This is a genomic window from Bradyrhizobium sp. BR14999, from assembly GCF_056106085.1.
On record NZ_CM148536.1, the window covers coordinates 6,598,240 to 6,713,582 of the forward strand.

Here is a 115,343-nt window from a genome sequence, read left to right on the forward strand (position 1 = left end):
GCCGAAGGGCGAAGCCCTGTTCCGGAAGGCCGCCGACATGCACAAGAGGCATCTCAGCCAAAGGCTCGAGACCATTTCGGCCGGCGAACTGGATAATGCGCTGTCGGTGCTGCGGTCTCTTTCGGCAAAAATTCGTACCCAGAGCAAGAAGCAAAGTCGCAAGAAATAATGGCGAAAGACTCCAAGAGCAGGTGGAAATCCGGACCGCCGCGGTCAAGAGAACAGCTGCAAGCCTACATCCCCTATCTGTTCAATCGGCTGGCAAATCGCTGGAACCTCGACCAGAACCGCGATCTCAGCGAGCACGGCATCAACAACGTCGTGTTCCGGACACTGTCGATCCTGTTCATCTACAAGACTCTCACCGTCAACGAGGTCGCGGTTCTCGCCGTGACTGAGCAGTCGACCGCCAGCAGGATGGTGGAGTTGATGGTGTCCTCGGGTTTCGTCAAGCGCGAGATCGCCGAGGACGACCAGCGCCGCCGGGTGGTGGCGTTGACGCCGGACGGCGAGGCGCTGTTGCGCAAGATCTGGCCCATCATGGAAAAGAACTATGAGCGGCTGACCGCCGGCATCGATCCCGACGAGATCGAGATCTGCGCACGGGTGCTCGCCAGGATGGTCGAAAACATCAAGCAGAACCAGATCTGATCCATCAGGGGCCGAGGCCGACCAGGCTGGTGCCGCCGCAGACATACAGCACCTGCCCCGTCACGAAATCCGAGCGCTCGTCGAGGAAGAATTCGACCGCGTGCGCCACGTCCTCGCGCGCACCGAGCCGGCCGACCGGGACGTTGCGCGCCATTCGCTCCTGCCGCTCGGAATCCTTGGGGATGATGCCCCAGAAATTGTCGGTCAGGATCGGGCCCGGCGCGACGACGTTCACCGTGATGCCGCTGGACGCCAGCTCCAGCGCCCATGTCCGCGCCATGCCGTGCACGCCGGCCTTGGTGGCGGAATAGGCCGAGCGGGTCACGGCGCCCATCGCCGCGCGCGAGCTGACGAACACGATGCGGCCGAAACGGCGCGAGATCATGCCATCCAGAGCGGCCTGGGTCAGAAGCATCGGTGCGCCGAGATGCAGCTGCGCAAGCGCCAGGATGTCCTCGGGCTTTGCATCCGGCAACAGGTTCGGCAGGATGATGCCGGCATTGTGCACGAGGCAATCAATCGCGTGGTTGGCGCCAATCTCCTGCGCGATGGCCCGCGCCTCCTCAAGGCTGGTCAGGTCCGCGCAATAGGCCGCGAGCAGATCGTGCGTCCAGCCCGGCTTCTCCAGCCCCACCGAGACCACGCGCTGTCCCTTGTCGACCAGCCTCCTCGCCAGCGCTTCGCCGATCCCGGAATTTCCCCCGGTAATGAGTGTGGTGCGTATCTGGCTCATGATCGGTGTCCTGCGGGCTTTCCGGGTCAGACCTGCCGCCGCTTCATCTCGCGGAGATCGAAGAACGCGCCGTCCTGCATCAGCCTGGCGACGAGATCCTTCAAGCCGCCGCGCTGGATCTTCTCGGTTGCGGTGAGCGGCAGCCGCTCGACGAAGCAGATCCAGCCGGGCGCCTTGTAATAGGCCATCTGCTCCAGGCTCCAGCGCACGATGGTCTCGGCAAGCGCGCGGTCGGCGCCGGCCTTCTCGGCGATGATGACGGCCGCGACCTCGTCGCCGCGCAGCTGATCCGGGGTCGCCGCAATTGCGGCCTGCCGGATCGCGGGATGACGATTGAGGACGGATTCGACCTCGACCGCGGCGATGTTCTCGCCGGAGCGGCGGATGACGTTTTTCTTGCGGTCGACGAAATGCAGGTCGCCATCCGCATCGCGCGCGACGATATCGCCGGTGTGCAGCCAGCCTCCGGCCCAGGCCTCCGCCGTGGCCTCGGGGTTCTTGAGGTATTCCCGGAAGAAGCCATAGCGCGGGTCCGCGCCGGCCCGCCGCACCAGCAGCTCGCCCGGCGTTTGCCCTAGCGTATCGACGCCTCGATCATCGACGATGCGAGTCTCGATCTCCTGTGCCGGACGCCCGAAGCAGCTGGTGCCGACTTTGCGCGGCTCGGCATTGGCGGCGATCACGCCGCCACTGCCGGTCTCGGTCATCGCCCAGGCCTCGATCAGCGGGAAGCCGAAGCGCGCCTCGAAGGGGGCATGAAGCAGCTTGTCGACGCCGGCGCCGAACCCGAAGCGCACATTGTGCTGCCGGTCCTGTTCCGACGGCACGGCGCTCATCAGCATGGACGGCATGACGCCGAGATAGTGCAGGCACGTGGCGCGGCTCTCCCTCACCGAGGCCCACCAGCTGCGCGGGTGAAATCGATCGAGCATGGTCAGGCTGCCACCGACCGAGACCATCGCCATCAGCGAGACCGCCATGGCGTTCATGTGGAACAGCGGCAGCGGCGTGATCATGCGCTCGCCATCTGGCTTCAGGTCGATCAGCCCGCCGGCGTCGCGATACCAGTTTCCGCTGTGCAGGAAATATTCATTGGTGAGGACGCAGCCTTTCGGCTGCCCGGTTGTGCCGGAGGTGTAAAGCAGCGCGCATTCCGTTGCGCCGCCCGCCGGCCGCAACGGCCGCGCACCGTCGTATGGCGCGGGAACGTCGCCGTCGTCGGTGACGACTGGGATCGGCCGGCAGGCCTGGCGCGCCGCCGTCGCCACCTCGGCGCAGCGCTCGGCGAGAACGAAGGCGGCATTCATCTCGGAATGGGAGATGATGTATTCGAGCTCGCTCATGCGCAGATCGGGGTTAATCGGCACCACGGAAACGCCAAGCGCGTTCAGCGCAAACCACAGCTCGATGAACACCGGCCGGTTCTGGAGCAGAAGCCCGACCCTGTGTCCTTCGCCATATCCGCGGTCCGCGAACGCCTGCCGCCGGGCCTCGATCCGCGCGAACATCGCGCGGTAGGAGATCTCGCCGGCTGCGATGCCGTAGATGCCGGCGGTCTCCGGCAACACGTTGAGGAAGCCGGCCTCGCCGCGGCGTAGCGCGGTGTCGCGAAAGCGGGCGTAGACTGTGGTCGCAGCGGTCAAGATACACTCACATGAAAAGCTGAATATTGCCGAACGGCGCGTCGAAATTGACGAGATCGACGCGCTTGAGCTTGATCTTCAGGCCGTCGCCGACCTGCACGAGATCGTGTGATGCCCATCCCGAATACCGCTCCAGCAAGTCGCCGCGCGTCTCGGTGTAGATGTAGGATGTGCGCGCCCTGAACACGCCGGCCGCAGCATCGCAGGCGATGATACGTGGCGCCTGAAGCAGATGGTGGCACCGGCTCTTCGGCTTCTGACTGAAGGTGCGTTCCCCGGCGAGGCGTTCGACCCGCACCTTGAGCAGCAGCAGATCCTCGTACATCAGGGACGGCTGGAGCACCGGGTCCTGCTGCTGCCATTCGAGCGGCATCCAATAGCGCCCTTCGGGATGAAACAGATCGAGCCAGCTCTGCCACTGCATGGTGTCGAGCAGCTCGGCCTCCCGATAGATGAAATCCGTGACGGCTTTCTCGTCGATCATTCCGCGGCCTCGGGATGCTTGTCCATGTCCATGGTCATGAATTTGGCCCAGGCGTGAAACTGGTTGCGCATCTGCCGCTCGGACGTCCCGTTGATGACGGCGGTGACATCAGGCTGTTCGTCGGGCTCGTAGAGGCGGCGCAGATTGATCCACTGATTGCCGTTGGACTTGAGGCCTTCCTGCGCCCGCTCGTACATTTCGAGGTCGTCGTGCCCGACGATCGAGGTCGGCGCGTTGATGAAGCGGTTATACATCAGGGCACGCTCGTAGAGCTTGTCGGGCGCGCCGACCAGGCGATAGACCCAGCTCTCGACCAGCGTCCTGTCGACCGCGACCGGGATGAAATTGCGGAGGATCTGGACGGCGCCTTTGACCATGACGTTCGGGAAATAGACGGTGTTGTGCCTGACCTCGCCGAGGATCTCGTGAGCCCGCGTCTCGCCATAGGCCGCGACCATCTGTTCGAGATAGCCGTCGACGTCGGAATAATTGGAATGGATCGAATTGGCGACGCCGGTGTGGCCATGGCCGTTGGGCCAGATCCTGATGCCGCTCTGCTCGTAGAATTCGTACGGGCTCATGAACGGGCCGTAGAGCTGCACCGCCATCGGCGTCTCCGTGGAATCGCCCTGCTCGCGTTTCCAGACCTTGACCGCGGTACCCGCCGAGCTCTCGTGCGCGACCATGGGATGACAGGTGTCGGTCTGGTTCTCGACCAGCATCTTCCAATTGCAGGTGTGCATGTAGCGGATCGGCGCGGCCACGACCTCGAGCTTGCCCTGTGGCGAGCGGTCGACCATGTTGTCGATGGTCGAAAGACTCGGACCGAAATAGTCCTCGAAGGACACGCCGGTCTCGCTCAGCCGCGCGAAGATGAAGTCGCGATGGATCGCGACGTTCTTGATTCTCGACAGGCCTTCATTCGCCTGGGTGTCGCCGAAACCGGTGCTCTCATAGCCCTTCTTCAAGGGGATCGCGAGCAGCGAGCCGTCGGTCCTAAACGACCATGCGTGATAGGGACAACGAAAGAACTTTCCGGCATTGCCGCAAGGCTCCGAGGCGATCTTGACGCCCTTATGCGGACAACGGTTGTAGAAGACATGAATGGAGCCGTCAGTATGGCGGCTGGCCATCACCGGCTGCCGGCCGATATTGGCGGTGATGAAATCGCCGGGCTTCGCCAACTGGCTCGCGTGGCCGACATAGACCCAGCTGTTGGGAAACAGATGCGCCATCTCGAGCTCGAAGATCTCAGGATCGACGTAGACGTCGCGATGCACCTCCGCCTCGCGCACCAGCGCTGCGATCGACCGCGCATTTCCACCGTATCCACCCATGACGTTCCTGTCCTCGTCCTAGAGATCCAGCACCAGCCGTTCCGATTTTGCGCGCGATACACAGATCTGCATGACCTTGTTGGACGCCTTCTCGGCGTCGCTCAGGATGACATCGCGATGATCGGGAACGCCTGCGACCACGCCGCACTGGCAGATGCCGCAATCGCCGCGCCGGCAGTCGAAGAGAACCTCGTGCCCCGCCGCTTCCAGCGCCTCGATGATGCTGCGATCGGCCGCGACCGGGATGACCTCGCCCGTCGATCTGAGCTCCACCTCGAACTGGCGGTTCGGCGCACCGGGCGGCTCCGCCTTGAAGAGCTCGTCGTGGATGCGATCGGCGGCAATGCCGCTGGCGAGAGCTGCGGCCTTCACCGCTTCGATCATGCCTGCGGGACCGCAGACATAGACATGGGCGTTCGCAGGCGAGCAGTGCAGCGCCGCTGCGATGTCCAGGCACGAAGCGTCGTTGTCGTAATGGACGGACAGGGTGCTCGCGCACACCGTTTCCAGTTGCGGCAGGAACGCCAGCAGACCCGGCGCCCGTCCGGCGTAGTGAAGATGGTGGGCAACGCCCCTCGCCTTCAGCTCGGCCGCCATGGACAGGATCGGCGTGATGCCGATGCCGCCGGCGAACAGCAGCGCAGGCGCATCGTCCTCATGCAGCGGGAAATTGTTGACGGGCGCCGAAGCCGTCACGACATCGCCGATCTCGAGCGCATGCATGAAGGCCGAGCCGCCGGTCGACGTCAGCTCGCGCAGAACGCCGAGCGCAAGGACTCCCTCGGGCAGGCCCGGCAGGGCCATCAGCGAGTAAGGCCGGTCTCCCCCGCTTGGCAGCGACACGCGGATATGCGCACCCGCCTGCCATCGCGGAACCGCACCGCCCTCCACGCCGAACAGAAGGCCTCGGATCGTCGGCGTCTCCGCCGTGACCGACTGCACCTTGAGCCTCAGCGGATGCGTGTCCATTGGCCGGGTCTTGCAATATATGAATTTGCATATTTTTAGACATATAATAATTTGGATGTCAATCGCTCGCTCGGGTCGACAGGCGTTGGGCCCAACCCGAGGCCTGGCGCCGGCCGCCCCTATTCGATCGGTGCCGGCCGCACCAGCTGGAAGAGCTCGCGAGGCCTCGCATACCAACCCGAGCCGTGCATGCGGGCAATGAGGTCGAGGTTGACCGTATCGATATGGCCTCGGCGCGCGTCGATCACGAACTGCTCGGCCACGTGAGCGCAGACGATCTCGCCGATCACGGCGATTTGCCGGGGTCCGGTCTCATGGACCGAGAGGGAGCGACATTCGAACGCAACCGGGCATCCCTTGATGAGCGGAGGCGAAATCATCTGCGCGGGGAGCGTCTCCAGCCCCGCAATCTCAATCTCGTCGATCTCGGAGGGAGCATCGACCGCGGTCGCGTTCATCGCTTCTGCCATCTGGTGCGGCACCAGGTGGACGGCGAACTCACCCATCTCGACGATATTCTGCGCCGTGTCCTTCAAGCCTCGCTGCGGATGACGCAGCAAGCCGAGCACCACCGTCGGCGGCTCATGCCCGAGAACGTTGAAGAAGCTGAAGGGCGCCGCATTGGCGATCCCATCCCGCGACCTCGTCGTCACCCACGCGATGGGTCGCGGCGTAACGGTCGCGGTAAGGATCTTGTAGCGGATATCCGCCGGAAGCTGACCCATATCGAAGAGCATCGGTCCCCCAATTGCGCGCGCGAACGGAGCTGACGGCTGAGAAGTTAGGCCCCGCAGCCAAATGCGAGACGTTTTATTTGGTCATAGACATATGACGAGGTCAAATAAGCGCGCAACGGCATCAGCCGCTGTCGTGATGCCCTGCTGCCGAACTTCACCGCCCTGTCCGCACCGATCTTCGACCAAGCCGGATTCATGATCGCGGCCATCACGATACGAGTCTCTTATCTAAATGGTGCGATGATGCTCGATAGATGACAGATCAGGCATTATTCCGAGCCCCGGGTCTTGGTCCAATTCAACGGTGCCTTCCCTCACATTGAGGACCGGGCCGCAAAACAGATCGCGCAATGGATTGTCGTTGGCATCGACTTCCAGCCAGCCATCACCTCCGATAGCGGCGAGGAGATGCGCGGATGCAAGCAAGCCGAGGCCTCCACCGAGATAGTGCGGGCAAAACGTCTTGCCCACCTTCAGAATGTCGCGCGCCAGTGGGGCGCAGACACTGAGGCCGCCCCATTTTGCAATATCGGGCTGAACCACGCCGAGCACGCCTTCGGCCAGAACCTCCTTGAAGCCTTCGGCGCTCGAAATGTTTTCGCCGGCGGCAATCGGCATCTTCGCTGCGGCGCGCAGTCTGCGCCATTCCTCGCGCGGTCGATCGGCGCGAATCGGCTCTTCCAGCCAGCGCAGATCGAACTCGGCAAGCCGCGGCAGCATCTCCATCGCCTGCGTGACTGACCAGCCCTGATTGGCATCGGTGGCAAGCATGCCGGCGCCGACGATCTGACGCAGCGTGGCCAAATTGGCGAGATCGGTCTCGGCGCCGAAGCCAACCTTCAGCTTCAGCGCGCGATGGCCGCGCTTGAGCGCGGCCTCCGCCGTCTGCGCGGCTCCGCCGGGATTGATGCCGCTGGCATAGACCTTGATCTTGCGCGACTGACCGCCGAGAAGCCGCCACAACGGCAAGCGCCGGCGGCGCGCCGAGAGGTCCCACAGCGCGAGATCGATGCCCGAAATCGCCTGCGCGAACGGACCGGGTTCACCGCATTGAAGCGCCAGAACTTCGGTGCCCTTGGTCAGCGCCTCGAAGGCCTGGCCAGGACCGTCGAACTTGCGTCCGACGAGGCCGGGGGCGAGCACCTCGTTGACGAGCCGGGCGCGATGCTCCGCGCCCGGAGCTGGAAAATTGGACCAGGCCTCACCCCATCCCTCGACGCCGTCTTCGTCGACGGCGCGAACGAAAACGGCGGGACGGTTGAGCATCTTGCCGAACGACGTCACCACCGGCGTCGCCAACGGATAGCGATAGCAGAATGCCTCGATCGAGCGGATGGTGAAGCTGTCAGTCATGTTTGCGGATCCTGCGATCGGGATGAACCACGCAGAGCCACTATCTCAATAGGCGCGCGCAAAGTCACCTTCCTGCTTGATGTCAGTGAATACCGGAAAGCGCGCCTTCCACGGCGTGCCCTTGGCCGTGGTCAGCTGGTTGAGCCGCTCCAGCACGCCGAGGCCGTCCTTGCGCAGGCTGGCCGACACCGCTGCACGATCCGGAAAATTCTTCAGGACGGCATCGAGCCAGATGGTGCGGCCCGCGAGGAAGCCGCCCGCTCCCGCCGCATAGGCGAAGTCGAGGACGCGCTCGAACTTTTCCGGTGCAGCGCCGCCCGACAGCAGCACCCAGGGGATGCTGCGCTCACGGCAGATATCGCCGATCGCATCGAACTGCTTCTGTGCGGCCTTCGCTTCCGCGCTGCCGTCGCGGGCCGGCAGGCTGCCCGCCGCAAGCGGGCTCTCCAGCTTGAGGAGATCGACGCCGTATTCGGGCTTGGCAAACTCGCGCACGCTGTCGATGACGAGGCCCGGGAGCTTGCCCGGCGATTCCACGTAGTCGGCGGTGTGATTGGCGCTGCCGAGGAACGGGTAAACCAGCAGCTCGAGGACATAGGGAATGTCGTGACGGGCGCAGTCCTCGCCGATCTCGCGCACGAAACGCTTCTGGTGCTCGTTCACCGCAGCGTCGGCATCCGGCCGGTACCAGGCCAGCACCTTGACGGCGTCGCCGCCCATGGCGCGGATCTTCTCCACGCTCCAATTGGTTATCGCGCGCGACTTGCGGCCGCCCGCGGTTTCCTCGACGCGGTGCTCCTCGAGCGTCATGATCAGGCCGCAGCGCGGCGGCAACAGATCGATCGCGGCGGGCACGGCAAAGTTCGGGTCGAACAGCATCGAGCTGCAATGCGGCGCGAGGTTCTCGACGAGAAGACGCTTGGCCGCCGTGACATCGGAATATTCGACCTGATCCCGCGTGATGCCCTTTGCCTTGGCGATGGCGTCGAACAGTGGCGGCCGCTGGTCCAGCGCGACCATGCGAAAGTGGCCATCCGCGTCAGCCAGCCGTGCCAGGCCGCGGTTCTTTCCAATCGTTCTCATGGCTTCGTCCTCATGAATGCAAGACACTCGTTGATATCGGGGATTCCGTTGCGGCCACCGGCATGGCGGCATTTCATAGCGGCTGTCGCCGCCGAAAACGCCATGGCGGCGCGCACATCGAGGCCGCCGCCGATCGCAAGCGCATAGGCGCCGTGAAAGACGTCGCCGGCGCCCGTGGTGTCGACGACCTCGACGGCATAGGCCGCCTGCCGATGCGACTGGCCGTTCTCGTACCAGCTCACGCCTCCCTCGCCGCGCGTGACGGCGATGACCCGGCAGCCGAAGCGCGCGAGCGCCGCGAGAGAGTCATCCTTGGCCGAGCCGGCAAAAGATGTGAGCGCAGGCTCGGAGAAGATCGCGTGGTCGGTCAGCGGCAGCAGCCGCTCGAACACCTCGGCGTCGGCCATGTCGCCGTCGAGCACAGTCGGAATGCCGCGCGCGCGGGCTTCGCGGAACAGCGTCGCTGCGCCCTCGACCCAGCGCGGATCGGCCAGCACGGAGGATGCGCGCGCGACGGCTTCGAGCGGAAGCCAATCCGCGGCTTCCGGAAAGAGCCCGCGGAAATTGACGATCTGCCGCTCACCGGAACTGTCGACGATGATCCCGGAAACGGACGAGCGGCCGTCGGGAAACAGCCGAAAATTCTCGACATCGATGCCTTCGGCCGTGAAGGCCGATTTCATCTCGTGGCCGGCGGCGTCATTTCCTGCCCGCCCCCAGAACGCGACGGACGCGCCGAGCCTTGCGATCGCGACCGAAGCGTTGGCAGCCATGCCGCCGCCAAGCGTGCCGTAACCGACAGCCTTGACCTTCTCGCTTTGACCCGCGAACAGGCGATCGACGCGCCAGACCTGGTCGAGCGCCGACAGACCCAGGCAGATCACGTGTACGGACCTGGCCTTTGACGCCACGTCCGCCAGCACCGAGAGATCACCGATGTGCGTAGATGCACTCACCGCAGGACCTGTCCGTTGGCCGCATCGAACAAATGCGTCTTGCCTGCTAGCGGACGAAGGCTGAGACGATCGCCAACCTTCGGCCGCAGCGATGGATCGACCCGCGCGATCGCGGAGGCGCCGGCGAGATCGAAATGGATCAGCGTATCCGAGCCGAGCGGTTCGACCAGCTTGACGTTGATGGCAAGTCCGTCGACGGCATCCGCGGCCACGGCGAAATGTTCAGGGCGGACGCCGAGCACGGCGTTGCCGGCCTGACGCAGGCGGCCTGCGGCCTCGCCGTCCAGCGGCACTGCCGTTCCGCCTTGCGAAAGGATCGCGCGCTCTTGCCGCCACTCGACCGGGAAGAAATTCATGGCGGGCGAACCGATGAAGCCGGCGACGAACTGATTGGCGGGACGCTCGTAGACCGTCTCCGGCGTGTCGTATTGCTGGATCGTGCCGCTCTGGAGCACCACGATCCGGTCGGCCATGGTCATGGCTTCGATCTGGTCGTGCGTGACGAAGACCATGGTGGTCTTCAGCTCCTGCGACAGCGCCTTGATCTCGGCCCGCACCTGTCCGCGCAGCTTTGCGTCGAGATTGGACAGCGGCTCGTCGAACAGGAACGCCTTGGGATTGCGCACGATGGCGCGGCCCATGGCGACGCGCTGACGCTGGCCACCCGACAGCTCCTTCGGCTTGCGGTCGAGATAAGGCTCGATGTGCAACAACGCCGCGGCACGCTTGACGCGCGCGTCGATCTCCGCCTTCGGCACGCCACGCAACTCCAGCGCAAACGACATGTTGTCGTAGACCTTCATGTGCGGATAGAGCGCGTAATCTTGGAACACCATCGCGATGTCGCGCTGCGCGGCCTGCACGCCGTTGACGCGCTTGTCGCCGATATAGAGGTCTCCCGACGAAATCGGCTCGAGCCCGGCGATGATGCGCAGCAAGGTCGACTTGCCGCAGCCCGACGGGCCGACGAAGACGACGAATTCATGGTCCGCGATCTCCAGGTTGAGATCGGGGATCACGGTGAAATTGCCGTAGCGCTTGACGAGATTGCGGATCGATATCGAGGCCATGATCGCTCAGTCCAGCGCCAGAACCGGCTTGATCAGCTCACCCTTGGCGAAGCGGGCGAAATTCTCGGGCAGAGCCGACAGGCCGAACTCGCCATCGACGAGGACGCGGTATTCGTCCTTGTACTTGCGCAGCAACTCGACATTCGGCTCGAAATCCGAGACCGGGAAGTAGAAGGTGCGGATCATGTAGAAATCCTTGCGGCGGAATACCTTGCCTTCCTCGATGGTCCAAGGCGCGGCGTTCTCGCCGACCAGCACCACGGCGCCGCGCGGCAGCACCAGCTCGATGCCGAGGTTGCGCGCCGCATGCGCGCCGGAGCATTCCATGATGAGGGCAAAGCGCCTGGAGGTATCGCCGACGGGGTGCGCCTTTGCGCCGAAGGATTGCGCGATCTTGAGCCGCGCGGCATTGGGATCAGCGACATAGACGTTGTCGTAGCCGAGTGCGCGGAGCGCCAGCACGACGCCGAGGCCGACGGGCCCTGCCCCCATCACCAGAACCGGGCCGGCTTCGGCCGGCGGCACGACGCGGCCGACGAAGCGCACGGCGTGGCCGGACGTGCCGATGGTGTCGAGCAGCAACGGCGCAAGGCTGTCCTCGATATCATCGGGCACCGGCAGCAGGCAGTTTTCCGGCACCGGCACATATTCGGCATAGCCGCCCGGCCTGTTCCAGCCGATCAGGCTGGAGACTTCCAGGCACATCTGGGTATCGCCGCGCATGCAGGCCGCGCAGTGATCGCAGTGCAAGGGGATATAGACGGCGCAGCGCCGGCCGTGCAGGCGATGACCGGGCTGCTCGACGACGCCAAAAATCTCGTGGCCCGCGGTGAACTCGGCGCCCTTGTGCCAGAGCTTGAAGTCGGAGCCGCACAGCGCGGTGCGCGAGACGCGCACGAGCACCTCGCCTGTGCCGACATCGGGCATCGCCACACGCTCGATGGTGATGCGGTCGTTGCCGTGAAAGACCGCGGCCTGCATGATCGAATTCGGACGAGGTGACATATTCATCAGATAACTAACCTTTCACCGCACCGAGCGTCAGCCCGGAGACCAGCCAGCGCTGGACGAGGGCTGCCAGCACCAGCGGCGGCAATGCGATCAACGTCGCCGCGGCCATTAGCGCGCCCCATTGCGTCGAGCCTTCGCCGATGAAGTTGAAGGCCGCCGCGATCAGCGTCTTGGTGTCGCCGTTGGAGAGCACCAGCGCAAACAGGAAGTAGTTCCACGAGAACACGAAAGCGAGGATCGCCGCGACGGCGACGCCGGATGCCACCAGTGGCAGCGCGATGCGCCAGAGGATGCGCGTGGCGCTGCATCCATCGACCTGCGCCGCCTCGAACACGCTGCGCGGGATGCCGTCGAACGACGGCAGCAGGACCCAGATCACGATCGGCAGCGTGATCACCGCGTGGCTGAGGATCAGCGCGGTGTAGGAGCCGATCATGCCGACCTGCCGGAACATGACATACCATGGCAGCAGAAACAGCGTGCCGGGTGCCATGCGGGCGGCCAGCGTCAGGATCGCCGGCCACGAAATCCGGGTCCAGGAGACCGCGAAGGCGGCGGGGATTCCGAACAGCAGCCCAAGCGCGGTCGAGCCGACGGTGACGATGAGGCTGTTGAGCGCATAGCTCAGGAACGGCGTGGTCTTGGTCAGCTCGACATAGTTGTCCAAGGTCGGCGTGAAGATCAGCGTCGGCGGATAGGCAGTGACCTCGAAGGACGGCTTGAACGAGGACAGCACCATCCAGACCGTCGGCGCCATGATGATGATCCCGGCAAGCACGAGCTGCACCAGGTTGAGCCAGCGGATCCAGCGGTCGGTGTTGGCAGCGTCGGTCATGATGTCACCAGGCGACTGCGCCGCGCAGGCGGTTGAAGGCGAGCACCGCGCCGAACACGATCGCCGTCAGCGTCAGCATCAAGGCGCTGGCATAGCCGATGTTGAAGAATTCGAAGCCGACCCGGAAGCCGTAGATATTGAGCGTATTCGACGCGTTGCCCGGGCCGCCCTGGGTGGTGATGTAGATGATGTCGAAAAAGCGCAGGAGATCGACGCTGCGCAGGATCGCCGCGGTGACGATGGTGGGCAGCAGCAGCGGCAGCGTGATGCGCTGGAAGGTCCTGAACGGGGATGCACCGTCGATCTGCGCGGCCTCATAGACGCTCGGCGGGAGAGATTGCAGGCCGCCCAGCACGATCAAGGCGACGTAAGGCGTCCACTGCCAGCTGTCGATCAGAGCAACCGTCGGAATGACCAGCGATGGCGAGGCCAGCCACTCCGACGGCGGCAGGCCGAACGCTTGCAGGATGTAGTTGGCCGCCCCCAGCGAGGGATCGAGGATCACCAGCCACATCATGCCCGCCACCACCGGCGGCATCATGAACGGCGAGATGAACAGTGAGCGCACGATCCCCGGCAGGCGCTTGGCGTGAAACAACACCAGTGCGAGCCAGACGCCGAAGACGAGCTGCAGTACCAGCGACAGCACATAGAGCGCGATCGTGACCCACAGCCCGTGCCAGAACTCGTAGTCGGAGACGAGCCTGGAATAATTGGCGAGGCCCGCGAAGGACTGCTTGCCGGTCGAGGAGAAATTCTGGAAGCCGAGCCAGACCGTATAGACGACGGGAAACGCGATCATCGCGACCGTGAAGATCACGGCCGGCGCCGAAAGCGCCGACATTTCCAGCTTCTGCCGGTCCTGCGTGAGTGTCGCAGCCGCATCAGACATGCGTGCGTTTCCTTGAGAATGAGGAGGCGCCGGCTGGCAGCAAGCCAGCCGGCACCGAGCGTTACTTCTGCGCGATCAGCGCATCCAGCGCCTTGTCGGCATCTGCGCAGGCCTGGTCGATCGGCTTCTGCTTCAGGATCAGATCCTGCACCGCCTGGCCGATGAACTCGCGCGATTCCGGGTTCGCCACGATGGGATAGCCGACCTCGGACGAGCCCTTGGTGGCGAGCACGTCGAGCGCGGCCTGCCATTCCTTGCGGACCGGCTCCTCGTCGATCCACTTGCGATAGTCGGGATCCTTGGCGACCGACGGACGCGGCGGGGCAATGCCCTGGAGCGCCATCTTCTTCTGCACCTCGGGGCTGGTCGCCCATTGCACGAAGTACCAGGCCGCCTCTGGCTGCTTGCTGTGCGAGGACACCGCCATGCCCCAGCCGATCGTGGTCGGCACCTGGCCGGCCTCGCCCGCCGGGAACGGCAACAGGCCGGTGTCCTTCAACCGCGCCCCGCCTTCCATCACCGTGCGCAATTCATTTGAGGATTCGAACGCCATCGCGGCGCGCCCGCCGCGATAGAGCGCGGAAATCTGCTGGAAGCTGTAGTTGACGACGCCGGGCGGTCCGAAGTCGCGCAGCAGCCGGCTATAGGTGTCGAGCGCCTCCTTGCCCTTGGCCGAGCACAGGTTCGACTTGCCGCCGGCAATGTAACTGCCGCCGATATTGTGCAGCATGTTGCTGAAGGTGTAGGCGACCGCGGGCTTGAGACCGCGCGAGACGAACGGCGTCACCGCACTGTCGCAGGTCTTGATCTTCGCGGCGGCTGCTTCGACATCCTTGATGGTCTTGGGCGCCTCGAGGCCGCACTTCTTGAAGATGTCGGTGCGGTAATACAAGATCGGACCCTCGATGTTCATCGGCATGCTGGTCAGCTTGCCGCCGAATGTCGCGGCCTTCAGCAGCGCCTGGCTCAGCCCTGCCGGATCGTATTCCTTGGCCACCTCGTTCTTGGCCATCGCGGAGAGATCGCCGTACCAGCCGGCGGCGGCGAACTGCTCGCCCTCGCGCGAGGGTAGCGTCATGAACGTGTCGACCTCGTCGCTGTTCGCGTTCATGACGGTGACCAGGCGCTGGCGCATCTGCTGCTCCTGATAGCCGTCGACCTTCAGGGTCATGCCGGTCAGCTTCTCGAAATCGGCCTTGTAGGTCAGCAGCGCCTGCGCGACCGGATTGTTGTTGGCGAGAAAGGTGACGGTCTTGCCCTTGAACTTCATCCAGTCGAAATCGGCCGCGTGCGCCTGCGCACTGGCCGCCGCAATCGCGAGAACGGGCAACGCGACATGGGTCGCGAGCATCCTAGCCTTCATCGAACTCTCCTCCCGGCTGGCCGCCTTAAGCTGGCGGACCTTTTTGAACACGTTTGAGCACCACTTGAAAACGGTTACAATCTAGACCTCACATCCACGGTGTCAAGCGATGGACAGGCGTCACATTCTGCGGCAGATTTGCATCATCTTTCGTGACTTCACGGCTCACCACGCAGGATGTAACGTTACATTCATGAGACTGACCAACGCCAAGTCCGTGAAACAGGGCATCCGCGCCGTGGCGGCCCGCGCCGGCGTGTCGACGGCGTCGGTCTCGCGCGCTCTCAACAATCCCGATGCGGTGAGCCCATCCCTGCGTGCGCGCATCGAACAGGCCATCGACGCGCTCGGTTACATCCCGCATGCGCCAGCGCGCATCCTGTCGTCGCGGCGCTCGCGCACCCTTGGCGCGATCGTGCCGACGATCGACAACACGATGTTCGCGCGCGGCATCGCCTCGCTCCAGCAGTATCTCTCCTCGGTCGGGTACATGCTGTTTCTCACCACGAGCGGATATGATCTCGATGTCGAATTGCAGCAGGCGCGCAACCTGATCAGCCGCGGCGTCGACGGCCTCGTGCTGCGCGGCGATTGCCATCACGACGGATTGCGCAAGCTGCTGGCCGACAACGCAGTGCCGTTCATCAATGTCGGCATCTATCAGCCTGATCGGCCCTACCCCTGCGTCGGCACGGACAATGAGGCAGCCGCCCATCGCGCCGCCGCGCATGTCATCGAGCTCGGCCATCGCCGCATCGGGATCGTCTCGGCACTCCAGCGCAACAACGACCGCGCCAGCGCCCGCGTCGCCGGCTTTCGCCGTGCGCTGGCCGAGAACGGGCTCGAGCTTCCGTCGCAATGGCATGTCGAGGTGCCCTATACGCTGGACGACGCACGCGAGGCGGCGCGCTATCTCCTCAACCTCAAAGACCGTCCAACGGCCGTGGTGTGCGGCAACGACGTCATCGCCTATGGCGTGTTGCTCGAGGCGGAGCGCGACGGGTTTTCTGTGCCGCGCGATCTGTCGGTGGTCGGCTTCGACGACCTCGACTGGAGCCGCCATTTGCGGCCGAGCCTGACCACGATCCACGTCCCGACCGCAGAAACCTGGCAGCGCGCCGGAGAATATCTGGTGCGCAGCCTCGCCGGCGAGCAGACCATCATGCATCGCGAGATCGACTTCTCGCTGGTGGTCCGCGAATCGACGGCTCCGCCTCCGAAATCCCTGAAGTGAGACACTCCCGATGAATTCGAATTTCTCTCTCGCAGCCGGCTTTCATGCCGTCGTGATCGGCGGCGCCGGCGACATTGGCGCGGCGATCAGCAACCAGTTTTGCGATCTCGGCGCGACAGTGACTGCAACCGGCGCGAACGAGGCCGATCTTGCCCGCACCCTGCTCAAGCCACGCACCGGGCTCACGCTCGCAACGCTGGATGTCACCGATGATGCTGCCGTCACGTCCTTCGCGCGGCAGCACACGCGCGTCGACGCGCTGGTCAACTGCGCCGGCATTCTCGCGCGCGACAAGGAGTTCGAGATCGAGACCTTCATGAAGGTGCTGGACGTCAATCTCACCGGTACGTTCCGGACCTGCATGGCGTTCCACCCGCGGCTCGCGGAGACGAAGGGCTCGATCGTCAACATCGCCTCGATGAACGCGACGCTGGCGCTGCCGCGGATTCCCGCCTATTGCGCCAGCAAAGGCGGCGTCGTGATGCTGACCAAGGCGCTGGCTTTGAAGTGGGCCGAGGAAGGCATCCGCGTCAATGCGGTGGCGCCCGGCTATATCGAAACGGCGATCAATGCCGCCGGCCGCACCGACCGCGCCCATTATCAGCGCATCGCCGACCGGACCGCGTTCAAGCGCTGGGGACAGCCGGAGGACATCGCCGGAGCCGTCGCCTTCCTATGCATGCCGGCTTCGCAATATGCGACCGGCACCGTGGTCGCGGTGGACGGAGGATTCCTCGCGGGATGAACCCGCATCCGCGACCTGTTGCACCGCGAAACCATTTGCGCCGCAACATCCAAAATGAGACTGCCCGTCAAGCCGAACGAGGCGTCCACGCATGCACCGCATGCGACTTCGGCTAGCCTCCCCGTCAAATCCGCGAGCCCTTCGAGCAGCGGGCGCAGCGCCGGTCCGGCGTGGCGACAAATCGACGACACAGGGAGGAGCACAATGTCGAAATGCAGTGTGGGGCTGCTGGCGCTGAGCAGCCTGTTTCTTTCAGGCGCCGCGATCGCGCAGGAAAAGATCAAGGTGGGGGTGACCGCAACGCTCGAAGGCACGTACACGGTGCTCGGCGAGGACGGCATGCGCGGCCATCAGACCGCCCTCAACGTGCTCGGCAAGAAGGTCGGCGACAAGGAACTCGAATTCATCGTCGCCTCGACCGACGCAACGCCAGACTCCGCCGTGCGCGCCGTGCGCAAGCTGATCGAGCAGGACAAGGTGCAGATCCTGCTGTCGCCGCTCTCCGGTGACGAGGGCATCGCGGTGAAGAATTTTGCGAAGACCCACCCTGAGCTGACCTTCATCAATGCGGCCTCCGGCGCTCAGGAAACGACTTACGTCGATCCGGCCCCGAACTTCTTCCGCTACAACATGGACGGCGCGCAGTGGCAGGTCGGCCTCGGCAAATACGCCTATGAGGAAAAGAAATATCGCAAGATCGCAACTGTCGGCGAGGACTACTCCTTCATCTACACCCAGGTGTTCGGGCTGGTGCTCGAGTTCTGCGGCATGGGCGGACAGGTGACCAACCGGCAATGGGTGCCGCTCGGAACGAAGGATTTCGCCTCCGTCATCGCCGCCCTGCCCGACGACGTCGACGCCATCTATCTCGGGCTTGGCGGCGCGGATGCCGTCAACTTCCTCAACCAGTATCAGCAGGCCGGCGGCAAGGCGCATCTGATGGGCGGTTCCATCATGATCGATCAGACCATCCTGTCGTCGAAGGGAAACGCCAAGAATGCGCTGATCGGCACCATCGCCGCGAGCGGCCAGGCCGATACCTGGGAGGATCCGGGCTGGCAGAAGTTCGTGAAGGCCTATCAGGACGCCTTCCCGCCCAACAAGCGCTTCCCAAGCCCATCGCTGCTCGCGACAAACTATTATGGCTCAACCATGGCGCTGATCCTCGCGCTGCGTCAGGTCAACGGCGACCTCTCCAACAACCAGGCGAAGTTCAAGGAAGCACTGGCGAAGATCGAGCTCGATGCGCCGAACGGCAAGATCAAGCTCGACTCCAACCGCCAGGCGATCGGCACCAACTTCGTCACCGAAGTCGTCGATGACGGCAAGGGCGCGCTGTTCAGCAAGGTCGTGAAGGTGATCCCGAACGTGAACCAGACGCTCGGTTATGATCCGGCCGTGTTCTCCAAGATCGGGTTGCCGGGCCGCACCGTACCGGAATGTAAAAAGTACTGACGCATCACGCCTGCGCAGGCGGAGAGCGACTTGCTGACGCGGTTGCTCTCCGCTCTTGCAATCTCGGCTCTTGCAATCTCGTCGGCGTTGTTGAACGCTGGCCGAAAAGACAAAAACATTCGGGAGGGGAAGGCATGAGCCGTGCGCTCGCCGTCTTCCACGGCCGGTTCGGCCGGGCGACGGTTTATCAGTTGAACCGCCCTTTCAATATTCACGCCCATCGTGAAGGTCATCTGATCTTCCATGTCGGCGGCATGCCGGCATGCATCGATGTCTCCAACGGGCATTATGATCTCACCGAATCCTCCGTGGTCGCCGTCAATCCATGGGAGCCGCATAACTTCCTGCCGGCCGATCTCGACGGCGGCGCGATCTTCTTCGTGCTGTACGTCAATGCCGAATGGTTTGCGCCTGATGCATCCGGCTCCGATCGGCTGCGTTTCGGCCGCACCCAATTCAGGCGCACGCCTGCACTCGACAAGCACATCAGGCGGACCGCCGCGCTCGTTTGCGGCGCACCATCGCTCTCCAGTCTGGATTCCGAGCTGCGGCGGCTGATCGACATCTGCTACGACGAAAGCTGGCAGCAGGCGGAGATCGCGCGCGATGCGCGCGCCAGTGGCGCCGTGACCGACTTCCGTGTGCGCAAATGCATCAGGCTGATGTCGGAGAGTCCCGGGGCCGAGATGGAGCTCGATACGATCGCGCGGGAATCCGGTCTGTCTCGGCCGCATTTCTACCGGCTGTTCCGGGTCCAGACGGGCGTCACGCCGAACCTCTATCTCAACACGCTGATCATGGAACAGGCGCTCGAAGCGCTGGTGGCGAGCGAGGCGCCGATTGCCGATATCGGCTTCGATCTCGGCTTCTCCTCGCAAAGCGGCTTCACCCGCTTCTTCGCCGCCAATGTCGGGATGGCTCCGACCGATTATCGTCGCGCGGCCAAGGTTTTGCGCGCCTGACCTCTGCGCGAAAAGATACTCACGATCAAATGTCCTCCTCGCAGCCCGGCTAGGATGTGGGCAACACGATCCGGCTAGAGGATTGCGAGTCCAGGGAGGACGTTCGCCCATGGCGAGGTACGCAGCCGCTGCGAGGCTGTCTGACCCACACCCGATGAGCCTTCGGCGTGCCGCCTGGGCGAACGGACGGCGCACATGAGCCGCTTTGTCGAACGCCATCCCGCCTGGGCGCTGATCGCAATCATTGCCATTGCCGTCGGGCTCTGGCTGATCTTCGCGGTCTGGCCGCCGGGCCTCGAAGAGGCCATCGGCCGCAAGCGTGTCTTCCTCAACGCCGTCTTCAACGGCATCACGCTCGGAGGGCTCTACTTCCTCGTCGCCAGCGGGTTCACGCTGATCTTCGGCCTGATGCGCAACGTCAACCTCGCGCACGGTTCGCTCTATCTGTTCGGCGGCTATGTCGGCTACGCCATCAGCGCCTCGACCGGCTCCTGGATCCTCAGCTTCATCGTCGCCTTCATCCTGACTGCCCTGGTCGGCGTCCTGCTCCAGGTGATCGTGTTCCGCCGGATGGAGGGACAGGATCTCAGGCAGACCATGGTGACGATCGGCCTTTCGATCGTGTTCGCCGATCTGATGCTATGGGCCTGCGGCGGCGACTTCTATCAGATCCAGACGCCGAACTGGCTGATCGGCCCGGTGGAGCTGCCGCTGATCACTGCGATCAAATCCTCGGGCGAGCCGGTCTATCTCAGATATCCGCTGGTGCGGCTCGTGATCTTCGCCGCTTCCGTGATCATCGGCGTAGCGATGTGGCTCGCGCTCAACCGCACCCGGATCGGCATGATCATCCGCGCCGGTGTCGATGATCGCGATATCCTTGCCGCGACCGGCGTGCGCATCCAACTCGTCTTCGTGCTGGTGTTCGCGTTCGGCGCGGGTCTTGCCGGCATCGCCGGCGTCGTCGGCGGCACCTTCCAGTCATTGTCGCCCGGCGAGGACATCCGCTTCCTGCTGGCTTCCCTCGTCGTCGTGATCGTCGGCGGCATGGGTTCGATCCCCGGCGCCGCGCTCGGCGCACTGATCATCGGCCTCGCCGAACAGCTCGGCTCGGTCTACATCCCGACCTACGCCATCGTCGTGACCTTCCTGATCATGGTGCTGGTGCTGGCCATCCGGCCGCAAGGCCTATTGGCGAGGCGTTGAGATGTCGCTCGCCCACGATGCCCGCGTTGCCGTACGCCCCGCCACGATGGCGCAGCGCCCGTCGCGGACATGGCCGGAGGTCAACAATCCCGCGGCCTGGATCGTCGCGGTCATTCTCCTGATCATGCCGCTGATCGCCAACGGCTTCTTCCTGATCGAGATCTTCGCCTCCAGTTTGATCCTCGGCACCATGGCGCTGAGCCTGATGTTCCTCGCCGGCTATGGCGGCATGGTCAGCCTGATGCAGCTCACCATCGCAGGCTTCGCGGCCTACATGGTCGCCGTGTTCGGCGTCAGCGGCAACGCCAATATCAGCCTGGGCTGGCCGTGGTGGCTCGCGGTCCCGATGGCGCTGGCGCTGGCGACCGCCTTCGGCACGCTCGGCGGCGCGCTCGCGGTCCGCACCGAGGGCATCTACACCATCATGATCACGCTCGCGATCGGCGCTGCCTTCTACTATTTCACCAACCAGAACTGGGCGATCTTCAACGGCCATACCGGCATCAATACCGTGGCCACCCCGCACTTCTGGGGCGTGAACTGGCGCGCCGACATTCCCTTCTATTACGTCGTGCTCGCGGTCGCCGCGCTCTGCTATTTCGCGGTCGAATATCTCTCCCGCGCTCCCTTCGGCCTTGCCCTTCAGGGGGTGCGTGACAACCCGCGGCGCATGGCTGCGCTCGGCTTCAACGTCAATGCGCACCGCGTTGCCGCCTACGCCTTCGCCTCCTTCGTGGCCGCGCTGGCCGGCGTGCTCCAGGTCTGGAACTACCGGCAGATCTCGCCGGGCTCGGTCAGCGTCGGGGCGTGCATCGACGTACTGATCATCGCCGTCGTCGGCGGCATCACGCGCCCGATCGGGCCCTTCATCGGCGCGCTGATCTTCGTGCTGCTACGCACCTTCGCACTCGACTTCCTGGTCCGGCTTGGGCTCGATGGCAACCGCTTCCGCCTGCTGATCGGGCTCGGCTTCCTCGCCATCGTGTTTTGGTCCTCGGACGGCGTCATTGGCCTATGGCAGCGCTGGCGCAACCGTCAGCGCCGCAGCGCCGACCGTTCCGGTGGAGGCCGCCGCCATGGATAGCGTCGCCCAGCGCCTCTCCGCCGTCGGTGCCGGCGCTGCGCTGGAGCTGCGCGGCGTGACGCGCCTGTTCGGCGCGCTGGCAGCGCTGACCGACGTCACCATCACCGTGCGCCCTGGCGAGCGGCGCGCGGTGCTCGGTTCGAACGGCGCCGGCAAGACCACGCTGTTCAATTGCATCACCGGTGACTTCCCGCCCTCCTCCGGCACCATCCGCTTCTTCGGCGAGGACGTCACGCACTTCCCACCCTATGAGCGCATCCGGCGCGGGTTGCGGCGGACCTATCAGATCTCGGCGCTGTTCCCCGGCCTCACCGTGCAGGACAACGTCTATCTCGCTTGTCGCGGCGTCTCGCGCGGGCGCTTCTCGTTCCTGCGTCCGGGACAGAACGATGCCCTGATGCATGCGGCGGACAATCTCGTACAGGCCGTGCATCTTTCCGCCGTAAAGGACCAGCGCGTAGCCGAGCTCGCGCACGGCCAGCAGCGCCAGCTCGAGATCGCACTCGCGCTCGCTGGCGCGCCGCGCTTCGTCCTGTTCGACGAGCCGGCGGCGGGCCTGTCGCCGACCGAACGGGCCGAGCTGATCGAGATCCTGACCTCGTTGCCGGCGCATATCGGCTACATCATCATCGAGCACGACATGGATGTGGCGCTGCGCGTCGTCGAGAGCGTCACGATGATGCACAACGGCCGCATCTTCAAGGAAGGCCTGCCACAGGAGATCCAGTCCGATCCCGAGGTGCAGGAGCTCTATCTCGGAGGCGGCCATGAATGAGGTCCGCCGCAGCAAGGCCGCGCTCGAGGTCCGCGGCCTCGATGTCTACTATGGCCACTCGCATGCCCTGCAAGGCGTCGACCTCACCCTGGAGAGCGGCGTGTTCTCCGTCGTCGGCCGCAATGGCATGGGCAAGACCACGCTGTGCAAGGCGATCATGGGTCTCGTCGGCGTGAGCGGCGGCTCGATCCGCGTTCGCGGCGAGGACATCACGCGGCGGGCACCGGCGCAGATCGCCCGGCTCGGCGTCGGCTATGTGCCGCAAGGACGCCGTCTCTGGCGCTCGCTCAGCGTCGACGAGCATTTGCGGCTTGCCGGCGGATTGCGGCCCGGCGCCTGGACTGTCGATCGCATCTACGAGACCTTCCCGCGGCTCGCCGAACGCAAGGATCACGGCGGCGGCCAGCTCTCCGGCGGCGAGCAGCAGATGCTGGCCATCTCGCGCGCGCTGCTCACCAACCCGCATCTCCTCATCATGGACGAGCCGACCGAAGGCCTCGCGCCCGTCATCGTGGCGCAGGTCGAGGAGATGCTGCTGCGGTTAGGAGAGGACGGCGACATGTCCGTGCTCGTGATCGAGCAGAATATCGGCGTTGCCACCGCGATCTCGCGCAACGTCGCGATCATGGTCAACGGCCGCATCAACCGCATCATCAACTCCGCCCGCCTCGCCGCCGACCGCGAGCTCCAGCAGCGCCTGCTCGGCGTCGGGCTCCATGCCGAGCTCGAGCCTGATATCGACGTCGCCGCATCCGCTGACGATCCCAAGCCGGCACCGCCGCCACGCCGCGACGGACCAATCCGCATCTACATCTCCAACCCGACGCTCCCGACCCGATGGTCGCAACCGGTGCCGATCGCCCGCATCGAGGCCGCAGCGCGTACGCTCTCGACGCAAGTCGCGCGGCTCGACGAGACGGCACGGCGCAAGCGCGAGCCGGTATCGGCGCAGACGGCAGGGCCACCCGTCGTGCTGGTCGTCGGCACGCTCGACACCAAGGGCCAGGAGCTGCGCTTCATCCGCGACATCATCGCGGGACCCGGACTGCGCACGCGGCTGATCGACGTCTCGACCAGCGGCCGGCATTCCAGTTGCGATATCTCCGCGCAGGAGATTGCCCTGAACCACGGCCGCGGCGGCGCGGCGGTGTTCGGTCCCGATCGCGGGGCCGCCGTGACCGCGATGGCTGATGCCTTCGCCAACTGGCTGCGCCGCCAAGGCAATATCGCAGGTGTAATTTCGGCGGGCGGCTCCGGCGCGGCCTCGCTGGTCGCGCCGGGCATGCGTGCGCTTCCCGTCGGCGTGCCCAAGCTGATCATCTCCTCTATCGCCTCGGGCGATGTCGGGCCCTATGTCGGCCCCGCCGACATCACGATGATGTACTCGGTCACTGATGTGCAGGGGCTGAACTCGATTTCGCGGGCGGTGCTGGCCAACGGTGCCAATGCGCTCGTCGGCATGGTCAAGGCACGACTCGATACGCGCGCCGCAACGGCGCGCGAGGCTGGCGGCCTGCCCTCGGTCGGCATCACCATGTTCGGCGTCACTACGCCCGCGGTGCAGAGGATCGCAGCCGAGCTGCGCGACGATTTCGAATGTCTCGTCTTCCATGCCACCGGAGTCGGCGGACGCTCGATGGAGAAGCTCGTCGACTCCGGGCAGCTCGCCGGCGTCATCGACCTCACAACCACCGAGATCTGCGATCTGCTCATGGGCGGCGTGTTTCCCGCGACGGAAGACCGCTTTGGCGCGATCATCCGCAGCCGGCTGCCCTATGTCGGCTCGGTCGGCGCGCTCGACATGGTCAATTTCGGCGCGCCCGAGACCATTCCCGAACGTTACCGCGGCCGCAAGTTTCACGTCCATAATCCGCAAGTGACGTTGATGCGGACCACTGCCGAAGAGAATGAGCGCATGGGCCGCTGGATCGGCGAGCGGCTCAACCAGATGGACGGTCCTGTACGCTTCTTCCTGCCCGAGGGCGGCGTGTCCGCACTCGATGCGCGCGGCCAGCCATTCTGGGATCCGGACGCCGACGCCGCGCTGTTCCGCACGCTGGAGCGCACGGTGCGGCAGACCGGCAACCGCCAGCTCATTCGCGTGGCCAAGAACATCAACGATCCCGAGTTCGCCGCCATCATAGTCGGTGCGTTCCGGACCCTGTTCGGCCGCGCCGGGGCGCGCCGAAGAGTAGCGAGGTGACCGATGGCGAGGTTTGAACGCGCAGCGCTCCTGAAGACGTTTCGCGACATGGCAAGGCGCGGTGAACCGATCGTCGGCGGCGGCGCCGGCACCGGTCTGTCAGCCAAGTGCGAGGAGGCCGGCGGCGTCGACCTCATCGTCATCTACAATTCCGGCCGCTACCGGATGGCCGGCCGCGGCTCGCTCGCGGGTCTGATGGCTTACGGCGATGCCAACGCCATCGTGCTGGAAATGGCGAACGAAGTGCTGCCCGTGGTCGCCAGGACACCGGTGCTGGCGGGCGTCAACGGCACCGATCCATTCCGCGACATGGACGTGTTTCTCGACCAGTTGAAAGCGCTCGGGTTTGCCGGCGTCCAGAACTTTCCGACCGTCGGCCTGATCGACGGCACGTTCCGCGCCAATCTCGAGGAGACCGGCATGTCCTATGCGCTGGAGATCGACATGATCGCCAAGGCGCACGACAAGGACATGCTGACCACTCCCTATGTGTTCAGCGAGAAGGAGGCCGCCGCGATGGCGATCGCCGGCGCCGACATCATCGTCTGTCACATGGGTCTGACGACCGGCGGCACCATCGGTGCGCAGACCGCGCTGAGGCTCAGGGACTGCCCCGCGCAGATCGACACCTGGGCGTCCGCTGCGCTCAGCGTCAATCCGGACATCCTGGTGCTGGCTCATGGCGGCCCGATCGCAGATCCCGCCGACGTCGATTTCATTATGAAGAACACCCGCCATTGCCACGGCTTCTACGGCGCCTCCTCGATGGAGCGACTGCCCGTGGAACGGGCGCTGACGGAGCAGGTGCGTCAATTCAAGGCGATCGGCGCGCGGTAACGCCGGAGGTACGAGGGAGGGAAAGATGTCGGGGATATTGGTCGGTGAATTGATCCTCTGGCTAATCGTCGCGATCGTCGTGATCGTGGTTGGCGTCTACATCGTGAACTGGCTTTACCATCGCTCCTCCAAGGAGATTTCGTTCGTCCGCACCGGCTTCCTCGGCGAACGCGTGGTGATCAATGGCGGCGCCTTCGTGCTGCCGTTCATCCACGACTACACGCCCGTCAACATGAACGTGCTGCCGATGGGCATCGTCCGCTCCAGGCAGGACGCCGTGATCACCCGCGACCGTATGCGCATCGACATCGAGGCCGACTTCTACGTCCGGGTGCAGCCGACCCGCGAAGCGGTCTCGATTGCGGCTGCGACGCTCGGCCGCCGCACCATGGAGCCCGAGCAGCTCCATGCGCTGCTGGCCGGCAAGTTCATCTCCGCGATCCGCTCGGTCGCCTCCGAAATGACCATGGAGGAGATGCACGAGCGGCGCGGCGACTATGTCGCACGGGTCAAGACCAATGCCGCCGAAGCGCTCGCCCAGAACGGCCTCGAGCTTGAATCGGTCGCGATCACCGATCTCGATCAGACCGACCTGGAGTTCTTCAATCCCTCGAACCGGTTCGACGCCGAAGGCCTGACCCGCCTGATGGAGGATATCGAGGCGAAACGAAAGCTACGCAACGACATCGAGCAGGACTCGATGATCAAGATCCGCTCCCGCAATCTGGAAGCCGAGCGGCAGGCGCTCGAGATCGAGCGCGAGAGCGAGACCGCACGCCTGGAGCAGGAACGCGACATCGAGATGCGCCGCGCACTCCAGCGCACCGAAGTTGCCCGCGAACGCGCGCTGCGCGAGACCGAGGCGGAACAGGCGCAGATTTCCGCCCGCGAGGCCATCGAGCGCGCCCGCATCGCCAATGACCAGGCGATCGCCGAGGCCCGCATCGCCTCCGAGCGCGAGACCCGGCAGAAGGAGATCGAGCGGACCCGCACCATCGAGGAGAAGGAGCTGCTGGCACGCGAAGAGATCGAGAAGACCCGGATCGCCAACCAGCGCTCGATCGACACCAGCCGCATCGCTTCGGAGCGCGAAGTCCGCCAGCGCGAGATCGAGCGGATGCGCACGGTCGAGGAAGCCGAGATCGCCGCGCGTGAAGCGATCGAGAAGGCGCGGATCCAGCAGGACCGCGTCGTCACCGATGCCCGCATCGCCAACGAGGAAGAGACGAGGCGCCGCGAAATCGAGCGCACGCGTGCCGTGGACGAGGCCGAGATCGCCGCGCGCGAGGCGACGGAAAAGGCCCGCATCGCCCAGACCATGACGGTCAATGTCGAGCGCATCTCCTCGGACGAACGCACCCGCGCGCTCGAGATCCAGCAGGTGCGCACCATCCAGGAGGCCGAGATCGAAGCCCAACGCGCTGTCGAGGCCGCCCGCATCGCCCGCGAGCGGACGCTCGCCGCCGAGCGCATCGCCGCCGAACAGAATACGCGACAACTCGAAATCGAGCGCAACCAGGCGCTGGACGTCGCCGGCATCGCCGCCCGCGAGACCACGGAAGCGACGCGGATCGCGCAGGAGGAGCGTGTGCGCTCGCTGGAGATCGCCCGCAACCGCGCCGTCGAGGAAGCCGATATCGCCTCGCGCGAGGCGATCGAGGCGGCCCGCATCGCCCAGGAGAAGGCGGTCGCGGCCGAACGCATCCAGGCCGAGCGCGACACCCGCGCGCTCGAGATCGAACGAACCGGCGTCTTGGAAGCGGCCGAGCTGAACCGGCGCGACGCCGTCGAACGCCAACGCATCACGGTCGATCTGGCGCTCGAGGCCGAACGCATCAATTCCTCCAAGAAGCGCGAGGTGCTCAATATCGAACAGAAGAAGGCGATCGAGATCGCCGATGAGGACCGCGTCATCGCGCTGTCGACCAAGAAGTCCGAGCGGATCGACGCTGACCGCCAGGTCCGTCAGGCCGAGATCGTCGCGCGCAAGGAGGTCGAGACCACCGACGTCGCGCGCGAGCAGGCGCTGGAAGCCGCCCGCATCGAGCGGCGGCGCGCCATCGAGCAGCTCGAGGTCGCTCGCGTGCAATCCTTGCAGGAAGCCGAAATCGCCTCCCGCGAGGAAGTGGAGCGCGCCCGCATCGCGTCGGATCGCGGCCTCGACGAAGCCCGCATCGGCCGCGAGCGCGAGCTGCGCAAGCTCGAAGTCAATCGCGAAAAGGACGTCGAGACGGTGCTGATGGAGAAGGCCATCGCCATCCATCAGAAGTCGCTGGAGGAGTCGGCGGCACGCGCTGCCGCCGAGGAAGCGCGCATGCGGGCGACTGAAGCCGCCGAGCGCGTGGTCACCGCACGTGAGAGCGAGATCGCAAAACGCCGCAAGACCGTCGAAGTGCTGCTCGCCGAGAAGCAGGCCGAGGAGACGCGGATCGCCGCGGAAGCCGAGCGCGTGCGCGCCGCGGTCGAGGCCGAGGCGCAGCGCATGCTCAACGAGGCCGAGAACGTGCTCACCGACCAAGCGCGCTACTCGCTGTTCCGCCGCAAGCTGCTCGACCGCATCGAGGGCATCGTGCGTGAGAGCGTCAAGCCGATGGAGAAGATCGAGGGCATCCGCATCCTCCAGGTCGACGGCCTCAATGGCAACGGACACGGAAATGGCAATGGCGGCCGCAGCGCCACCGACGAGGTGATCGATTCGGCGCTGCGCTACCGCGTCCAGGCGCCGCTGATCGACTCGATCTTGTCGGACATCGGCGTCGAGGGCGGCAGTCTTGCAAAGATGCCGGGCCTGATCCGCGAGGCCCGCGACATGCAGGGCATCAAGGATTCCGCGCGCAAGAGCGGTGGCGGCGACAAGCCGGCGACCGCCCCGCCTGCGGCCGAAGGCGGTGAGCCGCCGGCCGAGCGCGGGCCGAGAAAGAAGAGCTGAGGTCTGACCCATGGCCCGCGTCTACGTCTCAACCGTCGTCAACGCCCGCAACGACCGCGTCTGGGCGCGGGTGCGCGATTTCAACGGTCTGCCGAACTGGCATCCGGCCATTGCCGAAAGCCGGATCGAGGGCGGCGAGCCCGCCGACAAGATCGGCTGCGTCAGGGATTTCCGCCTGCGCAATGGCGACCGCATCCGCGAGAAGCTCTTGGGCCTCTCCGACTACGACATGTTCTGCACCTACTCGATCCTGGAATCCCCAATGGGTGTGGAGAACTACGTCGCGACCCTGCGGCTGACGCCCGTCACCGACGGCGACCAGACCTTCATGGAATGGACCGCCGAGTTCGACTGCGCGCCGGAGCGCGAGACCGAGCTCGTCAGCAACATCGGCGGCGGCGTGTTCCAGGGCGGCTTCGATGCCCTGAAGCGCGTGTTCGGAGGTTAGCCGTGCCGCATATCGTCAAAAGCACGATCCTGAGCGCACCGACCGATGCGGTGTGGAACGTGCTGCGCGATTTCAACGGGCATGACCGCTGGCATCCGGCGGTTGCGACCTCCTCGATCGAACGCGCTCAGACTTCCGACAAGATCGGCTGCGTCAGGCGATTCAAGCTGAAGGATGGCTCCGAGCTGCGCGAACAGTTGCTGGCTCTGTCAGACCTTGAACAGACCTTCAGCTATTGCCTGCTCGATACCCCGATCCCGATGTTCAATTACGTCGCCCATGTCCGACTGCTGCCGGTGACCGATGGCGACCGCACTTTCTGGCATTGGGAATCGCGCTTCACCACGAAGCCGGAGGACCAGGACCGCATCACCCACATGGTCGCGGAGGATATCTATCAGGCCGGATTCGAGGCGATCCGCCGCCATCTGAAGGAGGGCGCCTAGCCATGGCTGTGACCGTAAAGACCTTTGCCAGCGCCGGCGAAGCGGCCGGGGCAATATCCTCGGATCGCAGCGCGCGCTATCTCGGCGGCGGCACGCTGGTGATGCGGGCGCTCAACGAGGGCGACGTCTCGATTTCGACCATCGTTCGCGCCAGCGACCAGACGCTGACCCGGATCGATGCGTCGGGCCCGCGGATCACGCTGGGCGCCGGCGTCACGTTCGCGAGAATTCTCGGCGAGCGCGACCTCGCTTTCCTGCACGCGCCCGCCCGTTCGATCGGAGGCCCTGCCGTGCGCAACATGGGCACCGTCGGCGGCAATCTGTTCGCGCCCAACCCTTACGGCGATTTCACCGTGGCGCTGCTGGCGCTCGACGCCACCGTCGCCGTGCAAGGCGGCTTCGGCGCCCGCGACATCGCGATCGAGGAGTTCCTGCAATCGCGCGAGCGGCAATCCGGCGCCTTAGTGCTCTCGATCTCCTGCACCCGGCCGGCCAGCGCTGAGGCCTTTCGCTACCGCAAGGTTGCCCGCATCAAGCCGAAAGGCGGCTCGGTCATCACGCTGGCCGCACATCTGCCGGTCAGCGGCGGGCGCATTGCCGGTGCTCGCATTGCGCTGGGTTCGATGGCGCCGACCCAGATCCGCGCCAAGGCTGCGGAGCGTGCCCTCGAAGGACGCACGCTCGATGCCGCGAACATCAATGCAGCCGCCTCTGCCGCAGTCGAAGGAACATCGCCCGCCGACAATGCGCTCGGCAGCGCCTGGTATCGCCGCGAGATCGTCGGCGTCCATCTCCGCCGTTTGCTGTCCGGCCAGGAATAGACTGGGATCACCATGTCCAAGACGCCTCTGCAATTCCGTCACAACGGCCGCGACGTCGCTATCTTCGTCGATGGCGGCACCAACCTGCTGGTCGCCCTACGCGAGCTGGTCGGCGACATGACCCCGAAATTCGGCTGCGGCCAAGGCGGCTGCGGCACCTGCAGCGTGCTGATCGACGGAGAACTCCACCTCTCCTGTCTGACGCTTGCCGAGACCGTCGCCGGCCGCTCCGTCGAGACGCTCGACGGCCTCAAGCAGGGCCCGAACCTGCACCCGCTCCAGCGCGCCTTTGCCGACAATTTTGCCGCTCAATGCGGCTATTGCACGCCGGGCATGCTGATGGCCGCAAAGGCGCTGCTCGACCGCAATCCCTCCCCGAGCCGGGCCGACGTGATCGAGGCGATCTCCGGCAACATCTGCCGCTGCACCGGCTACGAGCCGATCATCAATGCAATCCTCGCCGCCGCAGGCGGCCGGGCCAGCGCCTGAGGTCAGACCATGCTGGAACTACGCAAGGACATCTTCGCCGACGAGCGCGACGACAATCTCAAGGAGATCGGCAAGGGCACGCAGCGCCAGGACATGCTCGGTCACATCACGGGCACGTCGAGCTATTTTGGCGATCATAAGCTCCAGGGCATGCTGAACCTGAAGGTCGTGCGCTCGACCCAGGCCCATGCAAGGCTGCGCCGCATCGATACCACGGACGCAGAACGCTCGGCCGGCGTGCGCCGGATCATTCGCGGCGCAGACGTGCCGGTCAATCTCAACACGCTGCTGAGCCTGATCAATTTCGGCAAGGATGACGAGCCGTCGCTGGCCGTCGACAAGGTCCGCTACAAGGGCGAGCCGATCCTCGCCATCGTCGCCGACAGCGAGCGGGAGGCTTTCGAGGCCATCGCAAAGGTCAGGATCGACTACGAGCCGCTGCCGACCGTGTTCGACGTCGAGGATGCGCTGAAACCGGGCGCGCCCGTCGTCAACGAGACCTATCCGAAGAACGCCTTCATCTATCACGACGTCTACGATCACCAGCGCCTGCGGTTCGGCGATGCCGATGCGGCGCTCGCGAGCGCCGACCACGTGCTCGAACAGCGCTACCAGATGTCGCCGATCGAGCACGCGCCGACCGAGACCAATGGCGCGATTGCGGCGCCCGACACCAACGGCCGCTACGTCGTCTACACCTCGACCCAGGCGCTGTTCTTCTCGGTCGACACCTGCGCCAAGATTTTGGACGTGCCGTCCAACACCTTCCACTTCATCGGCGGCACCGTCGGCGGCGGCTTCGGCGGCAAGGTGGATACCTTGACCGAGCCGCTCGCCATTCTCGGCGCCATGTTGACCGGGCGTCCCGTGCGCTACGTGTTCGGTCGCGAGGAAGAGATGCAATACGGCCCGCCCCGCGGCGCCGAGCGCATCTACATCAAGGACGGCGTCATGCGCGACGGCCGCATCGTCGCGCGCAAGATCCGTGCCTATTTCGACAGCGGCGCCTATACGCGCCTCTCCAGCTACGCCGCGGTGAAGTGCGCCGCGCATCTGCCGGGTCCCTACACCATCCCGAACGTTTATGGCGACGTCTACTGCGTCTTCACCAACCGCACGCCGGCGACTGCCATGCGCGGCTTCGGCGTCACGGCAATGGACTTTGCCATTGAGTGCCAGATGGACAAGCTCGCAAACCTCGTCGGCATGGACCCGATGGAGTTCCGGATTCTGAACGCCTATCGCGACGGCGACATGAAGGCACATCGGCGCGAGGCCAAAAACGCGGCGCTGATCGAATGCGTTCAGGTCGTCGCCGAAAAGGCCAAGTGGCCGATCCGTGACGAGTTCAGGCGCGCCTCCTCCCGCAAGGATGGCGGCGGCAGCCGCGCCGCGATCCCGCCGACGCCGACGGAGCCGCGCGCGCGGCCCGCCGCGCCCGCCCAGCAGCGCACGACCTATGACCGCGCGCCCGTGACCGCGACAAGAGAGCCGCCGCGCGAACCACCTCCGCCAGCACCGCCACCTCCTCCGCCGCGCCCGGCCGCGCCATCGCACGGCGCCACGCGCTTCTCCTCCGTCTTCGGCACCAGGAGGCGCTAATGACCAGGCATCGCGGGCGCGGCATGGCATCGATCAACTATCCCATCGGCATGAACCTCGGCGGCGATCCCAGCCAGGCGCTGGTTCATTCCAATCCCAGCGGAAAGTTCACGGTGGCCCTGTCGTCGATCGATCTCGGTCAGGGCATGAAGTCGGTGACGCGCCAGATCTGCGCCGAGACGCTCGGTGTGCCCGTCGAGGACGTCTATGTCGACACGGCGGACTCCGACACCGGCCCGCATTGCATGGGCTCGTTCGCCTCGCGCGGCACGCATCGCGTCGGCAACGCCGTGATGGCCGCCGCCCGCGAAGCGCGCGGCGTGATGATGGAGGCTGCAGCCGAGGAGTTGGAAGTCAATGCGGCCGACCTCGAGACTGACGGACGCGGCAACATCCACGTCAAAGGCGCGCCGCATCGCTCGATCTCGACCAAGGATGTCGCGATCGCCGCGCAGTTCAAGCAGGGCAAGACCATTTCGGGTCGCGGCATCTTCCTGGTCCCGCTGTCCGACGTCGACCCCGAAACCGGAGAGATGTCACCGGCAACGTGTTATGCCCATGCCTGCCTCGTCGCCGAAGTCGAGGTCGACGACGAGACCGGCGAGGTCGCGATGATCAGGATGGACTCCGCCTATGAGCTCGGCCGCGCGCTCAACCCGCGGCTCGTCGAGCAGCAGCTGGTCGGCGGCGCCTGGATGGGCGTCAGCCACGCGCTCTACGAGACGCCAGAGCCTTACTATCCCGACCCCACTCACGGCCCGCGCGACTTTGTCGAATATCTGATGCCAGGCCCCGGCGATATCTGCCCGCACGATATCGCGGTGCTGGAACGCCCTGCTCCCGATGGTCCCTTCGGCGCCAAGGGCCCCGGCGAGATGTGCGCCAACCCGGTGCTGCCGGCCGTGGCGAATGCGATCTTCAATGCCGTCGGCGTGCGCATCGACGATCTGCCGATCACGCCCGAGAAGGTGCTGCGCGCGATCAAGGCCCAGGGCGGCGCACGGCCGCAGGCGCGGCGCTAGAGGTATCGTCGTGGCGGTTCGCAGCAACATCGTCGGCATCGACAGCCCCGAGGCGCTGGAGAAAGCGCTGCGCGCGGCCTATTACCTCGCCGACGAGGGGCTGGCGACCGCCGCCTATCTTGGCCTCGCCCTTGGCAAGCCGCTTTTGCTGGAAGGAGCGCCGGGCGTCGGCAAGACGGAGGCCGCAAAGGCCATCGCTGCCGTGCTCGGCCGCCGCCTCATCCGCCTGCAATGCTACGAGGGCATCGACGCCTCTGCCGCGCTCTATGAGTGGAACTACCCGCGCCAGATGCTGGCGATCCGCCAGGCCGGCGACGAGAGCATCGACATCTACGGCGAGACGTTCCTGATCGAGCGGCCGATGCTGGCGGCGCTCCGCGCGCCCGATTCCACCGTGCTGCTGATCGACGAAATCGACCGCGCCGATCAGGAGTTCGAGGCCTTCCTGCTCGAATTCCTCTCCGACTTCCAGATCTCGATTCCCGAGCGCGGCACGGTGCGCGCGGCGGAGCGCCCCGTGGTCGTGCTGACATCGAACCGGACCCGCGACCTGCACGAAGCCCTGCGCCGCCGCTGCGTCTATCACTGGATCGACTATCCGACCGCGGAGCGCGAAGCGCGCATCATCATGATGCGCGCCTCCAGCGTTGCCGAGGCCACGGCACGCGCCGTCGTCGCAGCCGTCGAAAGGCTGCGGCGCGAGCCGCTGAGCAAGGCCCCCGGGATCGCCGAAGCCGTGGACTGGGCCGAGGCCGCGACGCTACTTCACAAGGGCGGCGCGCGCTGGCCCGATGCGTTCAAGCGCTCGATCGGCGTCGCGCTGAAGGACGAAGAAGACCTGCATTTCATCTCGCCACGGCTCGACGCCATGCTCGCGGAGGCGACGGTATGAGCACCGATCTGCAGCTTCCGCGCGCCGCACGCGTCTTCGTCGCCTTCGTCCCGCTACTGCGCGCGAACGGCTTTGCCGTGGCACCGGAGCAGACCACGACGTTCCTGGCGGCTATCAAGCTGCTCGGCCCTGATAGCATCGAGGATATCCGACAAGCTGCACTGGCGACGCTGGCTCCGCCGCCCGAACGTCGTGCCACCTTCGACCGGCTGTTCGATCTGCACTTCCGCGGCAGCGAGACGATTGCGCGCGATGACGAGGGCGAGAACGATGAGACGGTCCGGCTCCAGGAAGAGGGCCGCGGCGACGAGGAGCCCCTGCTCTCCGACGAGGCGAGCGAGTCCGGCCTCACCGCGACCCGGACCGAGGCCCTGGTCGAGCGCCGTTTTGGGGCGAGTTCGACCATGGACGCGCTGCGCCGCCTGGCGCGCGAAGCACCGCGACGTCTGCCGCGACGACGTGGTCACCGGCGCATGCGCACTCGCCGCGGACCGTTTGCCGACCTTCGCCGCACGTTGCGCGATACTGTCCGTAGCGACGGCGAGATCTTGCGGCTCGGTCACCTCAAGCGGCGGCAGCGCCCACGCAAAATATTGCTGCTGATCGACGTGTCCGGCTCGATGAAGAGTCGCACCGAAGAGAACATGAAGCTCGCACATGCGCTGGTGCAGGCGGCGCCCAATGTCGAGGTCTTCACCTTCGGCACGCGGCTGACGCGCGTCACCCGTCCGTTGCGGCTGAAGCGTCGCGAGCAGGCGTTGAACGCGGCCGCTCACCTCGTCAGCGATTGGGACGGCGGCACCCGCATCGGCGACGCACTGCAAGCCTTCCTCGCCGTGCCACGGTTCGGCGGCTATGCGCGCGGCGCCGCCGTCGTGATCGTCTCCGACGGGCTCGAGCGCGGTGACCCCGATGCACTTCGCGACGCCGTCGCAAAATTGTCGCGGCGGGCCTGGCGCTTGAGTTGGCTGACGCCGCTTGCCACGAGCCCGGCCTTTCGCCCGCAGACGGAAGCGCTCATGGCCATCGAGCGCTTCGTCGATGACCTCGTCGATGGCGGTTCGAGCGCGTCGATCGTCGCGCACATTCTGGCATTGGGACGAAGGAGAGCGGCGTGACCGAAATTATCGACGGCCATCATCACATCTGGCGGCAGGCCGACCTGCCCTGGCTGATCGGCCCCATGCAGCCGCGCATCTTCGGCCCCTATGAACCGATCCGGCGCGACTATCCGATCCAGGAATATCTCGACGACCTCAAGGGCAGCGGCGTCACCCGCTCGGTCTATGTTCAGACCAACTGGGCCAACGACCGCTTCGAGGACGAGGCCGCCTGGGTGCAGCAGACCGCCGACGAACACGGCTGGCCACACGCGATCGTCGCCTACGCCAACTTCGCCGTCGAGGACGTCCGTCCCCAGCTCGATCGCCTCAAGCGCTATCCGCTCGTGCGCGGCGTGCGCATGCAGCTGCACTGGCACGAGAACCCCCTTTACCGCTTTGCGGCCCGCGCCGATCTCTGCGCCGATCCAGTGGTCCGCCGCAACGTCGCGCACCTCGCCGACTATGGCTGGAGCTTTGATTTGCAGGTGTTCACGCCCCAGATGCCGGAGGCAGCGGAGCTAGCCAAAGCTTGTCCGGAGGTGACCTTCATCCTTCAGCATGCCGGCATGTTGGAGGATCTCTCGCCGGCAGGCCGCGCCGCCTGGCGCGCCGGCATGGCGCGGCTCGCGACCTGCCCGAACGTGGTCTCAAAGCTCTCCGGCCTCGGCACCTTCATCCATCGCAACGATCCCGCGCACATCGCCGCCGTGCTCGCCGATACCGTTGCGATCTTCGGTGCCGAGCGCTGCCTGTTCGGCTCCAATTTCCCGATCGAGAAGTTGTGGACCAGCTATCGCGAGCTCGTCGATGCGTTTCGCGCGGCGGCCGCGCCGTTGAGACCGGCGCAGCAAGACGCGATCTTCAGGACCACCGCGGCGCGCGTCTATCAGCTTTGACAGACAAGAAACAGATGAGGGAGGGCAACGAATGGCGCTGGAGATCAAGATCCTGGACTATGGCGACATCGAGCTGGAATCGAGCTTCCTGGTGCTCGGCCGCGACTGCGGCCGCACGCGCCGCGTCCTCACCCTGGGCTTTTTGATCCTCGGCGGCAAATATCCGGTCGTGGTCGACACCGGCTATCGCTCCAACCAGATCATGGAGACGCTGGGCATGCGCGGCCTGCAATACCACGAGAACATGATCGAGAACCAGCTCGCGCGCCACGGCGTCCGCATGGGCGACGTCCGCTTCGTCTGCCACACCCATCTGCACATCGATCATGCCGGCAAGGACGATCTGTTCCCGATGAACACGACCGTCGTCCTCAACCGCAAGGAGCTCGAATATTCCGTCTCCGGCCTGATGCATCCGCAATATCCGGCGCCCGACATCAAGCACCTGATCGACCGCCTGCACACCAAGAACGCGCTGCGCTTTCTGGATCTCGAAGTCACCGGCCCGATCGAGTTGATGCCTGGCGTCTATTGCGATGCCGCCAACGCCCATACCGAGGGCTCGATGAACATCATCGTTCACACCGCCGACGGCATCGCCACCATTTGTGGCGACGTGATCTACGACTTCAACGACCAGATCGTCACGCCCTTCAACGAGATCCACGATTGGGAGCCGCGCACCACCGGCAACCACGGCACCAGTAAGCGTGCGGAGAAGGCGGCGATCAAGAAGCTGCTCAGCAATTCGCGCTATCTGCTGCCCGTGCACGATCGCCCCGCCAGGATCGAAGGCGGCAATGTGGTCGGGCGGCTGCACGACCAGGTCCCCGGCCCGATCGTGCAGTCCTTGCCAGCACGCAACTGGTTCCCGGCTTGACGTGACCTGAGGATATCGACCGATGACGCACGTCACCTTGCGCTCCGAATTCGAGACTCTGATCGACCCGTACGCGCCCGTCGCGCAAGTTGGCACCGGCTTCGACTTCACGGAAGGACCGGTCTGGCATCCGATCGATCATTACCTGCTGTTCTCCGATATGCCGGGCGACGTGCGACGGCGCTGGGATGCGCGGCGCGGTGTCGTGGAGGTCAAGCGTCCCGCGAACAAATGCAACGGCATGACCTATGATGCCGAGCTCAATTTGATCGTCTGCGAGCACGCGACATCGTCGCTGGTTCGCGAGCGGCCGGACGGGTGGCGGGAGGTGCTGGCTTCGCACTTTGGGGGACAGGAGCTCAATAGCCCGAACGACGTCTGCGTCCACTCCTCCGGCGCGATCTATTTCTCCGATCCGTGGTATGGCCGCATGCCGGTCTATGGCGTCGAGCGGCCACGCCAGCTCGGCTTTCAGGGCGTCTATCGCGTCGTGCCCGGCGGCGAGCCGAAGCTCGTCGTCGACCGTAACCTGTTCGATCAGCCGAACGGACTGTGCTTCTCGCCGGACGAGAAGCTGCTCTATGTCAACGACACCGTTCAGGCGCTGATCCGCGTCTTTGATGTCGACAGTGACGGTTCACTGTCGAACGCGCGCGTGTTCGCGAGCGGCATCCGCTCCGAGCTCGAGCCGGGCGTGCCCGACGGCATGAAATGCGACCAGCACGGCAATGTCTGGGTCACCGCGCCCGGCGGCGTCTGGGTCTATTCGTCGCGCGGCGAGCTGCTCGGCAAGATCCGCGTGCCCGAGCTCGTCGCCAACCTCGCTTGGGGCGGTCCAGACTTCCGCACGCTGTATCTGACCTCGACCCATTCGGTCTATGCGATCCCGACCAAGGTCGGCCCGCGGCATGAGCCCTATATGAGCGGCCGGCGAAGCGGCGGCGGCGCGGCGCCAAGCTCCGCGCCAGCGGTACCCATCCTCGCCGAGGGCGAGATGCGGCTCGATCCGCAGCGTTGCGCGATGATCATCCAGGACCTCCAGAACGACGTCATTATGGACGGCGGCGCCTTCGCCGAGTCCGGCGCCCCAGGGCATGCGCGCCAGCAGCACGTGGTGGACAACGTCCGCCGCCTCGCCGAGGCCGCGCGTGCCCGCGGCGTCGCCATCATCCACGTCTGGTTCATCGTCGAACCCGGCGCGCCCGGCGTCACGCTGAATGCGCCATTGTTCGAAGGCCTCGTCGACAGCAAGGCGATGGTGCGCGGAAGCTGGGGGGCGGCGCCAGTGTCCGGCCTCGAGCCGCGGCCCGGCGACTTCGTCGTCGAGAAGATGCGCATGAGCGCGTGGGAGGGCACGCGGCTGGAGACGATCCTGAAAGCGACGGGGCGCGACATGATCATCAATACCGGTGCCTGGACCAACATGTCGGTCGAACACACCGCGCGCACCGGCGCCGACAAGGGTTATTTCATGATCGTGCCCGAGGATTGCTGCTCGACCATGAACGCCGACTGGCACAACGCCTCGATCAACTTTGCCATGCAGAACGTCGCGGTCGTGACCAGGGCGGATACGATCATCAGGGCGCTGGAATGACGCGCGGTGCCGAAGCTCCTGCACCTCTCCTGCTCGCCCCGCCCCGACTCGGAATCGAGTGCCGGCGCGCTGGTCTTCATTGAGCACTTTCGTCAGGCCCATCCCGATTGGGACATCGACGTCATGGATCTCTGGCGCGAGCGGATGCCTGAGTTCGCTGGCCCCATCCTCGAAGCCAAATACGCGCGCATGAACGGCCATCGCTTCAGCGATCCTCAACGCGCCGGCTTTGCCGAGGCCGAGCGCTTGGCGCTGCGCTTTTCACTCGCCGATCGCGTGTTGATCTCGACGCCGATGTGGAACTTCGGCATCCCCTACAGGCTGAAGCAGTTCATCGACATCATCGTCCAGCCCGGGCTCACCTTTCGTTTCGATCCGTCGCAGGGATATGTCCCGCTGCTGAGGGACCGGCCGACACTGGTGATCCTCGCCAGCGGCAGCGATTTTTCCACCGGCATGAACCGCGGCCGCATCGATATGGCGACGCCCTATTTGCGGGAAATCCTGCGCTTCATTGGCATCAACGATGTCCGTTTCGTTGCGATCGGGCCGACCATCGGGCCGCGGCAATCGATTGAAGCAGCCCGAGAACGGGCGTTTAAACGCCTCGGCGCCCTGGCTGCGCATTTCTGACGCTGATGCATGACGCGGGGGAACCGTTGCCGCCGCTTCAATGCGGCGGCGGGATCAGGGCGCGCAGGATGCCCGGCTTCCAGGCCTGACGCGCGCTATCGAAGGCCGCAAAATCATGGTCGAATTGCCAATAGGCCCATGACCAGCCAAGCCTGTCGGCGCTTCTCGCCATGAAGGAGAGGTATCGCAAACGACTGTCGGACGGAGCGCGCTCGTACACCCCGAATTCGCCGAGATAGATGGGGCGCTTCTCTCTGTCCGCCCAGAGACTCATCTTCCTGAAATCGGTGGCGGCTTTCGCCTCGTCATCCGGAGTGCCCCAATCCAGGGGACCGATTTTCGAGAAAGTTGCAGACCATGGTGCCCCTTGGTGCGTGAACCGTATGGGCGCGTAGTAGTGAAACGTGACAATGAGGTTCCTGTCCTCGGCCGGCAGAACCAGCTCGTCGACAGGGATCTCATCCGTGTTGAGAACGGCGGCAATGACCGGCCGCTCTGGGTTGGTGCGGCGGATGATGCCGAGACACTCGTTGAGCAGTGAATTCCAGCTGGCGGACGTCATGTGCCCACCAGGCTCATTCAGGACCTCGAAGACGAGCGTGGGGTACTTCCCGACATAGCGCTCGGATATCTGCCGCCAGAACGACTTGAGCTTCTCAGTGCATCCGGCAACGTCGCTTTGACAAATGTGCGTGTCGTGCTCGTCGACGACAGGAATGAGGCCCCTCGCGAGGACCTCCTCGATGACGGCATCAAGCCGCCTCAGGACGATCTCATCCATGACGTTCTCCGGGCTCATGAACTTGAAGCCGAAGAAATTGATCCTGACGTGCGAGAACCCGGCCTTCTTGATAGCCGTTAAATTGTTCAGGCGAAACGGCGCGTTCTGGCCGCCTTCCCAGATTCCATCGTAGCCGAGAATATTGATACCGCGCCCCAGTCTCGGCACGTCGCGGGAATTAGCCCGCTCGGCTCCGTGAACGTCGGAGAAGAGTGATGCAACGAAGAGCGCCGTTGCTGCCAGCATGACGCTCCCCGGCAGCCGAGCGCGCATGACGGTCATCTTGCGTCCATTTGCAAGGACTGGAAGTCGACCTTTGGCATCGGCCTGCAGGTCGCAAAGAAGAATGAGACGAGCAGCACCGACGTGAACATTGTCGAACGGAGGAATGTCGTCTCCGTAAAATTGGTCTGAAAGCTGAGCACGACAAATCCGATGATGAGAGCGCAGTGCGAACGATCGATGGATCTGGTCGAAATCAGATCGAGAATCTTGCTCGAGAACAGAACAACGCTCGCAGCGAAAAGCATGTATCCCAAAAACCCAGTTTCCATCAGGATCGCGATGTAGCCGCTGTGATAATTGTCCAGCACCCAGCCGTGGTTCTGTTCGAAATAATCGTAGATCGATGGGACCGTCCAAAAACCGTTGATCCCGAAGCCGAGCAGCGGCGCATCGTCGAAATGGCTGATGGCGTAGTGCCAGATAAACGTTCGCTCGGTGAAATCGATGGTCGCATCGCCGACATGGATGGCGTCATAGCCCGTGACGTAAAAATAGAGAAACAGGATCCCGGCCAGGATGCACATGACGAAAGGCAGGACTGCATAGACCCTCATGCAGCCCACCGACCACATCGAGGTCACGAGCAATGCACAGGCCGCCAGGGCAACAGCACCGGCACCGCGCGATTCCGACGCAAGGACACAGGTTGAGGCCAGCAGGAACACGACGAGGAACGTCGGCCACCCCTGCCCCTTCATCTTAAGATAACAGGCAAAAAACATCAGATACGCGCCGACGAAGCCGAGCGTCTGCTTCGATTCATAGACGCCCTGCCATTGACCGCTGTGCATCCAGGTTTGGTCTATCCCGATATCGGGCACAGCAAGCGCACAGAAGGCCGATGCTGCGACCAATATGAACAGGCCAAGGGCCGTGGCCTTCACGATCTCGTCCATCTCGAGGCGCGTGACGAGACAGAATGCGCCGAAGGTCGTCATGGCAAGCGCCGCACTCTTCATGAGCGCTGCCGCGCTCAGGCTCGACCAGAACACCGAAATGACTGCGAAGGTGTAGAATGCGAGCAGCGCGATCAAATCGGGATTGAACTGCAAGCGCAGGCGCGGGCGCACGAATGCACTTGCGTAGATGAGGACGCCCCACATCAGGAGCGCCACAGCCTGTTGCACAAAGCTCAGCTCCGGCGGCAGGAGCGCGGCGTTGAAGATGCCCATCGACGCGACCACATTGATGGTGATCGAGCAGCTGATTGCAATTCTGGCAATCTTCTCAACGCCAATACTGCGCGTCTCCCAGAACGCGCTCTCGAGTGCCCCGGAATCCACCTCGGTCTGCAGGCTGGCCATGTACCGACCTTCCTTAAGCGCGGTTAATAATTTGCTAGCGCGGGTCGGCCTCCGGCGCTCCCAGCCCACACGATTCCGGCGTTTAATAGTTTGGTAACGATAAGAGACCCGGCACGGCACATTAATGCAAATCTCACCCCGCCGGTGTCTCGCCCGTAACGACCCTGCTATAAAGCGCGGATCGAGCTCGATCGAATTTCACGAATTATCTGGTTTCCTTGGTTGCGCATGAACAGATCCAGCAGCACGTTCGATATCGCCATCGAGCAGGCGTTCGACTTTCTCTCTCCGGAATACGCAGAACTGTTCGATAATTCCGCCGCCACCGCGTTCCAGCACCCACTCTGGCTGCACAGCCTCTACACCAGGCTGGCGTCACATGCGGGGGCAACCCCTCTGATTGTCGTGGTCCGTCACCGCACGACGCGTGCCCTTGCGATGGTGCTGCCCCTGCTGCGGATCCGGCGTGGTCCGATACGGACAGTGGAATTCGCCGACCTCCGCGTCTCCGACTATTTGGCGCCGGTTTGCAGCCCGACAATATTCTCCCAACTGCTCGCGGACGAGAGCGCATGCGCGGAGCTTCCAGGTCTCCTCCACCCGTTCGACCTGCTCCGCATGACCAAGCTTCCCGACGGACGGCTTCCGATCGAGAACCTGCTGGCTGCACCCCGCCGCGTCTCGATGGACACCAATGCCTACGCGACCGTCCTCATCGCGCCGTTCGAGCAGTGGCGGGCCAGTGCGATGGATCGCTCTTATCAGAAGGAGCTCGCGAAGAAATATCGTCAGCTGCAGAAGAAGGGCGTATTGAGCTTCTCGTGCTGCAACGACACCGCCTCCACCATCAACGCGCTGGAGGTGATGCGGAAATTTCGCGGCCCGCGGTTTCAGTCACAAGGCGACGGCGACCTGCTCCAGCGCCCCGAATATTTCGGCTTCTATTCCGAGGTAGCGCTCCGCGGGCTCGGCTCCTTTGTGCGGCTTTATGCCATGAAGATGGACGGCGACGTGATCGCCGCCGTGCTCGGGTTGTGCCACCGCGACACCTTCCACGTCATCATGAGCGCGTTCGACATTGCCGGATACAAGAGCCAATCCCTGGGGGCGCTGATGTTCGAGCAAGTGGCGAGAGATTGCATCGAGCGCGGGGACCAGATGCTCGACTTCACCATAGGTGACGAGCCGTACAAGAAACTGTTCGGCGGGCAGCCATCGCCGATGTGGGCGGTCACGCAGGCCGGCAGCACCGCAGGCGCCGTCGCGTTGTTCGCGCTGAAGCAGGCTCCCTGGCTCAAACTGGCCGCCAAGCGTATGTCGGAGTTCAGGCTCCTGCCGACCCGCACCTCAACGCCAACACGCTGACGAGCGCGAGGCGCCGACGGCCGCAGCACTCACGCACGAAGTGCGCTGCGGACATGCGCGAGCCAGCCTGGCCGCATTTGATCGACCCGATGGGTGATACTGCGCCGCAGGAAGTGCAGCCGCCGCCGCAGATCCCAGCCGATATCGTCACGCGAAGTCAGGGCCTGGCGGAATCGCGCCATCTTCAGTGACTGCTGGTCTGCCGCGATCTTGTCGCGATCGGCGTAGAATTCGGAGATCTTCTCCCAGTCCATGCCGGGAGTCATGAGCCACCGCGGCGCATATTCGGTGCAAAGACGCTCAACGTCCATCAGCAGGCGCGCGACGCCGGTTCCGGCGGCAGGACAGTTGGTCTGGAACGCATCACCGATGAGCACGACACCGGGCTGAAGGTGCCCCTCGACAACGGAGAGGTCCATCACCCAGTTCCGTATCCGGTCGACCACGCGAAAATCGCCGAGATAGGTCTGCAATCCCGGCAGCAGGCGCAGAACCGTCGCTTCCGTCTCGCGACGCAGATCGCGCATGATCGGATCGGCCGGGTCGCGGAACATGAAGAGATTCGCTCTCATACCCGCACGCACCGGAAACAGGCTGAGGTAGTCGACGCCGTCCGCTGTGCGTTCGCCGTAACAGGTCAGCGCCTTGAAATCGAACGGCGCGCCATCACGGCGGGCGATCGTGAAGCCGAACGAGACCGAGTGACCCGCGGCCAGCACGCGCCGCCTGATACCGAGTTTGTAGCCGAGAACTCCTGCCATGCCCGTGGCCAGAACGACGAGGCGCGCAGTGACGCGCCGTCCGGAGGCAAGCTCGAGATGCTGGACGTCGTCGCTACAGCTGATCGCAGTGACCTCGTCGACGATCAGACTGGATGGATCAGGTAGCTGGCCGCGCGCCATGGCGACGAGATCGGCGTAGGGAAGCCCATAAGCCTGACCTACGCTGACATCGACCACCTTGCCTTCCCTGATGTTGAGCACGCGATCGTATGGACAGGCGGCGCTCTCGAGACCACGGATGAAGCCCAGTCTGCGGAACGCCTCCAGCTGGTGGCCTCCGATTTTTTCGACCCGGAATTCGTCCGGATAGACCGCGCGCTTATCCACCAGAACAACGCGATGCCCTGTCCGCGCAAGAACGGCTGCCGCCAGCGATCCAGCAAGGCCGCCGCCGACGATCGCAATGTCCGTCGCGATCGTCACGCCCCCGGCAGCGGCGATCGGCTCGCTCACGGTTCTGTCCGTCGTCATATCCAGGCTCCCACGGTTAACGTGGCTCCATCTGCAATTTTCTCGCCTGATGTCGCATCGCAGGGCCAAACGCGATCATTTCCGCAGATCGAGGTTAATGAAGGGAGGACCGATCTGGAGCTACGATGTCCCGGCACGAGCTTTGCTCAGGAGACTCTGCAAAGTCCGCGTTTTGGGCAGATCGGCGGCCATTCCGGCGAGCCATTCCGCATTCAAACGGCTGATCGTGCTGTCTTCGGCCGTCGATGCGGCCCTATGCCGCCATTCGGCCGAGCCGGGCTTTGCTCTATGTGGGACAATGGAGACGGCGATGTACCACCGTGAAGCAACTGACCTGGCCGCGACGTCGTCGTGGCCGGCAAGATCCTCGAAGCCGCTCATTAACACTCGCGGTTTTTCGGCATGCTAGGCTGGCGCCGGTATCGGCACGTAGCTCTTCCGGGGAGAGTTGCTCCTTAACGTTCATGATCGAATCCATCATCCAGTTCATGCGGCGCGACGTCACGCGCGGTGTCGTCGGAACCATCCTTCTCAAGGTTGGTAGCGGCGCACTTGCGTTTGCATTGTTCTCGCTTGCGGCACGAACGATGTCGCCCGATGGCTTCGGCATCTTTGCGACCTGGCTTTCAGTCGCCCAGATCGCATCGGTCGTGGGCCTGGTCGGCCAGGAATCGCTCCTCGTACGCTTCCTGAACGAGTATCAGGTGGGAAATCGGCCCGACCTCACCAAGGGCGTGCTGCTGTCGAGCCTGAAGCTTTCCTCCGTCGCGATGCTTGTTGTGATCGGTGCAATCGCGATCGCGGCGAACGTGAAGGGCGACTGGTGGCTGCTGATCCTCGCCGTGTCCGCCTACACCGCCGTGAATGCAGGTGTGATGCTCGGCAGCCAGGTTGCGCGCTCGCTGGTCAGCATCCTCATGGGGGAGGGAAACAGAGAGTTCTTCTGGCGGGTCGGCGTCGTCCTGTTTCTGCTCGCAATCATGTTCGGCCATCGCCAGCTCGACCCCGCCGAATTGTTCGCCGTAATGACGATCGCCATGTCGGTTGGCCTGACCGCGCAGGTCGTTTCGATCGCGCGAGCTCTGCCGGATCTCCGCAGCACGGCCGCACGGTCCGAAACGGGCCGCTGGAGATCGAGCGCGCTTCATTTCTGGATCGCGTCCGTCCTCGAAGCCGCAAACCAGTATTTCGACGTCATTCTGGTTTACTGGATGCTGGATCCCGCGACCGCCGGCATCTACTTCGCCGCCTCGCGCCTTGCCAACATCTTCGCCATGCTGTCGGCCGCGCTGTACAGTTTCGGTGCGCGCCGGCTTCCTTCGCTGCACTTCAGCAAGAACCTACAGGAATTCGAGCGGACGTTGCAGCTGATGGCGGAAGTGACCGCGCTTTGCGTGGTCAGCGGGCTCTTCCTGATCTGGATTGGCGGCCCCCATCTTCTCAACCTATTCGGACCCCACTTCGCCGCGCAACACTCGGTCCTGATCGTGCTCGCGATCGGAACGGCGTTTCAGGCAGCGGGCGGTCCCTCTGCGGCGATATTGCAGCTCACCGGTCATGAGCGCATCTATGTCCCCGTCGTCGCGGCGAACGTGGCGTTGCGGCTGGTCGGATTTCTCGTGCTGATTCCCTGGCTCGGCGTGCTTGGCGCAGCGATCTCGGCCACCGTGTCGCTGGCGCTTGCGACCATCGCGCTCAACGTTCTCTGTCGCAGGCGAACCGGGGTTGATCCTTCAATTCTCGTGCTCTTGCGCTTCGGTGGATCGAAACGCGGCACCTATGCAGTCCGCGGCGCCGACGCGGGCGACTAGGCTCCGTTGCGGAACGACCGTCAACCAGCCAGGCCGAGCGCTTCACCCCGACGTTGAGCCGACGACGGGTCTGCCGGCACACGATTGACGACGATCCCAGTCGGCACGCCGCCAAAGCGAGAGAGCGCGGCCGTCACCCTGCGCATTGCTGCTGAATCGATTGCTTCTTCGCGGGCAACCAGGATGACGAGATCAGCATGGGCGGCCAGCGCCGCCGCCTCCGGCTGCAAGGCCAGAGAGGTGGCATGGACGACGATCAGATCGAACTCTGAACGAATATCGTCTACAGGCGACGACTGAGGCCCCTTGCTGACGTTCAGAAGCTCGTCGATGCTGCGAAAATCCGCCGTGGTCGCGCCATCCGCCGGCACCTTGGCGAGGCTGGCCCCGGCACCACCGAGATCCGGCTCGACCCGGATCAGGACGCTCAGCTTTCCACTCTTCAGCGCCCACCGATTCAGCGACCGTGCGACGGTGTTGCCGCCGGCCCGTTTCCCCACCGACATCACGAGCGCGACCTTGCCCCGGCCTCCCGGCAATTTCTCCAGCATGTCGAGCAGCGGACGCAGATGCGGACCGAGATCGATCTCGCTCGTTGCAGACACCGGGCCTTGCCAGATGTTTCTCGGGACCTCGCCAGGGGTCAGGTCGGGAACGCGGACCCACACGGGCGGACGTGACCACGCCCCGGGCTGGCGCGGAGCCGGATCGGCGGCGCGAACGTCCGGAACGGATTTGTCCGATCTGCGTCCCGTTGCGGCAACGACCGCCGTCGATGTCAGCAGCGAACCGATCGCGAGCGCAGCGAGCAGCAAAGACAGCGGCGGAAGGGTCGAGCGAAGCGGCGGAATGGCGGGCGAGGCGACCTTGGTCTGAGAACTCTGCAACAGGCGCTGTTCATTCGTCGTCTTGGACCGCGAAAGGAACTGCTCGTAGATGTTTCTGTTGGCCTCAGCGTCGCGCTGCAACTCCTGGAGCCGGACCAGGGCCTGCCCGTCGACCAGAAGCTGCGATTCAGCCGCCTTCATCTGGCCTTCCAGAGCCTTCTGCTGATCGCGCTGGGCCTCATATTCCGACTTCGCGGTGTCAATGCCCTTGGTCCGCTCAATCTCGATCTGCCTGTTCAGATCGTTCAGCTGGCCGTACGACATCACGAGGTCGGGATGGCGATCGCCGAGCACCGTCCGCTTCTGCGCGATTTGATCATTGAGGGCCGACCGCTGGGCTCGCAACGCGCTTAGGAGATCCTGCTTTACGGGGCCCTCGATCTTCGCCTTCACGTCGCGCTGCGCCTGCTCGTAACGGGCTTTGGCCTCCTCGGTCCGCGCGCGCGCAGCAGCCACCTGCTGCGACAGCTCGGTCACCCGCAATTGCTGGGTCGTGGCATCCTTGCCGGCGTTGACGATCCTGTGCTCGAGCTTGAATGTGGCAACGGCGTCCTCCGACGCCTTCAACCGGTCGCTCAATGTCTTGAGCCGGCTGCCGAGCCAGTCGGCAGCCTCGTCGGTCGCCTCGGTGCGGATGCGGCTCTGTCTGGCGACGAACGCCTCGGCGATGGCATTGGCATAATAGGCGGCCCGCTCCGGCCGGTTCGAGGTGAAGCGGATGGCGATGACATAGGTCAGCCCGCGACGGGAAATGTCGAGACGGTTGCGGAAGCGCTCGAGCAGGCGCGCGGGGGCGGTGTAGCCGCCGGAAATGTCTTCGTCATCGCGGACCTTGAGCTGCTCGATCAGCGGCTCGAGAAAGCCGTCGGACTTCGCCACTTCGACCAGGCTTTGCAGCGCGGCGCTATCCTGCCCTATGCCCGGCAGAACGTCCTGCTCCGTGGTGACGCGCTGCTCGCGGGGATCGACGACGACCAATGCGGTCGCTGCGAACCGGACCGGAAGCACCAGGAGAACGACGGCGCCAAGCGCGAAGATCGCGAGCGCGAGCGTCAAGATCCGCCGAGCGTTTTCGCGAAGGAAGGAGAGCGCACCGGCGGCAGTGAACACACCGCCAAAGCGTGCAGCGGCACCGGCAGCCTCAGCGCTCGACGAATTCCGGCTCCAAGACGCGGCAATGCCGGTCGATCCGGAACTTGTCGGGTCTGCGCGGCGACCGAACGTCATGGACTCTACTCGGATTCAACTGGCGAACACTGTTCAGTGGCCCGCTCCACCGTAAATATCTATGGTTAATCCGCGGTTACCCGACTCTCGCGCGACCATGACCAATTGGTTAACGCGGTCGCTTCACTTCCTTTGGAAACTGCCAGAATTCTCTCGCGAAGGATGCCCGTTCCGGCAGGCTGCGCATTAACTCCGTTTATTGCTAGTCGGTGTCCGCGCGATGCTCGCATGGTAGGTACGGGGTCAAGAAGGTGAAAACTTCGTTTCTTCAGTGGGTCGGGATCCGTGCTCCATTACCAGCCAAACAAGGAGTTGGGCGAGACGACTGCGACAGCACTCACGCCGTCCAACGGCAACGGACGGAAGCTGCACGTCCTTCTCGTCCAGACCCAGGCCGAAAACGCCGGCGCGCAGGAGATCTCCAGACTGCTCGGTGCCGGCCTTACCGCGCGCGGCTATCGCGTCACCAATCTGTTCTTCTTCCGCAAGTCGGATTCGTTCGACGAGCCGCCCGATACGTTCTACTGCGCCTCGAGCCGGCCGAGCAATCCGCTGGCACTGCTGCGAATGCTGCGGACGCTCGGCCGCCATATCAAGACCAGCAAGCCCGACGCCGTTCTGACCTTTCAGCATTTTGGCAACGTGATCGGCGCCGGCGTGTCGCGCCTCGTCTGCCGCGCGCCTGTCATCGCCAACCAGGTTTCGTCAGCGCTGTCGATGGGCTGGCCCGTTCGCACGGCCGACATCGTCATGGGCAGCCTCGGCTTCTTCGACCGCATCACGCTCAATTCGAAGGACATGCAGCGCGAATATTCGCGCTACCCCGCGGCGTATCGGTCACGCATGGTGCATGTCCCACACGGCTTCGACGACAAGGCCCTCACCTTGTCGAAGGACGCGGCGCGAGCGACATTCAACCTGCCGCCGGATCGCATCCTGCTCGGCTGCGCGGCGAGGCTGCACCCGCACAAGCGGCTTGATGCGGCGATACGCTTGTTGCCGGATCAACCATCCTGGCACCTTGCACTGGCTGGACAGGGAGCTGATGAGGCCCGGCTGAGGCAGCTGGCCGACGAATTGAAGGTATCGGACAGGCTGTATCTGCTCGGCGAAATCCCCCCGCGCCGGATGGCGGACTTCCTCGCCTGTCTGGACGTGTTCGTATTCCCGACACAGGCCGAAACCTTCGGTCTGGCTGCGGTCGAGGCCGCCAACGCCGGTGTTCCCTCCGTCGTCACCGATCTTCCCGTGTTGCGCGAGGTGTTGTCCTTCGAGGGAAAACCGACCGCACTCTTCGTCGACGCCTCCGATCATGCGAAGCTGTCGGCGGCCGTTTCGACAATGCTGACGAATCAAACCCTGAGCGACGAACTGCGACAAAACGCCAAAGGTCTGCGGCTGCGTTATTCGGTAGATGCCATGGTGGAGGAATACGTTCGGCTTCTCAGCCAAGTCATTTGACGGGGCACGCTGGAATAGATGGGCTCGACATGATCATCGAGTTTCGCTGTGAACGTGAGCATGCGCGGCGGTGGATGGACCGCGAGACGCTGTCGATCGACGGCCGGGACGTGCCGCTTCAAATCGCCTGGACGGCAACGACGGAGTCGCGCCCCACGGGCCTCGACGCGCTATTCGAACTCGAACGCATGGTGTTGCACAGGGGCCAACACAGCGGCGCCGGCAAGCTGAAGATCATCCCGGAACGGACGCAGGCTCGCGCCGGCACGGCCGACGTGATCGTCGATTTTACGGTCGCTGCGCGCGACCCCAACTGCGCTGCCCGGCTGTATCTGCGCCCTCTCTTCAATGGCGCCGCAGGCGAAAATGCGGCGCTCGCCGCCATTCTCGCCGGCGACCTGCCGGTGATCGAGATCGTCAACGAGGTCGACAATACAGTGCTCGATCGCGGCCACCCCTCCGGAGAGATCGCCGCCGGCCTGAGTGGCGCGCTCGAAACGGTGATGGCGCGAACCCTGACCATGGTGGCGGCAATCCTGTCGGAACGCCCGCGCATCGTGCCGCAGCTGGCACGCCCCGCCGGAGACCGCATCGGCCGGCAGCCGGCGGCGTACGTTGTGCGCGGCCTCGCCGTATCGATCGCCAAGGAGATCTATCGGCTCTGCTGCTATGCCCCGCATTGGCATATCGGATGGCGCTTCAATGACGGTGCAGGCGTCTGGCAGACCGGAAATCTATCCGGACCAGGCTGGAATGTCCTCGACGATCCGGGCCATCGCTTCTACGCCGATCCGTTTCCCATCACGTGGCAGGGACGGACATTCGTCTTCTTCGAAGATCTCGATCACCGGATTGGAAAGGGGATCATTTCCGCGATCGAGTTCAACGATGCGGGCCCGGTGGGAGACGTCGTGCCGGTGCTAGAGGAGCCCTGGCACCTCTCCTACCCGTTTCTGATCGAGAACGACGGCGCGTTGTGGATGATCCCGGAGAGCTCGGTCCACGGCGACGTTGCGCTCTACAAATGCGTTCGTTTTCCGGACAAATGGGAGCGGCACGCGACGCTGCTTTCCGGCCTCGAACTCGCCGATGTCACGATCACGCAGCACAACGGCTTGCACTATCTGTTTGGGGCCTGGCGCGACGGAACGGGCGGCTATTCGGATTCGCTGGCCATCTATTACGCCGAGCGGCTCTTGGGCCCGTGGTTGCCCCATGCCAGCAATCCGGTCCTGATCGATCGTGCGAGCACGCGACCGGCGGGGAATTTCGTCACCATCGATGACAAATTGTGGCGCCCGATCCAGGATTGTGCCGACGGTTACGGCGCAGCGCTCGCGCTAGCGGAAGTCGTCGAACTGTCGCCGACGACATTCAAGCAGATCGTCCGCCATTCGCTCAAGCCCGGGCCGGCATGGCCCGGCCGGAAGTTGCACACGCTGAACCGCTGCGGCCGGCTCGAGGTAATCGACGGATCGCGCGTTCAACCCAAGACACGTGCCTTCGCAAGCAAATTTCCATCGACCGCTTTGGCTCCGCGAACCAATCCCTCCGCCGCCTGCTAGCGCGGATGATTGAACAGGTCCGTCGTGGCGTCGTCGACTGCGATCTCGACCAGCGCGGGTCCGCTCGACGCCAACGCTTCCGCCAAGATGCGGTCGACATCGCCGGCATCTGTCACGCGCCACCCCACGCAACCCATTCCCTTGGCGAGCGCGACGAAGTCGAGCCCGGGCAAGTCGATTCCGGGAGGGCGATGCGCCTGCATGAGCCGGCTGAAGGCGCGCATCGCGCCATAGCCTGAATTGTTCATGATCACGAAGGCGATCGGCAGTCCGCGCTGGGCAGCAGTCCAGATCGCCTGGACGCAGTACATCGCCGATCCGTCACCGATCAGCGCGACGATGCGGCGGCCGGGCCGCGCCAGTGCCACGCCGATGGAGGCGGGCAGGCTGTAACCGAGTCCACCGCTCGCCATCGTGTAGAAACTGTCCGCGCCGTGCATGGGCAGGAATTGCTGGATCGCGGGACGATGCGACGGCGCCTCCTCCACCACGATCGCATCGCGCGGCATCAGCGCCGACAACCGGCTCAGCGCATAGGCCGGAGGAATTGGATTCTGCGCTGCAGGCGCGGCGGGCCGCGGCCGCGCCGCCGGCAATTCGCGCTCCGCGATGTCGGGCAGCGCCGCCCGAAGCGCAGCGAGCGCCTTGGGGAGCGTGCTGATGATGGTGTCGCCGACGGCCGCCGACGCCGCTTCGGTCGGATCGTCGGTGATCTGCCAGACCGGCGTTCCATCATCGAGCAAATCGCATTGTCCCTCGACATGGAAGGTGAACACGGGCGCACCGACCACGACGATCAGATCGGCGCCGCGCAAAGCGCGGGCGAGCCCTCCCGGCGCGGCCGGAAGAAAGCCTGCGAATTGCGGATGCAATTCCGGAAAGCTCGAACGGCTGGACATCGGGCTCGCCCAAACGGCCGCCCTTGCCTGCTCGGCCACCGCGACCATCGCTTCGACACAGCCGCTGCGATCGATGTCGGGGCCGACAACGAAGGCAGGCCTTTTCGCGGCTCCAATAGCGGCGCCGAGCCGGACGATCGCCGCTGGGTCGGGCGCAAATTCTGTGGCGATGTGGCGGACCGGCGGAGCGACTGCGGGCCGGGCCCAATCATCCGACGGCACGGACACGAAGGTCGGGCCGCGCGGATGCTGCATGGCCGTGAGAAAGGCCTGCGCAATCGCCGCGGGAACATCCTCAGGCCGCGCGGGCTCCGCGCTCCATTTCACGTAAGGCTTTGGAAACTGCTCGGCATCCTCGGCGAACAGATAGGGTCGCATCCTGAGCAGGCTGCGCGCCTGCTGCCCCGATGTCACGACCATCGGCGTCTTGTTGCGAAACGCCGTGAAGAGATTGCCGAGCGCGTGACCGAGGCCGGCCGCCGAATGCAGATTGACGAAGGCCGGCCGTCCCGTGGCCTGCGCATAGCCATCAGCCATGCCGACCACGCAGCCTTCCTGCAAGCCCAGCACGTAGTCGATGTCGTCGGGCCAGTCGCCCAGGAAAGCAAGCTCGGTCGAGCCGGGATTGCCGAAGACGCGATCGACGCCAAAGGAGCGAAGCACACCAAGGGTCGCTTCCCGAACCGTCAGGACTTTTGAGTTCATAGGCAGATTTCCTTGGGGTGCTTCGCTTCTCGAGCCATCAGAACGGATAATGCTGCGGCTGCGTCTCGATGGTGATCCAGCGCAGGTCGGTGAACTCGGCGATGCCGGCCTGGCCGCCGAAGCGGCCGTAGCCCGATCCCTTCACCCCGCCGAACGGCATCTGCGCCTCGTCATGCACGGTCGGGCCGTTGACATGGCAGATGCCGCTTTCGATGCGCTGCGCCACGGTCAGCGCACGTGCGACGTCGCGGCCGAACACCGCGGCCGAGAGGCCGTACTCGGTGTCGTTGGCAAGCCGGACGGCGTCATCCACGCCGCGCGCGCGGATCACCGAGACGACGGGGCCAAAGCTCTCTTCGGTGTAGATGCGCATGCCGGGCACGACACGGTCGAGCACCGTCGCCGGAACGACCGTGCCGGCGCGCTCGCTGCCCGCGAGCTTGACGGCGCCCTTGCCGATGGCGTCGTCGATCAGCGCCATGACGTGCTTGGCCGGCGCTTCGTCGATCATCGAGCCGACGACAACCAGGCCGAAGCGCGGATCGCCGGCCGGAAGCGAACTCGCCTTCTTTGCGAGCTTCTCGACAAAGGACGCGGCCACCGCCTCATCGACGATCACGCGCTCGGTCGACATGCAGACCTGGCCCTGGTTGATGAAGGCACCGAACGCCACGGCGGCGACGGCGGCATCGAGATCGGCATCGTCCAGCACGACCAAAGGCGCCTTGCCGCCAAGCTCGAGCAGCACCGGCTTGAGATGCCTGCCGGCGAGTTCGGCGATGACGCGGCCGACGCGGGTCGAGCCGGTGAAGTTGATCCGCCGCACGGCAGGATTGGCGATGAGACGTTCGACCACGGCTGGCGCATCGGCCGGAGCATTGGTCACGACGTTCACGACACCGGGCGGGAAGCCTGCGTCCCTGAACACCTCGCCCACCAGCCGGTGCGTTCCCGGGCAGATCTCGGACGCCTTGAGGACGACCGTGTTGCCGCACGCCAGCGGCGTCGCCACGGCTCGGACGCCGAGAATGATCGGCGCATTCCACGGCGCGATGCCGAGGCACACGCCGGCCGGCTGGCGAACCGACATGGCGATGCATCCCGGCTTGTCGGACGGAATCACCTCGCCCGCGATCTGCGTGGTCAGCGATGCCGCTTCACGCAGCATGCCGCTCGCGAGCTTGACGTTGAAGGCCGACCAGACCTCCGTCGTGCCGATCTCGGCCATCATGATCTTGATGAAGGCGTCGCGCTTGGCATCGAGCGCATCGGCGGCCTTCAGCAGCAGAGCCCGCCTCGCGTTGGGGCCGAGCGCCGACCATGCGGCCAGTGCGGCGGAGGCCGACGCCACCGCGGCATCGGCGTCAGATACCGTCGCGGCGGCGGCGCGGCTTGCGACCTCCTGCGACAGCGGATCGCGCCGCTCGAACACCTTGCCGTTCGAAGCGGCATGATCCTGCCCATTGATGAGAAGACTGACGTCCATGAGAACCTCCCTGATGTCTTGCTGATGTCGTGCTGATGTCTTGGCCAAGCTCAGCCGAGCAGCCGCGATTTGCTGGTTTCGTGCGCGAAGCCGAGCGCGATCATCGCCGCGAGCGCAAGCGCGACGTAATAGCCGGTGATGGCGTAGATGGAGCCCGTCTGCGCAAACAGGCTGGTGGCAACGAGCGGTGCGATGCCGCCGCCGAGCACCGTGCCGAGCTGTTTGCCGATCGAAACGCCAGTGAAGCGGATGCCGGTCGGAAACAGCTCCGGGAAATAGCTCCCTTCGGTGCTGAACATCAGCGGATGGATCACGCCCGCCGCAAGGATCACCGCACCCGTCACGAGCAGCGTGTCACGGCTCGCGACCACACTGTAGAACGCGAACATCGAGGCAGCCGCGAGCACAACGCCCGCCAGGAATAGACGCTTGCGTCCGATCCGGTCGGACCAGGCGCCGATCAGCGGCATGGCAACGAGCCCGACGAGATTGGCGAGCAGCACGGCCTGCGTGATCACGTCTTTCTGGACGCCGAGCTGGCGCGTCGCGAACGAGATGGTGAAGATGGCCGTCAGGTAGAAATAGGACGTCTGCGCCATCTCGGCGAAGAACACGATGAGGATCGGCCGCCAGTGCTCCCTCACCGCCTCGACCGCCGGCACGGCGTCCCTTTCCCCGGCCTCGCGGAACGTCGCGCTCTCCTCGATGCGCCAGCGCATGTAGACGCCGAGCGCGACCAGCACCGCGCTGATCAGGAACGGAACGCGCCAGCCCCATGACAGCAGGTCCGCTTCCGCTAGCCGCGAGATCGCGAGCGCCGCAAACGAGGCGAGCACGACGCCGACGGGGCCTGCGGCCTGGATCACCGCGGCCGAGAAGCCGCGTCGGTGACCGGGTGCCGTCTCGATTGCCATGAGGATGGCCGCGGTGGACTCGCCGCCGAGCGCAAAGCCCTGGAGGAAGCGCAGCACGACGAGCGCGATGGTCGCGACCACGCCGGCATTGGCGTAAGTCGGCAACAGCCCGATCGACATGGTTGCAAGCCCCATTAGGAGCAGCGTGCATAAGAGGACTGATTTGCGCCCCAAGCGATCACCGAAATGGCCGAACACGATCCCGCCGAGCGGACGCGCGAGAAATCCGACGGCAAACGTCGCGAACACCGCAATGCTCGCCGTGAGCTGGTCGAACTTCGGAAAGAACAGCTGGTCGAACACGAGCGGTGCGATCAGGCCGTAGATGAAGAAGTCGTACCATTCGATCGCGGTGCCGATGGTGCCGGCGATCAGGATGCGCCGGCGGCTGCTTGCGGTCTGGTCGGCGCCGACCGCGTTGGTGGCGTGATCGTCGAAGTCCTCGAGTGCTCGTGTTGTCACGGGTTTCCTCCTCCGGTGTTGTCGTCGTCTTGTTGTTATTGGCCGTACTGGCGCAGATTGAATGCAGCGGCAGGAATTACTCAGCTTGCCAACCGCGCGCCGTCGCTTGCGCCACGCCCGAGTGCGCGGACAAGGACGCGTCCGATCGTCCCAGCCTGCGATGCGGCACCGCGCCAGGCCACGATCTGATCGGGACGTATCAGGGCAAGGTCCGCCTCGTAGAGATCGCGCAAGGATTTTGGCAGCGTGACGAGCTTCACATCGGCCCCGATCGCGCGGATGGCATCAGTGAATGACGCATGAGAGGACATGACCTCGCCGAACTGAAGCAGCGTCCATTCGAATCCGAACAGATCGTACAAGGACACCCCGTCTTCCAGCCACGCATGCGGCGCGCGGCCGCCGGGACAGGCGCTCGGAACGTAGACGTTCGCAGCGTCGGGGGGCGGCTCGCTGCCATCGGAAATGATAATCGGCGAGCCATCGTAACGTCCTCCGAACGTCACGCCGGGAATGTTGAATTCGGCACGGGCGTGCTGTTCGAGATAGATGCCCGCAATCCGTCGCACCTCGCGACCTTCATCCGTGGCGTCCTCGATCTCCGGTGCGGGCGCGAACAGGCCTAGGGAGTCGGCGAAGCGCCGCGCATAATCGGTGTTGCGAAGCGCGACCGGACGCCGCTCGATCTCATAACTATCAAGCAGCGTCATCGGGCTCACGCCCTTGACGACGCTCGCGAGCTTCCAGCCGAGATTGACCGCATCCTCGATCGCGGTGTTGTAGCCGAGCCCGCCGGTCGGCGTGAACAGGTGCGCTGCATCGCCGCCGAGAAAGACCCTGCCCCGCTGCATTCCATCGGCGACCAGCGCGTGACCCGCGGTCCAGGTCAGGAACGACAACACCTCGCAATCGATCGGTGCGCCACAGGCGCGCTGGAACGCGGCCTTGGCCTCGTTGATCGTGATCGCACTTTCGTCTTCGCCCGGCCGGAGCTGTGTGTGAAACGCAAATTCGTCGCGTCCGTTCACGGAGGCCATGAAGGCGCGGCGGTCGCCGTTGAAGCAATTGTACATCCACGCCTTGGCATGCGGGATGTTCGCGTAGAAATCGGGCGCGCGGAGATAGACCGCCAGCATCCGCCCGCCCATGAAATCGCGCTGCGTCCCGGTCTCGCCGCCATAGACGATCCCGAGCGATTGCCGGACCATTGAGCGCGGCCCGTCGGCGCCGACGAGGAAGTCGGCCCGAACCTGAAAGCGGCTGCCATCATCGAGACATTCTATGTCGCCAACGATGCCGCTATCGCCTTCGACGTAGCCGATGAGCCTGTGGCCATAGTTCAGCTTTATGCCGGCAAGCCGTTCGGCATGGCGGCGCAGCACCGCCTCGACATATTTCTGCGAGACCCGATGCGGCAGCTCCGCGGCGCTCCAGGAGCCCGACATGCCCTTGATAAGCTCACCTGCCCGCGACGATGACGGCAACGCGAACCGCGCCAGCTCGTAACCGGTATAGCGCGTGAAATACGCAACGTCGGTCGGGTAGTCCGCAGGCAGTCCTTCGTGCCTGATCTCGTCGGCGAAACCCAGCCGCCGATAATGCTCCATTGAGCGCGCCTGCGTCGCATTGGCCTGCGGATTGAATGCCGTGCCCGGCTTCTCATCGACCAGGATTGCGGACACGCCGCGCCGGCCGAGCTCGTTGGCCAGCATCAGCCCGCAGGGCCCCCCGCCCACGATGAGCACCTCGGCCGTCAGACGTGTTTCCAAGACGCTTCTCCCTACCAGCAATATCTTGCATGGTAAGGTTGCCTGACGATATCGTCAAGTAGCCTGACTAATCGGCGTCGAGCGTGTCGAACTCCGTGCCGTAGACCGCGAGCCCCTTCCGGATCGCGTCCATCGTGGCCTTGCCCAGCTCGGCGCGCATCTCCTGCTCAGCGATGTCGACGGCATCGCGGAATGCATCCAGCCATTTGCGCCCGGCCGGGGTGAACATGACGATGCGCGCACGCCGGTCGGTCGGATCGGCAACGCGGTCGACGAGGCCGAGCTCGGCGCATTGATCGACCAGCTCGCCCATCGCCTGCTTGCTCATGGATGCGCGGCGGGCGAGCTCGGTGAGCCTCGTCCCCTCGACGTCGAGATTGCGCGTGAGGCCGACATGCGCAATGCGTGTCTCGTTGTGCCCCCACTCGCTCATCAGTTCGAGCACGCGGCCCTCGAAACGCCGCACCGCGTTGTTGAGCAAGCGACCTATGTTGGCATGCCGCCACGCGGTGCCGGATGTCCTGGCTTTCACGAGTTCTGCTTCCGAATCGAGCGATCGAGATTGGGCGAAGCTAACACAAGAGGCAGCCCGCGCGCTCGTACAGCAGATCAACACGTGTATTGGCGACTATGGCGCTACGGGCGGCGTGGTTTCAAAACGCCACCCGTCATTTTCGGTTTATAGAGCGCACCCGGGCAGGGACGGCGTTCTACTGAGAACGATCCGAGGTCCAGCCCTTGTACTCGGCGACATTGTCTCTGGTCACGAGCTTCGAAGGCAACAGCTCGACGGTCGAGGCCGGCTTCTGGCCCTTGAGAATGCCGACACCGACCTGCACGGCCCGCCGCGCCATGAAGAACGGGTCCTGCGAAGCCGACGCCTGGACCTGCGGCGACTGCGGATCCTTCAGCGCGGCCTCGATATCGGGTGCGCCGTCGACCGCCGTGATGACAATGCCGCTGCGGTTCTGCTGGCGCGCGGCCAGATCAGTGCCGATCGCCTGCGGATCGTTGATGGCGAAGATGGCGTCGATCTTGGGGAAACGGGTCAGATAGCCCTGCGCGACGGTGAGCCCACCCTCGCGCGAGCCCTTGCCGTCCTGGTCGCTGGATAACACCTTGATGCCGGCATTCTTTGAGAGGACGTTCTTGCAGCCGACGACACGGTCGATCACGGCGGAGACCTGCGGCCCGTTCTCGATGATGACGTCGCCCTTGCCGCCCAATTTGTCGACGATGTACTGGCAGGAGATCTCGCCGGCCTGCACGTTGTTCGTGGTCACGGTGGCGTCGGCGCCCTCCGCCGCGGTGTCGACCGCAACGACGACGATGCCGGCCGCCTGCGCCTTCTTGATCGCCGGCCCAATCGCCTTGGGATCGCCGGGGTTCAACAGAATCAGGTCGACGCCGGCGGCAATGAAATTGTCGATCTGCGTGACCTGCTTGCCGAGGTCGTATTCGAAGCCGACCGTCGTGATCTTCACATTGGGATTGGTCTTCTTCGCCTCGAACTCGGCGCCCTTCGACAGCGCGACGAAGAACGGGTTACCCATCGATCCCAGCGAGACGCCGATCGACTTGAGCTCCTTGGCAAAGGATGGCGCGGTGCTTAAGGCAAGCGCCATCGCGGCGCCGGCGAGCATGATCGTCTTCAACATGGCTTCCTCCCTGGTCTGTCTTCGTCCCCGGCACGGCAGACCAGTTGCCGCAACGGAACCTCTCATCAAGCCATGCGCACTCCAGGTGCGCGCCGAGCCCTTCAAGTTCTGGCAGAACCCTGCAGCCGGTAACGATCCAGCGCCACGGCGCCGATGATCACCAGGCCCTTGATCACATATTGCCAGATGTCGGAGACACCGATGAGGATGAGGCCATTCGACAAGACGGCGATGATCAGCGCGCCAACCAGCGTGCCCCAGATCGAGCCGATGCCGCCGACGAACGAGGTGCCGCCGAGGATCACGGCGGTGATCGCATCGAGTTCATAGGACTGCCCGAGCTGCAGGCCATTGGCGGCGTAGAGCCGCGCCGCTTGCATGGCGCCGCCGAGCCCGGCGAAAAGTCCGGAGACACCGTAGACGAAGATCAGCACGGCCCAGACCTTGATGCCGGCAAGCCGCGCCGCGCTTTCATTGCCACCCACCGCATAGATGTGCACGCCGAGCACGGTCCGGCGCAGCACCAGCCAGGAGACGAGGATGACGAGCAAGGCGATCACCGAGAGCCACGGGATCGAGGCGACGCCGGGAACGAGCGTCAGCGAGCCATTGCCGATGAAGGCATAGGGAATGGAAGGATTGAAGACGGTGGTATCGGCCCCGAGCAGTCGCGCCAGGCCGCGTACGGCAGTGAGAGAACCGAGCGTGACGATGAAGGGCGGCAGGCGCAGGAGCGCAATCAGCGCGCCATTGATGACGCCGAAGCCAAGACCGGTGAGCAGCGCGGCCGGCAGCCACAGCATCCCGAGCTCCGGCAGCTTGGAGAGCGTCAACCCGGCCATCGCGGAGGCCGCCAAAATCGAGCCGACCGAGAGGTCGATGCCGCCGGTGAGGATGACGAAGGTCATGCCCGCGGCGAGCACGGTATTCACTGCGGCCTGCTGCAACACGATGCCGAGATTTTGTCCGGTGAAGAAGCGCCCCTCGGACAGAAAATGGAAACCGACGCACAGGATCAACAGCACTGGCAGCATGCCGAGCGCGCTGATCAGCACCCTTATGCGTTGACGCTTCGTCTCTTGCGCAGCCGCAAGGACGGCAGCTGTGGCAGTGTCCGCCTTCGGAGAGCCGTCATGCATCGAGTTGCTCCATCCCGGTGGCGAGTGTCATGATGTCTTCCTGGTTCAGGGGAGCCGCAGCTTCGCGCCTGATCTCACCGGCGATGTGTCCGGCGCGCATCACGATGACGCGGTCACAGATGCCGATGATCTCGGGCAGATCGGACGAGATGACGAGGATCGCGGTGCCGGCCTTGGCCAGATTGTCGATGATCGAATAGATCTCGGACTTGGCGCCGACGTCGACGCCACGCGTCGGCTCGTCGAGGATCAGGACCTTCGGCGCAATGGCGAGAAGCCGTGACAGCAGCACCTTCTGCTGGTTGCCGCCGGACAGGCCGCCGGCGGGGACGGCGACATCGGCGGCGCGGATGCTGAGCCCCGCGAAGGCCCGGTCGGCGCGCTCGCGCGCCTTGTCGCGATCCAGAAACCAGCCGAGCTTGGCATCCCGCGCGAGCACCGCGAGATTGATGTTGTCCAGACATGACATGTCGAGAAACAGGCCGAGCGCCTTCCTGTCCTCGGTCAGATAGGCGATGCCGGCCTCGAGTGCCGCGCCGGGGCTACGGATGTCGATCGGACGTCCCTCGAGTTCGAGACGGCCCGATGTTCTCGGTATGGCGCCGATGATGAGATGCGCAAGCTCGGTGCGACCGGCACCGATCAGGCCGGCAAGCCCCACGACCTCACCTGCATGCACAGTCAGTGAGCAACCCTTGACGCGCTGGCCATCGGCCATGTCGATCGCTGCAAGCACGGGATGCCCCCGCCCCGCCTCCGGATCGTGATCCTTCTTGTAAAACGAGGAGACGTCACGCCCGACCATCAGCCGGACGATGGTGTCGGCGCGGATCTCAGGCTTGTCGAGCGACCCGACCAGCCTGCCGTCGCGGAGCACGGTGACGCGGTCGCCGAGGGCGTAGACCTCGTCCATGCGATGCGAGATGTAGATGATGGCAAGCCCCTCGGAGCGAAGCTGGCGGATCAGCGCGAACAGCCGCTCGCTCTCGGCGGCCGACAACGAGGTGGTCGGCTCATCCATGATCAGGATCTTTGATCTGGCGTGCAGCGCACGCGCGATCTCGACCAGTTGCCGCTGGCCCATCGAGAGATGCGCCACCAGCGTCGACGGCAGGAAGTCAGCGCCCAGTCGTTTCAGGATCGGGCCGACACCCTCGCGCATGGCGCCGCGCGCCAGCAAACCTGATCGCGATATCTCCCGCCCCAAATAGATATTCTCGGCAACACTGAGATTGGGAGCGAGCGACAGTTCCTGATAGATGATGGAGATGCCCGCCGTGCGGCCGCCCAGCGGGCCTTCGATCCGCACTGACCGGCCCTCAATGCGGATCTCGCCGCCCGGATCCGGCCGGTAGGCGCCGGACAGGATCTTCATCAGCGTCGACTTGCCGGCGCCGTTCTCGCCCATCAGGGCATGAATTTCGCCGGCATAGACGGTGAGATCGACGGCCCGCAGCGCCTTGATGCCAAAGAAGGATTTTGAGACCCCGCGCATCTCGAGGATCGGATCGTTCATCGTGCCTCCCGCGCACAATGCGTTTCCCACCCGCGTCTCGTTTCTTGCCCAGCGCGGTTTGGTCATTAAACAAAAGCGGGTGACGCAGGGCAATACCGAAGGCGAGTATACCGAGGTATGGGAATCCAGATTGGGCAGGCTAGTGGCGCGGCCGATACAGTTCGCGCCATGCGGGAAGCCGCCCGGCATAGGTATCGACAAGTTCAGCGTCGGGCTCGAACGTCTCGATGCGCTCTGGCCGCGTGCATACGGCAGCGATTGCCTCACCGGTGACAGCAAGCCGCCCCAATCTCGCCGCACCGAACGCGGCGCCGGTCTCACCTCCAACGAAGCGATGGACCGGAACATTCAGCACGTTTGCCAGTACCGAGAGCCAGAATGGGGACCGCGAACCACCACCAATGACATCGGCTTCCGCAATCGCAATGCCGGCATCCGCGAGCGCGTCGCGACAATCGGCAAGCGCGAAGGCGACGCCCTCGAGCACCGCCTGCACGATCGTCCCGCGGTCGGTGCCATGGCTCAGACCATCCAGCATGCCGCGCACGGCGGCATCGTCGTGCGGCGTCCGCTCGCCTGCGAGATAAGGCAGGAAGCTCACAGGCGACGGCGCCTGCGGACGCACTCCAAGCGGCGCCAGCAGCTCGGCCTCGCCAACGCCGAACAGGCGCGCGAGCCAAGCGAGGCAAGAGGCGGCCGAGAGGATCGCGCCGGCCTGAATCCACATGGCGGGAATGGCATGGCAGAATGTATGCACCGCGCGGTCGGGGTTAGCGGCGATTCTGCTGGTTGGTGCCATGAGGGCACCGGAGGTTCCCAGCGATATGAACGCGGTTCCCGGCCCGATCGCGCCGATGCCGACGGCGCCGGCCGGATTGTCGCCGGCTCCGCCCGCGATCACCGGCTGCCGGGTCATACCCCAGCGCCGCGCGAGCTCGACGCGCAGGGTCGTTGCGGGCGCGCATCCCTCGACCAGCCGCGGCATGTGATTGCGCGACAGGCCGGTCGCTGCCAATGCTGCATCCGACCAGTCCCGGCGCGCGGCGTCGAGCCACAGCGATCCCGATGCATCGGAGACATCCTCGATGGCCTCGCCGCTCAGCACCAGGCGCAAATAGGCCTTTGGAAGCAGAACGAGCTTGGTCGCCGCAAAGATGTCAGGCTCGTGCGTCGCGATCCAGACCAGCTTCGGCGCGGTGAATCCCGGCATCGCTTTGTTGCCCGACGTCGCACGCAAGGCGGGCCAACGCTGCTCCAGGATAAGGCATTCGGCGGCCGAGCGCCCGTCATTCCAGAGGATGCAGGGCCGCAGGGGCCTTAAGCTCGCATCGAGCAGCGTGGCACCGTGCATCTGGCCGGATAGTCCAATGCCTTCGACCGCCGCCAGCTCGCCGGCATGCGATGCCTTCAGAGCATCCAGCGTGGCAAAGGTCGCATCGATCCACTGCGCGGGATCTTGCTCGTAATAGCCTGATTGCGGCGAGACGGTTGCGAGCGGCCGGCTCTCGCTCGCAATCACCCGCTGCGCACCGTCGACGAGAACGGTCTTGACTGCGGAGGTGCCGAGATCGATGCCGAGATACATGGATGCTCCCGCTCACTTCGCCGCGTCGATCCAGATCCCCGGCTCCGAATGCTCGCGGATGTGGCTGACCAGGAAGTCCGAGAACACCCGGATCTTGGCCGGCAGCCCGGCGCGGTTCTGATAGGCGATGTTCATGGTGAGCAGTGGCAGCTCCCAATCCATCAGCACCGGGACGAGCCGGCCCGCGGCGATATCGCTTTGGACGATGTAGAGCGGCTGGATGAGGATGCCGAGACCTGCCAGTGCGGCGCCGCGGATGACCTGGCCGTCATTGCTGTCGAGCGTCGGCGTGATGCGGACGGTCTGCGCGCCATGGCCCTTGCGCAGGCGCAGCGAATACGGATCGTTGGCGAGATTGTAGATCAGCATGTTGTGACGCGCGAGATCGGCCGGCTGTTCCGGCGCGCCGCAGCTTGCGAGATAGGAGGGTGCGGCCGCGAGCACGCGACGCATCTGGCCGATGCGGCGGACGATGATGTTCGAATCCGGCTCCTGCTCGCGCGTGCGGATCGCCACGTCGATGCCGGCCTCGATGAAATCCGGGTAGCGGTTGGCGGTGGTGATCTGCATGTTGAGCTTCGGATAGCGCGCGCGGAAGGCCGGCAGCATCGGCGCCAGATAGATCACCGCAAAGGATAGCGAGCTCGTGACCCGCAGGGTGCCCTGCGGCGACAGCGCGCGATCGCTGACGATGTCCTCGGCCTCGGCCAGTTCGTTCAAGACCCGGCTGGAACGCTCCAGCAGCTCCTGCCCCGCCTCCGTCAGCCACAGGCGGCGGGTGTTGCGCTCGATCAGCCGGACGGCGAGCCGCTCCTCGAGCGCGCTGAGATGGCGGCTCGCGGCCGCGTTCGACATGCGCAGCGCTTCGGCGGCCTTGGACAGGCTGCCGAGCTCGGCCGTCTTGGAAAAGACCTCCAATTGCGCCAGGCGATCCATTTTTCCACTTTTAGGAAAAGAGAGTTACGATTATTGGCCTTTATTTCCGCCTCCCGCAAGTCAAAATAGCCTCAACACAAGCAAGATAGCAGGCGAGGAAACAGGGAAATGTCGGGCCCGATCAGGCACATCGTGATGTGGCGGCTGCGCGGGGAGACCCCGGCGGAGCGATCCGCCGCCCGGATCAAGGTCAAGACCCTGTTCGAAGGCCTGCGCGGCCGGATCGACGGCCTCACCCATATCGAGGTCGGCATGGATGTCAGCGCGGTCGATTACGCCTGCGACGTCGTCCTGTTCTCCGAGTTCACCAACGAGGCCGCGCTCAGCGCCTACGCCAATCACCCCGAACATTTGCGCGTTCGCGAGGCGCTGGGCGACTTGCGGATCGGACGCTTCCAGGTCGATTATCCCATCAAAGAGACCGGCGCATGATCGGTTCGTTCACCTTTGAAAACCTACCCTGCCGTGTTGTGTTCGGCAGCGGAACGCTTGCCTCCGCCAAGGCTGAAGTCGAGCGGCTCGGCGGCAAGCGCGCGCTGGTGCTGACGACGCCGCAGCAGGAGACGCAGGGCAAGAGTCTCGGTGCGTCGCTCGGGCCGCTCTATGCGGGCCTGTTTTCCGGCGCCATCATGCATACCCCGGTCGAGGTCACGGAGCGCGCGCTCGCCGCCATGAAGGCATGCGAGGCCGACTGCGTCGTCTCGCTCGGCGGCGGATCGACCACCGGCCTTGGCAAGGCGCTCGCCTTGCGCACCGGCGTCAACCAGCTCTGCATCCCCACCACCTATGCCGGCTCGGAGATGACACCGATCGTCGGCCAGACCGAGAACGGCCTGAAGACCACGGTGCGCGATGCCGCCGTGCTGCCGGAGACCGTGATCTACGATGTCGACCTGACCCTGACGCTGCCGGCGAGCTTAGCTGCGACCTCCGGCATCAACGCGATCGCACATGCGGTGGAAGCGCTCTACGCGCGCGACGCCAATCCCGTGACATCGCTGATGGCGGAAGAAGGCATCCGCGCGCTGGCCCGCGCCCTGCCCGCCATCGCCGCGAGGAGCGACGATCGCGACGCGCGCACCGAGGCGCTCTATGGCGCCTGGTTATGCGGCGTCTGCCTCGGCACCGTCGGCATGGCACTGCATCACAAGCTCTGTCACACGCTCGGCGGCACTTTTGATCTGCCGCATGCCGAAACGCACACCATCGTGCTGCCGCATGCGCTGGCCTACAATGCACCGGCGGTGCCAGATGCGATGGCGCGCATCGCGCGCGCGATTGGCGCGGCCGATGCCTCCCAAGGGCTGTACGACCTTGCGAAGCGGCTGGATGCAAAGCTTGCGCTGCGCGACGTCGGCATGCCCGAGAGCGGCATCGACAAGGCGGCCGATCTCGCCGTCACCAACGCCTACTGGAATCCGCGTCCGCTCGAGCGGAGCGCCATCCGCGACCTGATCGCGCGCGCCTGGGCCGGCGAGCCGCCGGGCGCTATCAAACCGGCGGCGTGAAGCGATGCGGCGCACGCTGATCAAATCAGCCACCGTCATCAGCATGGATGACGCGATCGGCGACCTCTCGACCGGCGACGTGCTGGTCGAGGGCAGCCGAATCGCCGATGTGCGGCCATCGATCGACGTCGCGGCCGACACGGAGGTTGTCGACGGCAAGGGACGGATCGTCATCCCGGGCCTGATCAACGCGCATATGCACACCTGGCAGACGGGTTTGCGCGGCTATGCCGCGAACTGGACGCTGCTGGAATATTTCCGCCGCATGCATGCCGGCCTTGCGACCGTGTTCCGACCCGAGGACATCCATATCGCGACGCTGGTCGGCGCGCTGAACCAGATCAATTGCGGCACGACGACACTCGTCGACTGGTGCCACAACAATCCGACGCCAGATCACACCGACGCTGCGGTTCGCGGCCTGATCGAGAGCGGCATCCGCGCCGCCTTCTTTCATGGCTCGCCGAAACCCGAGCCGAAGCCCGGCGAGCCGCATTTCTCGGAAATCCCGCATCCGTGCCGCGAGGTGGAGCGGTTGCTGGCGGGCCCTCTCGCCGACCGCGACGGCCTCGTTACGCTCGGGCTCGCCATTCTCGGCCCGCATTACTCGACGCTCGACGTCGCCATGCATGATTTCCGCCTGGCATGGGAGCTCAAACTGATCGCATCGATGCATCAGGGCGGCGGCCCCGCCAAGACGCCGGGTGGCTGGGAAAAGCTGATCGAGGCCGGCCTCGTCGGCGCCGGCGTCAACATCGTTCATGGCAACGATCTGCCCGACGATCTGCTCGACCGGATGATCGATCTCGGCGTGTCCTTTTCGGTCACGCCCGAGAACGAGATGATCCAGGGCCATGGCTTTCCGATCACCGGACGGTTGCTGAAGCGCGGCGTGCGCCCGACCATTGGCATCGATCTGGAATCCGTACTGGCCGGCGATCTCTTCTCCGCCGCCCGCGTCGCACTGTCGATGCAGCGGGCGCTCGACAATGCGGAGACGCGCAAGGCCAGCGGCACCATCCCGGCAACGACCACGGTTCCGGTGCGCGAGGCGCTGCGCTGGATCACGACCGAAGGTGCCCGCATGCTTGGCCGCGAGAACCAGATCGGCTCGCTGACGCCGGGCAAGCTCGCCGACCTCGTCATCATCAACGCCTCCGATCTCAACCTCTTCCCGGTGCACGATCCCGTCGCGACGGTGGTGATGCAGACGAGCCTCGCCAATATCGAAGCTGTCATGATCGGCGGCGCCTGGAAGAAGCGAAACGGCCGGCTGCTGGTCGAAGCGCTCGAGAGCAAAAAAGAGCTGCTGGCGCAATCCGGCCGGCGGCTGGTGCAGGACATCGAACGACAGGGACGCGCCGCCTGAAGGCGCCAATGGACAAGAACAATGAGTGATGCTTCAAGGAATGTCGCTTTCATCGGGATCGGCAAGATGGGCCTGCCGATGTCGGTGCTCGTCGCCAAGGCCGGTTACGCCGTCACCGCGTTCGATCAAAGCGCGGCGCGGATCAACGAGGCACGCGCGCAAGGCACTGCGATTGCCGCTACGCCAGCCGAGGCCGTGAGCGGCAAGACGGCCGTCGTCACATCCCTGCCCGACGATGCCGCCTTGCGCGGCGCGCTGCTCGGTCCTGCCGGCCTCATCGCCGCGATGGCGTCCGGAGCTGTTCTCATCGAGACCAGTACCGTGAGCGTCGAGGCTTCTACCGAGGTTGCAGCCGCCGCGCAGGCGCGCGGCATTGCCTACCTTCGCTCGCCGGTCTCCGGCAATGCCAGCATCGTGCATACGGGCGCGCTGACCTGCTTCGTTTCGGGGCCGAAGGATGCCTTTGACAACGCAAAGCCGCTGTTCGCGGCCTTCACCCGTGCGCAGACCTATCTCGGGCCGGCCGAGGAAGCACGCTACGCAAAACTCTCGGTCAATTTGATGATCGCGGTGTCGGCGGCGATGATGGCGGAGAGCCTGGCGCTGGCGCGCAAGGGCGGCATCGCCTGGCAAGACATCTTGAAGGTGCTCGACGACAGCGCCGTGGCTTCGCCGATGGTGAAGTACAAGACCGCGCCGCTGCGCCACCGCGATTTCGAGTCCACTTTCTCCTGCAAGCAGATGGCCAAGGATCTCGATCTCATCCTCGGCGCCGGCCACGCCGTCGGCGTGCCGCTGCAGCTCGCGGCGCAAGTGCGCGAGACCTATGGCTCGCTGGTCGCGCAAGGCGACGGCGAGACCGACTTCATTGCGACCGTCAAGCATCTCGAACGGTTGTCCGGCCTCGGCGAGCCGAAGCTGTGATCAACGGAGGCACACATGCGTAACTTCAACGAGAACACGATCACGGACGCGGTGCTGGAGCGGATCGCGGGGGCGACCGATCCGCGCATCAAGCAAATCAGCGAGGCGCTGGTCCGTCACCTTCATGCCTTCGTCCGCGAGGTGCGGCCGACCCAGAAGGAATGGGAATACGGCATCGACTTCCTGACCCGCACCGGGCACATGTGCGACGACAAGCGCCAGGAGTTCATCCTGCTGTCGGACACGCTCGGGGTCTCCATGCTGGTCGACGCCATCAACCATCCGGTGCCGGAGGGCGCAACCGAAACCACGGTGCTCGGGCCGTTCTTCGTCCAGGCCGCGCCGGAGAAGGAGAGCGGCGCCGATATCTCGGGTCCGATGGAAGGCGATCCGATGCTGGTCACCGGTTCGGTCTCGACCGTGGACGGAAAGCCGCTGGCGGGCGCCGTGGTCGACGTCTGGCATTCCGACGACGACGGCTATTATGACGTGCAGCAGCTCGACGCCATCGGCGATCTCGCGATGCGTGCCCGCTTCCACACCGACCAGAACGGCCGCTTCCATTTCTGGTCGATCAAGCCGGCCGCCTATCCGATCCCGCATGACGGCCCGGTCGGCGACATGCTGGAGGTCCAGGGCCGCCATCCCTGGCGTCCCGCCCATGTGCATTTCATGATCTCGTCGCCCGGCTTCGAGCAGCTCGTGACGCACGTGTTCGTCGCCGGCGACCAGTATCTCGACAGCGACGTGGTGTTCGGCGTCAAGGATAGCCTGATCCGCGAGTTCGTCCGACATCCCGCCGGCCGTGCGCCGGATGGTCGCATGGTGGACAGCGCGTATTTTCATCTCAACTATGATTTCGGCCTGAAGCAGGTTGCGAGCAACGCGCAAGCCGCCTAATCCGAACGACAACGCAGCGGACCGACAAAGAGTCCGCCACCGGGGCAGAGAGGGAGCAAGGATGGGACCGCGGGTCAGCACGGCAGCATTGGCCGATCGCCTCAATGGCATGATCGGCCCGCGCGCCAGCGTCGCGCGCGGCGTGCTCGATCAGCATGGGCAGAGCGAGTCGCATTACCGCAATCTGCCGCCCGACATCGTCGTCTTCCCTGAAACAACGCAGGAGGTCGCCGAGATCGTGAAACTCTGCGCGAGCGCGGGGATGCCGATCGTCCCGTTCGGCGCCGGCACCTCACTCGAAGGCAACGCGGCCGCCGTCGCCGGTGGCGTCTGCTTCGACTTCGCGCGCATGAACAAGGTGCTTGCCGTGCACGACAGCGACATGGATGTCGTGGTGCAGCCCGGCATCACCCGCAAGCAGCTCAATGCGGAGCTGCGCAACACAGGCCTGTTCTTTCCGATCGACCCCGGCGCGGACGCCTCGATCGGCGGCATGACCTCCACGCGCGCCTCCGGCACCATGGCGGTGCGCTACGGCACCATGAAGGACAATGTCATGGCGCTGGAGGTGGTGCTCGCGGATGGGCGCGTGATCCGCACCGCCAAGCGCGCGCGCAAATCGGCCGCCGGTTATGATCTGACGCGCATGTTCGTTGGCGCCGAAGGCACGCTCGGCGTGATCACCGAGATCACGCTGAAAGTACATCCCGTGCCGCAGGCGATCTCGGCCGCGGTGTGCAGCTTCGATAGCCTGCACAACGCCGTCGACACCGCGATCTCCGTGATCCAGTCGGCAATCCCCGTTGCGCGCATCGAGCTGCTCGACGACGTCATGATGCGCGGCATCAATGCCTACGCAAAGCTCGGCTATCGCGAGGCTCCGACCCTGTTCTTCGAATTCCACGGCTCCGAGGCCTCCGTCGCCGAGCAGGCCGAGGCCGCGCAGGCCATCGCCGCCGACCATGGCGGCCACGGGTTTGCCTGGGCCAAGGCGCCGGAAGACCGCAGCCGGCTCTGGCACGCCCGCGACAACACGCTCTATGCGGGCCTCGGCCTACGACCCGGAGCACGCGCGGTGATCACCGATGTCTGCGTGCCGATCTCGCGGCTGGCCGAATGCCTGACCGAGACGCGGCGCGATGCGGACGAGCATGGGTTTACAGCCCCGATCGTCGGCCATGTCGGCGACGGCAATTTCCACATGCTGATCCTGATCGATCCGGCAAAGTCCGAAGAGACCGAAGGCGCCAAGGCGCTCCAGGCCCGCATGGTCGCGCGCGCCATCGCCATGGACGGCACCTGCACCGGCGAGCACGGCATCGGGCTCGGCAAGATCGATTATCTCACCGACGAGCTCGGCGAGGCCGTCGATGTGATGCGGCAAGTCAAGACTGCACTCGACCCGAATGGTCTCTTGAATCCCGGAAAGATCTTTGCCAGCGGAGCGCAGGCATGAGCAGCGCAGCATTGGCCGTTGAGCCGTCCTCGCCCACACCGCTCTTGGAGCTGCGCGGCATCAGCAAGGAATTTCCAGGCGTCAAGGCGCTGGATGACGTGTCCTTCGCTGTCTATCCCGGCGAAGTCCATATGCTGCTGGGCGAGAACGGCGCCGGCAAGTCGAGCCTGATGAAAGTACTGTGCGGCGCCTACCGCGCCGATGCCGGCGAATTCTTCTACAAGGGCGAGAAGGTCGAGATCAGCTCGACCGCGGATGCGCAGAAGCTCGGCATTGCCGTCATCTTCCAGGAATTCTCGCTGGTCCCCTATCTCGATATCGCCCAGAACATCTTCCTCGGTCGCGAGCCGAAAGGCCGCATTCCCGGAAGCATCGACCGCCGCAAGATCCTGGCTGACGCGCGTCGTGTCCTCAGCACCATCGGTTTCGACATCGATCCTTCCACCACCGTCGACAAGTTAGGGGTGGCACAGCAGCAGATGGTCGAGATCGCCAAGGCGATCAGCCAGAACGCCCGCATCCTCGTGATGGACGAGCCGACGGCCGCGCTGTCCGACCGCGAGACCGAGCTACTGTTCGCGTTGATCGCGCGGCTGAAGGCCGACGGCGTCTCGATCGTCTACATCTCGCACCGCATGGCCGAGGTGTTCGCGCTCGGCGACCGCATCACCGTGCTGCGCGACGGCCGCCGCATCGACGGCGTCCGCCCCGCCGACGTGACGCCGGACCAGTTGGTCCGCATGATGGTCGGCCGCAACGTCGACATGACCTATCCGCGCAACTTTGCCGATAAGCCCGGCGAGATGCTGCTCGAGGTCAAGGGCCTGACCGCGCCGACCGGCATCTCCGACATCAACATCGAGGTGCGCCGGGGCGAGATCGTCGGCCTGTGCGGCCTCGTCGGCTCCGGCCGCAGCGAGGTTGCCCGCGCCATTTTCGGCGCCGATCCCATGACATCGGGCGAGATCGTCTTCGACGGCAAGACCATCTCCGGCGAGCCTGACCTTGCCGCCCGCCGCGGCATCGCGCTGATCCCGGAGAGCCGCAAGAGCGAGGGCCTCGCGCTGCTACGATCAGTCAGCGATAATCTGGTGGTATCGGCGCTGCGAAAGCTGTTCCCGAGCGGCCTGTTCGACCAGCGCAGTGCGCAGCGCACCTCCGACGGCCTGATCCGGCAATTGAGGATCGCGACACCGAGTGCGCGCCAGACCGTTGGCCTGCTCTCGGGCGGCAACCAGCAGAAGGTCGTGATCGGCAAGTGGCTGGCGGCCGGCTCGAAGCTGTTCATCTTCGACGAACCGACGCGCGGCATCGACATCGGCGCCAAGTCGGAGATCTTTGCCCTGATCGACCGACTGGTGGCCGAAGGCGCAGCGGCCCTCATGATCTCGTCCGAACAGGTCGAGATCTGCCATGTCTGCGACCGCGCCTATGTGATGCGCGAGGGGCGCATCGCTGGGCACCTGACACGCAACGAGCTGACCGAGGAGAACATCGTGCGACTGGGGATGCATCATGCGTGAAGCCGCGGTCGTCTCGCAACCCAATCCGCTGCAACGCATTCCCGGCGTTGCCATGGTGCTGGTGCTGCTGATCGCCCTGTTCAGCGCGATCGCGCCCGGCTTCCTGTCGGTCGCCAACCTCTCCAACGTGCTGGTGCAGTCGACCATCCTGACCATGCTCGCGCTGCCGATGACACTGATCATCATGACCGAGGGGCTGGACCTGTCGATGGGCGCGGTGCTGACGCTGACCTCGCTCTGCGTCGCGATCGTGTCGCTCGCGACGAAATCAATGTTGCTGGGCCTCGGCGCCGGCCTGCTGGTCGGCGCCGGGTTCGGCATCGTCAACGGCTGGCTGGTCGCGATCCTGGGCATTCCGCCTTTTGTCGCGACGCTGGGCACGCTCGGCATGGCGCAGGGCCTGTCGCTGATCGTCAGCGACGGCCAGAGCGTGGTCGGCATTCCCCACAGCGTGCGCGACATCTACTCGGCAACACTTCTCGGCATTCCCGTGCCGATCGTGATGGCGCTGGTGACCTATGCGGCCTTTCACGGCCTGCTCTATCACACCCGCTTCGGCACCTATATCTTCGCGCTGGGCGGCAATCGCGAGGCGCTGCGCTATGCCGGACTCTCGCCGAACAAGCTGCTGATCGCAGTCTATGCCATCGGCGGCGCCATGGCGGGAATCGCGGGGCTGTTGATGACCGCTCGGATGAATTCCGGCCATCCCACCGCCGGGCTCGGTCTCGAATTCGACGCCATCGCGGCCGTTGCCGTCGGCGGCACGTCGTTCGAGCGCGGCAATGGCTGGCTGCTCGGCACCGTACTGGGCGTGATTGCGGTCGGCGTGTTGCGCAATGGGCTGAACCTGATCTCGCTGCCGTCCTCGGTGCAGGTCGCAAGCGTCGGCGTGCTCGTCATCGTCGCGCTGTTCCTCGACGGCCTCAGGAGCCGCGCATGACCGACATCACCAAAGATGCCATCGCGCCGCCCCGCTCCTTCCTATCGCAGGACGCGATCCAGCTGTTCTATCGCCTGCTCGCGGCACTGCTGATCTGCGCGGTGCTGGCCGTGCTCAGCGATTCCTTCCTGAGCCTCGGCAACATCCTCAACGTGCTGAGGCAGGCGAGCCTGACCTTCTTCATCGCCTCCGGCCTGACCCTGGTGGTCTTGACCGCCGGCCTCGACCTCTCTGTCGGCGCCAATGTCGCGCTGTCGGCCTGTATCGCCGGCACGGTGATCCACAAGACCGGCTCGCCGGCGCTCGGCATCCTCACCGGGCTTGCCTGCGGCGGCATCGTTGGCCTCCTCAACGGCGTCATGGTCACCGCGCTCCGCATCCCCTCCTTCATCGCCACCTATGGCATGCTATGGGTGCTGAACGGCCTCACTTATTGGTATATGGCGGGCGAGACCCTGCATGGCTTCCCGGCCGGCTTCCGCCAGATCGGCAGCGGCTATCTGTTCGGCCTTCCGATCCCGGTCTATCTGCTGCTGGTGTTCCTCGGCATCGGGACGCTGTTCGCGCAACGGACGATCTGGGGCCAGGAGATCTATGCGATCGGCGCCAATCCGGTCGCCGCCCGGCTCTCCGGCATCCCCGTCGCGCGCCGCCTGCTGCTGGTCTATGCCGTCTCCGGCACCATGGCGGGACTCGCTTCGATCATCTTCCTGTCGCGCCTGAATTCGGCCGAGGCCGATATCGGCGAAAGCCTGACGTTGCCGGCGATTGCGGCGGTGCTGATCGGCGGCACCTCGTTGTTCGGCGGCGTCGGCACCGTGTTCGGCACCTTCATCGGCGCACTGATCCTAACCTTGGTGCTGAACGGCATGAACCTGCTCTCGGTCAGCGCCAACTGGCAGCCGCTGGTGACAGGCATCATCGTCATTCTCGCGGTCTGGCTCGACATGAAGACCCGCCGCCGCGCGCAATGAGCTTTTAGAAATCCAACAAGCAAAATGAGGGATGGAGGCTACATGAAACTGAAACTTGGCTATCTGACGCTACCGCTGCTGATGGCGGCTGCGTTCACTACGGGGGCGCGCGCCGACGGCGAGACCATCGCCGTCTTCACCAAGAACCAGACCAACCCGTTCTTCCAGACGGTGCGGGTCGGCGCCGACAACATGGCGAAGACGCTGAACGCGAAGACGCTGCAGTACATCCCGACCAAACCCGACAGCATCCCCGAGCAGCTCAGCCAGATCGAGGACGTCGTGGTGAAGAAGCCGAGCGCGATCGTCTTCACGCCGGTCGACTACAAGGCGATGGTGCCCGGCGTCGAGAAGATCAACGAAGCAAAAATCCCCGTCGTCAACATCACCGACCGCTCCGCCGGCGGCAAGTTCCTCTCATTCGTCGGTGCCGACGATTACAGCCTTGGGCTCGAGACCGCGCGCTACCTGCTCAAGACGCTGGGCGGCAAGGGCAACATCGTCATCATCGAGGGCGTCAAGGGCTCGCTGACCAATGTCGACCGCGTCCGCGGCTTCAACGCTGCGCTGAAGGAGGCTCCGGGCGCCAAGCTGCTGGCCTCGCAGCCCGGCAATTACCAGCGGCTGCAGGCGCTTCAAGTGATGGAGAACCTGATGCAGTCGAATTCGCAGATCGACGGCGTGCTCGCCGCCAACGATGCCATGGCGGTCGGCGCGATCGAGGCGCTCGACGGCGCCAACCGCAAAGCCCAGGTGATCGGCATCAACGGCACCAAGGAAGCGATCGACGCGATCAAATCAGGCAAGCTGCTCGCGAGCGGCGACTATAACGGATTTGCTCAAGGGTGCCTCGGCACCATGATGGCGATCCGCTCCTTGCGCAACCAGCCGGTCATCAGCGAGATCGTGCTGAAGCCGACCGTCATCACCAAGGACAATTTTGGGCCGTTCGACGTGCCGCTGGAGCAGCGGACCTGCCCGACCTTCGAGGAAGCGGGCAAGCTCGGCGCCAAGTAGACTAACCGATCACGTCAAGTCTGGACGGCCGCCACTCGCGGCCGTCCCAGGAACTGAAGTAAGAAACGGAGACATCATGCTGTTCGCCATTCACGCCGTCGACCGCGCCGGCGCGCTGCCGACCCGGCTTGCCAATTACGACGCCCACAAGGCTTTCCTGAGCGACACATCGCGCTTCGGCGTCAAGATCGTGATGTCGGGGCCGCTCGTTTCCGACGACGGCGCGACCATGATCGGCAGCTTGTTCCTGATCGAGGCGTCCGGCCGTGGCGAAGTCGAGGCCTTCAACCGCGCTGATCCCTTTGCTGCCGCCGGCATCTGGGAAAAGGTCACGATCACGGGCTTCCTGCGCCGGCAGGGTTGAGGCCGGCCAAATCAAAAACGCAAAAACAACCCCATGCACAGTAGAACGGGGCTGTTCTTGCATACAAATTTCCGTCGCGTCGAGCGCGCTTTAGGTCGTCGATCGCAAAGCGCAATGGCTTCAGGTTGAATTGATTCCGGGGCGGCTCGTTCACCTCTCCCGCTCGCGGGAGAGGTCGGCGCGCAGCGCCGGGTGAGGGCTTTCTCCTCTAGCAGGCTGTTGAAGAACTCAGCCGCGTTCGCAAACGAAGCCTGACTCCTCGCCATTGTGGATGTAGAACTGGCCGACGAGCCTGCCTGCAGTGCCGATCATGACCCATCCGCGACCGCAGACGGGATCATTCTCGTCGTGCCCTTCCCATGAGAACTCCGCGCAGGCCGATCCGTCGCGGGTGCCGTAGCGCACGTTCAGGAAGCCCTTGAGAGCCCCAAAGGCGATTTCGCCATTGGATTTGCCCTGGAAGGTGAGATGCGCCTCTTCGACAAGATCGAGGAAGTCGCTGTCCCAGTTGTCCATTTCGACGATGCGCCAGCGGCCGACAAAGGCCTTGGCGAAGCCGGGCACCTTGGCCATCAGCCGGTCTCCGCGATCAGCTTGGGCAGCCGCACCAGATTGTAGGCGGTGGCAGCGAAGGTAAAGGCCCATGCGACGCGATCACGGCCACGGAAGCGGGTCTTCTCTTGCCCGGCGACCGTCTTGATCCAGCCGAAGGCCTCCTCGATCCGTTTGCGGATGCGCTGACTGACGGCATAGCCGCCGTGCCGGGTCGTTCGTCCGTCAATCGCAGAACTACGGCCGCTGGTGTTCTGTGCAACATGCGGCGTCACGTTCATCGAGCGCAGTTCGTTGACGAAGTCTTCTGCATCGTAGGCTTTGTCGGCGCCAAGCGTGATCGCTGTCGGCCGGTCGGCACGAGGTTCGATCATGTGCAGCGCGGCCACCCGCTCGGCATGCCCGTCGGCCTGCGTCAGGCAGGCGTCGACCAGCAGGCCGTGGCGGTTCTCCATCAGCCCGTGCCCGATGAAGCACAGTTTCGTCTCCTTGCCTTTGCCCTTGCGGTAGAGCCTGGCGTCCGGATCGGTGGTCGACGTATGGGTGTCGTTCGAGCGTTTCTGGCCATGGAAGTCCGCATCGGCATTGCGCCCGCCTTGCGCCGGCGGCTCGTCCGAGCCGTCCTTGGGCTTGACGCTCTTCATCGAGGCCCAGGCCTCGATCAGCGTGCCATCAACCGAGAAGTGATCGCTCGATAGAAGCTTCTTCACCTTGAGCTGTGCCAGCACCGCCGCCAGGAACTTGGCCGCGATGTCGCCTTCCAGCAGCCGGTCGCGGTTCTTCGAGAACACCGAATGGTCCCAGGCGGCGTCGTCAACGCCGATTCCGACGAACCAGCGGAACAGCAGGTCGTATTCCAGCCGCTCCATCAGAAGCCGCTCGGAGCGGATCGAATAAAACGCCTGCAACAGCATCGCCCGCAGCAGCTTCTCCGGCGGGATCGACGGCCGCCCAATCGGCGAATAGAGCGCGGCAAACTCCCGCTCCAGCGCCGACAGTGCCTCGTTCACCATCGTCCGGATCGTTCGCAGCGGATGATCACGACGCACCCGCGCCTCCAGGTCGACGTAGCTGAACAGCTCGCCCGTTCGATTGTCGCCGCCGCGCACGCACCACCTCCGAATCTCGTCGGAGCCAATGAATCACGGTCGCCGGTCGGCGGCGAGCGCCTTTTTCAACAGCCTGCTAGGGGCTGTCCCATTGCGGGGAGACACCCTCTCCCCAACCCTCTCCCGCAAGCGGGAGAGGGAGCGCACCTTCGGTGCAGCAAACAAGCCTGATCTCATCACGCTTTAGGCGCTCGTCGCGGCAACGCCCTCTTCGAGATGACAGGCCACCCACTGCTCGGCTCCAATCGCGCGAAGCACCGGCTCCTCGGTCCGGCAGCGGTCGAAGACGAAGGGGCAGCGGGTGTGGAAGCGGCATCCGCGCGGCGGATTGATCGGGCTCGGCACGTCGCCCCTAAGAATGATCGGATTGCGCTGGGCGCCGGGCTCGGGCAGCGGCACCGCGGAGAGCAGCGCCTTGGTGTAGGGATGTCTCGGTGCCGCAAAGATCTCGCGGCGCGGGGCGACCTCGACGATCTTGCCGAGATACATCACCGCGACACGGTGCGTCATGTGCTCGACGATCGCGAGATCATGGCTGATGAACAAGAGCGCGAGGCCGAACTCGCGCTGGAGATCCTGGAGCAGGTTGACGATCTGCGCCTTGACCGAGACGTCGAGCGCGGAGACTGCTTCGTCGCAGACGATCAGCTCGGGCTCGGCCGCCAGCGCCCGCGCGATGCCGATACGCTGGCGCTGGCCGCCGGAGAACTCGTGCGGCCGGCGGTTCAACGCCTCGCGCGGCAGGCGGACGGTATCCATCAGCGCAGTGACGCGCACCTCGAGGTCTTCCGCGGATTTGGCCAGACCGAAATTGCGGATCGGCTCGGCCAGGATGTCGCGCACGCGCATGCGCGGATTGAGGCTCGAGAACGGATCCTGGAACACGACCTGCACGCGGCGGCGCATCTGACGCATCGTGCTCGGCGCAGCGTCGTCGATCCGCTGGCCGTCGAGGATGACCTGTCCCGCAGTGATGTCGAACAGCCGCAGGATGGCGCGGCCGACCGTCGACTTGCCGCAGCCGGACTCGCCGACCAGCGACAGTGTCTCGCCGCGCGCGATCTCGAACGACACGCCGTCGACTGCATAGACGAATTCGGACTTGCGGCCGAACAGGCCGGTCTTGACCGGAAAGTGCTTCTTGAGGTCGTTGACCTGGAGCAGCGGAGGACTCATGCCGCGACAGCTCCCTTGGCCGCATAGTGGCAGGCGGCGATGTGACGGGGTCCCTTCTCTTCGAGCCCCGGCGCATATTGCCGGCAGAGATCGGTCGCAAGCGCACAGCGCCCGGCAAAGACGCAGCCGGTGATGGGCTTGCGGAGATCAGGTACCTGCCCCGGGATCTCGGCGAGCCGCGTTGCCGTCCCGGCGAGCGAGGAGCCAAGCTTCGGCACCGCGCCGAGCAGGCCCTGCGTATAGGGATGGCGCGGCGAGCGAAACAGCTCGGCGACCGGCGCTTCCTCGACCTTGCGGCCGGCATACATCACCATCACACGCTCGGCGATTTCGGCGACGACGCCGAGATCGTGGGTGATCAGGATGATGGCCGCGCCAACGCGGCGCTTGAGGTCCAGCATCAGCTTGAGGATCTGTGCCTGGATGGTCACGTCGAGGGCGGTGGTCGGCTCGTCCGCAATGAGAAGCTTCGGATTGCAGGCGAGCGCGATGGCGATCATGACGCGCTGGCGCATGCCGCCGGAGAGCTGGTGCGGATATTCGCGCACGCGCCGCTTCGGCTCGGGAATGCCGACCAGCGTCAGCATCTCGATCGCGTGCGCCTCGGCAGCCTGTTTGTCCAGGCCCTGATGGATCATCAAGGTCTCGCGGATCTGGCGGCCGACGGTGAGGACCGGGTTCAAGCTCGTCATCGGCTCCTGGAAGATCATCGAGATGTCGTTGCCGCGGATGGCGCGCATCTCGCGATCGGACAGTTGCAGCAGGTCCCTGCCCGCAAAGCGGATGGCGCCGGCAATCCTGCCCGGCGGCTCCGGGACGAGCCGCATCAGCGACATCGAGGTCACCGACTTGCCGCAGCCGGACTCGCCGACGATGGCGAGCGTCTCGCCTTCGTTGACATGGAAGGACACGCCGTCGACGGCGCGGTTGATGCCGCCGGGGGTGCGGAAATGGGTCTGGAGGTTCTCGACTTCGAGCAGCGCCATCGCGATCAGCCTCGATACATCAGAGGCTCTTGGCCATGCGCGGATCGAGCGCATCGCGAAGGCCGTCGCCGAGCAGGTTCACGGCGAGAACGGTGACGGACAGGAATGCCGCCGGGAAGAACACGATGTAGGGCTTGACCTGCCACAGCGCGCGGCCCTCGGCCATGATGTTGCCCCAGGACGGAATGGTCGGCGGCGTCCCGGCGCCAATGAAGGACAGGATCGCCTCCGTGATCATGGCGCTGGCGCAGATATAGGTCGCCTGCACCAGCATCGGTGCCACCGTGTTGGGCAGGATGTGGCGCAAAATGATCATCGGCGTGCGCGTGCCGCAGGCGACGGCTGCGTCCACATAAGGCTGCTCGCGCAGCGATAGCACCACGCTGCGCACGAGGCGTGAGACGCGCGGGATTTCCGCAATGGTGATGGCCAGGATGACGTTGCCGACGCTGCCGCGCGTCAGCGCCATCAGCGCGATGGCGAGCAGGATCGGCGGGATCGACATCAAGCCGTCCATGAAGCGCATCAAAATGCCGTCAGCCCAGCGGATGAAGCCGGAGACCATGCCGATGGCGAGGCCCGCCGCGGACGCGAAGATCGCAACCGATAGCCCGACCGTGAGCGAGACCCGCGCGCCGAACAGCACGCGCGAATAGATGTCGCGGCCGAGCACGTCGGTGCCGAACCAGAAATCGGCCGACGGCGCCCGGGTGCGCTTGGCCGGCGCCAGCGCGGTCGGGTCGACCGTTCCGAGATGGGCTGCGAAAATCGCGATCAGGACCAGCGTCAGCAGCAGCGCGCCACCAATCGCGACGGTGGGATGGCCGCGCAAGAGCCCGATGAAGCCGCGCCGGATCGTGACCGGCCGCAGGATCTCGGGCAGTTGCGGCGCGACGACGAGGCCGGCGGGAAGCGATTGCGAATTGACGGTCGTATCGGTCAATAGCGGATCCTCGGGTCAACGAGCGTATAGATGACGTCGATCATCAGATTGACGAGGACGTAGACGAAGCTGAACAGCAGCACGATGCCCTGGATGACGGGATAATCGCGGCGCAGGATCGCATCGATCGTGAGCCGGCCGAGGCCGGGGATCGCGAACACGCTCTCCGTGACCACCGCGCCGCCGATCAGGAGCGCGATGCCGATCCCAATCACCGTGACGATCGGCACCGCCGCATTCTTCAGCGCGTGAATGAACAGGATGCCGCCCTGCCCGAGGCCCTTGGCGCGCGCGGTGCGGATATAGTCCTGCTGCAACACTTCGAGCATGGCCGCGCGGGTGATGCGCGCGACCAGCGCGATATAGACGCAGCCGAGCGCGATTGCCGGCAGAATCAGGTTCTCGAGCCATGGCCAGAAGCCTGCCGTGAGCGGCGTATAGCCCTGCACCGGAAGCCATTCCAATTCGAGCGCGAAGACGTAGGCGAGCATGTAGCCGACCACGAACACCGGCAGCGAAAAGCCGAACACGGCAAAGCCCATGATGGCGCGGTCGATCAGGCTGCCGGCCTTCCAAGCCGCCACTACACCGAGCGGCACCGCGACCACGATCGTGAGCAGGAGCGTGACGATCATCAGCGACAGCGTCGGTCCGAGACGCTGGCCGATCATCGCCGACACCGGCAGATTGGTGAAGATCGAGGTGCCGAGATCGCCGTGCAGGATGCGCCAGACCCAGCTTCCGAACTGGACCAGGAAGGGACGGTCGAGGCCGAGGCTCTGGCGGATGCGCTCCACATCCTCCGGGCTCGCCTGGTCGCCCGCGATCACCACGGCCGGATCACCCGGCGCGATGTAGAGCAGGCTGAACACGAACAGCGCGACGATCGCCATCACAGGCAAAGTCGCGACGATGCGACGGAGGATGTAAGAGAGCATCTGGCTTCAGCGCACGATCATGCGGACTTCGATACGCCCCAGAAGAACGGCAGCGGCCCCTTGGTGACGCCGGAGACGTTCTTGCGCCACGCCGTATAGGTCAAGAAGAAGCCTGTCGGCGCATAGACAACATCCTCGAGCGCCGCCTTATTGACCCGCCCGATCGCTGCCTTTTCTTCCTCGAGATTCTTGGCCTCGAACCAGGCCGTGATTTCCTTCTCGGTATTCGGGCTATTGGGCCAGCCGAACCAGGCCTTGTCGCCATTGGCGCGAATGGCGGTGTAGGCGGCGGGCGTGATGCAGTCGGCGCCGGCATGCCAGCTGTGGAACATGTTCCAGCCGCCCTGCCCGGGCGGCGTCTTCTGCGCCCGGCGAGAGCCAACCGTGCCCCAATCGGTCGCGACGAAGTCGACATTCATGCCAAGCCGTTTCAGGAGGTCCGCGGTGACGTCGCCTTGCGCCTTCGTGATCGGCTGGTCCTGCGCCACCAAACACGTCACCGGCTGGCCGGAATAGCCGCTCTCGGCGAGCAACTTCTTGGCGCCATCGAAGTCGCGTTTGCCCTTCAGAATTTCGCCGCCCAGTTCGCTGTAGAGCGGCGTGTCTGGCGTGAAGAAGCCCGGCAGCGGCTTCCACAGCGCGGTGTCGTCGCCGACGATGGCGCGCATATAGTCTTCCTGGCTAAGCGCCATCAGCACCGCGCGCCGCGCTCGCACATCGTTGAAGGGCGCGAACAAATGGTTCATGCGGAACGAGCCGATATTGCCAAGGGGATCGCCGATGTCGACGCTGATGTTCTTGTTCTTCTTCAGCACGGGCACGAGATCGGCGATCGGGTTCTCCCACCAGTCGACCTCGCCGTTCTGCAACGCGGCCGCTGCGGTCGCCGGGTCCGGCATCACCACCCATTCCACGCGATCAATCAGGATCTGCTTGCCGCCGGCAAGCCAGGATGCCTTCTCCTGCCGCGGGACGTAGTCGGTGAACTTCTCGAACACGGCCTTGGCGCCCGGCACCCATTCGCCCTTGGCGAATTTCATCGGCCCGGAGCCGACATATTCCGTGATCTGCTTGAAAGGATCGGTCTTCGCGATACGCTCGGGCATGATGAAGGAGCACGGCGCGTTATTCTTGGCCAGCGCATAGAGCATTTTCGGGAAGGGCTGCTTCAAAACCCATTTGAACGTGCGGTCGTCGACAGCGGTCAATTCCTGCTGGATCGCAATGATCATCAACCCCATCGGATCGCGCGCGGCCCAGCGCGACAGGCTCGCAACGACGTCCTTAGCCAACACCGGCTCGCCGTCATGGAACTTGAGGCCAGGCCTTAAGCGGAATGTCCAGATCTTGCCATCGTCGGAGGTCTCCTCGGACTCGACCATCTGCCGCTGGGGCTGGAGCGAGGAATCGATGCCGTAGAGCGTGTCCCAGACCATCGCGGCAGCATTGCGCACGACATATTGAGTGCCCCAGATCGGATCGAAATTGGCGAGATTCGCTTGCGGCACGAAGCGCAACGTGCGCGCCGCCGCGCCTTGCGACAGCGCAGGGGCCGAGAGGCCACCCGTCAACGCCAGGCTGCCCGCGCCAGCCAGTCCCTTCAATACGGTCCTGCGATCCATGAAGTCCTCCCACTATTGCCGTGATGCCGGCCATCATTGGCCAAGGGCAGGTGAAACCTGCCCGTTGGCGTGCAAATGGTATGCCACTAACTGCGCCTTCGCCAGCGGCGATTTGGGGGGACTTCGCGCCTCCTTGCAGACGCTGCCGCGATCAAGCGCGGCGCATCGCTGCCACGGCATGTTTTGCCGTAGCTTTTCGTTTCCTTAAGCGCTCGCCAGAAGGATGCAGGCAACGCTGTATGCATCCGCGAAGGGACTTGCGGTGGTGGCGATCACGGCCACCGGCCGCGCGGATGTGCCTTGTCGCTGTCCGCGCGGGCAAAGGATCGCAGCCAGGGCAATCGCGTATGGTATTTTGAGCGGCCTGAGCGCGCGCCTCGTCCTTCGAGACGCCCGCGTTAGGCGGGCTCCTCAGGATGAGGCTAAGCGGCATCGGCGCCTGTTGAATCTGCTGCCGCACACTCCGCCCTCATCCTGAGGAGCCCGCCTCAAACGGGCGTCTCGAAGGATCGCCGCAGGGAAGTCGCCTTCAAATGCGATTGCCTTGGGATCGCAGGGGTTAGCCTTTGCAGACTGCGCCTCGCACAGTCGCAAGGCTAACCCTTACACTATCCTTACGCGCTCGCCTGGGTGACGAACTTCGTATTGAGGTAACCCTCGATCGCCTCGAGGCCGCCTTCGGAGCCGTAACCGGAATCCTTGATGCCGCCGAACGGCACTTCCGGCAGCGCGAGGCCATGGTGGTTGATCGACACCATGCCGCTCTCGATGTCGGAGCCGATCGCCTGCATCGTCTTGGTCGAAGTGGTGTAGGCATAGGCTGCAAGGCCGTAAGGCAGACGGTTCGCTTCCGCCACCACCTCGTCATAACTGCGGAAGGACGTGATGGGCGCGAGCGGTCCGAACGGCTCCTCGTTCATGATGCGCGCATCGCGCGGCACGTCGGTCAGCACGGTCGGCTCGAAGAAGAAGCCTTCATTGCCGATACGCTTGCCGCCGGCCTGCACCTTGGCGCCGCGCTGGACCGCGTCGGAGACCAAGCTCTCCATGGCGTCGACGCGGCGCGGGTTCGCCAGCGGCCCCATGCGGGTGTCCTTGTCGAGACCGTTGCCGACCTTGAGGCTCTTGGCCGCCGCCACGAACTTGTCGACGAAGGGCTGGTAGACGCTTTCATGCACGAGGAAACGCGTCGGCGAGACGCAGACCTGGCCGGCATTACGGAATTTGTTGGCCGACAGGATTTTTGCAGCGTTGTCGAGATCAGCGTCGGCGAACACGATCGCCGGCGCATGGCCACCGAGCTCCATGGTGACGCGCTTCATGTGCAGGCCGGCGAGCGCAGCCAGATGCTTGCCGACCGCAGTCGAGCCGGTGAAGCTGATCTTGCGGATGATCGGATGCGGAATGAGATATTCCGACACTTCCGCCGGCACGCCGAACACCAGTTGGACGACACCGGGGGGAATGCCCGCGTCAGCATAGGCGCGCACCAGCTCCATGCAACTCGCCGGCGTCTCTTCCGGTCCCTTGACGATGATCGAGCAGCCGGCGGCGAGCGCGGCCGAGATCTTGCGCACTGCCTGGTTGATCGGGAAATTCCAGGGCGTGAACGCGGCGACCGGGCCGACCGGCTCCTTGGTCACGAGCTGGGAGACGTTGCCCATCCGCGGCGGCACGATACGGCCATAGGCGCGGCGGGCCTCCTCTGAGAACCAGTCGATGAGGTCGCCGGCCAGCATGGTCTCGCCCTGGGCTTCGACCACCGGCTTGCCCTGCTCCATGGTCATCACCGGCGCGATCTCGGCGGCGCGCGAGCGGATGATGTCGGCCGCTTTCCGCATCAGCTTGTAGCGGTCGAACGGCGAGGTCTTGCGCCAGACCTCGAAGCCGGCCCTGGCCGCCTCCAGCGCGCGGTCGAGGTCCGCACGCGAGGCGTGCGGGGTCTTGCCGATCGGCTGGCCGGTGGCGGGATTGAGGATGTCCTCCGACTTGCCGGACGTGCCGTCGGTCCACTCGCCGGCGATGAACATCTGAACTTTCGGGTACATCCTTGCTGCCTCCTGCATGATTTTCGGTCTTCGACGGGTTGCTGCCGCCGCTTCGAGCGAGCGCAGAGCTACACCGAAAGGCGGCCGGCGAAAAGGCGTCAATGACGATAGGGCAAGGCATTGCTGATCTGCCGACCCGACCGTATCGAGCCGCAGTTGCGCCTTAATTCAGGCTGCCAGCGACGACCGCAAGCGCCGCCAGCCGATGACGATGCCGGTGATGGAGAAGGTCAGCCCGAGCGTGCAGAGGCTGACGATCACCACATCACGCAGCCGCGGGTGGGCCAGCAAGACCGGGAAGTCGAGCGTGTGCAACGCGCTGTAAAGCCAGCGGTAGGCGCGCCGCGACGGATCCAGTCTTTGCAGCACGCCGCCGTCGCCGCCATCGATGTCGAACCAGAGGTCGCCGTCACAGCGCGAGCGGTAGACCGGTGCACCCGGCGTTGTGGATGGCGCGGGGTAGTCGTCGCTATCAGGAAGGACGGACGGTAGGCCGCAGCCGACTGCAAAGCGCCCCGTCAGAGCCTGAATCTCGTGCACATCAAGGAATCCCGCCAGTCCATCGCGCGGCGCATCCCCTCTCCTGCTCAAGGTCTGACGGCCGAGGGCGACCCGATCGCGCCGATAGACTTTGCCGTTGAAGGCGAACCATTCGGCCTCGCGCGCCGCGGGAGATATCGGTTGCCGATCGAGCGATGGGGCCTCCCGCCAATCCGGCGCGGCGTTCATCAGGCCGGCCTCTGCCGGCGTCAACTGGCCGCGCGAGAACAGCCGGCCGTGATCCATCGAGAGCCAGCCGCTGAAGATCCAGGTCAGCACGAAGACCGTCGCTGCGAGGCCAATGAGGTGATGCAGCGCATGCCAGCCACGGTAAGGTGTGGAGATTTGCCTCTTGGAAATCCTGATCCGCGCGATCCCGAGCACGGCGCCCAGCACAGCCGCGATCAGGGCCAGCAGCACCAAGGTCCAGACCACGCGGTCCCACAGGGACCAATTGCTGCGCAGGATGGTCGGATAGATCCAGTGCAGCACGCTGCCGACAAGATTCCAGCCGCGCTCGCTGCGCGTCGTATCAAGCACGATCTCGCCGGTCGGCGACGAGACATAGACCTCCGTCCCGGCGGCATCGCCGAGGGCAACGCGAAACAGCGGTCGATGACGATCGAAGCCGTTCGGCACGCTCCACTGATCGTAATCCGCACGGCCGACAATCGTCGCATGCGAGGCATCGATCTCGCGCTGGCGCGCATGAGCCTGCGCAATAGCCAGTGCGACGTCAGCGGATTTCATCGACGCGTCGTTCCCGTCGGCCGCACGGATCGCGCGCTGACGCGATGGACCCGAGACGATGTAGACCGCGCCGTCACTCCGCTGGATCAGCCGAACGCGCGTGGCATCCGCGATCCCGCTCGTAGCGACCGCATCCGCAACCGTAATCTTCACCTCTCCGCGATTCACCGGCGCGAGTCCGGCAAATCGCTCCGCTTCTGTGAGCGACGGAAACGGAACGAAGTGCATCACGATTCCGCTCGCGAACCACATCGCGAACAGCAGGCAGAACGCGATCCCGAGCCAGCGGTGCAACAGGACGATCGCGCCAATCATGCGGTCACCGCCCTACCATTTGAACGCGGCCGAGATTTCATAGGTCCGCGGTGCGCCGAGCAGGATCTGGTCGGGATAGAACGGGTCGCCCCAGATCGCATAGCGCTTGTCGGTGAAGTTGCGCACCCGAAAGGTCAAGCGAGCCTGGTCGACGGCATTGAAGACCGTCTTGGGGATGTCGACGAAGGCATAGACGTCGGCGACGGTATAGGCCTTCATCGTCACCACGTTGGCATCGGTGTTGTAACGGTCGCCGACATGACGGCCGGTGATGCCGAGCTCCACCGGCCAGGGCGTGAAGAAGCGCCAGGATGCGCCGGCATTGGCCACGATGCGCGGCACGTTCGGCGGCGTATTGCCGGAGAACGAGCCACCGACAAAATTGTAGTCGGCATAGTGCGCATCGACATAGGCGATGTTGCCCCAGAGACGCAGGGGCTCGATCGGGCGAACGGCCGCCGCGAGCTCCACGCCCTTCGACTCCTGCCGCCCGGCGATGTTGAGCTGCATGCCGCCGGCTGCGGCATAGACGTTCTTGCGCACGATGTCGTAGGCGGAAAACGACCACTCCGCCCGGTTGTCCCAGAACAGGTGCTTGAGGCCGGTCTCATAGGTGCGCGCGGTGGTCAGGTCGAGCGGCTGGGTCGGCCCGAGCAGGAAGATGTTGTTGGCGGAGATGTCTGCGCCGGTGGCGTACTGGCTGAAGAAGGTCAGGCCGGGCACGGCCTCCCAAGTGTAGCCGATGCGCCCCGTCACCGGCGCCCAGTCTTTCGTGAACGGGAAGCCGGCTTTCACAAGCCCGGCGGGGTCGGTCGAATTGCGGTCGAGCCCGATGTGCTCGACGCGCAGGCCACCGATTAGCGCGAAAGTCTGCGTCAGCTTCAGCCGGTCCTCGAACGACAGCGCCTCGTTGTCGATGCGCGCGGTCTGCTGCTGGATCGTGAGCGGGCCGTAAAAGCCGCGGTTGGGATCGACGAGCGAAACGGAATCGCCGGGGAAGTTTGCCGCGCCCGGCCTGACGAAGTCGAGATAGCTTGACGAGAGCGTCGTGACCAGCCGGTTGTCGAAGCCTGCGATGTTCGCGTCCCAGATCAGGTCGGTGACGTTGCCCACCAGCCGCTGGCTGTGCGCGACATAGAAGCGTTCACGATCGACCATGTTCGTTGTGGAATTGAACGCCTCGATCTCGTTGTTGAACCAGGTCCGTTCTGCACCATAGCCATAGGCCTGACTCTTCAGCGTCAGGTCAGGCGCCAGCTTGAGCTCGAAGCCGCCGCGCAGCCAGACCTCCTGGGCGACGTTGCGGTTGTCGAGGACGTTGTAATTGGTGTTGAAGGTACGATCATCGATGGTGACGGCACCGAGATTGGTTCCGTTGTAGTTCGAGACGTAATTGCCGGAGACGATGCCGCTCGTCGCATGCGAGCCGCTGAAGGCGATCGGCACCAGCGGCGCGCCCCAATAGGCCTTCGAGCGATCCTCCCGATATTCGATCGCGCCCCAGACCTTGAGGCTGTCGGAGATGCGGTAGTTGAGCTGGCCGGACGTGCCGAACATCTTGACATTGGTATCGTCGGCAAAGCCGTTGAGCGTGGAACGGCTGATGTCAAAGCGATAGTCCAGCCCCTGCACGTTGGTGCTGCCGCCGGAGCCGTAATGGGCGCGGAACGAGTTCAGGGAATCCCAGGAGAAGTCAGCTTCATTCCGGATCGGTCCGGTATGCGGCTGCTTGGTGACGAAGTTGATGGCGCCGCCGGCGGCGCCCTCGCCCGAGATCAGCGAAGCCGGACCCTTCAGGAATTCCACCGCCTCGAGATTGGCGGTATCCGCGATCCGCGAGGTCATGTTCTGCGGACCGATCTTGATGCCGTTGTAGAGCGTGTTGATCTGGCTGTTGGTGAAGCCGCGCATGGAGAAGGCCGAAGGTTCAGCCGGATTGTCGCCGGAGGTGACACCGACTGCGCCCTGCGCCACCTCCGATACGGTGCGATAGCCCTGCTCGCGCATCGTCGCGGCCGAGATCACCTCGACGGTCGCCGGCGTCTCGCGCACGGTGAGGCCGAGTCGCGAGGCGCTTTCGGCCACGGCATTGCTGTTGAGCGGCGTTGGTGCCGCGGCGGTCGGCACGACGGGCTTGGGCGCTGCAGATGCGGCCGCCGGTCTGCGTGCAGCTGCACGGCGAGCGCTCTGCGCCTCCCGGCCCGCCGGCTTGGCCTGCTTGCGGGATTGCGCCGGCGACACCTCGACCGGCGGCAGGGGTTCGCCGGCCTGCTGCGCTAGCGCGGCAGATACATCGGCGGCGGCTAGTGACGTAAGAGCTGCGGAGGCAAGCAGGAAGCGGCGCGGTCGTACAATGCGGGTGGAAGACACAGTTCGAAACCTCGGTATGACGTCAGTGGCACGTCACAGCGAACGAGGTCTCACCCTGGGCCTGTCAGCCGTCCGATGAAGCCGAATGTCTGTACTCCCCGACCGACATCTTCGCGTGTGACCACGGCTGACGGCAGGTCTCCTGGCTCGCGGGTCGTGACCGCTTCGTCGCCTTCCCGGGACCGAGGACCCAGTGGCTTCTGACGAAGGATTCACCGCTTACAGTTGCGGGGGCAGCCGCGGCATTGGGGACAAATTCCCCGCACCGCATTCCCTTTTCATCCCCTCTCGGGGAAACCGTCGAAGCCATCTAGGATTACGATCAAGACAGAGTCAATGTGCAAGCTGCGGCGTTATTGCCACAGCAACCAACTTCCTCGGAGATGAGCATGGAAGGCGAGACCTTCCTCTGGCTGATACGGCATGCGCCAGTCGACGGCGTCGCGGGGACGATCCATGCGGCTGACGCGCCGGCTGATCTCGGCGATCGCGCGCAATTGCAGGTACTGCGGCAGTGCTTGCCGCCAGACGCTGCGAGCTATGCCAGCCCGTCGCGGCGCACGGTCGAGACCGCGCAGGCGCTGGGACTCGCGCCCAAGTTGATGCCTGAATTCAGTGAACAGGATTTTGGCGCATGGACCGGCCGTCGGCATGACGACATCGGCGCGGCTGGCGACGAGGCCTATGCGCAATTCTGGAGCGATCCGGCGCGCGGACGTCCGCCGGGCGGCGAGAGCTTTGAGGATCAGGTCGCGCGCGTCCGGCTGGGGCTCTCGCGGATCGGCGCGGGCTCCGCAGCGCTCGTCGTGCATTCCGGCACGATCCGCGCTGCGCTCTGCATCGCGCTGGATCTGACACCGCAAGCCGCCTTGCGCTTCGTGATCGATCCGCTGTCGCTGACCCGGATCGACCGGCTCGCCACCGGGTGGCGCGTCGTTTCCGTCAATCAGCGGTTGGCCTGAGCCGGATCAGCTAGGGCGATCCGGTACATTGGCCTGCGCAAACGTCGCCATGCCGTTGTGGAGCGCGCAGGCCGACCGCACCAGCGGCAGCGCGATCGCGGCGCCCGATCCCTCCCCAAGCCGGAGATCGAGGCTGATCAGCGGCTGCACGTTCAGCGCACGCAGCACCAGCCGATGCCCCTGCTCTGCCGATTGATGCGACGGCAGCAGGAACGGCCGGCACGACGGGTTGATCCGCACCGCCGCCAGCGCCGCCACCGACACGATGAAGCCGTCGATCAATACAGGGATGCGGCGTTGCGCAGCCGCGATGATCGCGCCTGAGATCGCCGCGATCTCGAGACCGCCGACGGCACACAGGATGTTTTCGGGCGAAGCCCCCGCAATGCCATGGCGCGCAATCGCGGCATCGATCACCCGCGCCTTGTGGGCGCGGCCGGCCGCGTCGACGCCGGTGCCGCTGCCGGCGATCTCCTCGGCACTGATGCCGAGCAGGCTCGCCGCAATCGCCGCCGAGGTCGTGGTATTGCCGATGCCCATCTCGCCGAAAATCAGCAGATCGGGCTGATTGGCTGCTGCGCGCGCAACCGCGCGCTGACCGGCCTCAAACGCGAATGCCAGTTCCGCAGGTTCAAGCGCAGCTTCCACGCTGAAGTCGCGCGTGCCAGAGCGCGGCTTGTCGGTGACGATTCCCGCCATCTCCTCCTGCGCCAACGTGCCGGTGTCGACCACCTCCAGGCTGGAGCCAAGCTCACGCGCCAGCACCGAGATCGCGGCGCCGCCGGAGGCAAAATTCGCCATCATCGCGATCGTCACGGCTTGCGGATAGGCCGACACGCCCTGCGCGACGATGCCGTGATCACCGGCGAAGACGATGATCGGCACGCGCGCGGCACGAGGAGATTCCGTCGCTTGCAGGCCCGCAAGCTCTATCGCCAGTTGCTCGAGCCGGCCGAGCGCGCCGGTCGGCTTTGTCAGTTGCGTCTGCCGCGCGATGGCTGCCTCGCGATGATGCGCGGAGATCTCGGGGCACTCTTGGTAGACCCATTCGGGGAGCATGCTGCCTCGCTTAACGCGTGCGCTTGAGAATGTAGCTGTCCATGATCCAGCCATGCCGCTCGCGCGCCTCTTGCCGCATTGCGACAATACGCGAGCCCACTTCGGCCAGCGCGCCGGACATGACGATCTGATCGGGCATGCCGAGATAGGCGCCCCACCAGATCTGAAGCCCGGCGGGATCGAGCGATTGGAACGCCGTGCCGCCGTCGAGCATCACCGCTACGGTATCGACGCCTTGCGGCCAGCCGCCTTCGCGCAAGCGCCGCCCCGTCGTGACCAGGAACGGCTCGCCGATGTCGTTGAGCGGCAGCGCATGCGCTGCGCACAGCGCCTGAATCGAGGTGATGCCGGGCACGACCTCGATATCAGGCAACGGATTCAATCGCCGCGCAATTCGCAGCGAGGAGTCATAGAGCGAAGGATCGCCCCAGATCAGCAGCGCAACCTTGCCCTCGCCGGCGAGATGATTTGCGATCGTTTGCGACCAGATCGCGGCCACGGCATCGTGCCAATCGTCCACGCCCTTGCGGTAGTCCGCCTCAGCCGCGTCACGCATTGGCAAGTCGAACTCGGCGATGCGGGTGCTCGCGCTGGTGAGCACGTTCGCGCAGATCGTCCGCCGCAGATCCGCAAGATCGGATTTCGCCGTCCCCTTGCGCGGGATCAGGACGAGATCGGCGGCGTTGATGGCTTGGATCGCGGCGCGCGTGAGCTGCCCGGGATCGCCGCAACCGATGCCTATCAGGGAGAGCGTGAGCATCGCGAGTGCGAAGGGCGGCCGCGCCGGCCGCCCTTCGCTCGTCTCTTAAGCGGCGTTATGCAGGCGCGGCGTGACGAGGCCGGGCGCTGTGACGCCACGCAGCGACTTCGCCAGCGCCAGCACGGCGAGATCGGCGAGCGGCTCGATCACGATGACCAGCGCATAGGATGCCGCAAACGTCGCGATGTTGGCGAGATTGGTCGCGCCGAAGCCGGAGCCATACAGCGCCCAGAACGCCACCCAGGCGACGATGCCGGACTGATAGGCGGTCGAGAGCGCCAGCGCCTGGCGGTATTGCAGATCGACGTAAGCCGTGTTGCGCGGAATGATCCGCGTCGCCAGCGCCTGGATCGCGAACAGCGGCACCAGAAGCGTGGTGACGTTCATGCCGTATTGCGGCAGGTCGGTTGGCACGAAGAAGACGCCCTGGAGCAGCAGACCGAACGCAAGGCCGAAGGCGGCGGGCGCAGCACCGAACAGCAGAAACAAGGTCGAGCCCAGGATAAAGTGCACCTCGGAGACGCCGACCGGGAAGTGCGGCAGCACCTGGAAGAAGGTGAAGACGAGGCCGGTGGTGGCGAGCGTGCGCGTCGCGAACGAGCCAATGCCCTGCTCGCGTACGGTCTCGACCGCGAGTTTCAAGGCAACGCCGCCTGCGGCGATGCCGGTTGCGTAACTCAGCACGAGCTTGGCGCCCGTCACGATCCCTGGTTCGATATGCATGGTTCAGATCCTTCCTGCCGTCACACCCGACGGCCTTGGCCTCAAAACGTGCAGGGCCGGTCTCCTGGCTCGCGGTTCACTGGGGTTCTCCGGCCTTCCCGAGCCTTGCGGCCCAGTGGCTGATCGGAGCCCCTCACCGCTTACAGTCGCGGGGGCGGCTGGGGTTTTGAGCGCCGCAATTGGGTCCGCCCATCCCCATTCCCGATTATGCTCCGGCGCTTTGCGCCGCGTCGAGCACCATGCCTCTCCTGTGTGCCCCTTTCGCGAGCCGGGCGTCAAGTGGCGAAGGGCGACGGCGGCCATCATGACGGATCGTCTCCCGCCAGGGCCCCGAACAGGATGACGGCGGCCGTCGAGGCGGCGCCGCCCCGCGCAAGCTGCTCGGCGAGCTCGGCAATCGTGGTGCGGACCAGCCGCTCGTCGGAACGGCCGAGTGATTCCGCAAACAGCGCCGGCGTATCTGCGGCGAGGCCATGGTCGATCAATTTTGCGGCAAGCGCCGGAAAGGTGCGCCGACCCATATAGACCACGGTGGTTGCCTCGGGATCTGCGAGCGCTGCCCAATTCAGGTTTGGCGGCAGTTCGCCTGTGACGTCGGCACCGGTCACGAACTGCACCCGCCGCGAGGTGTGGCGCCGGGTCAGGGGGATGCCGGCTTGCGCGGCAGCAACGCAGGCGGAGGTGACGCCGGGAATGATCTCGTAGCCGATGCCGGCCTCGCGCAGCGTCTCCAGCTCCTCCTCGAGCCGGCCGAAAATGCCGGCGTCGCCCGACTTCAGCCGCACCACCCGCGCGCCGGTTGCGGCATAATCGACGAGCAGGCGATTGACATGGTGCTGCTTGGTCGAGGGCCGCCCTGCCCGTTTCCCCACCGCGACGAGATTGGCGCCGGGACGAGCGAGATCGAGGATCGCGCCGGAGGCAAGATCATCATAGAGCACGACGTCGGCCTCGCGCAGCCGCGCAGTCCCCTTCACCGTGAGGAGTTCTGGATCGCCGGGGCCGGCGGAGACGAAAGAAACAAAACCGCTCACCGGTCCTCCGCGATCAGATGGAAGAACGTGCCGGTAGCTTGGCCGCGCCGCGAGCCGGTCTCGGCAATGACCGTGCCGGTTGCATCGTGAACCACGGCCAGCGGCGTGTCGGGCTGGGCGATGATCGTCGAATAATGGAACTCGTGGCCGCGCAGGCGTGCGCCGACCTGATGCCCCGGCATCGGTGCGGCCAGTTCGGCGAGACGATAGCCGAGATGCATGCGGCGCTTGGCAAAGCTGGTCTCCAGGCCGAGCAACCCCGCCATCTCATGGCGCACGCCGTCGGCGTCGGTCAAAGCGATTCCCAACACCATATAGCCTCCGCATTCGCCGTGCACCGGGCGCGTTTCGGCAAAGGTGCGCAAGCCGCTGCGAAAGCGTGCACTAGCCGCAATCTTGCCGGCATGAAGCTCGGGATAGCCGCCGGGCAGCCAGCAGACATCGGCGCTTGCGTCAGGCGCTTCATCGGCCAACGGCGAGAATGTCGAGATCTCGGCGCCGGCCGCGCGCCAAGCTTCCAGCATATGCGGATAGACGAAAGAGAACGCCGCATCGCGGGCCAGCGCGATGCGTTGGCCAGGCGGCGTCACGTTCAGGCCGCTCGCCGCGGGTTGCGGCGACCAGCTGGCTGCCGCTCGCAGCACCCCCTCGAGATCAACATGCTCGGCAACGAAGCGCGCGGCCTCGTCGATCAGCTTGCCGATCTCGGCCTGCTCCTCGGCCTGCACCAGGCCGAGATGGCGCTTCGGCAGGCTGATCTCGGCATGGCGCGGCAGCGCGCCGAACACGGCGATGCCGGCATCGTTCAGCGCGCGCCGCACGAGATCTTCGTGGCGCGGGCTGGCGACACGATTGAGCACGACGCCGGCAAGATGCACCCCGGCGCGATAGTCACGAAGACCCGCGGCGATCGCCGCCGCGGTCTGCGCTTGGCCAGAGGGATCGATCACCAGCAGCACCGGCCAGCCCAGCATCTCCGCGATGTCGGCGGTCGCACCGGTGCCGGAGGCGCCGCGTGCGGCAACACCATCGAACAGGCCCATCGAACCCTCGGCGAGCACGACATCGGCATTCGCGCCGCGGCTGACGAGATGCGCGATTGCTGCGCTGTCCATCGCCCAGCTATCGATATTGACGGAGGCGCGTCCCGTGGCGGCGGCGTGGAAGGCGGGATCGATGTAGTCGGGCCCGCTCTTGAAGCACTGCACGTTCAATCCGCGATTGCGCCAGGCGCGCGCGAGCGCCAGCGTCAGCGTGGTCTTGCCGACGCCGGAGGCAGGTGCGGAGATGACGAGGCTTGCCGCCATCACGACGCCTCCGGAAAGCGCGGCTCGGCGCCGACCGGCCGATAGCGGCGGTCGTAATCGGCGGCATAGAGGCGGCTCTCGTCAAAATCCGCGGCGCCAAGCGTCCTGCCGACCAGGATCAGCGCGGTCCGCTCCATCTCGCTGCCCACAGCCGCATCGAGCGTGCCGAGCGTCGCGCGCACGATGCGCTGGTCCGGCCAGCTCGCGCGCCAGACGATGGCGACCGGACAGTCCGCGCCGTAATGGGGCGACAGCTCGGCAACGACCTTGTCGAGCAGATGGATCGACAGGTGGATCGCGAGCACCGCGCCGGTCGCGGCGAACGCCGCAAGCTTCTCGCCCTCAGGCATCGCGCTGGCCCGGCCCGGGGTGCGCGTCAGCACCACGGTCTGGGCGACACCAGGTAGCGTCAACTCGGTCTCCAATGCGGCAGCAGCAGCCGAGAAGGACGGAACGCCCGGCGTCACCGAATAGGGAATGCCGAGCGCGCGCAGGCGGCGGAGCTGCTCGCCCATCGCCGACCAGATCGAGAGATCGCCGGAATGCAGCCGCGCGACATCCTTGCCGTCCGCATGCGCGGCGGCGATCTCCGCGATGATCTCGTCAAGCGACAGCGGCGCGGTGTTGACGATGTGCGCGCCAGGCGGGCAATGCGCCAGCACGCCCGCAGGGACAAGGGAACCGGCATAGAGGCAGACCGGACAGGCCGCGATCAGATCGCGTCCACGCAACGTCAGGAGGTCGGCAGCGCCAGGGCCTGCGCCGATGAAATGCACCGTCATGCGCCGTCTCCTTCAGCGATCGCCGCGGTCGCGGTGCGATCCTGCGAGACCGCCCGCGTCGCAATCAGCCGCGCGCGAGGGCCGGCCGCTGCGAGCGCCGCCGCTTCAGCGATCGATCCCGTCGCGAACTTTTCCGCAATAAGCTTCGACTGCGTCGGGGTGTCGATGCCGGCCAGCGATTCGGCCGGGACGGCTCTGATCGGCACACCGCATTCGCGCGCGAGCTGCTTCAGTGCTTCGGCCTCGGCCTTATCGCTGACGGTCGCCACGGCAGAAAGGCCTTCAAAACCGCCGGCCGCCAGCAGCGCCTCACGCAGCGAAGCCAGCGTAGCGTCGCGCTTGAATCCGAGCCCGGCAACTTTCATCGGACCACACTCCACTGCACCACCGGACGTGTCGCCTCCCAGGACCGGTAGCGGCCGAGCGGGCCGGCATGCGCGATCTCGACGCGCATCAGCTCGCCGCCGTGGTGCTGCTGCAACTCGCCGAGCAGCGCCTCCGTCTCCAGCGTGACTGAATGTGCAACCAGGCGCACACCCGAAGCTAGTCGGGACCAGATCACATCGAACATCGCGCTATCGAGACCACCGCCGATGAAGACCGCATCGGGCGCTTCCAGCGCAGCCAGAGCTTCGGGCGCATTCCCCGTGACGACGGTGACCCGATGCGCCAGCCCGAACGCCGTCGCATTGCTGCGGATGTTCGCAGCGCGATCCTCGCGCGCTTCGATCGCGATCGCCGTCCCGCCACACAGCGCCCACTCGACCGAGATCGAACCTGAGCCGGCGCCGACATCCCACAGCCGCTCACCGGGACGCGGCGCCAAGGCCGACAGCGCCAGCGCGCGCACCGGCCGCTTGGTGATCTGGCCGTCATGGACAAAGAGATCGTCCGACAAGCCCGAACTGCGGGGCGTGCCCTGCGTCCCCCTCGCCAGCACCGCCACCGCAACCAGATTTCCAGCAATATCATCAGCAAAGAGATCGGCGCGATGCTGGTCAATGTATTCCCGTGGGCCGCCAAGCGCAGCAAGAGTCCACAGGATTGAAGCGCCCCATCCGCGTTCCGTCAGCCATTTCGCGAGATCATCTGCCGCCTTCCCGTTGCGCACGAGGCAAATGATGCGCGCATCTCGTGCCAGATGCGGCACCAGACGCTCGAATGGTGCGGCATGAAGCCCAAGACACACAACCGACTCGAGCCGCCAGCCGAGCCGTGCGGCGGCGAGCGAGAAGGTCGATGGCGCGGGGTGCGCGATCCACTCGTCGCTACCGAGCTTCTCGACCAGGCCCGCCCCGGCGCCATGCCAGAACGGATCACCGGAGGCGAGCACCGCGGTCGGCCGGTCGCGGCAACTCAGCACGATGTCCGCATCGAACGGCACCGGCCACGGACGGCCGCGGCTGCCAACTTCCGCGAGCGCAAGATGACGCTCGCCGCCGAAGACGGTTTCTGCCTTGGCAAGCGCCTTTCGGCTTGCCTCCGACAGGCCGGCAAGGCCATCTTCGCCGATACCGATGATGGTCAGCCAGGGATCAGCCATGACACGCGCGCTCCTTCTGGGCGGAACGAGCGACGCCAGCCTGCTCGCCGCGGCGGTCGCGCGCGCCGGCATCCAGGCCATCTATTCCTATGGCGGCCGCACCCGCGCGCCCGCCGATCAGCCGCTGCCGACCCGCATCGGCGGATTCGGCGGGGTGAGCGGGCTTGCCGACTACATTCGTCGTGAGGCCATCACGCATGTGATCGACGCGACGCATCCCTTCGCCGCCGAGATGAGCCGCAACGCGGTCGAAGCGTGCGCGGAGACCGGCGCACCGTTGATTGCGCTGGAGCGCGCGCCCTGGAGCAAAGCGCCTGGCGACGACTGGATCGAGGTCGTCGACGTCAATGCCGCCGTCGCCGCGCTGCCCGAGGCTCCGGCAAAAGTGTTCCTCGCCATCGGCCGCCAGCACATCGCGCCATTCGTGATGAAGCCGCAGCACACCTACACGCTGCGCTTCGTCGATCCACCCGAAACGACCCTGCCCTTTCCGGCCGACGTGATCGTGTCGCGCGGGCCGTTCACCCTCGACAGCGAGCTGGAGATGATGCGCACGCGCGGCATCATGTGCATTGTCGCCCGCAATTCCGGCGGCGATGGTGCGCGCGCCAAGATCGACGCGGCGCGCATGCTCGACCTGCCCGTGATCATAATCTCGCGGCCGCAACTGCCCGAGCGGTTGCGAGTGGAGAGCATCGCTGAAGTGATGCAGTGGCTCAGTCATCGCACCTGCCTCGGCGCATAGACCCAGCGGCCGACGCGCCGCGTCTGCGAATTGCCGACGATTACCAGCGTGCGCATGTCGGCCATCTCGGGCGCCACTTCGTTCAGCGTGACGGTTTCGATCTTTTCATCGGGCGTACTGATCGCGCGTGCGAAGATCACGAGCCGCTCGCCGCAGCCTGCTTCCTTCAACACTGAAAGCGCGCGGCCAAATCCTTCCGGCCGGCTGACTGAGCGCGGATTGTACATCGCAATGGCAAAATCGGCTTCCGCGGCAAGCCGCAGGCGCTTCTCGATCACCGCCCAGGGCTTCAGATTGTCGGAGAGATTGATCGCGCAGAAATCATGGCCGAGCGGCGCGCCGGCGCGGGCAGCCGCCGCCAGCATCGCGGTGATGCCGGGCAGCACGCGGATCGACAGGTCCCGCCATTGCGGTGCCTGCTCGAGCGCCTCGAACACGGCAGAGGCCATCGCAAACACGCCGGGATCACCGGAGGAGACGACGACAACCTGGCCGCCTTCGGCGGCAAGCCGCAGGGCTTCGCTCGCGCGCTGCAACTCTTCGCGATTATCGGAGGGATGAAGGGTGAGCCCCGGTCGCGGCGACACGCGGGCGACATAGGGCGCATAGCCGAGAATGTCGGTCGCAGACGCAAGCGCGGCCGAGACCTCCGGCGTCACCAGCGCGTCGCTACCAGGGCCAAGGCCTGCGATGGTCAGCGTGCCCGTCATTCGGCGGCGTCCAGGTGCCGGCCCTTGCCGTGCACCAGCACGATCGCGAAATAGGGACACTCAGCAGCATCGATCTCGGCGAGCCGCGCAACGCGCTCGCCCGGCATGGTGCCGCGCTCGACCAGCCAGGCATCATCCAGCCGGCCGGCGGACGCGAGCGCGCGGCGCACTTTGGCGAGATTGCGGCCGGTCTTCATGACGACGAGCGCATCGGAATCGCGCATGCGCCGTTCGAGCTCGTCTTCGGGAAGCGTCCCCATCAGCACCGTCGTGACGTCGTCACCGAGCGCGATCGGCTGGCCGACGCCGTTCCAGCAGCCGACCATGCCGGGAATGCCGGCGATCACCTCGATCTCGACGCGGCCTTGCAGGCGCGTGTGCAGATGCATGAACGAGCCGTAGAAGTAGGGATCGCCCTCGCACAGCACGACGACGTCGACCGCGCGCGAAAGCCGCGCCAGGCGCTCGGCCCATTCGTCGTAGAAGCCGGCGAGCAACTGCACGTATTCGGGGCTGTCGAAGGCGATCTCAGTCGTGACCGGATATTCCATGGGATATTCGGTGACGTCCGCGGCCAGCATGCCCTCGACGATGCGGCGTGCCTGGCCCGGCCTGCCCTTCTTGCGGAAATAGGCGACATGCTGCGCCCCGCGCACCGTGCGGTCGGCGCGCACGCTCATCAAATCGGGATCACCGGGGCCGAGACCGCAGCAGATGATGCGTCCCATGATTATTCGCTCCGGCTCGCCAGCGCGTTGACGGCGGCGACCGTGATCGCGGAGCCGCCGAGGCGGCCCTCAACCGTCAGTGCCGGCACTGGCGGATCGGCCATCAGCGCGGCCTTGGATTCGGCCGCACCGACGAAGCCGACCGGGCAGCCGATGATCGCCGCGGGCCGCGGGCAGTCGCGGTCCTCCAGCATATTGAGCAGATGAAACAGCGCGGTCGGCGCATTGCCGATCGCGACGATCGCGCCGCCCAGATGCGGCCGCCACAGCTCCAGCGCTGCCGCCGAGCGGGTGTTGCGCATGGATTGCGCGAGTGCGGGAACGGCGGCATCGCCGAGCGTGCAGATCACGGCGTTGGCCGCGGGCAGTCTCGCGCGCGTAATGCCTTCGGAGACCATGCGCGCGTCGCACAGGATCGGCGCTCCCTTCTGCAAAGCGGCCCGCGCAGCGGCCGCCATGCCGGGCGTGAAGCGGATATGCGCCTCCAGGCCGACCATGCCGGCGGCATGGATCATCCGCACCACGACCTGCTCCTCGTCGGGCGTGAAGCGCGCAAGATCCGCCTCAGCGCGGATGGTCGCAAAGGACTGCCGGTAGATCGCCGCACCGTCGGTCTCGTAAGTGTAGGGCATCAGTGCCCTCCGACCAGGATGGAGGGATCGTTGACGATGTCATCACCGTTCAGGCCGCGCAGAGCGGGCTCATCGCGGGTCGATCCACCGCGGACGAGATCGAATCCGGCGCGGGTCGCAACAAGCGTCACAGCGGCGGCGCCGGAATGCGCGCAGCCCTTGGCGCAGCCGGAGACGTGAAGCCGCGTATCGGGTGCAATGCGCGGCGCGAGCGCGGCGGCGAGCGCGCGGGTATCGGCATGCGCCTCGCGGCAGCGCGGGGCGCCGCTACAGGCGATGACGCGTAGCGCGGGATCGTACGGCTCCGTGATGAGACCCGCTCCCTTCGGCATCGCACGCTTGCCCTCGCTCAGGACCATCCGCCATGGCGTCATGCGCAGGGCATGTCCGCAAGCCGCGAATTGATGCAGCGTTGAATGCAGCATCTGCCCGAACGCCACTCCGACCATGGCGCCCTGCGGATAATGTCCGGGCCGCAGCGTAGCCATCACCGGGGCCGGTTCGGTCTCGCCGCGCAAGGTCCCCGGCAATGCCGCACCGGAAGCGATGTGGGCCGCCATGCGCCCTCGCCCGCCGCTGATGCCGCCGGAGGCGATGAACCAGTTTGCGATCGCCAGTGCCGTGCTCACGGCGCCTCCGCGCCCGACCGAGCGGCCGAGCCTCGCACCATCGGCCCGCACCAGAAGCCGGCCGCTGCGATCGCGCTCAATGCGCACGTCGGCGGAATCGCCGGCCAGCACGCGCGAGGTCCCGTCATCGATCGCGAAGCCGAACTTTGTGGGCAATTTGAGCGCGCTGTCGGCAAGCGCCTCCTCGAGCTCGGCGGCGAGCGCCTGCGTGTCGTCGCCCTCGTTCCAGAACGGCGTCACCAGGATGTTGCGCCGGGATTCGATATCGACGTCGGGATCGAGCAGCGCCAGTCGCGCAAGGCCATCGAGCAGCGGGCCGTGGCTTTCGTCGCTGACACCTCTGATCTGGAGATTGGCGCGGCTCGTCACGTCGATGAGACCATTGCCGAAGCGTTCGGCCAGCTCGGCAAGGCCGGAAATCTGTGCCGCGTCAAGGCGTCCACCGAAAGGACGCACGCGCACCACGAGGCCGTCGCCCGATCGCATCGGCCTCAGCGCGCCGGGACACCAGCCCTTGATCGCGGAAGCGCTCATGACGCCTCCTTCAGCGCAGCGGCGATCGAATTGCGGCGTGTCCGCCAGAGCGAGGCCTCATGCAACCGCGTGAAGCACGTCTCCATTGCGACGAGCGCCGTCGGATTCTCGCGTGCCATGAACGCGCGGACATCATCGTTGCCGAGCGTCGCATCGTAGTAGAGATCGAATAGATGCGGCGGCACGGCGCCGGCAAGATGCGCGAAGGCGGCCATGTGCTCGAGCGTCGCGGTGATCTCGGCCGCGCCGCGAAAGCCGTGGCGCATCATGCCGGCGATCCAGGCCGGGTTCGCCGCGCGGGCCCGGACGACGCGCGAGATCTCTTCCGTCAGCGTGCGCGCATGCGGCTCCTCGGGGCGCGTTGTGTCGATGTGATAGAGCGATGGTCCTGCCGCGCCGAGATGTGCCGCAGCTGCGGCGACGCCGGCTTCATGCGCGGCATAGTCGGCAGCGAGCAGAAGATCGGTCTCCGGCAGATCCTGGACGTGAACGAAAGCATCCGCCGACGCGAGCCGCGCCTCGATGCCGGCACGATCGGGCTTGATCGCGCCATCCGCCGAGAACGCCCAGGACGATGCCGACAGCCAGGCTTCCCCGGCGGCATCACGCGTCTCGGGCGTGAAGGCATCAGGGATCGCCGACAGGCCAACGCCGTATTGTCCGGGCCGCGGCGCAAATACACGTGACGCGCGGTGGCGATAGGGATTCTCCTCGTCCTCCTCGTCGCGGCCTGCGAGTGCCTCGGACGCGGCCTCGAACAATTGCGCCAGCCCCGAAAAGACATCGCGGAACAAGCCGGACACGCGCAGTGTTACGTCGATGCGGGGACGGCCGAGCTCGGCCGGCGCGATGATGTCGTAACCGGTGACGCGGCCGGAGGCGTGGTCCCAGCGCGGCGCGAGGCCTGCCAGATGCAGGGCCATCGCGAACTCCTCGCCTGCGGTGCGCATCGTCGCCGAACCCCAGAGATCGACCACGAGCCCCTTCGGCCAGTCGCCATGATCCTGCAAGTGACGGCGCAGCAGCTCTTCGGCGAGCTTGATGCCTTGCGCATGGGCCGACGGCGTCGGCACCGCGCGTGGATCGACGGCGAAGAGATTGCGCCCGGTGGGCAGCACGTCCTGGCGCCCACGATAGGGTGAGCCCGACGGCCCCGGCGCAACGCGCTTGCCTGCAAGCGCCGCCTGCAGCGCCTCGCGCTCCGCTTCGCCGCAGGCGCCGCGCCCGAACACGTGCAGGCCGTCGCCGAACTGGCTTTCCTTGAGATCGCAGACGAAGCGATCGATCCGCGGAATGGCTTCGGCTGGTGCGGCCGATGCATCGAGGCCGAGATCGTCTTCGAGACCCGCCGCGCGTGCCTCGTCGCGGATCGCTGAGATCAGACGCTGGCGGCGCGCGGGATCGAGACCATCGGCAGTCGAGTATTCATCGAGCAGACGTTCGAGCCGGCGCAGGCCTTCCGGCACCGCGGATGCCGCCAGCGGTGGCGGCAGGTGGCCGATCGTGACGGCAGCGATGCGCCGCTTGGCCTGCGCGGCCTCGCCGGGATCATTGACGATGAAGGGATAGATGACGGGGAGATCGCCGATCAGAGCCTCGGGCCAGCATGCCTGCGACAGCGCCACGGATTTGCCGGGCAGCCATTCCAGCGTGCCATGTGCGCCCATGTGCACGACGGCGTCACAGCCCTGCTCCCGAAGCCAGAGATAGAATGCGACATAGGCATGGCGCGGCGTGCGGGCAAGATCGTGATAGTCGGCATCGCGCGTCGTTGCATCGCCGCGCTCGGGCTGGACCGCGATGATCGACGCGCCGCAAGCGATCGCGGCAAAATGAAACGCGCCGTCGCGACAGCTCGGATCATCCTCCGGCGCGCCCCAGGCTTGCGCGAGATCATCCCGCAGTGCTTGCGGCAGGCGCGAGAGCGCCGCGCGGTAATCGGCAACACTCCAGGTCAGTTGCTGCCTCAGCAGCGTCTCGCCGAGCGCATCGACCGGCGCAACATCGAAGCCGACCTCCGCAAGATCAGACAGCAATGCCTCGACTGAGGACAGCGCATCGAGACCGACCGCATGCGCGACCTGGTGCGGGCGTCCCGGATAGTTCGAGAGCACGATCGCCAGCTGCTTCTCGCCAGCCGGCGTCTCCGCGAGCCGCCGCCAGGCGGCAACGCGTGCGGCGACGACCTGCACCCGCTCCTCATCCGCGTGATGGGCGAGATGCGAGAATTGCAGATCGGGATCGCGCATCCCAGCGGATTTGAAGCTCACCACGCCCGCGAACAGGCGGCCGTCGACCTCGGGCAGCACCACATGCATCGCGAGATCGCCGGGCGACAGGCCGCGCAGCGATTCCGCCCAGTCCTCACGCCGCGCCGTCGAGAGCGCAACCTGGAACACCGGGCATGATGCAGCATCGAACGGCGTCGTGCCGTCATCGCTCATTGCCGAGAACGCCGTCGCATTGACGATCGCGACCGGAGGATCCTGCGCGAGATGCGCGCGCAGCCAATCGGCAACGCCCGCGGCCTTCAGCGAGGTGACGAAGACACCATAGGCATCAAAGCCCTTTTCGCGCAGCGCGGCGATCAAGGCATCGACCGGGCCGGCGTCCGCAGCGGTGAGATAGGAGCGATAGAACGTCACCAGCGCGCGGGACTTCCCCTCGCCGCCCACCGGCGCAGCAATGACGCCACGCGCGGGATCGTAGAACCCCATCTCAGGCACGGTCATCTCGCCGGCGACTGGCCCGGCATAGAGGCCCGAGGCCAGCGCGAGCTGCGCGATCGCAGCTTGCGCGGCGACCGGGCCGCCGGTGTCGCAGAGCACCTTGAGCCGGCGCAGCGTCGAGACCGGCAAGGTCGAATACGCGTCCAGCCGCGTATCGTCGCGGCCATCGGCCGGCAGCACGGCCAGCACGATGTTACGGTCCTTGGCAAGTTGCCGGAGCGCCGCGAGACCATACGGCCAGTAGGACTCACCGCCAATCAACCGCACCAGGATGCCGCGCGCATAGGAGAGCGTGCGCTCGATATAGGTGTCGACCGAAAGCGGATGACGCAGCTCCGCAAGATTGGCGAGCCGCAGCGACGGCAGGCTGTCGCGGCCGCGCCGCCAACCGGCCGCGAACGCGGCAAGATCGGAATCCGAATACGAGAGCACCACGAGATCGGCCGGGTCCTGGCCGATGTCCCTTGGCGTCGCGGTCTCCTCGAGACCGCGGCTCTCGCGGAAGACGACGTGCATCAGATGCCAGATCCTGAAAGACCAAGTCCTGACCTGATCGCGGCCTCGTCGATATCACCGTGCTCGCCGATCACGACGAGCTTTGATTGCCGTACGCCGGCAGCCCAGGGCTTGTCGAACTGGTGGCGCACGCGCTCGCCGACCGCTTGCAGCAACAGGCGCATCGGCTTGCCCGCGACCGCGATATAGCCTTTCGCACGCAGCACGTTCTGCTCGCGCGCCAGGCGCTGGACGGAGGCGACCAGCGCTTCGACATTAGACACTTCCGGAAGATCGATCACGACGGAGGCAAAATCGTCATGCTCGTGCTCGTCCTCGCCATCGTGATGCGACGGACGCGCAGCAAGATCGTTCTCCGCGGCAGCGCCGAGGCCGAGGATGACGCGCGCATCGATCGCGCCGTCGGTGACGGGGAGCATCGGCACGCGGCGCGGCATCTCGGCCGTGATCGCCGCCTTGGCGGCTTCGATACCCGCGGCGCCCGCAAGATCGGCCTTGGTCAACAGCACGATGTCGGCACAGGCGATCTGGTCCTCGAACACTTCCGACAGCGGCGTCTCGTGATCGAGATTGTCGTCCGCCGCGCGCTGCGCTTCGACCGCAGCCGGATCCGGCGCGAAGCGGCCGGCAGCGACGGCTTCGGCATCGGCCAGCGCGATCACACCGTCGACCGTGATGCGCGAACGGATCTCCGGCCAATCGAATGCCTTCAACAGCGGCTTTGGCAGCGCCAGGCCCGAGGTCTCGATCAGGATGTGATCGGGCCGCACTGGGCGCGCCAAGAGCTGCTCCATGGTCGGAATGAAATCGTCGGCGACAGTGCAGCAGATGCAGCCATTGGCGAGCTCGACGATGTTTTCCTCCGGGCAGTTGGCATCGGCGCACGACTTCAGGATCTCGCCATCGACGCCCTCGCTGCCGAACTCGTTGACGAGCACGGCGAGCTTCTTGCCGCCGGCATTGGCGAGCAGATGCTGGATCAATGTCGTCTTGCCGGAGCCGAGAAAACCCGTGACCACCGTAACAGGGACTTTTGCGAGCGAATTCATTCGGCGGCCTCCGGCACGACGGCAATGGGGGGAATGCGGGCAAGCGATTGCTTGCGGAAGATTTCGGGACGGCTGCGCCAGGGCACGAGGCCATCAGGCGCGGCCGCATAGGCCGCAGCGCCCGCGATCACGTCGCGCGCATTGGCATCCGACAGGCGGCCATAGACATAGGACCAGCGGCCGGGCGCGCTGAGCGCGACCGAGCAGCCCTGGCTGCAGGCCGACAGGCATTCGACGGGAACTACGCTCACGCCGTCGGGCACGCCGGCGTCCAGGATCGCACCGTGCAACCGCTTGCCGGGCGTCGTCTCGCCCTCGCCAAGCGTCTCGCCGGCACGGCAGGTAATGCAGACGTGAAGTGTGACCGTCATCGCCTCTTCCAGAATAAACAGCGGGAGGCGAAGAGGCGCACGAACCACTTTCCAGGGGCCCGTTTCCCCGTCGCGGAACACCCCGTCCGCCGGTCCAAAATCGTCCGCGCTGGCAGGTCTCCCGGCTTGCGGAGCAGGGTCTTGCCCTTCGATCCCCGCCTTCCCGATCCCGTTAGGGATCAGTGGCTTCGGGCATCTCTCCGGTCACGGTCGCGGGGGCGGCTGCATTTTGGACCCAAATCTTGCCGATTCGGACCCTATCGCATTCCCTCTTCGCCTGTCATAGGACAGGAACCAACGCGGGCCCACCATTTGCCGCTGGCCGCCACTTGTCAAGCCGAAGGACTGGTACGATGACGCCTGAACCGGAGACCCAAACGGGCGAGGAAACCGACGCCCGCCACGCTGCGAAAATGGCGAAGAAGAAGGCCGCCCGCGACAAGATCATGGCGACCAAGAGCGGCGAAAAAGGCCTCATCATCGTCCACACCGGCGCCGGCAAGGGCAAGTCGTCCTCCGCCTTCGGCATGATCGTCCGCTGCGTCGCCCATGGCTTCCCCTGCGCGGTCGTGCAGTTCATCAAGGGCGCCTGGGATACCGGCGAGCGGCGCCTGCTCACCGGCCATTTCGGCGATCTCTGCCAGTTCCACGCAATGGGCGAAGGTTTTACCTGGGAAACGCAGGACCGCGCCCGCGACATCGCCGCCGCGCGCGCCGGCTGGGAGAAGGCCAAGGAGCTGATATCAGATCCCAACCTGCGCATGGTCGTGCTCGACGAGATCAACATTGCGCTGCGCTACGACTATCTCGATATCGCCGAGGTCGTCGAATTCCTCACCACGCAGAAGCCGCCGATGACGCATGTCGTCCTCACCGGGCGAAACGCCAAGGACGAACTGATCGAGATCGCCGACCTCGTCACCGAGATGACGCTGGTCAAACATCCCTTCCGCTCCGGCATCAAAGCGCAAGCCGGCGTCGAATTCTGAGACCATCTCGCTATGGCGCGCGCGCTGATGATCCAAGGGGCCGGCTCGGACGTGGGCAAGTCGCTCATCGTTGCCGGCCTGGCGCGCGCCTTCACGCGACGTGGCCTGCGCGTGCTCCCGTTCAAGCCGCAGAACATGTCGAACAATGCGGCCGTCACCGTTGACGGCGGCGAGATCGGCCGCGCCCAGGCGCTGCAGGCGCTCGCCGCCGGCGTCGAGCCGCACACCGACATGAACCCGGTGCTGCTCAAGCCCGAGACCGATGTCGGCGCGCAGGTCATCGTCCACGGCAAGCGCATCGCAACCGCCCGTGCACGTGACTATGCGGCGATGAAACCTTCGCTGATGGGCGCCGTGCTGGAGAGCTTTGAGCGGCTGAAGGCACGCGCCGATCTCGTGCTGGTCGAGGGCGCGGGCAGCCCGGCCGAAGTGAACCTGCGCAAGGCCGACATCGCCAATATGGGTTTTGCGCGCAAGGCAGACGTGCCCGTCGTGCTCGTCGGCGACATCGACCGCGGCGGCGTCATCGCCCAGCTCGTCGGCATCAAGGCGGTGATCGATCCCGATGATGCCGCGATGATCCAGGGTTTTGTCATCAACAAGTTCCGCGGCGATCCCACGCTGTTCGACGACGGCTACAGGCTGATCGAAGCGAGGACTGCGTGGCGCGGCCTCGGCGTGCTGCCCTGGTTCGCGCGCGCCGGCGAGCTGCCGGCCGAGGACGCGCTGGGCCTGCGCGATGCGCGAAAGCCGGGCCAATGCAAGATCGCCTGTCTCGCGTTATCGCGGATCGCCAATTTCGACGATCTCGATCCGCTCAAGCTCGAACCGGGCGTCGATCTCGTCATGGTGCGTCCGGGCGAAGCGATTCCTGGCGATGTCAGGCTCGTCATCATCCCCGGCTCAAAATCCACCCGCGGCGATCTCGCCTTTTTGCGGGCGCAGGGCTGGGACATCGATCTGCTCGCACATCACCGCCGGGGCGGCCATGTGCTCGGCCTCTGCGGTGGCTATCAGATGCTCGGACATAGAGTCGCTGATCCCGATGGCATCGAGGGCCCTGCGGGCGACACGCCGGGCCTCGGGCTGCTGGACGTGACAACGGTGATGAGCCCGCAGAAGACGTTGACGCGGGTCGCGGCCGTGCATGCCGCCACGGATCAGCCGATCGAGGCCTACGAGATCCACATCGGCCGCACCGATGGGCCCGACCGTGCGCGGCCGTTTGCGAAACTGAACGGCGAGCCGGAAGGCGCGATCTCGCGCGATGGCCGCGTGCAGGGCAGCTATTTGCACGGCCTGTTCACGTCGGATGATTTCCGCAAGGCGTTCTTGGCAAAACTCGATATTCCCGCAGGCGACGAGCCCTATCACGCCAGGGTCGAGAACGCGCTCGATGCCCTCGCCGATCACATCGAAAAGCATCTCGATGTCGAAGGATTGCTCGCGCTAGCGCGTTAGCACCTCGGCAAGGCGCATCCATTCGGATTCGCTGCCGGGAAGTCCGAGGCGCAGCCATGCCGGCTCTCTCGCAAAGACGCGCGACCAGATTTGGCGACGCGCGAGTTTTTCCTGCGCGGCGCGCGCGTCAGGCGTTCCATAAAGACGAAACAAGGGCGTGCCGCCGACAAGCGTCCAGCCTTGCGACTGCGCCATGGCGTCGAGGCGAGCACAGTCGCGTGCGAGCCGCGCTGACGTAGCCTCGGCCCAGGCATCATCGCGCAAGGCGCGGCAGCCAATCGCGATCGCTGCCCCCGAGACCGGCCATGGACCCGACATCGATGCAAGCTTGCCAATATCGGCCGCATTGCCGAGCGCGAACCCAAGCCGCAGCCCGGCAAGGCCATAGAACTTTCCGAAAGAGCGCAGCACCAACAGTCCCGGCCGATCTGCCTGCGAAGCAAGCGACAGCTGCGGAACGGCGTCGGCAAAGCTCTCGTCGATCACGAGACGGCCGACGCGCGGCAGCAATGCCAGCAAGTCCTTCGGCGTATGGCGGCGGCCATCGGGATTGTTGGGATTGACGATGATCGCGAGGTCTGCGCCGGCCAGCGCGTCGAGCCCCGAGACCTCCTGGACATCCCAGCCCGCAGCCGACAGGACCCCGGCATATTCATTGTAGGTCGGCGCGAGGATGCGCGCGCGACCGGCTGGCGCCAGTTGCGGCAGCAATTGAATGGCGGCCTGTGCACCGCCCATCGCTGTAACAGGTGCGCTCGTGCGATAGGCGTGCTGCGCGGCTTGAAGCAAGGCATCGACCTCGGCGCGCGAGGGCAACGCGCTCCAGGCGCGCGGGCTTACCTCGCCCATGGGATAAGGCAGGCGGTTGATCCCTGTCGAGAGGTCGATCCAATCCTCAGCGCGTCCGCCAAAACGCTGCTGGGCCTGATCGAGATTTCCACCGTGCTCGCGCATGCCCCGTTGTTTCACGCGAAGGCCAGGATCGCAAGCACCCCCGCGAGAAGCAGCATGGACCTGCGATAGACCGCCAATCCGTGATTGATGTCCGCAGCGAGCGGATCGCGCGCGTCTTCGTTGAGCCAGGGCTCGTTCGTGATGCTGCCGTGATAGATGCGCGGACCGCTGAGGCGCACGCCGAGCGCCCCCGCCATGGCCGCTTCCGGCCAGCCGGCGTTCGGCGAGCGATGGCGGCCCGCATCGCGGCTCATGCACGCCAGCGCCTCCGATCGCCAAGGCGCCAGCAACACGAATAGAAATCCGGTCAGGCGCGCCGGAATGAAGTTGGCGATATCGTCGATGCGCGCCGCGGCCCAGCCGAAAGTTTCGTGTCGCTCGCTGCGATGGCCGATCATGGAGTCGAGCGTGTTGATGGCCTTGTAGCCGAGGATGCCGGGCAAGCCGAACAGCGCGCCCCAAAACACGGGCGCCACGATGCCGTCGGAGGCGTTCTCGGCAAGGCTCTCGATCGCCGCGCGCGCGATGCCGGGCTCATCGAGCGCCGCGGGATCACGGCCGACGATACGCGAGACCGCGTCGCGCGCAGCGGTGATGTCGCCGGCCTGCAAGGGATTTGCGACCGCCGCGACATGATCGTGCAGCGAGCGCAGCGCGACCAGCGGCCAGGCCAGGACGCCGACCAACACGATCTGGATCCAGCCCGAGGGAAGCAAGGACTGAAGCATCCAGCCGACCGCAACGGAGAGCGCGATCACCACGAGCGCGCCGGCAATGCCCGCGCCGCGGCGAAGCGCCGGCGGATCAGACGCGCGATTCCAGGCGGCATCGATGGCGCCGATCAGCCGCCCCAGCCAGGTCACGGGGTGGCCGATCCGCGCGAACAGCCACGACGGCCAGCCCAAGAGAGCATCCACCGCCATCGCCACCACCATCGCGCCCGCAAAGCCCACGCCTGCCTCCTGTCCCGCCCCTGTTGCGCAAAGCGAAGGCAGAGCGCAAGCCCCTACAGGCCTGATTTCGGCTTTGTCTTTGGCCGTGTTTGGTGATTAGTCAGGGCTGATAGGAGACCTTCATGGCCGTCATCTTGATCACGGGCGGAGCGCGATCGGGCAAGAGCACGCGTGCGGAAACACGCGCGAAGGCCTTTTCCGGCCGGCCCGTCTATATCGCGACGGCCGAGGCGCTCGATGCCGAAATGGAGGCGCGCATCGCCAGGCATCGCGCTCGCCGCGGAACCGACTGGCTCGAACGCGAAGTGCCGCTTGATCTCGTGCAGGTGCTGGTCGCAAGCGATGGCGGCGGCGCACGGCTGGTGGACTGCCTGACACTCTGGCTCTCCAACCTGATGCATGCGGAGCGCGACTGGGAGAGCGAGGTAAAGGAGCTTGCCGCCACCCTGCTTCATCTCAAGAGCCCGGTCGTGCTCGTCACCAACGAGGTCGGTCTCGGCATCGTACCTGACAACGCCCTGGCACGCAGCTTTCGCGACGCCGCCGGAATCATGAATCAGATCATTGCTGGTGTCGCGGACGAGGTCGAGTTCGTCGTCGCCGGCCTGCCGATGAAATTGAAATGATGCCGCGCGCCGAACTTTTGAAAGACGTCGTCGCCGATCTCAGGATGGCGGCATCGTTCGTCACGATCCTCCCGGTAGCATCGTCGAAGCCCGCAGGCGACGGCGCCATCGCGCGTGCAACCTGGGCCCTGCCCGTCGCGGGACTGCTGGTCGGCCTTGCCGGCGCGTTGGTCTATAAGATCGCCAGCCGGTTCGGACTGACACCAAACCTTGCCGCCCTGCTCGCGCTGGCCGCGACCGCCCTCATCACCGGCGCGCTGCACGAGGACGGACTTGCCGATACCGCCGATGGGCTGGGCGGCGGCCGGACGCGCGAGCGCAAGCTCGAGATCATGCGCGACAGCCGGATCGGGACGTACGGCGTCTGCGCGCTGATCCTGTCGTTCGGCCTGCGCTGGAGTGCGCTCGCCACGATCGCCAATCCGTGGGCGGTCACGTTGGCGCTGTGCGCGGCGCACATCGCTGCCCGCGCCGGCGTGCCGGCCTTCATGTCGCTGGTCCCTCCGGCGCGGCCGGATGGGCTTTCGGCGAGCGCGGGGCCACCGCCGGGCCGCAGTGTCGCCATCGCCTTCGCACTTGGGACGCTCGCTCTCGCCCTCGCGCTCGGGCCGGGCAAGGCGCTGGTCGGCCTGATCCTGCTGTCGCTCGCCGGGTTCATGCTGGCGCGACTTGCCATCCGCCAGATCGGCGGGCAGACCGGCGACATCCTCGGCGCGTTCGAGCAGCTCGGTGAGATCCTGATCCTGCTGGTCGCAGCAGCCTTCCAGATGGGACGCTGACCTCATGGTCGAGTTCGACGATACCTTCCGTCAGCATTTACGCGAGCTGTTTGTGTGGCGCCGCGACGTGCGCCGCTTCCGCAGCGATCCGCTGCCGGAGGGGGCCATCACGCGACTGATCGAGACCGCCTGCCTGTCGCCGTCGGTTGGGCTCAGCCAGCCCTGGCGTTTCGTCACCGTCGACGATGCCGCACGGCGCCGTGCCGTAATCGACGATTTCAGGACATGCAATGCCGATGCGCTCAATTGCTACTCCGGAGAGCGCGCGGCGCGCTATGCGACGCTGAAACTGTCGGGCCTCGAACAGGCGCCTGGCCATCTCGCGGTGTTCGCGGACAAGGCCAGCGATATCGGCCACGGCCTCGGCCGCGCCACCATGCCGGAAACGACGGAATATTCCGTGGTCGCTGCGATCACCGCGATGTGGCTCTCAGCGCGTGCCGAGGGCATCGGTATCGGCTGGGTTTCGATCCTGACCCCCGCGCGCATTCACGCCGCTCTCGACGTGCCAAATTCCTGGAAGTTCATCGCCTATCTCTGCATCGGCTATCCGGAGGCCGAATGCGACCAGCCGGAGCTTGAGCAGGCGAAATGGGAGCACCGGCGCAGTGCGGACGAGTTCACGCTGCGGCGCTAATAGCGACCAGCGCATCGAAACGCGCGATGCTTGAAGGTGAAGGTCAGGTCCGAAATCGCGACTCGTTGCGGCGTATGATTGCGATGCTAGCCCTCCGAAGCTTGCGAATGACCGTTCACATGCGCTTTTCATCAATTGTGGGCACCGGGCTTTCGCGCTAAGCATCAAGCTCGGGACAAAGCCATCGTGCAACGAATTCCATGACCGAGCGGTCTTTCGTTTCAGTGGAGGTCGACCGCCGCGGCTTCATTCGCCTTGCCGGCGCGACCGCCGCGGGATGGCTCGCGCTCGGCGCGACGTCGGATCGCATGCGAATCGTCGCCTCGCTGACCGCATTGCCGCTCGACGAAGAGCTGACCAGACGGAGTATGATCGACGCCGCGACATCCCGCCTGGGCGGCCTCATCGTCGGCTTGAGACAGCGAGGCTGGGTCGAAGGCGTCAACTTCCGCCTCGAGGTCCGCTCGACCTTCGGCGCACCGGACAGACTGGAGACGGCGGTTCAGGAGCTGCTCGACCTCAAGCCGGACGTGATCCTGACCGGCTCGACGATCGAAACCGCGGCCGTCTTTGCAGCCACCAAGACCATTCCGATCGTTTTCGCCACCGCCAACGATCCCGTCGGCAACGGCTTCGTCGAAAGCCTCGCGCACCCCGGCGGCAACGTCACCGGCTTTACCAACAGCACCGCCGAGATGGGCGGCAAATGGCTTCAGCTGATCCGCGAGGCCGTGCCTGATGTCGCGCGTGTCGGCATCCTGTTCAACCCGGCGACCACCCCGCGCGGCGGGCGTTTCTTCCTCGAATCGATCGAGCAGGAAGCCGCGGCGTCCGGCGTATCCGCGATCCCCGCGCCCGTCAACGCACCGGCGGAGATCGATGACACCATCAGGCGTTTTTCCGACCCGCCCAAGGCGGCGATGGTTGCGCTCGTTGACAGCTTTCTCGTGGTGAACCGGAAAGCGGTCGTCACGGCGGCGGCGAACCATCGCGTGCCCACGATCTATCCGTTCCATTATTTCATGGATGCGGGCGGGCTGATGAGCTACGGGCCGACACTCGAAGTGCGCTCGGCCGATTATGTCGATCTCATCCTGCGCGGCACCAAGGCCGGCGATCTGCCGGTGCAATCGCCGCGGAAATACGAGCTGCTGATCAACCGCACGGTCGCCCGCACACTGGGACTGACGATACCATTCACGCTGCTCGCCCGCGCCGACGAGATCCGCGAGTGAACGAGGCGGTCGACCAGGGACAGTTGCGGACGCCTCCCGGCCGGCTGTTCAGAAAATATCTCTACTCGATCGTCGCCCTCGCCTTTGCCGCGCTTGCCATCAACACCGGCTTCGACGTCTGGTTCTCCTATCGCGAGCAGAAGCAGCTGCTGGCGGCAACCCAGCGCGAGCAGGCGGCATCCGCGGCCATTCAGATCGGCCAGTTCATCGGCCAGATCGAGAGCCAGATCAGATGGCTCTCGCGCCTGCCCCCGGAGCTGTCGACCAACGAGGACGAGCGGCTGAACGCCATCCGTCTCCTGCGTCTCTCGCCTGCGATCGCGGAAATCGCCGAGCTCGACTCGCAGGGCCGCGAGCAGGTGCGCGTATCGCGCCGCGTCGCCGACAGGATCGGCAGCAAGGACGACCTCTCCGCTTCGCCCGCCTTCCGCGGCGCCATTGAAAGCCGGGCCTATTACGGACCCGTCTACTTCTTCGGCGATACCGAGCCGTTCATGACGCTCGCGACGCGCGGCACCGGCCGCGCTCCCGACGTGATCGTTGCCGAGGTCAATCTGCGCTTCATCTGGGATCTCGTCGCCGGGATCAGGGTCGGCAACACCGGCAAAGCCTATGTGGTCGACCGCATGGGTGTGTTGATCGCGCATCCTGACCTGTGGCGGGCGCTGCAGCGCAGTGATCTCTCCGGCCACGCCGATGTCCGTGCTGCGCTCGACGGCGTCGGCCCACCCTCGGGCGGCCTGGTCAAGGAGGATCTGTCCGGCCAACGCGTGCTGTCGACCTATGCGACGGTACCCTCGCTCGGCTGGCTGGTGTTCGTCGAGCTGCCGCTCACCGAAGCCTACGCGCCGATCTACGCTTCGATCGGCCGCTCGACGTTTCTCCTGGTCATCCTGCTGGCCTTCGCAGTCCTCGTGTCGCTGTGGCTCAGCCGGCGCATGAGCGTGCCGATCCAGATCCTGACGCAGGGCGCGCGGCGGATCGGCAGCGGCGATCTCGGCCAGCGGCTCGCGATCAAGACCGGTGACGAGCTCGAAGCGCTCGGCGACCAGTTCAACCGTATGGCCGCGCACTTGCGCGAATCCTACGCGACGCTCGAGCGCAAGGTGATCGAGCGCACCTCCGAGCTCGAAAAGGCACGCGACCATGCTCTTGCCGAGCACGATGCCGCCGAACGCGCGCGCAGCGCGGCGGTGGCGGCCAACGAGACCAAGTCGCGCTTCCTTGCCGTCGTCAGCCACGAGCTGCGCACGCCGCTGAACGGCGTCATGGGCGTGCTGCAATTGCTGGACGACGGCAGCCTCAGCGAGGTGCAATGCCGCCACCTCGCCACTGCGGCGGCGTCAGGCGAAACGCTGATCGCGCTGGTCGACGCCGTGCTGGAATATGCCCGCCTGGAGGCCGCTACCGAAATGCTGGAGACGCGCGACTTCCGTCTCGACCAGCTCATCGAGGCCGCCGCCGACCTGATGCGTCCGCAGGCCTTCGACAAGGGGCTGACCTTCGACCTCGCCTGCCATGCGACGGTCAACACGTCCGTGCACGGCGATCCTGTCAGGCTCAATCGCATCCTGCTCAATCTGATCGGCAACGCGATCAAGTTCACGGCAAGCGGCGGGATCGGCTTGAGCGCGGCGGCCGAGCGGCGCGACGATCATGTCCTGCTGCGTATTGCCGTTCGCGACACCGGCATCGGCATCGCGCGCGGCCTGCACGAGCGGATTTTTGAGGATTTCGTCCAGGCCGACGACAGCATCGCGCGGCGGTTCGGCGGCACCGGCCTCGGCCTTGCGATCGCGCGGCGCCTCACCCGCCTGATGCGCGGCGAGCTGACGGTTGAGAGCGCGCCGGGCGCGGGCAGCACTTTCACGCTTGAAGTGCCGATTGGCCTCGCCGGAAACGGCGGCGCGCCGGGCGCACTGCCGCCGCCGTCGCACCAGCTCCGCGTGCTGCTGGTCGACGACGATCCCGTCAATTGCGAGGTCGGCGAAGCCATGCTGAACCGGCTCGGCCATAGCCCCATGATCGCCACGAACGGCGCCTCGGCCGTCGCACTCGCCCGCGATCAGGCGTTCGACGTCATCCTGATGGACCTGCACATGCCCGACATGGACGGCGTGGAGGCGGCGTCGCGGATCGGCAAGCTCGGTCTGCCGAAGATGCCGCGCATCATCGCCGTGACCGC

At 65.3% G+C, this 115,343-nt stretch carries 104 protein-coding genes and 3 riboswitches (2 of these 107 only partly in view); of the genes, 48 read left to right on the forward strand and 56 right to left on the reverse strand.

Going from position 1 to position 115,343, the window contains the following annotated elements:
- Both ACR9YP_RS30945 and ACR9YP_RS30950 read left to right on the forward strand, forming a co-directional pair.
- Positions 1–169, forward strand: partial view of a MarR family winged helix-turn-helix transcriptional regulator gene (locus tag ACR9YP_RS30945; protein ID WP_438109535.1) — the 3' portion only. The gene continues 323 nt to the left of window position 1, outside the view; 169 of the gene's 492 nt are visible here — the last part of the coding sequence; its start codon lies beyond the left edge, outside the window; the stop codon is at positions 167–169.
- Entirely contained in the window at positions 169–651 is a 483-nt protein-coding gene (locus ACR9YP_RS30950; RefSeq protein ID WP_474217794.1) for a MarR family winged helix-turn-helix transcriptional regulator, read from the forward strand. Before ACR9YP_RS30945 ends, ACR9YP_RS30950 begins: the two co-directional genes overlap by 1 nt.
- A gap of 4 nt (positions 652–655) precedes the next feature.
- Here the strand turns inward: ACR9YP_RS30950 and ACR9YP_RS30955 are convergent, their stop codons facing one another.
- From ACR9YP_RS30955 to ACR9YP_RS31020, 14 genes are all read right to left on the reverse strand, one after another.
- On the reverse strand, positions 656–1,384 hold the full coding sequence (locus ACR9YP_RS30955; protein WP_474217795.1) for an SDR family NAD(P)-dependent oxidoreductase: 729 nt from the start codon (positions 1,382–1,384) through the stop codon (positions 656–658).
- A gap of 26 nt (positions 1,385–1,410) precedes the next feature.
- Positions 1,411–3,027, reverse strand: coding sequence for an ATP-dependent acyl-CoA ligase (locus ACR9YP_RS30960; RefSeq protein ID WP_474217796.1), 1,617 nt, complete (start codon positions 3,025–3,027; stop codon positions 1,411–1,413).
- Between the two features lie 7 nt (positions 3,028–3,034).
- A complete protein-coding gene (locus tag ACR9YP_RS30965) occupies positions 3,035–3,511 on the reverse strand; it encodes an aromatic-ring-hydroxylating dioxygenase subunit beta (protein ID WP_091887573.1) in 477 nt (158 codons plus the stop codon).
- Complete coding sequence (locus ACR9YP_RS30970) at positions 3,508–4,848, reverse strand: aromatic ring-hydroxylating dioxygenase subunit alpha (protein WP_474217797.1); 1,341 nt, start codon at positions 4,846–4,848, stop codon at positions 3,508–3,510. The genes ACR9YP_RS30965 and ACR9YP_RS30970 overlap by 4 nt, the downstream gene beginning before the upstream one ends.
- A gap of 18 nt (positions 4,849–4,866) precedes the next feature.
- Positions 4,867–5,817 (reverse strand): PDR/VanB family oxidoreductase, encoded by a 951-nt coding sequence (locus ACR9YP_RS30975; protein ID WP_438109539.1) that lies wholly within the window; start codon positions 5,815–5,817, stop codon positions 4,867–4,869.
- A gap of 119 nt (positions 5,818–5,936) precedes the next feature.
- A complete protein-coding gene (locus tag ACR9YP_RS30980) occupies positions 5,937–6,554 on the reverse strand; it encodes a flavin reductase family protein (protein WP_474217798.1) in 618 nt (205 codons plus the stop codon).
- Positions 6,555–6,782: 228 nt separating this feature from the next.
- Entirely contained in the window at positions 6,783–7,907 is a 1,125-nt protein-coding gene (locus ACR9YP_RS30985) for a mandelate racemase/muconate lactonizing enzyme family protein (RefSeq protein ID WP_438109541.1), read from the reverse strand.
- A gap of 45 nt (positions 7,908–7,952) precedes the next feature.
- A complete protein-coding gene (locus tag ACR9YP_RS30990) occupies positions 7,953–8,990 on the reverse strand; it encodes a tagatose 1,6-diphosphate aldolase (RefSeq protein WP_438109542.1) in 1,038 nt (345 codons plus the stop codon).
- Positions 8,987–9,946, reverse strand: coding sequence for a sugar kinase (locus ACR9YP_RS30995; protein WP_438109543.1), 960 nt, complete (start codon positions 9,944–9,946; stop codon positions 8,987–8,989). The genes ACR9YP_RS30990 and ACR9YP_RS30995 overlap by 4 nt, the downstream gene beginning before the upstream one ends.
- A complete protein-coding gene (locus ACR9YP_RS31000) occupies positions 9,943–11,016 on the reverse strand; it encodes an ABC transporter ATP-binding protein (RefSeq protein ID WP_438109544.1) in 1,074 nt (357 codons plus the stop codon). Before ACR9YP_RS31000 ends, ACR9YP_RS30995 begins: the two co-directional genes overlap by 4 nt.
- Before the next feature lie 6 nt (positions 11,017–11,022).
- Positions 11,023–12,027 carry a zinc-dependent alcohol dehydrogenase family protein gene (locus ACR9YP_RS31005; RefSeq protein WP_438109545.1) on the reverse strand — a complete coding sequence of 335 codons (1,005 nt, stop codon included), beginning with the start codon at positions 12,025–12,027 and terminating at the stop codon, positions 11,023–11,025.
- A gap of 7 nt (positions 12,028–12,034) precedes the next feature.
- Positions 12,035–12,862, reverse strand: a complete 828-nt coding sequence (locus ACR9YP_RS31010; protein ID WP_438109546.1) for a carbohydrate ABC transporter permease — start codon at positions 12,860–12,862, stop codon at positions 12,035–12,037.
- A 4-nt stretch (positions 12,863–12,866) separates the two neighbouring features.
- The gene (locus ACR9YP_RS31015) at positions 12,867–13,754 is read right to left on the reverse strand and encodes a carbohydrate ABC transporter permease (RefSeq protein ID WP_438109547.1); all 888 of its coding nucleotides are present in this window, start codon (positions 13,752–13,754) and stop codon (positions 12,867–12,869) included.
- A 61-nt stretch (positions 13,755–13,815) separates the two neighbouring features.
- Entirely contained in the window at positions 13,816–15,117 is a 1,302-nt protein-coding gene (locus ACR9YP_RS31020; protein ID WP_438109548.1) for an ABC transporter substrate-binding protein, read from the reverse strand.
- 193 nt (positions 15,118–15,310) lie between these two features.
- Between ACR9YP_RS31020 and ACR9YP_RS31025 the strand changes: the two genes are divergently transcribed.
- The 22 genes from ACR9YP_RS31025 to ACR9YP_RS31130 all read left to right on the forward strand — a co-directional run bounded on the left by ACR9YP_RS31025 (position 15,311) and on the right by ACR9YP_RS31130 (position 39,376).
- Positions 15,311–16,351: a LacI family DNA-binding transcriptional regulator gene (locus ACR9YP_RS31025; RefSeq protein ID WP_474217799.1), complete on the forward strand. Its 1,041-nt coding sequence runs from the start codon at positions 15,311–15,313 to the stop codon at positions 16,349–16,351.
- A gap of 10 nt (positions 16,352–16,361) precedes the next feature.
- A complete protein-coding gene (locus ACR9YP_RS31030) occupies positions 16,362–17,096 on the forward strand; it encodes an SDR family NAD(P)-dependent oxidoreductase (protein WP_438109550.1) in 735 nt (244 codons plus the stop codon).
- A 204-nt stretch (positions 17,097–17,300) separates the two neighbouring features.
- On the forward strand, positions 17,301–18,551 hold the full coding sequence (locus ACR9YP_RS31035) for an ABC transporter substrate-binding protein (RefSeq protein ID WP_474217800.1): 1,251 nt from the start codon (positions 17,301–17,303) through the stop codon (positions 18,549–18,551).
- 134 nt (positions 18,552–18,685) lie between these two features.
- Positions 18,686–19,513, forward strand: a complete 828-nt coding sequence (locus tag ACR9YP_RS31040) for a helix-turn-helix domain-containing protein (RefSeq protein WP_438109551.1) — start codon at positions 18,686–18,688, stop codon at positions 19,511–19,513.
- A 195-nt stretch (positions 19,514–19,708) separates the two neighbouring features.
- Positions 19,709–20,719, forward strand: coding sequence for a branched-chain amino acid ABC transporter permease (locus ACR9YP_RS31045; protein WP_438109552.1), 1,011 nt, complete (start codon positions 19,709–19,711; stop codon positions 20,717–20,719).
- Position 20,720: 1 nt separating this feature from the next.
- Positions 20,721–21,803 (forward strand): branched-chain amino acid ABC transporter permease, encoded by a 1,083-nt coding sequence (locus ACR9YP_RS31050; RefSeq protein ID WP_474217801.1) that lies wholly within the window; start codon positions 20,721–20,723, stop codon positions 21,801–21,803.
- Positions 21,796–22,578 carry an ABC transporter ATP-binding protein gene (locus ACR9YP_RS31055; RefSeq protein WP_025035423.1) on the forward strand — a complete coding sequence of 261 codons (783 nt, stop codon included), beginning with the start codon at positions 21,796–21,798 and terminating at the stop codon, positions 22,576–22,578. Before ACR9YP_RS31050 ends, ACR9YP_RS31055 begins: the two co-directional genes overlap by 8 nt.
- Positions 22,571–24,781 (forward strand): Tm-1-like ATP-binding domain-containing protein, encoded by a 2,211-nt coding sequence (locus ACR9YP_RS31060; RefSeq protein WP_474217802.1) that lies wholly within the window; start codon positions 22,571–22,573, stop codon positions 24,779–24,781. Before ACR9YP_RS31055 ends, ACR9YP_RS31060 begins: the two co-directional genes overlap by 8 nt.
- A gap of 3 nt (positions 24,782–24,784) precedes the next feature.
- On the forward strand, positions 24,785–25,618 hold the full coding sequence (locus ACR9YP_RS31065) for a phosphoenolpyruvate hydrolase family protein (protein WP_438109555.1): 834 nt from the start codon (positions 24,785–24,787) through the stop codon (positions 25,616–25,618).
- Between the two features lie 25 nt (positions 25,619–25,643).
- Entirely contained in the window at positions 25,644–28,547 is a 2,904-nt protein-coding gene (locus ACR9YP_RS31070) for a flotillin family protein (protein ID WP_474217803.1), read from the forward strand.
- A gap of 10 nt (positions 28,548–28,557) precedes the next feature.
- Positions 28,558–28,995 (forward strand): SRPBCC family protein, encoded by a 438-nt coding sequence (locus tag ACR9YP_RS31075; protein WP_018318067.1) that lies wholly within the window; start codon positions 28,558–28,560, stop codon positions 28,993–28,995.
- A 2-nt stretch (positions 28,996–28,997) separates the two neighbouring features.
- On the forward strand, positions 28,998–29,441 hold the full coding sequence (locus tag ACR9YP_RS31080) for an SRPBCC family protein (protein ID WP_438109556.1): 444 nt from the start codon (positions 28,998–29,000) through the stop codon (positions 29,439–29,441).
- A gap of 2 nt (positions 29,442–29,443) precedes the next feature.
- A complete protein-coding gene (locus ACR9YP_RS31085) occupies positions 29,444–30,262 on the forward strand; it encodes an FAD binding domain-containing protein (RefSeq protein ID WP_438109557.1) in 819 nt (272 codons plus the stop codon).
- Between the two features lie 12 nt (positions 30,263–30,274).
- Entirely contained in the window at positions 30,275–30,751 is a 477-nt protein-coding gene (locus tag ACR9YP_RS31090; RefSeq protein WP_438109558.1) for a (2Fe-2S)-binding protein, read from the forward strand.
- A 9-nt stretch (positions 30,752–30,760) separates the two neighbouring features.
- Positions 30,761–32,353, forward strand: a complete 1,593-nt coding sequence (locus ACR9YP_RS31095; RefSeq protein WP_438109559.1) for a xanthine dehydrogenase family protein molybdopterin-binding subunit — start codon at positions 30,761–30,763, stop codon at positions 32,351–32,353.
- Positions 32,353–33,375, forward strand: coding sequence for a xanthine dehydrogenase family protein molybdopterin-binding subunit (locus tag ACR9YP_RS31100; RefSeq protein ID WP_370988607.1), 1,023 nt, complete (start codon positions 32,353–32,355; stop codon positions 33,373–33,375). The genes ACR9YP_RS31095 and ACR9YP_RS31100 overlap by 1 nt, the downstream gene beginning before the upstream one ends.
- A 10-nt stretch (positions 33,376–33,385) precedes the next feature.
- Complete coding sequence (locus ACR9YP_RS31105; RefSeq protein WP_128956247.1) at positions 33,386–34,267, forward strand: AAA family ATPase; 882 nt, start codon at positions 33,386–33,388, stop codon at positions 34,265–34,267.
- Positions 34,264–35,385: a vWA domain-containing protein gene (locus ACR9YP_RS31110; RefSeq protein WP_474217804.1), complete on the forward strand. Its 1,122-nt coding sequence runs from the start codon at positions 34,264–34,266 to the stop codon at positions 35,383–35,385. The genes ACR9YP_RS31105 and ACR9YP_RS31110 overlap by 4 nt, the downstream gene beginning before the upstream one ends.
- Positions 35,382–36,266 (forward strand): amidohydrolase family protein, encoded by an 885-nt coding sequence (locus ACR9YP_RS31115; protein WP_438109560.1) that lies wholly within the window; start codon positions 35,382–35,384, stop codon positions 36,264–36,266. The genes ACR9YP_RS31110 and ACR9YP_RS31115 overlap by 4 nt, the downstream gene beginning before the upstream one ends.
- A gap of 31 nt (positions 36,267–36,297) precedes the next feature.
- Entirely contained in the window at positions 36,298–37,146 is an 849-nt protein-coding gene (locus ACR9YP_RS31120; protein ID WP_438109561.1) for an MBL fold metallo-hydrolase, read from the forward strand.
- 22 nt (positions 37,147–37,168) lie between these two features.
- Positions 37,169–38,743, forward strand: a complete 1,575-nt coding sequence (locus ACR9YP_RS31125; RefSeq protein WP_474217805.1) for an isochorismatase family protein — start codon at positions 37,169–37,171, stop codon at positions 38,741–38,743.
- A 6-nt stretch (positions 38,744–38,749) separates the two neighbouring features.
- A complete protein-coding gene (locus ACR9YP_RS31130; protein ID WP_438109562.1) occupies positions 38,750–39,376 on the forward strand; it encodes an FMN-dependent NADH-azoreductase in 627 nt (208 codons plus the stop codon).
- Positions 39,377–39,413: 37 nt separating this feature from the next.
- On the opposite strand, the gene ACR9YP_RS31135 is transcribed toward ACR9YP_RS31130, so the two are convergent.
- On the reverse strand, positions 39,414–40,439 hold the full coding sequence (locus ACR9YP_RS31135) for a glycoside hydrolase family 5 protein (RefSeq protein WP_474217806.1): 1,026 nt from the start codon (positions 40,437–40,439) through the stop codon (positions 39,414–39,416).
- Positions 40,436–41,746 (reverse strand): O-antigen ligase family protein, encoded by a 1,311-nt coding sequence (locus ACR9YP_RS31140; RefSeq protein ID WP_438110837.1) that lies wholly within the window; start codon positions 41,744–41,746, stop codon positions 40,436–40,438. Before ACR9YP_RS31140 ends, ACR9YP_RS31135 begins: the two co-directional genes overlap by 4 nt.
- Positions 41,747–41,974: 228 nt before the next feature.
- Between ACR9YP_RS31140 and ACR9YP_RS31145 the strand changes: the two genes are divergently transcribed.
- Positions 41,975–43,111, forward strand: a complete 1,137-nt coding sequence (locus ACR9YP_RS31145) for a GNAT family N-acetyltransferase (RefSeq protein WP_438109563.1) — start codon at positions 41,975–41,977, stop codon at positions 43,109–43,111.
- A 29-nt stretch (positions 43,112–43,140) separates the two neighbouring features.
- Here ACR9YP_RS31145 and ACR9YP_RS31150 read toward each other — a convergent pair whose 3' ends face one another.
- Positions 43,141–44,364 carry an FAD-dependent oxidoreductase gene (locus tag ACR9YP_RS31150; RefSeq protein WP_438109564.1) on the reverse strand — a complete coding sequence of 408 codons (1,224 nt, stop codon included), beginning with the start codon at positions 44,362–44,364 and terminating at the stop codon, positions 43,141–43,143.
- Between the two features lie 120 nt (positions 44,365–44,484).
- Entirely contained in the window at positions 44,485–44,745 is a 261-nt protein-coding gene (locus tag ACR9YP_RS31155) for a hypothetical protein (RefSeq protein WP_438109565.1), read from the reverse strand.
- A gap of 83 nt (positions 44,746–44,828) precedes the next feature.
- Here ACR9YP_RS31155 and ACR9YP_RS31160 point away from each other — a divergent pair, with 83 nt between their 5' ends.
- Positions 44,829–46,175, forward strand: a complete 1,347-nt coding sequence (locus tag ACR9YP_RS31160; protein ID WP_438109566.1) for a lipopolysaccharide biosynthesis protein — start codon at positions 44,829–44,831, stop codon at positions 46,173–46,175.
- A gap of 20 nt (positions 46,176–46,195) precedes the next feature.
- On the opposite strand, the gene ACR9YP_RS31165 is transcribed toward ACR9YP_RS31160, so the two are convergent.
- A complete protein-coding gene (locus ACR9YP_RS31165; protein ID WP_474217807.1) occupies positions 46,196–48,289 on the reverse strand; it encodes a GumC family protein in 2,094 nt (697 codons plus the stop codon).
- A gap of 285 nt (positions 48,290–48,574) precedes the next feature.
- On the opposite strand from ACR9YP_RS31165, the gene ACR9YP_RS31170 reads away from it, so the two are divergent.
- Both ACR9YP_RS31170 and ACR9YP_RS31175 read left to right on the forward strand, forming a co-directional pair.
- Positions 48,575–49,750: a glycosyltransferase family 4 protein gene (locus ACR9YP_RS31170; RefSeq protein WP_438109569.1), complete on the forward strand. Its 1,176-nt coding sequence runs from the start codon at positions 48,575–48,577 to the stop codon at positions 49,748–49,750.
- Positions 49,751–49,779: 29 nt separating this feature from the next.
- Complete coding sequence (locus ACR9YP_RS31175) at positions 49,780–51,315, forward strand: glucosamine inositolphosphorylceramide transferase family protein (RefSeq protein ID WP_438109570.1); 1,536 nt, start codon at positions 49,780–49,782, stop codon at positions 51,313–51,315.
- On the opposite strand, the gene mdlC is transcribed toward ACR9YP_RS31175, so the two are convergent.
- The 10 genes from mdlC to ACR9YP_RS31225 form a co-directional block, all read right to left on the reverse strand.
- Positions 51,312–52,919, reverse strand: coding sequence for a benzoylformate decarboxylase (gene mdlC / locus ACR9YP_RS31180; RefSeq protein ID WP_438109571.1), 1,608 nt, complete (start codon positions 52,917–52,919; stop codon positions 51,312–51,314). The genes ACR9YP_RS31175 and mdlC overlap by 4 nt on opposite strands.
- Positions 52,920–52,956: 37 nt before the next feature.
- Positions 52,957–54,405, reverse strand: a complete 1,449-nt coding sequence (locus ACR9YP_RS31185; RefSeq protein WP_438109572.1) for an aldehyde dehydrogenase — start codon at positions 54,403–54,405, stop codon at positions 52,957–52,959.
- A gap of 50 nt (positions 54,406–54,455) precedes the next feature.
- The gene (locus ACR9YP_RS31190) at positions 54,456–55,781 is read right to left on the reverse strand and encodes an MFS transporter (RefSeq protein WP_474217808.1); all 1,326 of its coding nucleotides are present in this window, start codon (positions 55,779–55,781) and stop codon (positions 54,456–54,458) included.
- A gap of 80 nt (positions 55,782–55,861) precedes the next feature.
- Positions 55,862–57,550 (reverse strand): FAD-dependent oxidoreductase, encoded by a 1,689-nt coding sequence (locus ACR9YP_RS31195; protein WP_474217809.1) that lies wholly within the window; start codon positions 57,548–57,550, stop codon positions 55,862–55,864.
- Positions 57,551–57,617: 67 nt separating this feature from the next.
- Positions 57,618–58,082 carry a MarR family winged helix-turn-helix transcriptional regulator gene (locus ACR9YP_RS31200; protein WP_438109575.1) on the reverse strand — a complete coding sequence of 155 codons (465 nt, stop codon included), beginning with the start codon at positions 58,080–58,082 and terminating at the stop codon, positions 57,618–57,620.
- 178 nt (positions 58,083–58,260) lie between these two features.
- Positions 58,261–59,208 (reverse strand): ABC transporter substrate-binding protein, encoded by a 948-nt coding sequence (locus tag ACR9YP_RS31205; RefSeq protein WP_474217810.1) that lies wholly within the window; start codon positions 59,206–59,208, stop codon positions 58,261–58,263.
- 101 nt (positions 59,209–59,309) lie between these two features.
- A complete protein-coding gene (locus ACR9YP_RS31210; RefSeq protein WP_438109577.1) occupies positions 59,310–60,347 on the reverse strand; it encodes an ABC transporter permease subunit in 1,038 nt (345 codons plus the stop codon).
- On the reverse strand, positions 60,340–61,863 hold the full coding sequence (locus ACR9YP_RS31215) for a sugar ABC transporter ATP-binding protein (RefSeq protein ID WP_438109578.1): 1,524 nt from the start codon (positions 61,861–61,863) through the stop codon (positions 60,340–60,342). Before ACR9YP_RS31215 ends, ACR9YP_RS31210 begins: the two co-directional genes overlap by 8 nt.
- A gap of 139 nt (positions 61,864–62,002) precedes the next feature.
- Entirely contained in the window at positions 62,003–63,448 is a 1,446-nt protein-coding gene (gene xylB, locus ACR9YP_RS31220; protein WP_474217811.1) for a xylulokinase, read from the reverse strand.
- A 12-nt stretch (positions 63,449–63,460) separates the two neighbouring features.
- Positions 63,461–64,384 (reverse strand): LysR family transcriptional regulator, encoded by a 924-nt coding sequence (locus tag ACR9YP_RS31225; RefSeq protein WP_438109579.1) that lies wholly within the window; start codon positions 64,382–64,384, stop codon positions 63,461–63,463.
- Between the two features lie 108 nt (positions 64,385–64,492).
- Between ACR9YP_RS31225 and ACR9YP_RS31230 the strand changes: the two genes are divergently transcribed.
- The 11 genes from ACR9YP_RS31230 (at position 64,493) to ACR9YP_RS31280 (ending at position 75,362) form a co-directional block, all read left to right on the forward strand.
- Positions 64,493–64,816 (forward strand): Dabb family protein, encoded by a 324-nt coding sequence (locus ACR9YP_RS31230; RefSeq protein ID WP_091887674.1) that lies wholly within the window; start codon positions 64,493–64,495, stop codon positions 64,814–64,816.
- Positions 64,813–65,892, forward strand: coding sequence for a maleylacetate reductase (locus ACR9YP_RS31235; RefSeq protein ID WP_370988637.1), 1,080 nt, complete (start codon positions 64,813–64,815; stop codon positions 65,890–65,892). The genes ACR9YP_RS31230 and ACR9YP_RS31235 overlap by 4 nt, the downstream gene beginning before the upstream one ends.
- 4 nt (positions 65,893–65,896) lie before the next feature.
- Positions 65,897–67,261 (forward strand): amidohydrolase family protein, encoded by a 1,365-nt coding sequence (locus ACR9YP_RS31240; protein ID WP_474217812.1) that lies wholly within the window; start codon positions 65,897–65,899, stop codon positions 67,259–67,261.
- 21 nt (positions 67,262–67,282) lie between these two features.
- The gene (locus ACR9YP_RS31245) at positions 67,283–68,185 is read left to right on the forward strand and encodes an NAD(P)-dependent oxidoreductase (RefSeq protein ID WP_438109580.1); all 903 of its coding nucleotides are present in this window, start codon (positions 67,283–67,285) and stop codon (positions 68,183–68,185) included.
- 15 nt (positions 68,186–68,200) lie between these two features.
- Positions 68,201–69,085 (forward strand): intradiol ring-cleavage dioxygenase, encoded by an 885-nt coding sequence (locus ACR9YP_RS31250; protein ID WP_438109581.1) that lies wholly within the window; start codon positions 68,201–68,203, stop codon positions 69,083–69,085.
- Positions 69,086–69,146: 61 nt separating this feature from the next.
- Positions 69,147–70,541, forward strand: a complete 1,395-nt coding sequence (locus tag ACR9YP_RS31255; RefSeq protein ID WP_474217813.1) for an FAD-linked oxidase C-terminal domain-containing protein — start codon at positions 69,147–69,149, stop codon at positions 70,539–70,541.
- Complete coding sequence (locus ACR9YP_RS31260; protein ID WP_438109583.1) at positions 70,538–72,064, forward strand: sugar ABC transporter ATP-binding protein; 1,527 nt, start codon at positions 70,538–70,540, stop codon at positions 72,062–72,064. Before ACR9YP_RS31255 ends, ACR9YP_RS31260 begins: the two co-directional genes overlap by 4 nt.
- Positions 72,057–73,007, forward strand: coding sequence for an ABC transporter permease (locus tag ACR9YP_RS31265; protein ID WP_091887688.1), 951 nt, complete (start codon positions 72,057–72,059; stop codon positions 73,005–73,007). The genes ACR9YP_RS31260 and ACR9YP_RS31265 overlap by 8 nt, the downstream gene beginning before the upstream one ends.
- On the forward strand, positions 73,004–73,981 hold the full coding sequence (locus ACR9YP_RS31270) for an ABC transporter permease (RefSeq protein ID WP_091887690.1): 978 nt from the start codon (positions 73,004–73,006) through the stop codon (positions 73,979–73,981). Before ACR9YP_RS31265 ends, ACR9YP_RS31270 begins: the two co-directional genes overlap by 4 nt.
- 42 nt (positions 73,982–74,023) lie before the next feature.
- Positions 74,024–74,998: a sugar ABC transporter substrate-binding protein gene (locus tag ACR9YP_RS31275; RefSeq protein WP_164934569.1), complete on the forward strand. Its 975-nt coding sequence runs from the start codon at positions 74,024–74,026 to the stop codon at positions 74,996–74,998.
- A gap of 76 nt (positions 74,999–75,074) precedes the next feature.
- Positions 75,075–75,362, forward strand: a complete 288-nt coding sequence (locus ACR9YP_RS31280; protein ID WP_438109584.1) for a YciI family protein — start codon at positions 75,075–75,077, stop codon at positions 75,360–75,362.
- Positions 75,363–75,590: 228 nt separating this feature from the next.
- Here the strand turns inward: ACR9YP_RS31280 and ACR9YP_RS31285 are convergent, their stop codons facing one another.
- From ACR9YP_RS31285 to ACR9YP_RS31330, 10 genes are all read right to left on the reverse strand, one after another.
- A complete protein-coding gene (locus ACR9YP_RS31285) occupies positions 75,591–75,935 on the reverse strand; it encodes a hypothetical protein (protein ID WP_474217814.1) in 345 nt (114 codons plus the stop codon).
- Complete coding sequence (locus tag ACR9YP_RS31290; protein ID WP_235542580.1) at positions 75,935–77,023, reverse strand: IS5 family transposase; 1,089 nt, start codon at positions 77,021–77,023, stop codon at positions 75,935–75,937. Before ACR9YP_RS31290 ends, ACR9YP_RS31285 begins: the two co-directional genes overlap by 1 nt.
- 183 nt (positions 77,024–77,206) lie before the next feature.
- Complete coding sequence (locus ACR9YP_RS31295) at positions 77,207–78,199, reverse strand: ABC transporter ATP-binding protein (protein ID WP_091887697.1); 993 nt, start codon at positions 78,197–78,199, stop codon at positions 77,207–77,209.
- The gene (locus ACR9YP_RS31300) at positions 78,196–79,185 is read right to left on the reverse strand and encodes an ABC transporter ATP-binding protein (protein WP_165406062.1); all 990 of its coding nucleotides are present in this window, start codon (positions 79,183–79,185) and stop codon (positions 78,196–78,198) included. Before ACR9YP_RS31300 ends, ACR9YP_RS31295 begins: the two co-directional genes overlap by 4 nt.
- 19 nt (positions 79,186–79,204) lie before the next feature.
- Positions 79,205–80,128: an ABC transporter permease gene (locus ACR9YP_RS31305; protein WP_438109585.1), complete on the reverse strand. Its 924-nt coding sequence runs from the start codon at positions 80,126–80,128 to the stop codon at positions 79,205–79,207.
- Positions 80,125–81,066 carry an ABC transporter permease gene (locus ACR9YP_RS31310; protein WP_128934789.1) on the reverse strand — a complete coding sequence of 314 codons (942 nt, stop codon included), beginning with the start codon at positions 81,064–81,066 and terminating at the stop codon, positions 80,125–80,127. Before ACR9YP_RS31310 ends, ACR9YP_RS31305 begins: the two co-directional genes overlap by 4 nt.
- 17 nt (positions 81,067–81,083) lie before the next feature.
- Complete coding sequence (locus ACR9YP_RS31315; RefSeq protein WP_438109586.1) at positions 81,084–82,688, reverse strand: ABC transporter substrate-binding protein; 1,605 nt, start codon at positions 82,686–82,688, stop codon at positions 81,084–81,086.
- Between the two features lie 614 nt (positions 82,689–83,302).
- Positions 83,303–84,736 (reverse strand): NAD-dependent succinate-semialdehyde dehydrogenase, encoded by a 1,434-nt coding sequence (locus ACR9YP_RS31320; RefSeq protein WP_438109587.1) that lies wholly within the window; start codon positions 84,734–84,736, stop codon positions 83,303–83,305.
- A gap of 168 nt (positions 84,737–84,904) precedes the next feature.
- Complete coding sequence (locus tag ACR9YP_RS31325; protein ID WP_438109588.1) at positions 84,905–86,341, reverse strand: PepSY domain-containing protein; 1,437 nt, start codon at positions 86,339–86,341, stop codon at positions 84,905–84,907.
- Between the two features lie 12 nt (positions 86,342–86,353).
- Entirely contained in the window at positions 86,354–88,711 is a 2,358-nt protein-coding gene (locus tag ACR9YP_RS31330) for a TonB-dependent receptor (RefSeq protein ID WP_438109589.1), read from the reverse strand.
- Between the two features lie 115 nt (positions 88,712–88,826).
- A riboswitch (cobalamin riboswitch) is annotated at positions 88,827–89,028 on the reverse strand.
- A gap of 72 nt (positions 89,029–89,100) precedes the next feature.
- Here ACR9YP_RS31330 and ACR9YP_RS31335 point away from each other — a divergent pair.
- Positions 89,101–89,673, forward strand: a complete 573-nt coding sequence (locus ACR9YP_RS31335) for a histidine phosphatase family protein (RefSeq protein ID WP_438109590.1) — start codon at positions 89,101–89,103, stop codon at positions 89,671–89,673.
- A 6-nt stretch (positions 89,674–89,679) separates the two neighbouring features.
- Here the strand turns inward: ACR9YP_RS31335 and cobT are convergent, their stop codons facing one another.
- From cobT to cbiE, 8 genes are all read right to left on the reverse strand, one after another.
- On the reverse strand, positions 89,680–90,732 hold the full coding sequence (cobT, locus tag ACR9YP_RS31340; RefSeq protein WP_438109591.1) for a nicotinate-nucleotide--dimethylbenzimidazole phosphoribosyltransferase: 1,053 nt from the start codon (positions 90,730–90,732) through the stop codon (positions 89,680–89,682).
- Between the two features lie 10 nt (positions 90,733–90,742).
- A complete protein-coding gene (gene cobF / locus ACR9YP_RS31345; protein WP_438109592.1) occupies positions 90,743–91,492 on the reverse strand; it encodes a precorrin-6A synthase (deacetylating) in 750 nt (249 codons plus the stop codon).
- A 45-nt stretch (positions 91,493–91,537) separates the two neighbouring features.
- Positions 91,538–92,215 (reverse strand): energy-coupling factor ABC transporter permease, encoded by a 678-nt coding sequence (locus tag ACR9YP_RS31350; protein WP_091887717.1) that lies wholly within the window; start codon positions 92,213–92,215, stop codon positions 91,538–91,540.
- Positions 92,216–92,252: 37 nt separating this feature from the next.
- Positions 92,253–92,472: riboswitch (cobalamin riboswitch) on the reverse strand.
- 45 nt (positions 92,473–92,517) lie between these two features.
- A complete protein-coding gene (gene cobA / locus ACR9YP_RS31355) occupies positions 92,518–93,249 on the reverse strand; it encodes a uroporphyrinogen-III C-methyltransferase (protein WP_091887719.1) in 732 nt (243 codons plus the stop codon).
- Complete coding sequence (locus tag ACR9YP_RS31360; RefSeq protein WP_370988660.1) at positions 93,246–94,556, reverse strand: cobyrinate a,c-diamide synthase; 1,311 nt, start codon at positions 94,554–94,556, stop codon at positions 93,246–93,248. The genes cobA and ACR9YP_RS31360 overlap by 4 nt, the downstream gene beginning before the upstream one ends.
- Entirely contained in the window at positions 94,556–95,338 is a 783-nt protein-coding gene (gene cobM / locus ACR9YP_RS31365; RefSeq protein WP_438109593.1) for a precorrin-4 C(11)-methyltransferase, read from the reverse strand. The genes ACR9YP_RS31360 and cobM overlap by 1 nt, the downstream gene beginning before the upstream one ends.
- A complete protein-coding gene (locus ACR9YP_RS31370; protein WP_370988662.1) occupies positions 95,335–95,703 on the reverse strand; it encodes a cobalamin biosynthesis protein in 369 nt (122 codons plus the stop codon). Before ACR9YP_RS31370 ends, cobM begins: the two co-directional genes overlap by 4 nt.
- Positions 95,700–96,881: a precorrin-6y C5,15-methyltransferase (decarboxylating) subunit CbiE gene (gene cbiE / locus ACR9YP_RS31375; protein WP_438109594.1), complete on the reverse strand. Its 1,182-nt coding sequence runs from the start codon at positions 96,879–96,881 to the stop codon at positions 95,700–95,702. Before cbiE ends, ACR9YP_RS31370 begins: the two co-directional genes overlap by 4 nt.
- On the opposite strand from cbiE, the gene ACR9YP_RS31380 reads away from it, so the two are divergent.
- On the forward strand, positions 96,880–97,626 hold the full coding sequence (locus tag ACR9YP_RS31380) for a cobalt-precorrin-6A reductase (RefSeq protein ID WP_438109595.1): 747 nt from the start codon (positions 96,880–96,882) through the stop codon (positions 97,624–97,626). The two genes, cbiE and ACR9YP_RS31380, sit on opposite strands and share 2 nt — an antisense overlap.
- On the opposite strand, the gene cobJ is transcribed toward ACR9YP_RS31380, so the two are convergent.
- The 7 genes from cobJ to ACR9YP_RS31415 are packed head-to-tail and all read right to left on the reverse strand — an operon-like array spanning position 97,602 to position 105,524.
- Positions 97,602–98,336, reverse strand: a complete 735-nt coding sequence (cobJ, locus tag ACR9YP_RS31385) for a precorrin-3B C(17)-methyltransferase (protein WP_438109596.1) — start codon at positions 98,334–98,336, stop codon at positions 97,602–97,604. The two genes, ACR9YP_RS31380 and cobJ, sit on opposite strands and share 25 nt — an antisense overlap.
- Positions 98,333–99,064, reverse strand: a complete 732-nt coding sequence (locus tag ACR9YP_RS31390; protein ID WP_438109597.1) for a precorrin-2 C(20)-methyltransferase — start codon at positions 99,062–99,064, stop codon at positions 98,333–98,335. The genes cobJ and ACR9YP_RS31390 overlap by 4 nt, the downstream gene beginning before the upstream one ends.
- A gap of 2 nt (positions 99,065–99,066) precedes the next feature.
- On the reverse strand, positions 99,067–99,696 hold the full coding sequence (locus ACR9YP_RS31395; protein ID WP_091887734.1) for a precorrin-8X methylmutase: 630 nt from the start codon (positions 99,694–99,696) through the stop codon (positions 99,067–99,069).
- Positions 99,696–100,859 carry a precorrin-3B synthase gene (gene cobG / locus ACR9YP_RS31400; RefSeq protein ID WP_438109598.1) on the reverse strand — a complete coding sequence of 388 codons (1,164 nt, stop codon included), beginning with the start codon at positions 100,857–100,859 and terminating at the stop codon, positions 99,696–99,698. Before cobG ends, ACR9YP_RS31395 begins: the two co-directional genes overlap by 1 nt.
- A complete protein-coding gene (gene cobN, locus ACR9YP_RS31405; RefSeq protein ID WP_438109599.1) occupies positions 100,856–104,104 on the reverse strand; it encodes a cobaltochelatase subunit CobN in 3,249 nt (1,082 codons plus the stop codon). The genes cobG and cobN overlap by 4 nt, the downstream gene beginning before the upstream one ends.
- Positions 104,104–105,153, reverse strand: coding sequence for a cobalamin biosynthesis protein CobW (gene cobW / locus ACR9YP_RS31410; RefSeq protein WP_438109600.1), 1,050 nt, complete (start codon positions 105,151–105,153; stop codon positions 104,104–104,106). The genes cobN and cobW overlap by 1 nt, the downstream gene beginning before the upstream one ends.
- On the reverse strand, positions 105,150–105,524 hold the full coding sequence (locus tag ACR9YP_RS31415; RefSeq protein WP_438109601.1) for a DUF1636 family protein: 375 nt from the start codon (positions 105,522–105,524) through the stop codon (positions 105,150–105,152). The genes cobW and ACR9YP_RS31415 overlap by 4 nt, the downstream gene beginning before the upstream one ends.
- Before the next feature lie 94 nt (positions 105,525–105,618).
- Positions 105,619–105,838, reverse strand: a riboswitch (cobalamin riboswitch).
- Between the two features lie 39 nt (positions 105,839–105,877).
- Between ACR9YP_RS31415 and cobO the strand changes: the two genes are divergently transcribed.
- Together cobO and ACR9YP_RS31425 are read left to right on the forward strand one after the other, a co-directional pair.
- Positions 105,878–106,513, forward strand: a complete 636-nt coding sequence (gene cobO / locus ACR9YP_RS31420) for a cob(I)yrinic acid a,c-diamide adenosyltransferase (protein ID WP_438109602.1) — start codon at positions 105,878–105,880, stop codon at positions 106,511–106,513.
- Positions 106,514–106,525: 12 nt separating this feature from the next.
- A complete protein-coding gene (locus ACR9YP_RS31425; RefSeq protein WP_474217815.1) occupies positions 106,526–107,974 on the forward strand; it encodes a cobyric acid synthase in 1,449 nt (482 codons plus the stop codon).
- Here ACR9YP_RS31425 and cobD read toward each other — a convergent pair.
- Both cobD and cbiB read right to left on the reverse strand, forming a co-directional pair.
- Positions 107,963–108,928 carry a threonine-phosphate decarboxylase CobD gene (cobD, locus tag ACR9YP_RS31430; protein WP_370988674.1) on the reverse strand — a complete coding sequence of 322 codons (966 nt, stop codon included), beginning with the start codon at positions 108,926–108,928 and terminating at the stop codon, positions 107,963–107,965. The two genes, ACR9YP_RS31425 and cobD, sit on opposite strands and share 12 nt — an antisense overlap.
- Positions 108,929–108,939: 11 nt before the next feature.
- Positions 108,940–109,881, reverse strand: a complete 942-nt coding sequence (cbiB, locus tag ACR9YP_RS31435) for an adenosylcobinamide-phosphate synthase CbiB (RefSeq protein WP_370988675.1) — start codon at positions 109,879–109,881, stop codon at positions 108,940–108,942.
- Between the two features lie 122 nt (positions 109,882–110,003).
- Between cbiB and cobU the strand changes: the two genes are divergently transcribed.
- From cobU to ACR9YP_RS31460, 5 genes are all read left to right on the forward strand, one after another.
- Positions 110,004–110,507 carry a bifunctional adenosylcobinamide kinase/adenosylcobinamide-phosphate guanylyltransferase gene (cobU, locus tag ACR9YP_RS31440; protein ID WP_370988676.1) on the forward strand — a complete coding sequence of 168 codons (504 nt, stop codon included), beginning with the start codon at positions 110,004–110,006 and terminating at the stop codon, positions 110,505–110,507.
- Entirely contained in the window at positions 110,504–111,286 is a 783-nt protein-coding gene (cobS, locus tag ACR9YP_RS31445; protein ID WP_370988677.1) for an adenosylcobinamide-GDP ribazoletransferase, read from the forward strand. Before cobU ends, cobS begins: the two co-directional genes overlap by 4 nt.
- A 4-nt stretch (positions 111,287–111,290) precedes the next feature.
- Positions 111,291–111,923 (forward strand): 5,6-dimethylbenzimidazole synthase, encoded by a 633-nt coding sequence (gene bluB, locus ACR9YP_RS31450; RefSeq protein ID WP_438109604.1) that lies wholly within the window; start codon positions 111,291–111,293, stop codon positions 111,921–111,923.
- A 200-nt stretch (positions 111,924–112,123) separates the two neighbouring features.
- Positions 112,124–113,158 carry an ABC transporter substrate-binding protein gene (locus ACR9YP_RS31455; protein WP_438109605.1) on the forward strand — a complete coding sequence of 345 codons (1,035 nt, stop codon included), beginning with the start codon at positions 112,124–112,126 and terminating at the stop codon, positions 113,156–113,158.
- Positions 113,155–115,343, forward strand: partial view of a hybrid sensor histidine kinase/response regulator gene (locus ACR9YP_RS31460; protein WP_474217816.1) — the 5' portion only. Its footprint extends 505 nt past the window's final position; 2,189 of the gene's 2,694 nt are visible here — the first part of the coding sequence; the start codon lies at positions 113,155–113,157; its stop codon lies off the right edge, out of view. Before ACR9YP_RS31455 ends, ACR9YP_RS31460 begins: the two co-directional genes overlap by 4 nt.

Bases quoted from the DNA above. Each gene is read 5' to 3' on its own strand.
- cobD (WP_370988674.1), bottom strand. From the start codon at position 108,928: ATGCGCGAGCACGGTGGAAATCTCGATCAGGCCCAGCAGCGTTTTGGC.
- ACR9YP_RS30955 (WP_474217795.1), bottom strand. From the start codon at position 1,384: ATGAGCCAGATACGCACCACACTCATTACCGGGGGAAATTCCGGGATC.
- ACR9YP_RS31245 (WP_438109580.1), top strand. From the start codon at position 67,283: ATGAGTGATGCTTCAAGGAATGTCGCTTTCATCGGGATCGGCAAGATG.
- ACR9YP_RS31300 (WP_165406062.1), bottom strand. From the start codon at position 79,185: ATGGCGCTGCTCGAAGTCGAGAACCTCCAGACCCATTTCCGCACCCCC.
- ACR9YP_RS31085 (WP_438109557.1), top strand. From the start codon at position 29,444: ATGGCTGTGACCGTAAAGACCTTTGCCAGCGCCGGCGAAGCGGCCGGG.
- ACR9YP_RS31280 (WP_438109584.1), top strand. From the start codon at position 75,075: ATGCTGTTCGCCATTCACGCCGTCGACCGCGCCGGCGCGCTGCCGACC.
- cobM (WP_438109593.1), bottom strand. From the start codon at position 95,338: ATGACGGTGCATTTCATCGGCGCAGGCCCTGGCGCTGCCGACCTCCTG.
- ACR9YP_RS30975 (WP_438109539.1), bottom strand. From the start codon at position 5,817: ATGGACACGCATCCGCTGAGGCTCAAGGTGCAGTCGGTCACGGCGGAG.
- ACR9YP_RS30950 (WP_474217794.1), top strand. From the start codon at position 169: ATGGCGAAAGACTCCAAGAGCAGGTGGAAATCCGGACCGCCGCGGTCA.
- ACR9YP_RS31150 (WP_438109564.1), bottom strand. From the start codon at position 44,364: ATGACGACGGACAGAACCGTGAGCGAGCCGATCGCCGCTGCCGGGGGC.
- ACR9YP_RS30980 (WP_474217798.1), bottom strand. From the start codon at position 6,554: ATGCTCTTCGATATGGGTCAGCTTCCGGCGGATATCCGCTACAAGATC.
- ACR9YP_RS31015 (WP_438109547.1), bottom strand. From the start codon at position 13,754: ATGTCTGATGCGGCTGCGACACTCACGCAGGACCGGCAGAAGCTGGAA.
- ACR9YP_RS31135 (WP_474217806.1), bottom strand. From the start codon at position 40,439: ATGACCGTCATGCGCGCTCGGCTGCCGGGGAGCGTCATGCTGGCAGCA.
- ACR9YP_RS31275 (WP_164934569.1), top strand. From the start codon at position 74,024: ATGAAACTGAAACTTGGCTATCTGACGCTACCGCTGCTGATGGCGGCT.
- ACR9YP_RS31215 (WP_438109578.1), bottom strand. From the start codon at position 61,863: ATGAACGATCCGATCCTCGAGATGCGCGGGGTCTCAAAATCCTTCTTT.
- ACR9YP_RS31350 (WP_091887717.1), bottom strand. From the start codon at position 92,215: ATGCATATCGAACCAGGGATCGTGACGGGCGCCAAGCTCGTGCTGAGT.
- ACR9YP_RS31225 (WP_438109579.1), bottom strand. From the start codon at position 64,384: ATGGATCGCCTGGCGCAATTGGAGGTCTTTTCCAAGACGGCCGAGCTC.
- ACR9YP_RS31320 (WP_438109587.1), bottom strand. From the start codon at position 84,736: ATGTACCCGAAAGTTCAGATGTTCATCGCCGGCGAGTGGACCGACGGC.
- ACR9YP_RS31060 (WP_474217802.1), top strand. From the start codon at position 22,571: ATGAATGAGGTCCGCCGCAGCAAGGCCGCGCTCGAGGTCCGCGGCCTC.
- ACR9YP_RS31210 (WP_438109577.1), bottom strand. From the start codon at position 60,347: ATGCATGACGGCTCTCCGAAGGCGGACACTGCCACAGCTGCCGTCCTT.
- ACR9YP_RS30990 (WP_438109542.1), bottom strand. From the start codon at position 8,990: ATGAGAACGATTGGAAAGAACCGCGGCCTGGCACGGCTGGCTGACGCG.
- ACR9YP_RS31140 (WP_438110837.1), bottom strand. From the start codon at position 41,746: ATGGCCAGCCTGCAGACCGAGGTGGATTCCGGGGCACTCGAGAGCGCG.
- ACR9YP_RS30985 (WP_438109541.1), bottom strand. From the start codon at position 7,907: ATGACTGACAGCTTCACCATCCGCTCGATCGAGGCATTCTGCTATCGC.
- ACR9YP_RS31010 (WP_438109546.1), bottom strand. From the start codon at position 12,862: ATGACCGACGCTGCCAACACCGACCGCTGGATCCGCTGGCTCAACCTG.
- ACR9YP_RS31205 (WP_474217810.1), bottom strand. From the start codon at position 59,208: ATGTTGAAGACGATCATGCTCGCCGGCGCCGCGATGGCGCTTGCCTTA.
- ACR9YP_RS31425 (WP_474217815.1), top strand. From the start codon at position 106,526: ATGGCGCGCGCGCTGATGATCCAAGGGGCCGGCTCGGACGTGGGCAAG.
- ACR9YP_RS31145 (WP_438109563.1), top strand. From the start codon at position 41,975: ATGAACAGATCCAGCAGCACGTTCGATATCGCCATCGAGCAGGCGTTC.
- bluB (WP_438109604.1), top strand. From the start codon at position 111,291: ATGGTCGAGTTCGACGATACCTTCCGTCAGCATTTACGCGAGCTGTTT.
- ACR9YP_RS31000 (WP_438109544.1), bottom strand. From the start codon at position 11,016: ATGGCCTCGATATCGATCCGCAATCTCGTCAAGCGCTACGGCAATTTC.
- ACR9YP_RS31095 (WP_438109559.1), top strand. From the start codon at position 30,761: ATGCTGGAACTACGCAAGGACATCTTCGCCGACGAGCGCGACGACAAT.
- ACR9YP_RS31325 (WP_438109588.1), bottom strand. From the start codon at position 86,341: ATGATTGGCGCGATCGTCCTGTTGCACCGCTGGCTCGGGATCGCGTTC.
- ACR9YP_RS31185 (WP_438109572.1), bottom strand. From the start codon at position 54,405: ATGGACGTCAGTCTTCTCATCAATGGGCAGGATCATGCCGCTTCGAAC.
- ACR9YP_RS31090 (WP_438109558.1), top strand. From the start codon at position 30,275: ATGTCCAAGACGCCTCTGCAATTCCGTCACAACGGCCGCGACGTCGCT.
- ACR9YP_RS31055 (WP_025035423.1), top strand. From the start codon at position 21,796: ATGGATAGCGTCGCCCAGCGCCTCTCCGCCGTCGGTGCCGGCGCTGCG.
- ACR9YP_RS31455 (WP_438109605.1), top strand. From the start codon at position 112,124: ATGACCGAGCGGTCTTTCGTTTCAGTGGAGGTCGACCGCCGCGGCTTC.
- ACR9YP_RS31110 (WP_474217804.1), top strand. From the start codon at position 34,264: ATGAGCACCGATCTGCAGCTTCCGCGCGCCGCACGCGTCTTCGTCGCC.
- ACR9YP_RS31100 (WP_370988607.1), top strand. From the start codon at position 32,353: ATGACCAGGCATCGCGGGCGCGGCATGGCATCGATCAACTATCCCATC.
- ACR9YP_RS31025 (WP_474217799.1), top strand. From the start codon at position 15,311: ATGAGACTGACCAACGCCAAGTCCGTGAAACAGGGCATCCGCGCCGTG.
- ACR9YP_RS31175 (WP_438109570.1), top strand. From the start codon at position 49,780: ATGATCATCGAGTTTCGCTGTGAACGTGAGCATGCGCGGCGGTGGATG.
- ACR9YP_RS31155 (WP_438109565.1), bottom strand. From the start codon at position 44,745: ATGAGCGGCTTCGAGGATCTTGCCGGCCACGACGACGTCGCGGCCAGG.
- cobO (WP_438109602.1), top strand. From the start codon at position 105,878: ATGACGCCTGAACCGGAGACCCAAACGGGCGAGGAAACCGACGCCCGC.
- ACR9YP_RS30965 (WP_091887573.1), bottom strand. From the start codon at position 3,511: ATGATCGACGAGAAAGCCGTCACGGATTTCATCTATCGGGAGGCCGAG.
- ACR9YP_RS31040 (WP_438109551.1), top strand. From the start codon at position 18,686: ATGAGCCGTGCGCTCGCCGTCTTCCACGGCCGGTTCGGCCGGGCGACG.
- ACR9YP_RS31070 (WP_474217803.1), top strand. From the start codon at position 25,644: ATGTCGGGGATATTGGTCGGTGAATTGATCCTCTGGCTAATCGTCGCG.
- cobG (WP_438109598.1), bottom strand. From the start codon at position 100,859: ATGAGCGCTTCCGCGATCAAGGGCTGGTGTCCCGGCGCGCTGAGGCCG.
- ACR9YP_RS31240 (WP_474217812.1), top strand. From the start codon at position 65,897: ATGCGGCGCACGCTGATCAAATCAGCCACCGTCATCAGCATGGATGAC.
- ACR9YP_RS31285 (WP_474217814.1), bottom strand. From the start codon at position 75,935: ATGGCCAAGGTGCCCGGCTTCGCCAAGGCCTTTGTCGGCCGCTGGCGC.
- ACR9YP_RS31020 (WP_438109548.1), bottom strand. From the start codon at position 15,117: ATGAAGGCTAGGATGCTCGCGACCCATGTCGCGTTGCCCGTTCTCGCG.
- ACR9YP_RS31310 (WP_128934789.1), bottom strand. From the start codon at position 81,066: ATGCTCTCTTACATCCTCCGTCGCATCGTCGCGACTTTGCCTGTGATG.
- ACR9YP_RS31260 (WP_438109583.1), top strand. From the start codon at position 70,538: ATGAGCAGCGCAGCATTGGCCGTTGAGCCGTCCTCGCCCACACCGCTC.
- ACR9YP_RS31230 (WP_091887674.1), top strand. From the start codon at position 64,493: ATGTCGGGCCCGATCAGGCACATCGTGATGTGGCGGCTGCGCGGGGAG.
- ACR9YP_RS31415 (WP_438109601.1), bottom strand. From the start codon at position 105,524: ATGACGGTCACACTTCACGTCTGCATTACCTGCCGTGCCGGCGAGACG.
- ACR9YP_RS31335 (WP_438109590.1), top strand. From the start codon at position 89,101: ATGGAAGGCGAGACCTTCCTCTGGCTGATACGGCATGCGCCAGTCGAC.
- cobW (WP_438109600.1), bottom strand. From the start codon at position 105,153: ATGAATTCGCTCGCAAAAGTCCCTGTTACGGTGGTCACGGGTTTTCTC.
- ACR9YP_RS31165 (WP_474217807.1), bottom strand. From the start codon at position 48,289: ATGACGTTCGGTCGCCGCGCAGACCCGACAAGTTCCGGATCGACCGGC.
- ACR9YP_RS31035 (WP_474217800.1), top strand. From the start codon at position 17,301: ATGTCGAAATGCAGTGTGGGGCTGCTGGCGCTGAGCAGCCTGTTTCTT.
- cbiE (WP_438109594.1), bottom strand. From the start codon at position 96,881: ATGGCTGATCCCTGGCTGACCATCATCGGTATCGGCGAAGATGGCCTT.
- ACR9YP_RS31160 (WP_438109566.1), top strand. From the start codon at position 44,829: ATGATCGAATCCATCATCCAGTTCATGCGGCGCGACGTCACGCGCGGT.
- ACR9YP_RS31250 (WP_438109581.1), top strand. From the start codon at position 68,201: ATGCGTAACTTCAACGAGAACACGATCACGGACGCGGTGCTGGAGCGG.
- ACR9YP_RS31295 (WP_091887697.1), bottom strand. From the start codon at position 78,199: ATGAGTCCTCCGCTGCTCCAGGTCAACGACCTCAAGAAGCACTTTCCG.
- ACR9YP_RS31065 (WP_438109555.1), top strand. From the start codon at position 24,785: ATGGCGAGGTTTGAACGCGCAGCGCTCCTGAAGACGTTTCGCGACATG.
- ACR9YP_RS31360 (WP_370988660.1), bottom strand. From the start codon at position 94,556: ATGGCGGCAAGCCTCGTCATCTCCGCACCTGCCTCCGGCGTCGGCAAG.
- cobN (WP_438109599.1), bottom strand. From the start codon at position 104,104: ATGCACGTCGTCTTCCGCGAGAGCCGCGGTCTCGAGGAGACCGCGACG.
- ACR9YP_RS31045 (WP_438109552.1), top strand. From the start codon at position 19,709: ATGAGCCGCTTTGTCGAACGCCATCCCGCCTGGGCGCTGATCGCAATC.
- ACR9YP_RS31005 (WP_438109545.1), bottom strand. From the start codon at position 12,027: ATGAATATGTCACCTCGTCCGAATTCGATCATGCAGGCCGCGGTCTTT.
- ACR9YP_RS31255 (WP_474217813.1), top strand. From the start codon at position 69,147: ATGGGACCGCGGGTCAGCACGGCAGCATTGGCCGATCGCCTCAATGGC.
- cobS (WP_370988677.1), top strand. From the start codon at position 110,504: ATGATGCCGCGCGCCGAACTTTTGAAAGACGTCGTCGCCGATCTCAGG.
- mdlC (WP_438109571.1), bottom strand. From the start codon at position 52,919: ATGAACTCAAAAGTCCTGACGGTTCGGGAAGCGACCCTTGGTGTGCTT.
- ACR9YP_RS31265 (WP_091887688.1), top strand. From the start codon at position 72,057: ATGCGTGAAGCCGCGGTCGTCTCGCAACCCAATCCGCTGCAACGCATT.
- ACR9YP_RS31075 (WP_018318067.1), top strand. From the start codon at position 28,558: ATGGCCCGCGTCTACGTCTCAACCGTCGTCAACGCCCGCAACGACCGC.
- ACR9YP_RS31315 (WP_438109586.1), bottom strand. From the start codon at position 82,688: ATGGATCGCAGGACCGTATTGAAGGGACTGGCTGGCGCGGGCAGCCTG.
- ACR9YP_RS31030 (WP_438109550.1), top strand. From the start codon at position 16,362: ATGAATTCGAATTTCTCTCTCGCAGCCGGCTTTCATGCCGTCGTGATC.
- ACR9YP_RS31120 (WP_438109561.1), top strand. From the start codon at position 36,298: ATGGCGCTGGAGATCAAGATCCTGGACTATGGCGACATCGAGCTGGAA.
- ACR9YP_RS31395 (WP_091887734.1), bottom strand. From the start codon at position 99,696: ATGCCCTACACTTACGAGACCGACGGTGCGGCGATCTACCGGCAGTCC.
- ACR9YP_RS31380 (WP_438109595.1), top strand. From the start codon at position 96,880: ATGACACGCGCGCTCCTTCTGGGCGGAACGAGCGACGCCAGCCTGCTC.
- cobT (WP_438109591.1), bottom strand. From the start codon at position 90,732: ATGCTCCCCGAATGGGTCTACCAAGAGTGCCCCGAGATCTCCGCGCAT.
- ACR9YP_RS31235 (WP_370988637.1), top strand. From the start codon at position 64,813: ATGATCGGTTCGTTCACCTTTGAAAACCTACCCTGCCGTGTTGTGTTC.
- cobU (WP_370988676.1), top strand. From the start codon at position 110,004: ATGGCCGTCATCTTGATCACGGGCGGAGCGCGATCGGGCAAGAGCACG.
- ACR9YP_RS31125 (WP_474217805.1), top strand. From the start codon at position 37,169: ATGACGCACGTCACCTTGCGCTCCGAATTCGAGACTCTGATCGACCCG.
- ACR9YP_RS31370 (WP_370988662.1), bottom strand. From the start codon at position 95,703: ATGAAAGTTGCCGGGCTCGGATTCAAGCGCGACGCTACGCTGGCTTCG.
- cobJ (WP_438109596.1), bottom strand. From the start codon at position 98,336: ATGACGGGCACGCTGACCATCGCAGGCCTTGGCCCTGGTAGCGACGCG.
- xylB (WP_474217811.1), bottom strand. From the start codon at position 63,448: ATGTATCTCGGCATCGATCTCGGCACCTCCGCAGTCAAGACCGTTCTC.
- ACR9YP_RS31050 (WP_474217801.1), top strand. From the start codon at position 20,721: ATGTCGCTCGCCCACGATGCCCGCGTTGCCGTACGCCCCGCCACGATG.
- ACR9YP_RS30970 (WP_474217797.1), bottom strand. From the start codon at position 4,848: ATGGGTGGATACGGTGGAAATGCGCGGTCGATCGCAGCGCTGGTGCGC.
- ACR9YP_RS31390 (WP_438109597.1), bottom strand. From the start codon at position 99,064: ATGGGACGCATCATCTGCTGCGGTCTCGGCCCCGGTGATCCCGATTTG.
- cobF (WP_438109592.1), bottom strand. From the start codon at position 91,492: ATGCTCACGCTCTCCCTGATAGGCATCGGTTGCGGCGATCCCGGGCAG.
- ACR9YP_RS31270 (WP_091887690.1), top strand. From the start codon at position 73,004: ATGACCGACATCACCAAAGATGCCATCGCGCCGCCCCGCTCCTTCCTA.